Source organism: Acinetobacter sp. AS167 (assembly GCF_037152175.1).
In the GTDB taxonomy this organism is placed as follows: domain Bacteria; phylum Pseudomonadota; class Gammaproteobacteria; order Pseudomonadales; family Moraxellaceae; genus Acinetobacter.
The window spans coordinates 57,672-164,747 of sequence record NZ_JBBCMP010000009.1 but is presented as its reverse complement, the minus strand read 5'-3'; the positions used below and the strand labels follow the sequence as shown (position 1 = coordinate 164,747).

Sequence of the window (107,076 nt, the reverse complement as noted above, 5' to 3'; positions counted from 1 at the left end):
CCTCTTAGCGCTGATGGTAGTGTGGGGTTACCCATGTGAGAGTAAGTCATCGCCAGCTTTTAAATCTAAAACACCCCGGTCTCTAACGAGAACGGGGTGTTTTTTATGCGCGGTGCTTATTATCGGAATGAAAGAGATCTAGTCATATTAAGTAAATTGATGACTGAATTCGGTTAATAATGAATTGTTGACCTTTAAAATTTTTAGCTAAATAATAATTGAACAAAAATTTGGTATTTCTTATGAAACTTAACTCTTTCTCACCTATTGCTGATAATGAAGAAGAATTACATCTTCCTGAACTGGTCTATGCCGCATCTTTAGGAGAGTTTGAACAGGTCGAACAACTGTTATCACAAGGTATTGACGTTAATCAAACTGATGATGAAGGCTATAGTGCGCTACAAGCTGCGGCGGAGAATGATCACTTAGATATCGTTAAATTATTAATTTCTAAAGGTGCAGACAAAGACTATAAAAGCCAATTTACAGCATTAGAACTTGCGGAAATGGCTGAAAATAAACAGATTATTGTGTATTTAAATAGCTTGTAGATTCTCAAACAACTTGATGTAAATCAGATATTCTATAGATATAAAAAGAAAACCCCATCATCCTGATGGGGTTTTCTTTGTATTGGTGTGTTAGATCTGACTCCTGTCGAATCTCACGTTCCTGATGCTCAGACGCTTTATTGTTGTTTTATGTCTGGGAAACTTCCTGTTCCCTATAACTATAGAATATAAGAATGTGCTTTGATCGTATAGATGACAATCGCTGTGATTGATGTAAGCATTTTCTTACAAAGACAACATGGCAATTAATTTACATCGATATTATTTGCCATAAGTCCTTTGCCTTGTGCTTCTGCAATCAAGCGCTCAGCAGATTCACGGTTTTTACGCAGTCCAGGCATACGGAACTCAGTATGACCATAGTCGTGGATTCGTGTCCAACGTCCACCCCATGTTAAACCTACAGATTCAGCAACTACCCCATATAATTGGTAGCCTTTCCATGCCCAAGGATCTCGTTCAGAAATAACAACTTTACCATCTCGTTTAAAGGCAACATCGGCTGCTAAACCAAACTGATGATAACTTTGATAAGCTTTGGCTAAAGTCGTGGCTGTATTGCCAGATAAACGAGTTTGACGCTCTGGACTACGATAACCTTCTAAAAGCACCATTTCATAGCCATGACGTTCTTTCATGATTTTAAAGACCATCAGTAAACGTTGCTTATAACTTGGATGCATTTTATCCCATTTCCGGTCAACCATAGCTGTATCGAAGCTGCTACGTTGATCTCCAATCCCTTCATTATCAATAACCGATGGATTTACACTCGGGACTTGATGATTTGGAACAGGGTTTTCTCTTTCTAATATCTGTGCTTGAACAATCGCAGCATCAATTAAGCTTTCCTCCACTGCTGGAGGAGGGGTTAAAACCTCGCCATTTAATAGCGCATAAATTTGAGGGTCAGTTTTTCTTAAATATTCTGCTTCAACCTTAGTCGGATCAATTGGTCGTGTAAATGCAAAAACAAGAATACTGGAAAGCAAAAAGAAACCCGCAATCAAAATCCACCATTGCTGTAAATGCCAATGGGTTTGGGTTTGATTGGCTGAAGCCGCTTGGTTCATTTGTTCTGCAAAGTGCTTTGCAGAAGCTAGCTTTCTCTTACCTTGTGGTAAAAGTGCTTTAAGGTAGTCTAAAGTTTTATGTCTAATTTCATAAGACATGAGAAAAGTTAGACCAAGCACCAAAAAGATAAAACAAATGACAACAAACAAAATCATGGTTTGTTTTCTATGACTTTGCGGTCTATCGTCACTTTCACTGTACCTTCAGGGGAAGCCTCTTGCACTTCTTCTTTTTTAGGTACGGCTTCTTTTTCAGTGGGTTTAGCAGAAGCTTCTGCTTTAGCTTCTACTTTCGCTTTTGGTATTGGTTTTGCGGTTATTGCAGCTTGTGGTCTAGTTGCAGCTGACTGCGGCACTGGTTTAGCCTCAGGTTTTAGCATTTGTTCAAATGGGGAGGCATTCGGAATTGGATTTTTTTGAGCAGCAACCTTATTTTCATGTTTAAAAATCTGATTAAAATCTTTCTCATTGATATGCTGCTTATATGCACCGACATTTTCATCGTGATGATTGGTTGTTGTTTCTTCAGCATGCACATCGCGTAACTCAGGTTCTTGTGTTGCAACCGAATCTGTATTGGTACTGGTATTTTCTGTTGGTTTGATATTGATAAAAACAAAAAAGAAAATAGCAGAAATAACCATCCCAGCAATTAAACCAAGTAGAAAAACAGATGATTTCCCCAATGTTTTTTTAGCGGGTTTACTTTGTAATATTCGAATAGATGTTTGTTTTTCTTGTGTCATAATTCAACCTGTCAAGGCAATTGAATAGTGATATGTGCTTGTTCAGCAGGTGCAGAAATCACATTATTAAATTTCGCAATAGAAGCATCTTCTGTTTTATTCAACATAAATTTTAGGCCAGCGAAAGCTAGTACAGCAAATAACAACAGGAAAATTAAAATCCAAACAAAGGGTAATTCTTTATGAATAATATTTTTGATTTGATCTGGTAAAGCTGCAAAAGGAGAAAAAGCGGTCTTTTTGCCTTTTAAATAATCGATTTCATCACCGACCCGAGCCACAAGATGATTTAAACTTTCAATCGATTCAATACGATACTTACCTTGAAAGCCAAGTAATAAGCAATAATGATAGACTTCGAGTGAAGCCAATCGTTCTTTACCACGAGCACGGATCAGTTCGAGAAACTCAAAGAAACGATAACCTGCAAGTTGTGAACCAAATAAAGTTAATTGAAGTGGGCTGATTAACCAATGATTTTGTAGGTTAAAAAATGATGGATCTTGTTGGGTAACAATGGTTTCATCAATTAAGGCACAATATGCATATTTTGCATCATGAATATCTTCAGGAGAAAACTGCAGTTTTTTTGCTTGATGTTCAAATCGATTCAACAAGTCTAAAATTTTGTCTTTAAAGCCGTTTGCATTTTCTGGAACATACTGATTCTTCAATAAGAATACAATATAAAATCCGTCATGTAGAAGATCGACTAAATTGGTTGCTTGTGTGATTTTGGATTGTTGAGGTAAAGAACCTCCACCAATTTGTCCATCATCAAACAGTGAGGGGGCAATATTATTCTGGCTCATGACATACTCCTCGCTTAACCATTCATCACTGCAATTAATTCAATACTGATATCTTGGAAACCTGCAGGGACATAAATACAGATGGTTTCAGAATCAAGCATACGTTGATACATTTCATGATGTGGTTCAATTTCAAAATAATTCACACCAGAACGTACCGGAATAGCAGTTGGAATTTGGACTAAATGATGAATTGGGATTGCAGGAAGTGCCGCAACAACACGTTGTTCAACATCAACAGTATTCCCGACTTTGAAACGCAGCGGGACAATTTGAATCAGTTCATGGGTTTGCATCATGCTACTAGAAACAGCAATATAAAGCCTTGATTCTTTAGTAATTTTATCTGTTTCCAAACTTCCCACCCAATAAGATGGGCGAATTTCTTTCAGTGCAATACTGATATAACGGCTTGAAATAATTGTATCGAGCAATTCGCGTAAAATTTTATCAAGCTGGCTAAAGCTATCTTGCAAGTTATGATGTTGATATTGTGGCAAATGTTCAACTTCATATGCGGTAGAGAATGTCAGCAATGAACCCGTTAAACGCAGAAGTTCAAAAAATAGTTTTTCAGGGTGAATCTGCGGATTTTGTAACAGATGATTCAAGGTCGCATGAGCAGTATTTAGTGCATTGACCAACCAGAATGAAACAATATCACCCGATCTAAATTCAATGAGCTTTTGTTCATTTTCACGGTTATTGGTTTGAATCATTTTAATTTTGGCACGAACAACGTTCAATGTTCGCTTCAAATTTGCCAATAAGGTTTCATTTGACTGAATATGTAAAATTGGTGGAATATATTTTGAATCAATCTCAAAATTCCCTGAACTATGACGTCGAATTTTTCCGATAGCAAGATATAAAAAACCATCTAAATCTTGATTTGGATCTGCTTGAACATCAAAAAGTTTAAATTCAGTTCGGCGTCGAAGAAATGTAATTTCAGCAGGGGATGCATCAGTAAAAAGATCGTGAGTTTCATTCAAATATGAATGGTAGCGAGCAGGTTGTTTATCCTGTTCATCAGAGATGTTCTTCTTATTGGGTTGTAAAATAGGCAATGCTAAGTAGATTAACATTTCCCCACGCAAGTTCAGTTCATCCAATAAAATTGGTTGTGGTAACAGATCTTTGGCCGGCGCTTGGTAAATTTCACCATCCTGCCAAATCATGTCGATTTGCTCTAAAGCAAGCACATGTGTGCCCAGTTGTGTTTCGTCAAATCGAAGATTTTTAATTCCATAAGGATAAGGAATCGTTGAACGAATGGTGTGGTTAAGTCGTTGTTCTTGATACGTATCTTGTAATTGGAAGTGTTGTGGTCTTAAAAATAAACCTTCACCCCAAAGAACTTTTTCTGCTTTAAACATAGATGATTACCATTCAGAAGATTCATTATTTTGGTTTACGCCCAATAATTCTTGAATAGAATCAAGGGGATTATCATTTTTAATGACTTGAGTTAACCATTCATGTAAAGGCATTTGGCTCCATTTAATTGTTTTTTGCAGCATATAACTCACAGGACTATGCGGCTCATTGGTTTGAAAGTAATCGGCAATCTCTTGTAAAACCCGCATTGCCTGTTCACGGTTTTGTAAATGGCTTTGTGGTTGAGGTTGAAATGTTTGCGCTTGTGGAATTGGAGCTGAATGCGTTGTTTCTGTTACTGGCATTGTCATTTGAGCTGGGGTATCTTCAACTGCAGCTGTATTGGTGTTGTTTCCAAATGAGTCTGCTTTATAGATTTTTTTCAGGTTCATTTGAATATTTTCAAACTGTGAATCGATACTCGCAAAACTTGGTGCTTCCAGCTCCATCAGTGCATCTAATGTTTGTTTGATAATATTCCAATGCTGCAAAATTTCTTGAAATTGCTGATAATTTTGATACTGAAAAGTCCGTGAGGTGTTGAATAGCGCCTGATTGAATTGATCTAATTCTAAGGACGCTTCTACACTGTCAGAATCTTCGGCTTGCTTACGACGATTATTCTGTAAATGTAAGAATTTTTCGTATTGGGCAAGTGAATAAAACGGTTGAATGTTGATGAGCGGAACATTCTTTACCAAGCTCGGTAATTGGGTGGTAAAACCTTGCAGTAATCCTAGGCGTTGATCTAAGTCATCATCTTCAATTTCAGGATGAATCTTCAACCAGAACTGTTCTAAAACACGGTGACTCAGTTCTAGCCCTTTAATTAGCCCTTCGAAGCCATAGAGGTTTGTCCAAGCTTCTGTAAGCCATGTTAATAAACGAATATCTTTGGTTTTTTGCGTGAGTAATTGGATTGATTTTTCTGCAACAAATGACCAGTCGGCTTGCTTTGGTTCAGAAATCCAATCACCTTGGTCTAATAAAGGATCATCATGGGTACGTGCTTTTTTAATTTCGTGAAACTCATTGGAAAAAGACAAATCTTCTCCACACGGATGAGCATCAGAAATAGGCTCTAATAAGACGTCTAAATTTATATCCATTTTCTATACTCGTATATATTTAAGCTTCCACAACTTTTGACTTTTTGCTCGACTTTTTCTTTGCTGGCTTCGCTTGTGGATCTAACAGGTAAATGATTTCATCATCTTTCGTATCAATATGAATGACTTTTGGAATTTTTTGTTCAGCCAAAGCCACCAATATTTCAGTGGCTAAAGCAGGTAACACAGAGGCATTTAAAATATTATCAACATTACGTGCACCACTATCAACTTCAGTGCAACGACTTAGAATCAATTCGATTAAATCATCGCTATATGTCACTTTCGTTTCATACTGTTTTTCGAGTCGTGCTGTAATTTTTCCGAATTTATGCTCAATAATTCTGACTAAAAGATCATCATGTAGCGGGAAGTATGGGACAATTCGCATACGGCCTAAGAATGCCGGCTTAAATTGTTTGTATAAGCTTGGTTTGAGTTGTTCAGTCAGCTCTTCAGCACTTGGCCATTCTTCGACAGGTTGATTTAGGCATGCTTGCATGATGGCATTTGACCCTGTATTTGAAGTCAGTAATATCGTGGTGTTTTTAAAATCAATCACACGACCTTCACCATCTTCGAGTGTACCTTTATCAAAAACTTGATAGAACAGCTCTTGGACATCGCTGTGTGCTTTTTCAATCTCGTCTAATAACACAACGCTATACGGATTACGTCGAACGGCTTCAGTCAAAACACCGCCTTGACCATACCCGACATATCCTGGAGGCGCGCCTTTAAGCGAAGAAACCGTATGCGCCTCTTGGTATTCAGACATATTGATAGTGATTAAATGTGACTCACCACCATAAAGTTCATTGGCAAGTGCTAAGGCAGTTTCTGTTTTACCCACACCGCTTGGACCAACAAGCATGAAAACACCCTGTGGTTTATTTGGGTCTTCTAAACGTGCTTTTGAGGTTTTAATACCTTGAACCAACTGATGTAGGGCATAATCTTGTCCCATCACCCGTTTTTCAAGTTTTTCTTCCAGACTGAGAATTTGCTTAATTTCATCATTGACCATTTTGCCAACAGGAATACCAGTCCAGTCTGAAATAATTTCATTAATAATTTGGGCATTTACACGTTCAAAGACCAGTGGTTGCTGACCTTGTAACACAGATAACTGCGTACGTGTATTGAAGATCTCATCTTTGTTTGAATCGGCCTGTTCTGCGGTTTCTAATGCTTGGATTTTTTGAATCAGAGCCAATTCAGCTTGCCATTGTTGTTCTGTTTGCTGAATTTCTTGATCAAGTAATTCCAATGATGATGTTAACTGAGTTAAACGCTCTTCATGAATTGGCTGGTGACGGTGTTCACTTTCAATAATATTGAATTCAAGATTTAAATTATGTTGTTGTGCTTTGAGTTGATCGAGTTTGACTGGTTGAGCATTTTGGGTTAGCGCAACACGAGCTGCAGCGGTGTCAAGCACACTAATGGCTTTATCCGGGAGTTGGCGGCCACTAATATAACGATGTGAAGAATGAACAGCGGTGATAATCGCTTCATCATCAATACGTAAATTAAAGTGATTGGCCATCACTGGAATCATGGCACGTAGCATATCGATCGCGACTTCTTCAGTCGGTTCTTCTACTTTGACCACTTGGAAACGACGACTTAAAGCAGCATCTTTTTCAAAATACTGTTTATATTCGGCCCAAGTTGTAGCTGCAATGGTGCGTAATTCACCCCGCGCAAGTGCAGGTTTTAATAAGTTCGCTGCATCATTTTGCCCAGCCTGGCCGCCGGCGCCAATCATGGTATGGGCTTCATCAATAAACAGAATAATCGGATGTGAAGACTGTTGCACTTCTTGAATAACTTGTTTTAAGCGGTTTTCAAACTCACCTTTAACACTTGCGCCTGCTTGTAACAGCCCCATATCCAAAGAGTGTAATTGGACATTTTTTAATGCATCAGGCACTTGGTTCTGTGAGATCTTTAATGCCAGACCTTCCACAACTGCCGTTTTACCCACACCAGGTTCACCCGTTAAAATAGGATTGTTTTGACGACGGCGCATTAAGATATCAAGCATTAAACGGATTTCATATTCACGTCCAATGACCGGATCAATCCCACCTTTTTGTGCTTTTTCAGTTAAATTAATGGTGAATTGATCTAATGCAGGTGTCTTGTTGTTCGAAGCATGATTGTCTGTTAGGGTATTTTTAAGTTCTGCTTCTTGCTCTTGATCATTTGTTGGGATATTTTCGGTACTCTTTACACAAATTTCCAAGAATTTATGTTTCATCGTATCGATGGGAAACAGATCAAATAAGCTTGATGCTCGAATGGCAATTTGGTAAAGATCAGATGCTGTTAAAAGAGCAATCAATAAATGACTGCTTCGAATCACTGGATCTTGTTCAGCTGAAGCAAGTAACCATGCTTGCTCAAGGAGTCTAACAATTGATTTGGAAAAAATAGGTGTACGGGTATTGCCTTTAGGAAGTTGAGAAATACACTCTAATAAATCCGTTAAAAGTGCATCTTTTGAAATTTTGTATTTATTAAGTATAAGTTCAAGATCATTGGATTGTTGTTCTAATAATTTGACAAAAAAATGTTCGATTTCGATTTCAAAATTTTGATGGTTTACACATAAATTGGCGGATTGTTCTAAAGATGTACGTGAGGATGCTGATAACTTTTTAATCAAAACTTTTAGATCTGTCATTTTCTGTCTCTCTCAAAAAACTTTATTTCTAGGCAAATAAATTCTAAATTTTCTAGCCTATAAATTTGGCATTAAAATTAGTATATTGAAATCAAATATTTAATAATTTTTTAAAAATCACTGGAAATATTTTACATAAAAAAAAACTTTTGTGAAGATAGGATATTATGTATATTATACAACCAATTAAAAAAGTCATTTTTATCAAACGGTTAAAATATTGATACGAAATTTAACTTGACGAGAGCACGTTTTTTTAGTCTTATTTTTAAGTCTTTAACGAAATTGCTTAATTATACATATTTATAAAACATCAAAAGTAAATTTATTGAATAACTGAATCAAGTAAATATTGAGGTTGGATTTTGAAGAATTTTATTCCATATATTTTAGTTCTTGGCACATCATTGGCGACTACATTTGTCTACGCGGATGATGAAATCAAACTAAAAAGATCCTGTATAAAAGATTACCCAATGGTTGAGGGAGAAACTAATCCTGAGTTGTTGGCGGTCTATTCACAATTGTGTGATAAGAAAAATAAAGACAATAAAAACAAACTGTTGGTCTCAGCAGCAGAAAAGTTTCAGCAAATTGGGAAAAATGATAAAGCCATCCAAATTGTTAATTATTTAGAAGCGCAAAATATACAAAGCAATGAGTTAACGGATGTCAAATTCCTTGCAGGAATTGGCTTAGCTTCTGACGCATTGAATAAAATGCGTACGCGTGAAATGAGATATTTGACTGAGGATAAAACCTATCCTGTTGCAAAAAGTTTTACTGACGCAGTTAGACAAGCAATGCCAGCAGCAGTTTTGGTTGAAAAAAATCAGGAAAGTGCTCCAGTTGTAGAGCGTGCTCGTCCTCAGAAGGTAAGTCGCCCTCAGAAGAGTCGTACTACACCAACACGCTCAACGCCTGCTACAAAACCAGCTACAAAGCCTACTGCGACGCCAGCGAAACCGAAGTCTACGTCATCAGCACCAAGACCGAATTTCCCAACATAATTTATTGCCCAAATTAATGGATAACAAAAATGTCAAAACGTGAAAGTGTACAGAAGAAATTACAGCGAATCCGACCACCACGTGTTCAACTGACTTATGATGTTGAAGTCGGTGATGGTAAAGAAATTAAAGAACTACCGTTTGTTGTGGGTGTTTTAGGTGACTTTTCAGCTGCTTCTGAGTTAGAAAAAACCAAATTAAAAGATAAAAAATTTATCAATGTCGACTTAGAAAACATTGATGAAGTGATGGAATCATTGTCTCCACGAGCTGCATATCAAGTTGAAAATACGTTAACTGAAGAGGGTGGGCGTATGTCAGTCGATTTAACTTTTAAATCGATGGAAGATTTCAGACCAGAACAAGTAGTACAACAAGTAGAGCCATTGAGAAAATTAGTTGAAGCTCGTGAACGTTTAACAGATTTGAGAAACAAAATTTCAAATAGTGAGCGTTTGGAAGATTTACTGGATGAAGTCTTACAAAATACTGATCAGATTCGTAAATTAAGTGCTGAGGCGGGTCCTGAAAATGAGTAATTTACAAACCAATACTGCGCAAGATGCAGCCGTAGAAGAAGTAAGTTTACTTGATTCTATCGTGGAACGCAGCCGAATTGCACGCAATGACGAAGAGCATGACCGTGCTAAAAGCTTGATTGGTGAGTTGGCCAAAGAAGTAATGGCAGGAACAATCACTGTTTCAGAAAATATGTCTTTGTCGATTGATAAACGTATTGCTGAAATAGATGCATTGATTTCAAAACAGCTCAGTAAAATCATGCACAATGAACAGTTTCAAAAAATTGAATCAACTTGGCGTGGTTTGTATTACTTCTGTCAAGAGTCCCCATCAAATCCATTGATCAAAATTCGTATGTTAAATACAACGAAAAAAGAATTGGTCAAAGATTTTCAAGGTGCAACAGATTTCGATCAAAGCACCTTGTTTAAAAAAGTTTATGAAGAAGAATATGGATCATTCGGTGGTGCACCTTATGCGACATTGATCGGTGATTTTGAGTTTGACCGCACACCTTCAGATATGTATCTGTTAGAACAGATTTCACATGTTGCAGCAGCAGCACATGCTCCGTTTATTTCGGCAGCAAGCAGCAATATGTTAGGTCTTGAATCATTTACTGATATTGATCGTCCACGTGATGTTTCAAAAGTATTTGAAACAGCAGAATATGTACAGTGGCGTTCTTTCCGTGAAAGTGATGACGCTCGTTATGTTGCGTTGACAATGCCACGCGTTTTAGGCCGTTTGCCTTATGATCCAAAAGAAGGTTGGGCGACTGAAGGCTTTAACTTTGTAGAAGAAGTTTCAGGGCAAAACCATGATGAATATTTGTGGATGAATGCAGCTTATGCGTTTGGTACCCGTTTGACCAATGCATTTGATCTCCATGGTTGGTGTGCTGCGATTCGCGGTGTTGAAGGTGGTGGTATGGTCGAAGGCTTACCAGTACATACTTTTAAAACCAATGACGGTGAAGTTGTATTTAAGTGTCCAACAGAAATTGCGATCACTGACCGTCGTGAGAAAGAGCTGAGTGACTTAGGTTTTATTCCATTAGTTCATTGTAAAAATACAGATTACGCAGCATTTTTTGGTGCGCAGTCTACGCAAAAACCGAAGAAGTATGACAGTGATACAGCAAATGCGAATTCGTCCTTATCTAGCCAGATCCAATACATCATGGCTGTTTCTCGAATTGCACATTACTTAAAAGCAATGATGCGAGATAAAGTCGGAAGCTTTGCTTCAGCAGGTAATGTAGAAGCATTTTTAAATGAATGGCTATCACAATATGTATTGCTTGATGATGGTGCTTCACAAGAAGCAAAAGCGCAGTATCCATTGCGTGAAGCTTCTGTAAAAGTTGTAGAGAATCCTGCAGAGCCAGGGCACTACAAGTCTGTGGTCTTCTTAAGACCGCATTTCCAGCTAGATGAGTTGTCGGTTTCTTTGCGACTTGTCACTGAGTTACCTCAGTCCTCGAATTAAAATAGAGCGTGGCTAAATAATAACTTTAAAAAATAAGGGTAAATCCAATGAAAGATATATACGTTCAATTTCAAGGTAAGTACAAAGTTGATGGCGAGTCACGTGATTCTGAGCACAAAAATTGGCTAGAAGTTAATTCTTGGTCTCATAATATTCGTCAGCCAAAATCTGCGACTTCTTCAAGCGTTGGTGGTCATACTGCTGAACGTGTAGAACACTCAGATATGCTTTTTGTTAAAGATTTGGATGCAACTAGTCCAAAACTTTGGGAAGCATGTTCTGCGGGTTATACATTTGATGAAGTTCAAATTGACTTCTACCGCGCAAATGGTGACAAACGTATTAAGTACCTTCAAATCAAACTTAAGCATGTACTTGTTTCAAGTGTAACGCCTACGGTAAATGAAGAAGGTGTTCCAACTGAAGCATTTGGTCTAAAATATGCTGCGGTTGAGTGGACTTATAATCAACAAGATATTAACGGTTCTGCTAAAGGTGCCGTTACTAAGAAATGGTCTCTTTCTAACAATACTGCATCTTACGCTGCTTAATTGTTTGTTGAAACAGATAGGGACTTGGGTCCCTATCTGTTTCATATTATTAGAATATACATTATGAATTTAGATCAACTTTACCCCTATGGATTTCGATCTACACTATTTGATCGTTTAATTGTTGAAGATGATTATATAAAAGGGCTTTCTATTCATGAGTTAAGAGAGTCTGTTGCCCATGATTTAGAAGACTTATTAAATACACGAATTGCCAAACTGGATTTGGAAATCGATGATTTCCCTTTAGTCAAAAAGTCTATCATACAGTTTGGTATTATTGATTTTGTTGGACTTTCAACCGCAAATCCAACTGATCGGGATACTATCTGTCAATCTATAGAACAGTCGATTGCTGCTCATGAGCCACGCTTAAAACAAATTAAAGTAGAAATGCAGTTAGATGACCAAAATGTTGGCTCGTTATGTTTAAGCATTCAAGCTTATTTAAATATTCACCCACTTTATGAACCTGTAATTTTTGATGCCTTACTTAAGCCAACAACACAGCAATATGTGATTTCTGCCAGATCTTAAAATAAAGTAGGTATGTCGTGATAGAAGAACTTTTACCGTATTATGAAAAGCAATTACAAGAATTTGGACAGCAGTCTCGTGCTTTTGCAGATAAATACCCGAAAATTGCACAACGATTATCTTTAAATCAAGAACAAATTGATGATCCTCATATTGAACGCCTTATACAGGCATTTTCTTTAATTGCTGCACGTATCGATAAAAAGTTAGCTGATAGTTACGACATCTTTACCCGTTCTTTATTTGAGGTAATGTTTCCTCAATATTTACGTCATTTTCCAGCGTGTTCAGTGGTGAGTTTTGAAGACTTAAATAAGCAAAAACAATTGACGGATGTTCACATTATTCCCAAAGGAACCACTTTAAAGTCAAGAAGTTTCAAAGGTGTCCAATGTGAGTTTAATACCAGTGCTGAAGTTAAATTATTGCCTATTCAACTGGAAAGTCTGAGTTTTCAAACCAATCCCAGTGCACATATTCATTTAAACCAAAATGCGACATTAAATTTAAAATTTGAATTATTAAACCCTGCTAAAAATTGGTTAAAAAATGAAAAGCTGCCCATTTATCTGGATGCCATTTCAAACTTTCCTTTGCAAGTTTTAGATCATATTTTCCATAAAGAAACCAGTTTTAGTCTTCGCATCAATAACAAGGTTGTGCCGATAAAAAATCCGTTTGAAGTGATCGGTTTTGATGAAAATGAAAGTTTATTGCCCGTTGATCAACATACACATCATGCTTATCGATTATTAATCGAATATTTCTGTTTTCCTGAAAAGTTTAGTTATTTAAATTTGAATTTAGATTTTTTAAAATTATTAAAAGAAGAAAATTTGAGTTTTGAAATTCAAATCCATTTAAAACTGAATTTAAATGATCAAGCCATCATCCGCAACTATTCAGAATTGAATGTGGCAAATTTTAAGTTATTTACCAGCCCTGTCGTTAATTTATTTGAGAAACAAGCTGAGCCACAAAAAATCAATCATAAAAACTTAGAATATCCTTTAATGACAGATGCACATCATCCTGAATTCTATCAAGTGTATTCAATCGTTGAAATGAATTTAATCCGTGAAAAAAGTAATCAAGATCAAGTGGTTTACCCAATTCTACCTTTCTTTGCCATGAGTCATTATCATGGTGACGATATTCAGTTTTTTTATGCATTAAATCCAACGGTTTTACAAAATCAATATGTAGAAACGGGCTATTCGATTATTTCTAAACAATTAGAACCACACAGTATTAAGTCTGATTTTGTTAGTTGTAAGTTGTTATGTTCCAATCGTGAGTTACCGCACGAAGCTTTGGGTCAGTCAAACAACGTCTTGAACTTGAATGACAGTACCGTTGCTCGTCGTGCATTGGTGTTAAAGAGACCTACAGCACCCTTCCAATTTGAAAAAAATAAGAATGAACAATGGCGTATTATTTCGCACCTTTCATTAAATACTTTAGCCTTAATGAAAGGTGATGCTGTAAGTCATATTAAAGAATTGCTAGAGCTTTATAACTTACCTAAATCTAAAGAAAATCATTTAATTATTGATGCAATTAAAAAAATTGAATTTGAAATCACCAATAAACTCGTTGAAGCCAAACCCTTTCCAATGTTTGTACGCGGGGTTAAGGTTTTAATGGATGTCGATGTCCAAGTCTTTAGAGGGCATAGCTTATATATTTTCAGCGAATTGATCAGTCATATTTTTAACTTAAAAGTACAGATGAACAGCTTTGTTGACGTTTTTGTTCGAGATTTAAATACAAAACAGGAGTTATACCAATGCGTACAGAACGTTGGTGGCAAGAAGCTTCTGTAATTGATGAGCTTTTTAAAACCCCTACAGCTTTTGAATTTATACAAACCACACGATTATTTAGACATGCGCCCAATACCGCTTTTTTAAAGAATTGGTCTGACGATTTTCTTTTTGAAAGTTCATTAAACTTGAACTTTCCAAAACATGAAATTGAATTACTCGAACAACAAGACGAAAAAATTCATCTTACAAATTTGATTGTCGGTTTAACCGGTATGCAAGGTGCAATGCCGTATACCTATACTAATAAAGTGAAACAAACACCGCGTAAACAGCGTGTTGAAGTTCAAAAGTTTCTAGGTTTATTTAATCATAAGCTTACGGCTCAATTTGTTGAAGCAAGTTTAAGTTATAACTTGCCTGTACGTTATGAAGTTGAAAAAGAAAATAATTACTTAGAAATCTTGCATGCTTTAAATGGTTATATTAGGACACAACATCAACAGAGTGATCTAGATGACTATTTTGCTGAGTTTTCTGGGCTTATGCAGGGTCAAAATAATACAGCTCATGCATTAAAGACAATGTTGACCTGTGTATTCAATCAACAAGTTGAAGTCAAAGAATATATTACTGAAAAGTTTAAACTCGGGAATGAGCAGAAAACTACTTTGGGAGGGGACCGACCTTTCTTGTTAGGTGTAAATACATTCTGTGGAGAGACGATTCGACAAATAGATGGAAAAATCGAGATTCAAATTGGACCGTTGAGCCATGCACAGTATTTAGAATTTTTACCCAAGAAAAAATTAAGTAAGAAGTTAAAAAAAATTCTGCAAAGTTGGTGTAGTCCAACCTTATTTGTCGATTTACGTTTAGTCTTGGCAAAAGAGGAAGTCCAGCCTTTACAACTAAGCTCAACAACACAAATTGGTTTGGCACAAGGTGCTTTTGTGATGCCAAAAACTCAAAGTGACAATGATGAAACGTGTTATGCACTGATTGGAGTGTCATAAGTGATCAAAATAATTTTAGGAACTTTAATCAGTACCATATTACTAGTTTCGGTAATCGTGGTGTTTTATTGGCGTGATATTAAATATGACCCAAATGGGCAAGATTTTCTGATTTTCTTTGGCGTGATTCCAGCTGCGATTACTTTGTTAATCCTGAGCCCAATGTTGATCAAAAAGATTTATCAAAGCCACCAAGAGAAGAAAGAACAACAAAGAATTGAGGCAGAGCAACGTTCAGAACAACAAATCACTGAAGCTAAAGTTGAAGAAAAAATTGAATGGGTAGACTTGAAAGTTTATTCAGCCACAAGCTTAAGTGCCTTAGGCGAAAATGAAGCACAGCTTGATCAGCTTCAAGATGTGGCAAGTCCTGAACTTGATTCGCAATTGGTCAATGGTTATGGTTTACCGATTCTTTCATTCCGTGTTCAAGATATTGAAGAACCGTTAGAGGATGAGGCATCTAGTCTTTCTAGTCGTCAAAAGCGTATAAGTGCATTAATTCAGCAGCAATTAGAACAGAATACTGAAACTTTATATCAAATTGCAGAGCACCTAAAAAACTCCGCACTCTTTTATGATGCCAAACTTGCACATGAATATCGTATGCATCCTGCTTGGATTGACCCTCATCATGACTATGAAGATGAGCCGATTGAACAACAGGTCGCAGAAGCAGTACCTCGACTTAATTATTTGAATATTCAAATTATTTTGCCAGAAAATTTATTCCATAGCTGGGATGAAAGTTCAGCTTCAGAATTGGTTCACCATTATCTTACTGAACTGGGCATTCTCGATCAGCAATTTGGCACTGAATATCATTATTGGGGTGAAACAACTGCGTATAAAGACTGGATTAAGTTGCTAAAAAGAACCCAACTTTTGGATTCTGAGGTATCACTGTTTATTGCAGTAGATTCAGAAATTGATCAAGAAACCATAGATGATCGGACGTGGATGACTGAAAAATATATTCCATCTGAGTATATCAGTACTTGTTGTATGACAAATACCCAGGTCGAATTGCAAAATTTACAAGCAATAAAGTATATTCGAATTGCTTTAAATTCTGATCAGGCATCTAAAACATTAAAAGAGTTGAATTTAGACCAAGCAGAACAGTTTGATCAAGAACAGCCCTTTGTCTTGGTCTTAGACGACCCAGCAGAGATCAAGCTGTTAAAGAAACTTGAACAAAACTTTGCCGAAACAGCTATTGAAGCGCATCATTATCTTTACAGTAAAAATAGCCTAGGCCATACCCAACCCTTAGCCAAAGTTTTTGGTTTTATGTTGAGTTTGCACTTTAAAGATGAGTTGTACGGTTATGTTTATAGTGCTGAACATCAGCAAACCCAAGTGATTGTTGGGACTGAGTTTGCATAGAACTTACAGATAAATTTAGAAAGAAATAGAGAAAATGATACAAACAATTTTAAGCTATGCATGGCAGTACATCACAAATCCGAAACTGGTGATTGCGCTTTCGATTCTGGTTGCGATCGTTTCTTCATATAGTGTAGTACCGCGTCAGTACTTCTTTATGATGGTTGCAGCTTACATTCTTGGGTTGGTGATTTACGGCATCTACTGGTTGATCCAGCGTCGTAAACATGCAGAACAAGGTGAAGCATTGGCTGAAGCGATTCAACAAGACACCACTGCTGAATATGGAAAACAAAAAGATAAAGAAGAATTAAATCTGATCAATCAGCAGATGAAAGATTCGATCCAATTGATTCGTAAGTCTAAATTGGGTGATAAAAGTGGTAACGCAGCACTCTATGAGTTGCCTTGGTATATGGTGATTGGTAACCCTGCTGCGGGAAAAAGCTCGGCAATTTACCATTCTGGATTAAAATTTCCCTTTGAAGAGACCCATCAAAAAGTGGTGTCTTCAGGACTCAGTGGTACCCGAAACTGCGATTGGTTTTTCTCAACAGAAGGGGTATTGTTGGATACTGCTGGTCGATACTCTGTGTATTCAGAAGACCATTCAGAATGGTTAGGCTTTTTAAACATTCTGAAAAAGAACCGCTCTAAAGCGCCGATCAATGGCTTAATTGTGATTGTTAGTGTGGCTGAGTTGGTTAGTCAAAGCCCTGAGAAATCGATCAAATTAGCGAAAAGTTTAAGAGCGCGTATTCAAGACTTAACTGAACGTTTAGAAATTTTTGCACCTGTTTATTTGGTCTTTTCTAAAATGGATTTGATTGCAGGATTCACTGAATTTTTTGAATGTTATGAATCTGCTGAGTTTGATCAAGTTTGGGGCGCAACCTTACCTTATGACTCTGAATCATCACAGAATGCTGTGGAACATTTCGAGAAGCACTACAATATTTTATATGATGGACTAAAAGGGGTCAGTACCACCCATTTAAGTCGCCGTCATGCGCAAAATATTTCGCCAAGTGTGATGACTTTCCCACTTGAATTTAAGACTTTAAAACCTGTATTAAAAACGTTTATTGGTACTTTATTTGAAGAAAATCCGTATCAGTTTAAACCAGTCTTCCGTGGCTTTTACTTTACGAGTGCTTTACAAGAAGGCGTGATAGAAAGTCCGATGACGGAACAGATTGTTGATGATTTTCAGCTGACTAAAATCCCCAATAGTGAACATGGTATTCCACAAAATTCAATTTCTCAGAATCATGGCTATTTCTTAAAAGGGCTATTCTCAGAAGTCATTCTCAAAGATAAAAACCTAGTTAAACAACATATTAACCCGACCACAAAACGTAAACGTTATTTGGCGTTTATTGCATCATTATTAGGTGTTTCCATTATTTTGGGTCTATGGGTATGGTCTTATCGTAATAATCAACAATTGATTGCAGATGTTCAGGCCGATTTAAATAAAGTTGTGCAAATGGAGCAAACTTCAGGTCAAGAGCTTTCAACCCAAATCGATGCTTTACTGATTTTGCAACAACGCTTAGAGCAATTGGATGATTTTGATCAGCATCGTCCATTGAAATTTTCATTTGGTTTATATCAAGGCAATGACTTAAAAGAAAAATTAAAAGCTGAATATTTAAAAGGTGTGAAACAGATTGTTTTAGCACCAAGTCAGCAAAACATTGCGCAATATCTACAACGTGTAAAAGGCAATGAGCAGACGCTTAAACAAAATCATGTCAATGTTGAAATTAAGCAAGCGTCTTCGACACAAATTGCATCAGAACCTTCTGATACCAATCCGCAAGATGCTTACAATGCGTTAAAAGCCTATTTGATGATGAGCAATCCACAATATATGGATGCGAGTCATTTAAGTGACCAAGTCACTCGCTTCTGGCGTTCATGGCTAGATACCAATCGTGGGCAAATGCCACGTGGAGAAATGATTCAAAAAGCTGAAAAAATATTGAGCTATTCAATGACCTTAGCCAATGATAAAAAGTTTCCAGTGTTAGAGTCTGATGCGCAGTTGGTAGATCAAACTCGTCAAGTATTGCTTTCTGTTGTACGAGGGATGCCTGCCCGTGATCGCGTTTATAATGAAATTAAAATGCGTGCGGCGGTTCGATTCCCAGCTGTGACCGTGGCCCAAATTGTTGGTGAAACCAATCGGAATGTCATGCTGGGTGGTTATGCATTGCCTGGTATATTTACCCAAAAAGCATGGGATGAATATGTCGATAAAGCCATTGAAGAAGCTGCGAATAAACCCACGGATACCAAAGATTGGGTGTTGAATAGTACCCAGTCAGACGATTTAACTTTTAGTGGTAGCCCTGACCAAATTCGTAAACAGTTAACCCAGTTGTATAAACAAGAATATATTGCTGAATGGAAAAAGTTTATTAATGCCACTCACTATGCGAAAGGGCCTGATTTTGTTCAACAAGCTAAGGTCATGGATGTATTGGGTGAGCCACAAAACTCTCCAATCCGTACCTATATTGACCGTGTTGCAAAAGAAACCAGTTGGGATAATCCAATTGTTCAAGCTGAACTTGCTGCGCCACAAACCGGATTTGTTGCTTGGTTTAAGCGTAAAGTTTTAGGACAAGGTAAAACGGATGATATCCAACGTGCATCGAATCAAGCACAAGGGCAGATTTCTCAACAATTCCAAGTATTCTACCAATTGGTTCGTAAACGTGATGATTTACAGAACAAATCACTGCTAGATGATTATTTACAGAATATGGCACAAGTCAGAAGTAAATTGAATGATCTACGTAGTGCAGGTGACTTTGGTCCAAATGCTTTGGCCCTAGCAAAACTTACTATTAATGATCAAACTTCAGTTTTCAACACCACTCAAAAAGTTGTTGATGAAAAATTGACGGTAGGTTTAGGTGAGTTGGATCAGCAAATGGTTCAGAAATTGTTGGTGAGCCCGTTAACCCAATCTTTTGATAGTTTGTTGACTCCAGCACAGGATGAAATAAATAAACTCTGGACCTTGCAAGCTTTCCAACCGTTTAGCCAAACACTTTCACAAAAAGTGCCATTTAACTCATCTGGAACGATTCAAGCGACCAGTAGTGAAATTAGTCAAATTTTTGGTGATAACGGTAGCATTGCTAAATTTGTAAAAGAAACTCTTGATCCATTTGTTATTCGTCGTGGTTATACATTGTCATCGAAGACATGGAAAAACATGGGGATTGGCTTGAATCCTGAATTCGTTATGAATTTTGAGCAATATACTACGCCAATTAATGGTGCATCTGCTGGAGCAGCAGGGGGTGCGCCGGTTGCAACCAATCAGTCAAACTTCCAATTCTATCCGATCCCTAACAATAAATTATTGTCCTATACCATTGATATTGATGGACAGCGTTTGGTTTATGAAAATGGCATCCAACAATGGGTCAACTTCATGTGGCCAAATCCTGGTGCAATACCAGGAGCACGGATTACGGCAATCGATTTAGATGGACAAACCCATACTATATTTGATGAGCCGGGTGAATACGGAATCAATAAATTAATCGATAGTGCACAACGTAAGTCATTGAATGGAAGCTTTGAAATGACATGGGCAAGCAAACAAAACAGTGATTTGTTTGTGAAACTTCAATTCCGTTTAATTAGTGGTAATGCTTCAAATCCAATTGGTTCTAATCGTGGCTATGTTGGATTAAAACTGGTTGATCGAGTCACAAGTCCTAAAGCACCATTGGTTGTTGCAGCACAGGCAGCGCCTGTTACCGTAAGTGCAAACTCACCAGCGGCTTCACCATTTGGCGGTGCGACTGCACCGGTAGCAGCTGCACCTAAGCCTCAGACAACCGCACCAGCAAGCTCAACTGTAGCACCTGCTGGCAATGCGGCAAATGCTGCTGGAAAAGGAGTGGCTCAATGATTCAAGGAAACGATTTGACGCGAGGGATTAAAGTATGCAAACGATAAAGTCTACACCGTTGTATTATGGAAAATGTCCCGCACGTGGTGATTTTCTGAAAACAAAAGGGCAATATTCATTGATTCAAGTGATTGATCAATGGATTACGGAAGCTTTAGAGCTTGCAATGCGAGAAGAAAATTTTAATCAAGCTTATGAATCATTAGCGCCTTTAGACTTCTTTATCGCAAACCCTAAGGAAAGAATGTTTCTTGCGGCAAATATGGTGACCAGTGAAGACAGTTCTGGTCGTCAATTTCCAATGGTCTTAAGTCAGTTATTAGAAGTTGATCATCCTTTTCAAAACTTACTCTATGCGCCGTTTAAATATAAACCGGTATTGATTGATTTATTTCAAAAAAATCGAAGCATCCGAACCATTCGTGATCCTGAAGTATTGATCAATAAGCTGGGTGAAATTGATCATGAAATACAGGTCTTGCCTGAATTAAAAACGCAGGACTTTTTTGAAAATCATACCATGCATTCATTTGCACAAATGATGAAGATCACGCCTTATGAGTTGGCGCAAAGTATGCTGGGCTTGGGCTTGTTACTTCAGCCTGTGCTTAAACACGGTACCAGTAAGTTATCTAAGGTACTTATTTTACCAATTAATAATCATAATTATTGCTATGAAATTGCCGCGTTTTGGGTCAACTTAATCGGACGCTTTTTAGAAAAAAGTAATACAGAGATCTTGATTGGTATTCTTCACCAAGAGTCTCCAATTTTATTATTTGGATTCCAAGGGGCAGATATCACGGCTTTAAGTAATATTTTCACTCAAAATATGCAAAATGATCATTGGGTATCTTTGGTCAAACCACTATGGATTGATGCCTATTTGGAACAGAATGCAGGTCTAGCAGCGCTTGAACAGTCTTTATGCGAACGTCAATTGAGTCTGGTTCAAGGCATGAAACTTTTTAGACAAACATTTATAGATGAATAATGATATGAAAAATAAACAAGTCAAAATATTGAAAAAATTTGCGCTTATTTCTAGCTTATTTTGTTCATTCAATGTGTTTGCTGCACCGATTGTGGTGGAAGGTGCTGTGCCGAATGACATGACCAAACAAGCAATCTTGGCGAAATTAAAAGCGGTTTATGGTGATGATCAGGTTGTAGATAAAATCCAAATTCGAGCCGTATCCGCACCAAATGGCTGGAGTGATTCGGTTACACGTGTGATTACCCCAGATCTAAAGAAGATTAGCCAAGGTAAGCTCTCTGTACGAGGTACTCAAGTTGAATTGGTTGGAAAAATGGGTGTACAAACTGATATTCAGCCAACCACCAGTTTATTCCAATCCTTAGTTCAGCCACCTTATCGCTTTAATTCTCAAATTTCAGTGAATGCTGCTGAGCAATCTGTGATTGATAATGCACTAAAAAATCGAATTATTGAGTTTGAATCTGGCAAAGCCGTACTTACCCCAACAGGTACACAAATCTTAGACGAGATGGTGGTTGCATTAAATAAAGTGCAAGGTAAAAATGTTAAAATTGTGGGTCATACTGACAGCCAAGGTAATCCACAGAAGAATCAGGATTTGAGTTTGCAACGTGCTGAAGCGGTGAAGCAGTATTTAACTACGAAAGGCATTGCACCGACTCGTTTAAGCACAGCTGGTCTGGGTTCAACCAAACCTGTTGCTGATAATGCAACGGATGAGGGTCGTAGAAAGAACCGCCGTATTGAGTTCGATGTTTTATAAGTTTTATTCAATAACAAAACAATAAAAGGTAGGCACTATGGCACTTCCATATATCACGTTAGGATCACCCACGACAGGTGGGGGAAAAATTATTTCTGCTCAGTCTTCTTTTCTGATTGATGGTAAAGCGATTGCATGTGTAGGCGATAAGGCGACTTGTCCCAAACATAAGTGTGTCGCCAGCATTGTTGCAGGTGATAATCATATGTTGGTGATGGGAAAGCCCGCTGCGCAGCATAATTCACCTTTATCTTGCGGATGTAAATGTATTGGTGATCAGTCATTAACAGTTGGGCAAAATTAAATTGTTTAAAGTATAAAAAAAGCCCCATCATCCTGACGGGGCTTTTTCATATTGGTTCGCTAGGTAAACTCCTGTTCTACCTCACTTCCTGATGTACAGACCGATTATTATTGTTTTACGTCTGGGAAACTTCCTGTTCCCTATGTCAGTAGAATAGGGTATTTGCTTAAACTTACCTAGCCGTCAATGCATGCAAGTGATGTAAGCTAAAGCGTACAATGTGATTTTAGACATTGGCATATTGGATGAGTTTGTTTACCACAGACTTGACTGCTTTATTATCAAACTCATTTCCCTCAAAGGTCTCACTCTTACCACGTTGCCCAATATCTCGCAGTTCAATAACTGCATTGGAGTCAATCATACCAATAAAAGCGCAGACTTGTTTGATTTGATCAATTGAACGTGAACCGTTGGTACCACCATAGCTGACAAAAGCCGAAGGTTTGCGCTGCCATTCTTTATAAACGAAGTCGATGGCATTTTTCAGTACAGGACTATAGCCATGATTGTACTCTGGTGTAATGAAAATAAAGGCATCGCCAGAAGCAACTTTTTTTGCCCATTCTTGCTGTTTGGGCTGATCATAGATTCCTGAGGCGGGTGAGTTTTTCCCAGCAAAGAAAGGCAAATCCCATTCTTTTAAATCTACAATTTCAACATTGAGGGTACTAAAGTCGAGTTTTTGGATTTCTTTAAGTAACCATTCTGCGACTTTGATCGCAACACGGCCATCTCGAATACTGCCCACGATAATTTGGATATTCATTTATTTTCATCTCTATTTTTCTATTAAAACATTATGAGCAATCGAAGTTATAGGTACAGTAGTGATTTGTATATGATTTTAAAATTTTGAGTTAACAATAAGATTGATCAGGATTTGAATTTCAATTTTAATAAGAAAAATTTTTAATTCTGAATATATATGAAAGACGATATTGCATTGATTATGGCTTTACCCAATGAATCTAAAGGGTTGTTTGAGCAAGCAGGTATCACCGTCCACTATAGTGGGATTGGCAAGATCAACGCGGCCTATACTGCATTTGATGTCATTCAGAAAACTGGCTGTAAAACCATATTAAACTTAGGGAGTGCCGGTAGTTCTTTCTTTAATGCTCATGAGTTGATTGAAGTAAAAACTTTTGTGCAACGCGATATGGATGTTTCTCCACTCGGTTTTGATGTGGGGGTTACACCAATGGATGAGTATTTGCCAAGCGAAATTCATTTAGAATCGTATTTTCCACATTTAGCACAGGGTGTTTGTGGTACAGGTGATAGTTTTGAAACAGGAAAACCCAAAGTGACCTGTAATCTAGTCGATATGGAAGGCTACGCATTAGCTAAAGTCTGTAAAAAACTAGATGTGCGGTTGGTTTCGATTAAATATATTACTGACGGTGCAAATGACACAGCACATTTAGATTGGGAAGATAATTTATTATTGGGTGCACAAAAGTTGTTAAAACTATATCAGTCTATTTATTAAAGACTTAGTTTGTGTGAATAATAGAAAAAGTTTAAATTTGAGTCTTGGCGACCATAGAACTCTATGGCCGTTTGCCAAAATAACCAATATGTCTATTGGATGATTAATTGCGCGGTAACACACCATATAAAGTCATATGGATGGTATGTTCAATTGCGCGTTGACACATACTTTTATTACGCAAAGTTTTACCAGTAACCATTTCGATTTGAGTGCTAAAGTCTGCATAATTTTGGGTCAGGGCCCAAATATTAATAATCAACAATTCAGCATCGATTTGATCTGATATTTTACCTTGCGCCTGCCAGTTTAAAATAACTTTGGCTTTGCGTTTAAAGAGCTTTTTAAGCGGGCCTTTTAGGATCGGTAAAATATGTGGTGCACCTTGAATCACTTCTAACGCGAAAAGCTTTGAAGCTTTTGGCTGAGTTCTAGAAATTTCGATTTTGGTCATGATGTAATGCGACAATGCTTCTGTCGGTTCCAATTCTGACTCAAGCGATTGCAACGGTGCTAACCATTTCTGCATAACTGTCGTTAGCACTTCAACATATAAGGCTTCTTTATTTTCATAGTAGTAGAAAATATTGGATTTATGCATATCTGCTAACTGAGCGATTTCATCTAGACTTGCGCCATTGAAACCATAGACAGAAAATACATCAAGTGCAGCATTGAGCAGCTGCTGGCGTTTTTGAGCACTCTTTTTTTGTTCCATCGCATCTTTAATCGAAAAACTGATTATTAAATTGTACGGTAAAATGTTTGATTTGTGCACAGAAAGCAGCATTATTTTGGTATATTTCTGATAAATAATGATGAAGTTTTATTATTAAGTCGATCGTAGATCCCTATTATATAATTTTGCACTAAACTGGAGCAAATCTTATATTAAAATTATGTCAATTATGACTTAATATTTAAATTTTGTGACATTTTTTAGTATAAGGTTAATTTAAAAATTAAATAATTTTAAATAGCATTATTTAATTTTCATTTAAGAAAATGCGCTTGCTTTAAAATATTCAAATTATTTTTAATCAATAGAAACAGTTAAAAACTTTAACATGTTTATGACAGCGAACATTTTCTATGCGATCTAAACATCCCAATCTAAAAATTTAATTATTCAAGATCAGGAACATGTCGCGCAAGGTAAATCTGCAAGGGCAAAAATATTTTGATGCAATACCTTGCGTTGTTGTTCATGTTGCAAGCACAGCGCTGAGAACTTGTTGTTCGAGTTCTGCAAATGCCACCCCTTTTTGACGCGGACGAGGCAAATCGACTTGAAACTGTTGGGCAATATGACCTTTATCCAAAAGAATAATACGATCTGCGAGTTGAACAGCTTCACTGACATCATGAGTAACAAGAATGGTGGTAAAACCTTGTTCTAACCATAATTTTTCAATCAAACTCTGCATCTCTAGTCTTGTTAATGCATCTAAAGCACCTAAAGGTTCATCCAGTAATAAGACCCGCGGTGTATGTGACAAAGCACGAGCAAGCGCCGTTCGTTGACGTTGTCCACCAGAAAGCTGTGATGGCCAAAGTCCAGATTTCTCCTTTAATCCCACCTTTTCTAATAATTGCTCAGCCTTAGAAAATTGGTTTTTGGCTAGACCCAATTGCACATTTTTTAGAATACTTTTCCATGGCAATAAGCGTGGATCTTGGAACATCACCCGAATATCATCTGCAATGATCCCTTCACGGAAATTTAATAAAGATTTAAATTTGATTTCACCATAACTGGGTTGTTCTAAATCGGCAATTAAACGCAGTAGGGTACTTTTACCACAACCACTACGTCCCACAATTGCAACAAATTCACCAGCTTCAATGTTTAAATCTAAGTCCTCAAGAACTTTAACTTCACCATAATATTTATGCAGTTGTTCTATCGAAATTTCTGCACCAATTTTTGCTTGTTCTTCCTCAACAATCTCGGTTGTTGCCACCAAGTCATTGGCATATTGGCTAATGCTTAAATCGGTCATATCAGACTCCTATTTTTGATAACCTGCGTGCCAACGCAATAGGTATTTTTCTAGAAATTGTGCAAATACATCTGCAAGTTTGCCTAAAAGGGCATACAGCAAGATACCCACCAGCACGATATCTGTTTGTAAAAATTCACGCGCATTCATGGTCATATAACCAATTCCAGATTGTGCGGAAATTGTTTCTGCCACAATCAGTAGTACCCAAACCAACCCCAGTGAAAAGCGTAAACCCACTAAAATTGAAGGCATTGCGCCCGGTAAAATAATTTCTTTATAAAGTTGCCATCTGCTTAATCCATAGCTTTTTCCCATTTCAATCAATTGAGGATCAACTGAGCGAATTCCGTGATAGGTATTGATATAAATCGGGAAAAAGACACCGACAGCCACTAAAAATAGTTTTGCAGACTCATCAATTCCAAACCATAAAATAACCAATGGAATCAGGGCCAATGCTGGAATATTTCGGATCATTTGCAAGGTGGTATCCAGTAAATTGGATGCCACTTTTGATGAACCATTAAGTAGTCCTAAAAATAAGCCGAGCCCACCACCAACGAAGAGGCCAAGTAGCGCACGACCAGCACTAACTTTGACATGTTGCCAAAGCTCACCGCTGACTAAAAGTGTCCAAAATGCAGAGACTACCGCTGTCGGTGCAGGTAAAACACGGCTTTCAAGTAGCCCCGTTTTAGAGGCAATTTGCCATATGACTATCAGTAAAATCGGCACAAACCAAGGCAGTAAACGCTGCCCGATTTGTTTAGTTCCACGTGAAACTGCGTTGCTTTTGGTTGGAGCAGCATTTTTAATTATGGCATTCATGCAGGCTCCTGTAACGGTTTTTTATTTTCTTCAGGTGTGTAGTTGTTGGCTACGATTTCACCAAATGGTCCAGTCAAATTAGGTTGTGTGAGTTTCTTACGTGTTTCCAATGGCAGTAATGGGAATACCAGTTCAGCAAAGCGAATGGATTCTTCCAAATGTGGGTAGCCTGAGAAAATAAAGGTATTGATGCCTAAATCGGCATATTCTTGAATGCGATCTGCAATAGTCTGAGGATCACCGACTAAAGCAGTACCCGCACCACCACGAACTAGTCCGACCCCTGCCCAAAGATTTGGTGATACTTCAAGCTTACTACGATCACCATTATGTAGCTCAGCCATACGGCGTTGCCCGACAGAATCCATTTGTTTAAATTTTTTCTGTGCAGCTGCAATCGTCGCATCATCTACATATTGAATTAGTTCATTGGCAGCTTGCCATGCTTGCTCATTGGTCTCACGAACAATGACATGTAAACGAATACCATAATTAAGTTGACGACCTTTAGTCTCGGCTTTGGCTTTCACCACTGCAATTTTTTCTTTTACTGCAGCAGGTGGTTCGCCCCAAGTTAAATAGGTATCAACTTGCTCAGCAGCTAATTCAATCGCATCTTCAGAAGATCCACCAAACCAAAGTGGTGGGTAAGGCGCTTGAATGGGTGGATAAAGTAACTTAGCATCGTCTACACTTAAACGTTCGCCATGAAAGGTAAATGATTCACCCGTATGTGAGCGTTTTAAAATTTCACGCCAAATCGTGGTGTATTCAGCTGCTGTTTTATAACGTGAAGCATGGTCTTCGTATACGCCATCACCTTTCAATTCTTGCTCATCGCCGCCTGTAACGAGGTTGAGTAAAACCCGACCATTGGATAGTCGATCAAAAGTTGCAGCCATACGTGCTGCAAGCGCTGGTGTTGTTACGCCAGGACGTAACGCAACCAAGAATTTTAGATTTTTAGTCGCATCAATCAAGCTCGCAGCAGTAATCCATGGATCTTCACATGAACGTCCCGTGGGAATGAGTACACCTTCATAGCCCAGATTATCCACAGCTACAGCAATTTGTTTCATATAAGCATGGTCAACTTGGCGAGCACCTTTGCTTGTACCTAAATAACGACTGTCACCGTGAGTAGGAATAAACCAGAAGATTTTCATTTCATTCATCCTTAGAAAAATATTATTTCACTGTCCAAACCGCTTGTTTGATATCTATGCTGTTTGGAATAATTTTGAGTTCGCTAAAACGATTGGCCAGCTGTTGCTGATCTGCAATTACTTTTGCTGAAAGTGGTGCTGCACCAGAAGGTCTTGGGCGTCGCTCAATAAAAGTTTGACTAACTTTTGGTTTTAAACCGGTGCTTTGTCCGATGGCTTGCGCTGTTGCGACACGATTGGCTTGTACCCATTTATCAGCAGTATTAATTTGCTGGATAATGCCTTTAACTGCTTGAGGATATTTCTTTATAAAATCTGGTGATGCCAAATAGAAGGTATAATTCGGACTTAAACCCTGTCCTGAGGCGAGGATACGCGCCTGATCTTCTACTTGTGCAGATGCAAAGAATGGATCCCAAATTGCCCAAGCATCGACAGCACCTTTTTGAAATGCAGCACGGGCATCAGCAGGGGTTAACCAAATCGGTTGAATGTCTGACCATTGCAAACCAGCTTTACGTACAGCTTGTACCAGTAAATAATGCGCACTAGATCCTTTCTGCAACGCAATGCGTTTACCTTTCAATTCATTGAGTTTGGTAATTTTTGAATCTTTAGGCACTAAAATTGCCGAAGCCAATGGCTTGGCTGCTTCATAGGCAATGTAGTACAGCGGTTTATTCGCGGCTTGGGCATATACTGGTGGGGTATCACCAGTGACACCAATATCCAGAGAACCTACAGCAAGGGCTTCTAAAATTTGAGGACCTGCAGGGAATTCATTCCAAGTGATTTTGGCATTTGGGAATTCTTTCTCATACAATTTCTGTTGTTTGGCGATTGCAAAATTAATAGAACTTTTTTGAAAGCCGATACGTAATTCTTTTACCGTTGGATCGATTGCCCACACAGAGGCTGAACCCAGCATTGCGCTACAGATCAACATAGTGGTCATGGCATGAGTCGTTGCATTGAACCATGATGATGTGTTTTGTTGCGCGATTTGCTGGGTCATATTGATGTCCTCTTTAGCGGAGCTGTTGGCGAAATTAGTTTGCTAAAACAGCTGCTTGAATATTGATTTTATTGGGAATAAGTTTTTGTTGATAAAAAGCATCTGCGACATCTTGCTGCTTCTTGACCACATCGTTAGAAATTGGAGTGACACCAAAACCCATACGAGAAATTGAGGTATTCAAAATATCAAGCGGTAAGCCTGTCGGTTTTTCTAAGAGTTTTGCCGCATCAGTTTGATGTTGAGACACCCACTGCGTTGTTGTATTCAGTTCATTGACCACAATTTTTAAAACATCGGGATGTTGTTCAGCGAACTTACGATCAGCCAAATAGAATTGATGGTTATTCACCAAGTTTTGACCTGTCGCAAGGACTTTTGCATTGAGTTGCTTTTCTGCAGCAGCAAAGAACGGATCCCAAATCACCCAAGCATCTACTGCACCTTTTTCAAAAGCGGCACGGGCATCAGCTGGTGGTAGATAGACCACTTGAATATCATCAAGTTTTAAATGATTTGCTTCCAAAACTTTGAGTAAAAGATAATGTACATTTGAACCTTTATTCAAAACTACACGCTTACCTTTTAAATCTTGGACCGATCGAATGGCTGAATCTTTCGGCACAATTAAGGCTTCAGCCAAGGGCGCAGCAGGTTGATTAGCAACATAGACCAGATTTGAGTTTGCAGCTTGGGCGAAAATAGGCGGTGCTTCCCCAGATTCACCAAAGGCGACACTACCAACATTTAAACCTTCTAGAAGTTGTGGCCCAGCAGGGAATTCAACCCATTTAACGTTTACCCCTTTCTCTTTTAAGGCTTTATCTAAGTCACCACGTGCTTTGATGATGGGCAATACCCCATATTTTTGGAAACCGATATTTAAAGTTGTGGTTTCTTGTGGTTTTGAGCATCCACTAAGCATCATGATGGTGGCAAGGCTAACACTAACAAGGGTGATTTTTTTCCAGGAAGGTTGAAATAAGCTCGCCATGAGTCACGATGCTCCTATAAAGTCTAAAAAAGGCATGAGCATCAGCTTAAAAGGCTTTGTATTTTCAAAAAAATAAATTTTTAGTGATTACTAATGAAAAAAATAGATAAACAATAAATTGCTAAGGTTATCTGTAAATGAGAAATATAAAGCTGATATTCTATAAAAATATAATATTATAAGAATTTGAAAATTATGATGTTATTTGTGTTATTCAATCGCCATATATAGATTCCATCCTCAAGAATAAGAAAATACTCTGGTGGATGGAATCTATTGAGATAAGCTTAGAAGCAAATGTGATAATTTGTTTAAAATAATCATTTTGATCAATTTTAAGCAATTGATTTTTTAAAGACCATCGAATTACGTTGATAGTTATATAGCGCTTGGCGAGCCTCAGGTAAATCATCAACATTTGCCATTTCAAAACCATGCTCTAAGAACCAGTGTGCGGTTCGCGTGGTTAAAACAAACAGTTGCTGAATACCCATTTGACGTGCATTTTCTTCTAAAAAATGCAGAATTTGGCTACCACGATTAGATTTACGATAGCTTGGATGTACGGCTACACAGGCAATTTCAGCTGATTTGACTTCATTTTCTGTTGAAGGAATCGGGTAGAGTGCAGCACATGCGAGAATGGTTCCATCTCGCTCAATGACGGCAAATTTCTCGATTTCATTTTCTAAACGTTCGCGTGAACGATACACTAAAATTCCTTCATCTTCCAAAGGGCGTAATAAATTAATCAAGCCACCGACATCACCAATATTTGCCATACGAACTTCTTCATAATGTGCATCAGTGATCATAGTGCCATGCCCATCACGGGTGAAGAGCTCTTTGATCAAGGCACCATCATCGCTGTAGGAAAGTAGATGAACGCGATTTACACCTTTTAGCGATGCTTCTTTTGCATTGTGCAAATGTAAGGCGATTTCAAAATTTGAATCTTGATATTTTTCAATATGTTTATCGAGTTGAAGTGGAGTAATTTCACGTTTCAATTGCGCATACTCATCCATTAAGCCTTGTTGATTTCCTAAAAAAATCAATTTATCAGCTTTGATATGAATGGCTGTTTTTGTCGCCACCTCTTCTGCAAGCAAGTTAAATACTTCACCTGTAGTGGAATATCCTGTGGGTCCCAGTAATACAATATTTTGATTACCTAAATGGCGTTGAATGGCTTCAGTATCAATTGTGCGTACTTCGCCAGTGAGCTGGAAATCGACACCATCACGAATACCATATGGCTTTGCTGTGACAAAATTACCTGAGACCACATCAATGCGTGCGCCAAACATGGGTGAATTAGCAAGCCCCATAGATAGTAGTGCTTCGATTTGTAGACGAATAGAACCCACAGCGCTCATGACACAAGGCAATGATTCACGTGTAGTAACACGACGATTGATATGAATAGGACTTTGAATTTTATTGTGAAGCAAATTGGCAGTAATTTGCGGGCGTGCGCCGTGGACCAAAATCAGTCGTATGCCCAATGAATGGAGCAGGGCAATATCATGAATAATATGCTGAAAATTTTCGTGTTCAACAGCTTCACCACCAAACATCAATACAAAGGTTTTACCACGATGAGCATTGATATAGGGTGCAGAGTGACGAAACCAATGCACGTATTCTTGTGTTGTGCTTTGTATTGTTTCTAAACTGTCGGTTTGCATGCCTATCTCAGTATTGATGATTGCTATACCGCGATTCTAAACAAAAATAGCGTAAGAATAATAGAGTCTGCTAACAATTCGTCTATGTTTGCGACTATGCGACTTTTTAGGTGAAACAACGCACGAAATACGAAATATAGTTATTCTAAATGATGAGAAACATCTTTCGCAATGTAACGTCGTCACGGCAAAAAACGCTAGTCCCCATTGCTGTGCCTTGCGCGCTGCAAACAAAGCAATGCTTTGTTCTTGCTCAGGTTGTAGCTAAAATGATCTCAAGTTTCATGTTTTATGACGTTTATGTCTCATGCTCGATTATATTCGACTACACAAGCCATTTATGAAATGTCAACAGACGCTATTGAATAAAAAAAGCACTCGAACGTGGGAGGACGAGTGCGAAAGGGTATATTAATTTTACGATTCACTTTGGAATATTGAGTTAAAAGCCAGATATTTTAACGATTGCTGTTCATCGAAATTACACATTCTAATCTTTCATTTTGAACAATTTACTGATGATATTTGGCTTTTCTATTTCACTCAATAATTAATGCCTTCACATTAAATCTAATCGTAAAATATAGAGAAACTATGGAGATATAAATGAAAGTATGTGTTTTATTTATTTGTTGAATCAATTAGGTTTTAAGCGGATTCTCAAAATATGAAAAAACCCAAGCTAACTTGGGTTTGAAACTTAAAATATAGCCATTAATCAATCACGCGAATAATACGATTATTTCGCTCATTTACGAGCACATAGTCACCATTCACTTTGTACCATTGCTGATATCTTCCAGGTTTAGGTAACTGGCGGTAGTTTTTATAATTGACATGATAGCGCGAAGAATTGAATTGAGTCGGGAAGTACTGCCCTGAGCGCCAGCGTTGATTCGAATTTACGCGGTTGTCATAATGATTGTTTTTATTCCAACGATTGTCATATTTATGATCCCAATGGTTTTGTTGATAGCGCTGGTTATCATTTCGATGATAATCATGGGGTGCAGCGATCGCCGATGTTGCAATAAAAGCACTCATTGATAAAGCTAGTGTGGTTAAGATATTTTTCATTTGATACACCTGAATTGAACTTTTGTCCTTTGATGTAATCAAATTACTCAATCATTTGAGATAAACAGTGAGCATGGTTTAGGTGAATTGTGAAATGTATGAAGACTTGATGAAGAGACATATTGGCATTTTCTTTTCACAATTAAAAAAGCCCAAAAATGAATTTGGGCTGTAAATCTAGCAGTTTAGATATTATCGAATGACACGAATAATATGATGGTTGCGTTCATTGACCAGTACATAACGGCCATCTACTTTATACCAACGTTCAAATTTAGCAGGTTGATGCAGATTTTTGTATGTCCGATAATCATTCACGTAATATCGATTGTCCTGATAACGATCAGGTAAAATTACACCCTCTCGCCATTCAAATTTTTCATGTGATGTAGCAGGACGATGATCACGCCCATGATCCCAGTTGGCCATTACCGAAGTTGTAACTAAGGCACTGAGTGATAGTGTGATTGCGCTTATAACCTTTCTCATTTGATTCGACCTTTTAAGACGGATAGTTTATCCGATCATTCAAACTACAATTTAAGTTAAGATAAAAAATGGAGAAATATCATTCGATTGTCAATTTTATGGAGGTTTCTAGAGTTTTTTAAAAACAGAGTGTAAAAACTGAAATTTAGGCAAAAAAAAAGCTCAAACAAAAAAGGTGTTTGAGCCTATGAAAGCAAAATATTTAAAAAACTACATCCCTCGGATATTCACAATATTATTATTATCTGAATCGACCAAGATATAGTCATTGTTAATCTTATACCACTGTTGATTACGCGAAGGCTTTGGAAGGTTTTCGTCTTTATAATCAACTTTGTAACTATTACCACGATAATGCTGTGGCATTACATAACCCATTTGCCATTTGTGCTGTTGCAAACGTTTTACGCCACGTTCTTCACGTTCACGACGTTGTTCTTGAATGTTGTCATCATCATTACCACGATCACGATGATTGCGTCCACGATCTCCACGTTCGCTTTTGCCACGATCAAAACCATTGTCATCGTCAAAATGAGGACCTGCACTGCTGATCTGAGCCGTCAACAGTGTTGATAAAGAGATGGCGATGATCGCTAAAATCTTTTTCATAATCGTCCTCGCTTATTCAATATGTTTATTTTGACCTCACTAATGTACTGCTAAATTGCAGAGAAACTGTGAAGAAAGTTCAGTTTTTCATTTAAAATGACAGACATAATAAAAACATATTTATATAAAAGTGAAAAGGATTATTGCAAAGCTTTGGCCTGTAATGCATTGCAGCAAATTTTTTTAAGCGGAATAGGTAGCTAAAAAATGTAAATATTTATGAAAATATACTTAGAGAGATGACTCCGCTATAAATTCAGCATGAAAGATTAAGACCACTGCTGATTCATCTCCTTTAAGCAATTGATTGCTTTGATAATATCTTTTGCTTGATGCGCATCATCTAAGGCCTGAATAAAATGATTTGGGAGCTGTAATTGTTCGATAGAGCGAATCATCTCCACTTTATGTTTTAAATCTTTCATAAAAAACGCCTCAAATTGATCTGTTTAACTTGAGTAACACTATAGAAGAATTCTTGTTATTTAAGAAACTGAATAAAATTATAGTTTTTATTGGGTAAAACGATTTTAATGTAAGTCTTTATAATATTTTTAGTTTGACTCTATGATCAATAGTTTAAATGAGAGGATCTCTTATGATTTTCTCCACACTTCGAAAAGCGTGGAGAAAGAAAGATGGAGCTAATCCTGTGCGTCAATACTTTCACCATTCAACGCAAGGCTATCATCTCCCATGAGGTAGAGATAAGCAGGCATGATGGCTTCAGGTGATGGTAAAACCTTTGGGTCCTCATCAGGATAAGCTTTGGCACGCATAGCGGTACGGGTCCCACCTGGGTTGATACAGTTATAACGAATATTTGGATAAGTATTTTCTTTGGCAAATATTTTACTGACCGCTTCAATCGCAATCTTTGAAACCGAGTAAGCACCCCATTGCGCACGTGCTTCACGTCCTACACCAGAGCTAGCGAAAACGACTGATGCATTTTCAGATTTTTCCAGTAAAGGCAGTAATTCTTGGGTGAGCACAAAAGGTGCACGTAAATTCACCGCCATGACATCATCCCAGATCTCTTCTGGATAATGTGCCAACTCAACACGCTCTCCTAAGATTCCAGCATTATGCAAAATACCATCTAAGCGACCAAATTGTTGCTCTAGAGTATCAACAAGCAGTTCATAGTCACGTGAAGAGGCAGTAGAAAGCTGCAAAGGAAGAATAGCAGGTTGGGGGGCACCAAGTGATTCAATTTCATCATAAATGACTTCAAGTTTATTGAGCGTGCGACCATGTAACACGACTGTTGCGCCGTGTAAGGCATAGCTGAGCGCAGCAGCACGTCCAATACCGTCTCCCGCACCCGTAATGAGGATAATTTTATCCTTCAATAAATCTGGGCGAGGTTGATATTCTGAATACTTCATGGGAGACCTCCTATAATTGTTATGATGTAATTTAGGCTTTTGACGCAATGTCCTGACCATATAAAACAATGTTTCTCATCATTTAGAATGATTAAATTTTTTACGTCTTAGCTTACACTGTTGGAAATGCACTGCTCATTATAAATAAGTGAACTGCCAACCAGCCTATGTTCTATATAAAAACATTGAAACATCATATTCAAGATGTTTCAGTGTTACTTATCATGTTGTTAGGTAAATTGTATGATTTTTTGGGATTTAAATATCTACAAGTTTTCGAATAACTTGATGTAATTCATTAACATTCCCTACGATACAGTCGGCTTGCCAAGCATTTAAATCATCTTTGTACTGTAATGGTAAATAACCATAAGCTGCGAGAATTGTATACATTTGTGCATTACGTCCTGCATCAATATCTCGCGGATGATCACCCACATAGATACATTGTTCAGGTGCAATATCAATTTGCTTTGCTGCTAGATACATTGGCTCTGGATCTGGTTTGGTCTGAGTGACATCTTCAGGGCACACCAGAACAGCGCAACGTTGTGTGAGGTTCAATGCGTTCAATAATGATTCACTTAACCAACGTGGTTTATTGGTCACAATACCCCATGGGATTTGCTGGCTTTCTAACTCTGCCAGAAGAGGATACATACCAGCAAACAGATCTGTGTCTACAGCAATGTCATCACCATACAGATCTAAAAAGCGTTGACGATGTGCTAAAAAAATCGGATCATCCACTTCAAGCTCTGGATAAACCAGTTTTACCATTGCGCGTGCACCCTCAGAAACCTGAGTACGGATCAAATCTGCATCAACCACTGCACGTCCTTCTTCTCGACACATATTTTGAATAATACGGATAAAGTCTGCAGCCGTATCAATCAGTGTCCCATCTAAATCAAAAAGAACAGCTTGCATCAAACACCTTCATTCACAGTATAAACCATGTAATTCACATCAACATTGGGCGCAAGCCAGTAATGTTTTGTGAGTGGGTTGTAGTGTAAGCCGGTCATATCTTTAAGTTTTAAACCTGAGTTACGAATGTCATCAGCAAGTTCAGACGGTTTAATAAATTTATGATAATCGTGGGTGCCTTTTTTCAATAAACGTAATACATATTCCGCACCAATAATTGCGAATAAATAAGACTTTGGATTACGATTAATTGTTGAAAAAAACACATGACCATTTGGTTTAACTAGCTTTTGACAAGCTTGGATGATAGAAGCTGGGTCAGGAACGTGTTCCAACATTTCCATACATGTAACAATATCGTATTGCCCTGCTTGTTCTTCTGCGAGTTGCTCCACAGGGACTTGGCGATATTCAATATTTTGAACATTTTCCTGTTCAGCATGTAAGCGAGCGACATTCAATGGTGCTACACCCATGTCAATACCTAAAACATTGGCGCCACGACGTGCCATACTTTCAGCCAAAATCCCACCACCACATCCTACATCAAGAATCTTTTTACCTGTAAGACCGTTGGCATGTTCATCAATCCAGTTTAAACGCAGTGGATTGATTTGATGTAAAGGTCTGAACTCAGAGTGTTGATCCCACCATAAAGCAGCAAGCGCTTCAAATTTAGCAATTTCCTGTGGATCAACATTAAGTTGCGACATGCCGGGCACCTCTAAGTAAATTGTTTTAATCAAAAATTAAGTTCAGTTATGCTAGTGTTTGTTAACACTTCGTCTATTTATGAAATATCAACAGACCCTAGTGTAACCATAAATCCAAAAAAAGCGATGAATCGTGTAAAAAACTTCACAGAAGGAAAACGATTTTCCCATATTTGTTTTATAGTGAATGCATAAGCTATACGAGATGACGACGAGGACAATAAAGTCAATGAAAAAATTTATTTTAGGTGGCATGACTGCCATGGTAATGGCATTTTCTGCAAACGCCATGGCTGCTGATTTTGTTGCAGGTAAAGATTATACCGTGGTGCAAAATCCAGGAAAAGTTTCTGTTCCTGGTAAAATTGAAGTGCGTGAGTTTTTTTGGTATGGATGCCCTCACTGCTTTACATTAGAACCGCATATGCAAGCGTGGTTAAAGAAAATCCCTAAAGATGTCAACTTTATTCGTACCCCAGCAGCGATGAATCCATTATGGGAGCAAGGTGCTCGAGCATATTATGTGAGTGAGGCATTGGGTGTACGTAAGCGTACGCATTTACCTTTATTCCATACCAATCATGCAGGTAATCAGCAAGTTCTACAAAAAGATGCTTTTGCTAAATTCTTCACTCAGTACGGTGTGCCTGAGGCGAAATTTAACAGCATGTATAGCTCTTTTGCGATTACTGCAAAAATTGCTGAATCAAATCAATTGGCACAACAGTATCAGCTTTCAGGTGTTCCTGCTGTTGTGGTAAATGGTAAATATGTGGTTCAAGGTGAAGACGGTAAAGTGACGCAAGTCCTTGACTATCTCATCAATAAAGAACGTAAAGCCAAATAAGCTTTTATGTTTTTAAAACCCGCAATTGCGGGTTTTTTATTGCGGGTGATATAGAGGCGAGTTTGGGAGATAAATTAAGCTCTATCTTGGTCCCAATTTTCGATGCCTTTAAAAATTAAGCGGATTTGCGTCACCGATTGTTTTTTAAGGACCATTTTTTGCAACTCAAGTTCTATGCCAGAGTATTGTCGAGATAAGTTGATCCATGACATTGCCCAAGTAAAAGATAAATTAATCAAAATATTGGTGATCACTTTTAAATCATTTTCATCATGAAAATTTGCGATAACTTCAAACTTTTTTAACGCGTTGGCAAGATCATCATTCAGGAAGTCAATTTCACGGGAAATGGCTTTACGCACCACTTCCGAACCGCCCCAACGTTCCGCAATCATAAAAATCCATTGTTGCGAGCTGCTGTCTACCGCCTCAAAAAACAGCACCATGCTGGTTTTGGTTTTCGCTTCAGGATGTGCTAGGCCTTTTCCCAACTGGTGTAAGACATTCTTTAAATAAAGCGCAACTTGATCTACCAGTTCTTTCCCCAATTCATCCATATCTTGGAAATGGCGATAAAACGCTGTTGGGACCAAACCGACTTCACGGGCAACTTCTCGCAAACTGATACTCGAAAATGAACGACCTGAAGTGCTTAAGGTTAAAGCAGCATCAAGTAAAGCCTGACGGCTTTGCTGTTTTCGTTCATCGCGTATCGACATTCTGGTATCCAAAGATTTTTGTTGTGATGAGTCTATCAAAAATAAAAACAAATTAAACGACGAATGTCAGTGTACAGGTGTTGACTGAATTTAAAAAATGATTATAGTGTACATATGTTCACTAAAAGAACGTTTGTTCACTCAATAAATAGCAAGCACAAAGAGGAACGTCACATGAGTAGCTATATGCAGTATCAGCCAGAATGGGTTCGTGAGGATTTTGTCGATTTTATCGCTGAAAAAATCAATCCTGTTTGGGCTTGGAAAAAGGTAAAAGCCACGATTATTAAAACTCGTGCATTAAGCCCTGATTTTTATCAAATTCAATTACGTCCAAATCGTAATTTTAAGCATCAACAGTTTAAAGCGGGACAATCTGTTCTTGTAACTGTTGAAATTGCGGGTGTACGTCAACAACGTAGTTATTCTGTGGTTAAATTTTTGAATAATGGCGATATGATCATTGCTGTAAAACAACAGGGTAAAGTCTCCAATGCGCTGAGCCAAATGGCTTTTGGTAGCATTGTTGAACTGTCACAAGCTCAGGGTGATTTTGTTTTAGCTCCCGATGCATCGCCATTGTTATTGATTGCGTCAGGCAGTGGAATTACCGCAATCCATTCATTATTGCTTGAAGCACTCAAAGATTCAAATCGTCCAATTGATTTAATTTATTTTAGTCGTGATGAGGCTTTTCATGCAGATCTAGAACAGCTTTATCAGCAACATTCATTGTTGAATTATCACTATATTCATACCGCGCAACAAAAACAGCATTTAACTATCGAGTTATTGGAAAGTTTGGTTCCTGATTTCCAACAGCGTCAAAGCTATGCGTGTGGTGCTCGTGCAATGATGCAAAGCATCAATCAAATTTTTCAAGATTTGAATATTGCAGATCGTTTGAAACAAGAATTTTTCCAGATCGCTGTAGATGAAACTTTAGAAGAACAACCCGTGGTGTTTTTGCGTTCACAACAAGAATTTGCTGCGAAATCAAATCTTCTTGAAAGCGCTGAACAAGCGGGATTAAAGCCAACTCATGGTTGCCGTATGGGGATCTGCAATACTTGTACATGTACTAAAGTGAGTGGTTCGACCAAAAATATGCTGACAGGAGAAATTGACCATGCTTCAAATACACAGATCAAATTGTGTATCAGCCAAGCAATAAGTCCTGTGGTTATTAATCTGTAAATTAAAACAATCATTTAAATAAATTTAAACAACTTCTCGGTCTGTTGAACCTAGGCTTAGGAAGTTGTACCTAAATTCAGCTAAGGCTTCTAGAAATGAAGCGCTGAGGAGCAAGACGATGAATATGTCAGTTACTTTTCCAAACAGTAAATCGAAACATTTAAACCCAGAGCAAACCGCAGAGTTTGGTCGCCGTGTTGATGAAATCCGCCGTGAAATCATGGACAGTTTAGGTGAACAAGATGCCAAGTATATTTATAAAATCCGTAATTTTGTCCGTTATAGTGAAATTGCTTCACGTGGTATGTTGATGTTTGGCGGATGGATTCCACCTGTTTGGGTGGTGGGCACAGGATTGTTGGGCATTTCCAAAATCGTGGAAAATATGGAGTTGGGTCATAATGTTATGCATGGCCAATTCGATTGGTTAAATGACCCAAGTTTGAATGGTGCAAATTACGACTGGGATACCATGGCAACAGGTGATGATTGGAAATACACACATAATTATGTGCATCACACCTATACCAATATTGTGGGTAAAGACCATGATGTGGGTTATGGTTTACTCCGTGTTAGTGAATCACAGAAATGGGAACCGCGTTTTTTGTTTAATATTCCTTTAGCGATTCAATTGATGGTGTTTTTTGAATGGTATGTTGGCTTACAAAATTTACATTTGGAAGATGCGCTGATTTATAAAACAAAAACTTGGAAGCAGGTCTGGGCAGATGCTGCAAAATTTCGTAAAAAAGCCCGTCGTCAAATTCTAAAAGATTATGTATTTTTTCCTGTGATTGCAGGACCCAATGCTTTACCTGTTTTAGCTGGGAATGCCATTGCCAATGTGATCCGCAGTTTGTGGTCTTCAGCGGTGATCTTTAATGGTCATTTCACTGAAGATGCAGAGACTTTTGAAGCTGACAATGTGGAAAATGAAACCCGTGCTGAGTGGTATTTACGTCAGATTCGTGGTTCTAGTAATTTTACTGGAACAGACTGGTTGCATATTTTAAGTGGGAATTTAAGTCATCAGATTGAACATCATTTGTTCCCTGATATGCCTGCCAATCGTTATTCAGAAGCTGCTCCAAAAATTAGAGCTTTATGTGTGGAATATGGCATCAACTATAATGAAGCAGATTTCATGAAACAGTTTGGCAGTGTATGGGTTCGTTTAGCCAAATGCTCTTTGCCAAATAGTTTAACAACCACCATTACTCAGTCTTTACAGAAGTTAAAGGGTATTTTTGCTTAAGTCCTTTTTTATAAATCTTGATTGTGAAATTTTACCAATTCCAAAGCACCGTGTTGATGTCAACAAGGTGCTTTTAATTTATTTTTAACTGGCTTAATACAAAAAAACTTAAAAAGAACGAGAAAATTATAAATAAAATACTGAAAATAGAACAAATAAATTGATTTCTAAAAAAATTATTTAGATTACTTATGTAAGATTAAGTTCTTAAAATGGCATTAAAGTCAGAAAGAATTTTGTTAAAAAATTGTCAAAATAAACAAGTGATAAAAAAATAAATTAAAATATGCATTTGGGAGAGTGATTAAATTAGTTTTCTGTAAGATAATTGGCTAAATTGATAATGTAATTTTTATCCAAATTTTGGGTAGAAATAGCATATCTATACCCATTTTGAACAAACCTAAGACTATAGGTTTGTTCAAAATCGAAAGTTTCAAATGTTGCAGGTATTTCATTGGGTAAACGATAATTTAATGTCTCTTCTATAATTAATAACTTCATTCCATCTTTAGATAATTTCGTTTGGTTAATTTCAATTTTTTCCCCATTAGGTGCTTCATATAAGCGATATAAAGAATAAAATCCTTTGTTTTTAGTATATCCCCCAGAATAATAGGAACCTGTTAATTTTAAGGTGCTATTGCTTAATAGTAAATCTTTAGGTGAAAAACTAACTTTCTCTTTAATAGTGTTGTATCCATATTTTTTTTGAAAATTTCTATATTTTTCTATATTTGAAAATTCATGAGTTATTTTCCCTCCACTTAAGCTTCCATATTTATATAAGCTATTTATTTTATTTAATAAATCAATTTTCTTCTCTTGTGTTAGAGGTGCATTTTTTAAGCTTACTACTGTTAAAAAAGCTGATTCAGCAAACATATTTTTAATTTGGTTTGTTTCAGATATAATTATTTTACTAGCCTTTTTATTTTCCTCTTGGTCTGAAATAGCCTCAGGTAAAGCTAAATTATTTTTTTGCTTTTCCGGTTTATTTTGATTAACTTGTTCTTTTACTACGAAGAAAAAGGATCTTATTCCTATAAAAAGAGAGACCAAACCAATTAGTAACATACTAATGATTAGTTTTTTATTTTTCATTACCAAGGCCATCCCTGACTAAGATTACAGTCTGTTGCTAAAGTTTCTCGATATCCAATATCTCCACCAATAGCGAATTCATAAATATGTTTTCCTTTAACAGACCAATTTCTATTTGGCCGAAAAAAACTATCAATATACCCAGCGTAGGCTCTATAACCATACTCCATATCTGGATTTGGAAAATCTGTAACTGTTGAAGAAGCTTTTGATCTCATTGTTCCATTTGCAGTAGTTTGTTTCGTTTCTACAATCATGGCTTTGGGGAAGCTTAGAGTCCAACTAAATGATTCATTATGATATCCAACTCCTTCAGGAGAAATTGCTTTACAATTTGCCCTACTAGCCATAATTGGAATACCATCATCTGCATAAACGAAAGAGTTGATCCCTGAAAGTATTAGGCAATAACTTAGTATTTTAACGAATGACTTATTCATGTTTTTTTATTTTTCCTAAAATAATATTAAATAAAATATAAAGGATAATATTGTATTGTCTATTAAAAAAACATTATTTAAATTGTAAGTATTAATTATCTATATAAAAGTATTGAATAACAAATAGAACGATTAAGACAAGTATAATTATTAAAATATTTCTATATTTTTCACATATGTTTCCATACATAATGTGAGTTTTATTAAAGAGAAGTAATAATTCATAAAACCTTTACTCTGATTTAAAAGCTAAAATTATTCTTATATAAATAAAAAAATAGGAAAAATAAAATTATATTGATATTAATCTAGTAAATAGTATCTAAAAGTATTTTTAATAGATGAAATATTTATTAATTTGGATCATTAAATAATTTTATTCAATCATGGGGGCAATCGTATAGATATAAAAAATTATGAAATAAATTAATAGGAAAATTAGTCGTCATTTTATTAAATTCGAGTCAGCTTTACTTTTTGGCCAATTGTATAAAATATAGAGATGTAACTTATGTGGCTTTATACAAAAATGAATTTATTTAATTTAGAAGATATTACATAAAGATATTGTAAATGGATTTGCTGAACATATCTCATATTATTATGAGAATGTAGTCTATGAGGCTCTTGTCACTAATTATAGATGACTTGAATCTGAATATGATTCGCTACTTTACAGCGAACAATTTCAAAAACCACCCTCTTGTAACAAAACCATCTCTCTTAGATCTGTTATAATAAGTCGCAATATTTTTTGAATTCCATAAGGACAAGCTATGCGTATCGACCAACGTGCATTAGATCAATTACGTGAAGTTAAAATTACCCGTAACTACACCCGTTATGCGGAAGGTTCAGTATTGGTTGAATTTGGTCATACAAAAGTGCTGTGTACTGCAAGTATTGACAATTCAGTGCCACGTTTCTTAAAAGGTCAGGGCCAAGGCTGGGTGACTGCAGAATACGGTATGTTGCCACGTTCTACCCATACACGTAGCGACCGTGAAGCTGCTCGCGGTAAGCAATCTGGTCGTACTCAAGAAATTCAACGTTTGATTGGTCGTAGCTTACGTGCAATGGTGGATTTGAAAAAATTGGGTGAAAACACCATTACCATTGATTGCGATGTGATTCAGGCAGATGGTGGTACACGTACTGCTGCAATTACGGGTGCTGCGGTTGCATTAATTGATGCCATGAATGTACTTCTTGAGAAAAAGAAAATTAAGCACGATCCATTAAAAGGCCTCGTTGCTGCAATTTCTGTCGGCATGTATCAAGATGAAGTATTGCTTGATCTTTGTTATGAAGAAGATTCTAACTGCCAAACTGACTTGAATGTGGTGATGACTCAAGCAGGTGAATTTATTGAAATTCAAGGGACTGCAGAAGAAAAACCATTTACACGCGCTCAATCTAATGCAATGCTTGAAATGGCTGAAAAGGGTATTCAGGAATTGGTAAAAAAACAACAAGAAGCGCTTGGTTGGTAATTCTAAAATATTGATATATTTTTATAATCAAAACGCATCTTCGGATGCGTTTTTTATTCCGTAAACTTGTTTTAAACTAAGTCGCTTATTTATAAATTAAAACAAATATTTGATATTTATCATATTTTAAAAAATATTCATCAAACTGCCATAAAAACTTCACTCTAGCGTCATACCAGTTGTATTGACTATCCCTACCTTTATTTCATGGATAGGACAATGCGAAATTTTTTGCTGATTTTAGTGACCAGCCTGAGTGTCTTACTCAGTGCTTGTAATGATGATAATGAAAGCTCAACGACGAATCCACAGCCACCCGCTGCGTGTAAAGTACATTGCGCACCATAATAAAAAATAAGGAAATAGAGATGAACCGTCGTGATTTTTTAGTCAATTCAACAAAAACAATATTTGGTACAGCCGCTTTAGCCAGCTTTCCAGCCAGCATCCAAAAAGCCTTAGCCATTGACGCCAAAGTCGAAACAGGCACGATTAAAGATGTAAAACATGTCATCATTTTGACGCAAGAAAATCGCTCGTTTGATAATTATTTTGGAACATTAAAAGGTGTTCGTGGGTTTGGTGATCGTTTTACGATTCCGCTATCCGACAAGCGTAAGATTTGGGAACAATATGATAAAGATAAGAACAAAATTTTTCCCTATCATTTAGACAGCACTCGTGGCAATGCACAACGTGTTAGCGGTACGCCACACTCATGGACAGATGGGCAATTTGCTTGGAACCATGGCCGTATGGGCAATTGGGTACAATATAAGCAACCCCAATCTATGGGATATTACAAACAAAAAGAAGTTGAATTTCAGTTCTCACTTGCCAACGCCTTTACCCTGTGTGATGCATATCATTGTGCAATGCATACAGGAACCAATTCGAATCGTATGTTCTTATGGACAGGTTCAAACGGTCCTAAAGCTGCGGGTGTCGCCAGTGTCGTAAATGACTTGGACAGTATTGGTGCATCAAGCACAGGCTATGATTGGACAACCTATCCAGAGCGCCTACAACAAGCGGGTGTGACATGGAAAGTTTATCAAAACATGCCAGATAACTTTACTGACAATCCTTTAGCGGGCTTTAAACAGTATCGCCGTGCCAATGAGTTATCCGGTAAACCTGTAAACAATGACAGTACATGTCCTGCTTATGATCCAGCCATTGATGCAACACAACCATTGTATAAAGGGATTGCCAATACGATGCCTGATGGTGGATTCCTTGCTTCATTTAAAGATGATATTGCCAAAGGTCAATTACCTCAAGTCAGCTGGATGGTTGCACCTGCGGCCTATAGTGAGCATCCCGGACCATCAAGCCCTGTACAAGGTGCTTGGTACATTCAGGAAGTTTTAAATGCTTTAACGGAAAACCCAGCGATTTGGAGTCAAACGGTTTTATTGGTCAACTTTGATGAAAATGATGGCTTTTTTGATCACGTTCCGTCACCAAGTGCACCGTCAAAAGATGCTTCAGGTGTGATGCAAGGTAAAACCACCTTAAGTGATGAACAAATCTCATATGAATACGCTACACATCCCAAAGCTTCAGCAGGGCAACCTAATTTTACTGATCCTAAAGTCAGCAATGGTGTGGGTGTCTATGGTCCAGGAATACGCGTACCCATGTATGTGATTTCTCCGTGGAGCCGTGGAGGTTGGGTAAATTCACAGGTTTTTGATCATTCGTCTGTTATTCGTTTCTTAGAGCAACGTTTTGGCGTGCAAGAACCGAATATTAGTCCATATCGCCGTGCTGTATGTGGTGATTTAACCACAGCTTTTGACTTTAAAAATCCAAATACTACGGCTATTTCGGACTTGATGGGTAAAAAAACCAAAAATGATGCAGATACGATTCGTAATGCGCAAGCGCTATTGCCGCCGGTCTCTCGTCCTTTAAGTCAGGTCTATCCTGTTCAAGAATTAGGAACACGATTGTCTCGGGCATTACCTTATATTTTACATAGTAGTGCGAAAGTTGATGTGGCAACAAAAACGGTGAAGTTAATGTTCTCCAATACAGGAACACATGCCGCAGTTTTCCATGTTTACGACAAATTGAATTTAGACGCAATTCCTCGTCGTTATATGGTTGAAGCAGGCAAACAATTGGACGATGTATGGAACACTTCAAATGGACTATACGATTTATGGGTGTTGGGTCCAAATGGCTTCCATCGTGGCTTTGCAGGAGATTTAGTCAAGTCTGCACAAATAGATGCATTGCCAGAAGTGCGTGTATGTGTTGAAGAGTGTGATCCTAAACTCTATTTAAAAGTTCGTAATGACGCTGCGAAAACAGCAAAATTGACGGTGAAAGCCAATGCTTATCTACCCAATAAGACATGGAATATTGAAACTGCTTCTACAGAAAAGGAGTTGAATTGGAATATGTCTGATTTCGGTGGTTGGTATGATTTTACTGTGACAATAGACGGTGATAGCACCTTTAAACGCCGTTTTGCTGGGCGTATTGAAACGGGTAAAGACTCATTTTCTGACCCTTATATGGGATTCATAGAATCTTAATTTTAAATAGCTAAATTTTTATGATTTAAATAAGGTGCGCTTTGCACCTTATTTTTGAGTTGATAAATGCTCACATAATTTGCGCAAACTTACATGATTAAGATTCCAATCATCTATTTATCTCAATAGATACATAAATCAGCTGAAATCCCTTGTTTCGTATACAGACTCTACAAATCTTTTCATCAGCCGATATTTAGAATATTTAAAATTTTAGCAAATGGCAGGTTTATGAAAATACTCATTGTTCTATTCGCGGTGATTACCTTTGTATTGATGGCTGGAGATCCACGCCGTGAAGATTTCGAAAGCAAAGAATTTGACGCAAAAAATAATGAACCGCAACAACAGGCTGAACGACAGCATGATCAAGAAGACTCTGGAGAACCTTCTTAATCATTTGGACAGGACTAGCTTTCAGCTTTTGATTTTAACATCTGATAAGTGAAATTCTTACCATTTAACACATCCATATTCATGTCTTTATACTGTTGTAGAATCTCAGCTTGGTTAAATTCACAAGATTTTTGTGTTTGCGTACCTGTCTGATGAACGGTTGTATAACAAGCGCTCACCTTATTTACAAAAGCATAGTAAGGTGAAAGAGGAATATGTGCAGCTTCTAATACTTTGGGTGCTAAGAAATGTGCTGCCACAAAAGGCCCTTTAAATTGCTTTTGATCAATCGGGAAATTTGCCCAAACTGCAAGTGGTGTTTCAAAGAAGCGCACATCTTTTTTCTCAGCTTTTTCTTGCTCTGATTTAAAGAAGCCATACTCATCGTAAACGCTTTGTAAGTTGGGTAAATGGTCACCAAAGAAAATCACAATTGTTGGGCGATCAAGCTGTTTGACATACTCAATCAGGGTTTTAAATTTATCATCAGCACGTTGCATACCCGTTAAATAAGTGTTCAGTGCACGTTTACTGTTTTCACTCACACCATCTTTAGTGATTTTAAAATGGTCTTTACCAAAGCGATCATCACTATACATTGGATGATTTTCAACACTGATGGCATAGATAAATTGAGGTTTGTCGGTATTATTAAGCTGATTTTCAATGCTGTTATAAATCAAATCATCAGTAGCCCAACCCGCAGCATTGATATATTTGGCGCGATCAGCCATGTTGATCATATTTTCAATTGAAGTAAAACGGTTAAAACCTAGATTTTGATAAACTGCGCTACGGTTATAAAAATATTTGCCGTTGTTATGCATTGCAGTTGTTTCATAACCCAATGTATTTAAGTACATTGGTAATGAATAGGTTGGGCGTTTTAATTTTGATACATAAGCCAATTCATTATGATTTAAATAGGTATTTAGGCTGGTTAAAACTTCAAACTCAACGTTAGCAGTTCCTCCTCCAAAGCTTGGAGACAATAAGCTAGAAACCTGATTTTTAGTAATTGTTGGGGTGATGTTACGTGGAATGCTTCTATCTAATTTTGTGGCATCCCAATGCGACTCGCTCATCACAAAAACGATATTTGGCAATAACTTTTGTTGTGACTGATCATCTGATGCTAGATTCGCTATAGGTTCTTCATCATGCTCAACCGTCACTGGTTGATAAAAAGCAGCAACTTTTTCTTCAGGAACAACTTGTGTTTGGAAAATTTTATTGTTTAAGCCATCTACGGTTTTGGAAAAAAAGAAGGTCGAAAAACCTAAGTATTTAATGGTTAAATGATCACCGATCCAGTCACCACGGGTATTGGGTAAATATTTTGCATATTGGCAAATTGAATTTTTTGCTGCATTGGCACACGCTTCACTAAAATTATTTTTAAAGTTCGCAGTGATAAAGAAGCCAAGGATAGCAAAAGATAAAATGCTATTTGTCAGGAGGAGCGGCTTTGTCCCTAATTTCTCTTTTTTATAGAGAAATACAAATAGTCCAATAAACACAGCAATTGCTGCAAAGACTGCAATTTTGAGCATGATTGGAGAGGCGATAAAGGTTTCTTTAAATAATAAAAAATCACTAGGAACCAAACTCGCAGAAAGATATTGCTCTTTCTTGATATTGATAAAGCTCAGCAAAAAAATAATAAATTGACTGAGTAAAATGGTCGCAAAGGTTTTTCTTAAAATTAAATAAAATAAACTAATAAAGGCGTAGTTTAAGAGAATTGAAAAGCCATATTTATACAGACGTGGTTTTAGATAGATGTCACGTAATTGAAAGAAACGCGTGATATCTTCTTGGTATAAGAAAAAAGCAAATACAGATAAAAAAGCGACAAGTAAAAACAAAACTTGTTGTTTCAAAGTCTTCATTGGCCTAATTACAGGAATGTATTGGAAGCCAAAGATTATAGGCTTATTCAGACGGCTTTTCTATGTAAAAACTGGTTGTTTTGTAAGCAAAATTAAAACTAATCAATAAAAAATAGCAAACTAAAGCATCAAAGTTGCCCAAAGAATGTAGATATCCTTTGGGCAATTTTTTTACTGGCTTACACGTTGTATCGCTTCATCATAAGTCGCGCTTGGTTTGTATTGATTTGCCAATTGGTAATGTTGCTTAGCTTGGGCATAATCTTGATTATTTTCATAGATTTTACCCATATTATAGTGAGAATAAGCTTTGGTATTGTTATTGGTTGCCAAAGCAATGGCTTTTTGATTTGCCCATAAAGCTTCTGAGGAACGATTGAGCTTTTGATAAGCAACGGCAAGATTACTATAGGTCTGGCCAACATTTGGATTGTAGTCGATAGACTGTTGATAGAGCATGGCAGCTTGTTCAATCTGGTTATTTTGATAGGCTTTATCTGCACTTAAATTAAGTGTCTTGGCTCTTTTTTGCGCATCGGCTGAGACAGGAACAATATTTACCCGAGTGGTTTGATTTTGATAATTTGATACTGTTGAACCCACTTGGCTTGCGTTAACCGTAGTTCCTGAAATACGATTGATGTCTTGAATTTCACCTTCAGGGCTAATGCGGAATACAGTCCATAAATTCCCGGTTTGACCAGTTGGAATATAATAAGAACGAATCAGTGATTCACCCGCATACACCATGACTTTGGCTTGGCTATTGGATAAATTGGTCGTAGTTGGTTGAGTGCGATCAGAAAAGTCATGTACTGAATACACATAATATTGACCTTCTAAACGTTTATCGATAGTGACGGTTTCAGGACCATAAGAGTCGGTGTCATCCACATCCAGATTTGCAGCCAAACCTTGTTTACTGTCCCAATATACATGCTGATTTTTATAACTTAAGTGTGAATCGAGATCTAAAGGGTTTTGCCCCCAATTCAGTACAATTCGCATACTGTTGAGATCTTTGAGTACCGGACTTAAGGCGTAGGTCATGCCATCACATGGGCATTTTGCAACCAGTGTTGAATAACCTGATTTTTTGATAATCAGTAAATCATCTGAATTGTTTGTAGTATTACTATTGACTGAAGCTCGGCCACTTGTATTGGTAGAGCTTGATGCAGAGCGTTCACCATTTTTTTGCAAAATTACTTCAGCATTAGCAATATTTTGATCTTTGACTGTTGCACTTAACACATGCACATTGACTGTGTCTGCATGGCTCAGGATCGGAATAGATAATGTGAATAGTGATGAATATAAAATATGTTTTTTCATTGTTTATCTCTTTTGTTGGTACACGTAATTTGATTGTTATTTAGAAGGTCTTTTGCATAAAATTAGCTGATTATTTATTGACTCATCGTTATATTTTGTAATAAAAAAAGCAGTATATTGATACTGCTTTATGACCGAATATGATTGAGTGATTAGCCATTAAAACGCATAGATAAATCAATCGCTTTAACATCTTTAGTCAATACACCCATCGAAATATAGTCAACACCTGTTTGTGCAACTTCACTTAAATTCTCAAGAGTTATATTTCCAGAAGCTTCTAATTTACAGCGCCCTGCAACATGTTTAACCGCATCAATCATTTGTTGTTGGCTAAAATTATCTAGCATGACGATATCGGCTTTGGCTTCAAGTGCTTGATTCAGTTCATCCCATGTTTCAACTTCGACTTCAACAGGCTTACCTGGTGCGATTTGATGCGCTTTGGCAATTGCTTGAGCAATACCACCGGCAGCCATGATGTGATTCTCTTTAATTAAGAACGCATCAAATAAACCAAGGCGGTGGTTTTGACCGCCACCTACAGCAACTGCATACTTTTGTGCAATCCGTAAACCCGGCAAAGTTTTGCGTGTATCTAATAATTTGGTTGCTGTACCTTCTAGATATTTTACATATTCAGCCGTTTTGGTTGCGACTGCAGACAGGGTTTGCACAAAGTTTAATGCAGGACGCTCAACAGTCAGCAAACTACGCGCAGAACCTGCCAATTTATAAATGGTTTCATTGGCTTTGACCCAGTCACCATCATTTTTAAGCCAAGTAATCTGTACGCTTGGATCATACGCTTTGATCAGCGCATCGACCCAAGGTTGTCCCGCCAAGACCATATCTTCACGCGAAATGATCGTGGCAGTCGCTTGCTCATCTTCTGGTGTGAGTAGGGCAGTAATATCAGCATCGCCAATATCTTCTTGGAGTGCTTGTTGAATATTAATTTGAATAGATTGTTCAAGCAAAGATTCAGGTATGCTCATGGATATCCCTATTTTAGTCACCCTTAAAAACTGAGCGATATATTAGCACTGTCGTTGCAAGTTTGAAGAAGTTTTTATTTTATACAGATAAGAGTACACTAAAATATTGAAAATCAGCTTTATTGAAAATAGAAAAATTCTGTAGGAATAAGATATGCAATCTGCACCACAGTTTCAGGTCGTGAATGGTCAATTGATTGGCGCAAGACAAGTCCCATCTCCTAACTATAATCAACGCCCTGAAAATACAGAGATTCAGCTGATTGTGATTCACAATATTAGTTTGCCCCCTTCACAGTTCGGTGGAGGTTATATTGAACAGTTTTTTCAAAATCAACTGGATTGGTCAGTCCATCCTTATTTCCAAACCATCGAGGGTATGCAGGTTTCCGCACATTTATTGATTCTACGAACTGGTGAAATTATCCAGTTTGTTAATTTTAATGATCGGGCTTGGCATGCAGGACGTTCAGCTTATCTGGGTAAAGTTGAGTGTAATGACTATTCAATTGGCATTGAACTTGAAGGAAGTGATGATCGCGATTTTGAAGCTATCCAATATCAACAACTGGTTGATGTGGTTGCCACTTTGCAACATGCTTATCCGAAAACTGATCATCATTTAACAGGGCACTCTGATATTGCTTCAGGACGAAAAACTGATCCTGGACCACATTTTCAATGGCAGCTTTTTAGAGAAAGTTTGAATCAGAAAAAATTAAGATAGAACAAGTGAAGTAAATAAGCGTCTGGTTATGATTTAACAACGCAATTTTAAGAATATTTAATTACAATAGCGACTTTATTTTAACTAGGTGAATACGATGGCGCTGTGGCGATCCACCTTTATTGTCAGTGCAATGACCATGTTGTCACGAGTCTTGGGCTTAGTCAGAGATATGGTTTTGCTCAATGTGTTTGGGGCAGGTAAGGATTTTGACACCTTTGTGGTTGCTTTTCGTATTCCCAATTTTTTCAGGCGTTTATTTGCAGAAGGGGCTTTTTCACAAGCCTTTATTCCTGTACTCACCGAATATAAAACCACAAAACTGCATGCAGAAGTACAGATTCTCATTAGTCGTGTGTTTGGCTGCCTGTTAATGGTGATGTCGCTGTTAACTTTGATCAGTATGATTATTGCGCCTGTGATCTTGTATGTCTATGCACCGGGTTTTCATAATGATCCGGCAAAATTTGATCTGGCTGTAGATATGTTTCGTTTAACGATTCCCTATCTGATGTTTATGTCATTGACTGCATTTGCCAGCAGTATTTTAAATAGTTATGGGTCTTTTGCTTCTCCAGCGTTTTCGCCTGTATTACTCAACGTGGCAATGATTGCTGGTGCTTGGTGGTTAGCCCCGCATATGGCTCAACCGATCATGGCTTTAGGCTGGGCTGTGGTTGCAGCAGGGGTTTTACAACTTGCCATTCAAATCCCTGAATTATGGAATAAAAAATTACTGATTCCACCTAAAGTTGATTTTAAACATGAAGGTGTAGATCGGATTCTAAAACTGATGTTGCCCGCTTTGTTTGGTGTATCAGTCACTCAGATTAACTTATTGTTAAATACAATCTGGGCATCATTCATGCAAGATGGTTCGGTGTCATGGTTATATAGTGCTGAACGCATGACCGAGTTGCCACTTGGATTGATTGGTGTTGCTATTGGTACCGTGATTCTTCCGTCTCTTTCTGTGAGTAAAGCAGAACAAGATCAGGCCAAGTTCCGTAGAATGTTAGACTGGGCAGCTCGTGTGATTGTCTTGGTGGGTGTGCCAGCCAGTATTGCTTTGTTCATGTTATCTACGCCAATTATTCAAGCACTTTTCCAGCATGGTGCTTTTGATGCACGTGATACGCAAATGACCGCTATGGCACTGCAATGTATGAGTGGTGGTGTACTGGCATTTATGTTGATTAAAGTTTTTGCACCAGGCTTTTATGCCATTCAGGACACCAAAACCCCTGTACGTGTCGGCTTAATGGCTGTTGCAGCCAATGCGATTTTAAATATTATCTTTATTGGTATTTTTAAATTGATTGATTGGCAAGCCGAGCATATGGCCTTAGCGATTGCTTCTTCAGGTTCAGCTTTGGTCAATGCTGGGATGTTATATTTTTATTTACATAAGAAAAATATTTTCCGTTTTGGCGCGCACTGGAAAAAATTATTCCTTCAATTTGCCATAGCTAATATCGTGATGATTGGTGCGCTATGGTTTGCTTTAAATTGGTATGATGGTACAGCGTCGCAATGGCTTCGAATTCTTGAAGTTGTCGGGTTATGTGTGGTGGGTATTGTAGCTTATGGTATTGCTCTGCTCGCAGCAGGTTTTAGACCAAGACATTTAAAACACTAAATTAAGACTAAACAACAGAATATAAATGAGATAGCTTTTACTTTGAGCATCATTCAAACATAAGTGATGTATCTAGTGCATGGTGACAAGGATGTCACCATCGTGTGTGGGATAGAATTTAAATTCTATAGTTAACCTGTCAAAAAACTCAGACACAAGAACATAATTTCTTTTAATTAATATTTTTAATTAAATCAACTAAATGGAAAAATAAATTATTTAATTATAAAAAATCTTGCAATGCCACACCTTACATTGAAAGTTTAAATAGCTTTGTGTAGGCAATGCCTCACTTTTCGTAGAGGATGCCAAACCTTGCGCTGCAAACAAAGCAGTGCTTTGTTTTTGCTCATGTTAGGCGAGGGGTACTTCCTGTACCCCCGCCCAACGGCGACATCCATGTCGCCCCACGGTGGGATAATCATCTATGATTCAAAAGTAAAAAAATGAATTGATAACCAACAGTTTCTAAAAGTTTATATAAAAACATAAGCTTAGTTTATAATCAGTAATTTGATAGAAATCACTTGTGTGAATAATTAGGTGGTTTGACTATGAATATAAGATACAGTACTGTAAGTTTGACCAAGGGATGAATTTACGTCTATGAAATGCAATAAGATTTTTTATTAGAGCATAAAAAACATCGCAATTGAGCGATGTTTTTTATTTTTAAAACTATTTAGCATTGAAACTAAGGTAAAACTTTTAATAGTTCTACATCAAAAATTAATGTGCTGTTTGGGCCAATCGCATCACCCGCACCAATCTCGCCGTAGGCAAGTTTTGCTGGAATAAAGAAACGATATTTCGAGCCTTCTTTCATTAGTTGCAAACCTTCAGTCCATCCTTGAATTACTTGGCTAACTTGAAACTCAACAGCTTCATTCCGTGCAAAAGAACTGTCAAATACAGTGCCATCAAGTAAACGACCTTCATAGTTTACAGAGACTTTAGATTTTGCCGATGGTGATTTTCCAGTGCCTTGTTGTAAAACACTATACTGCAAACCACTTGGTCGAGTAATCACACCAGCTTTCTTTGCATTTTCTACAAGAAAAGCTTCACCTTGTTTGGCATTTACATCTGCAGCTTGCTTAAACTCTAGCATTTGTTTTGCTTCATTTTGCTGTTTATATTGTGCAAGTGCTTTTGCCATTTCTTCATCAGTTAAACTTGCTTTCTGACCCGTAGAACCCTCTTTAATCCCTTGGATAAAGGCATTTAAATTAATTTGTTTTAAGGTGTCAGCATTGGTACGGCCCATGACATAACCATAGCTATAACCCAGTTGATCTTGTTGGGAGCTTTTATTGTTAATCGGTGCTGAGAAAGCTGCTGTACTCAGCATGCTAAGACTAAGCACAAAAAGTGTTTTTTTCATAATTTAAATCCAAAAAAGGAGAGTAAATCTCTCCTTTTCTTAAATGTTATTTCACTTTAACAAGTTCAACATCAAAAATTAAAGTGCTGTTTGGAGGAATTGTGCCCGGAACACCTTGTTCACCATAAGCCAGTTTTGCAGGGATATATAAGGTTGCTTTTCCACCTTCTTTCATCAGTTGTAAACCTTCAGTCCAACCTGGAATCACTTGATTTAAAGGGAACTCAACGGGTTGACCACGATCATACGAACTGTCAAATACTTTGCCGTCTAACAACTGACCTTTGTAATGTACTGTGACTTGTGAAGTAGCAGCAGGCTGTTTACCTGTACCTTCTTTGGTGATTTTATATTGCAATCCTGAGGCTGTTGTTTTAACACCTTCTTTTTTCGCATTTTCAGCTAAGAATGAGTCATTTGATGAAGCTGTTTGTTTGCTTTGTTGTAATTGCTTTTGTTGCATTTCTTTTTGGAAGTCAACATACGCAGCTTGTAATTCTTCATCTGTATAGGCACGTTGTTTTTTAGCATGACCATCACGAATACCACTGATAAATGTATTCACATCGACTTCCGGTGGGGTTTGGCTCGCAACTTCATAACCAAGTGCATAACTAATTTTTTCTACAGGTTTAGCATTTTTTGACATTGAATGACTGTTTACATCAGCAGGATGTTGAGATGCATAATAAACAGGTACAAGTGCAGCACCACCTAAGATTACAGCAATTGCGATGGGTAAGGCTTTACTCATAAAAATTTCCAAATTTTAATCTTTTAAGAGGCTAATTTGATCATTAGCATAATCTGCTCAAGCATATAACTTCTTCATCGTAAACGATATAGTTATCTGATGATGACAACTAAAAATATACAGTTATATTGTTTAAAAACTCGGCACAAAAAAGCCAGATTCAATCTGGCTTTTTGTTACTTATTAGATATCAATCATCTTTAGAGGCGGTGTAGGCATAAGCATAATTATAGCCATAATTACCTCCAGCGGTTGCTCGAACATCATTGAGAATAATACCATTCACTTTGCTTCCTGCTTGTTCAAAGCGATTGATGGTTAATTCAAGTTCTTTCATCTGAGTTTTTGCATAACGTGCAACAACAAGGTTTACACCAGCAAATTGAGAAATAATGATGCCATCCGTTACTGCCAAGATAGGCGGTGTATCGATAATAATATGATCATATTGCTGAGAAAGCTGTTCCAATAATTCGCTAAGACGATTGGAACCTAGCATTTCAGCAGCATGACTATGATTTTTACCACGTGGCAGAAAATCTAAATTGTTTACAGTGTTTGAATGAACAATACATTGTTCAATAGTATTTTGCCCTGCTAAGTACTCAGTCAAACCTGGTGAAGTGTCATGACTGAAATATTTATGTAAATAGCCTCTGCGTATATCGGCATCAATCAATAAGACTTTCTTATTGCCCTGTGCAAAAATCGCAGCGAGGTTAGTCGAAATAAATGATTTACCAATTTCTGGAGCGGGTCCTGAAATGGCAATAATATTATTTTTTGCTTTATTTAACGCAAAGTGAATCGTAGTTCGAATGCTACGCAAGCTTTCAATGGCAATGTCTTCACTATTTTTAGCCGCAAGAATAGGAATCGACTTTTTCTTTTTCAGCAATTGTACTCGGCTTTCTTGAATCGGAGAGCGGGGTACAGTGGCATACACAGGGAGATCAAGTTCATTTTCAATACGACTTGAATCTTTAATACCCGATGAAAGCATATTACGTAGTAATGCAATCATTACTCCGATAAAGCCACCAACAAAAATGGAAAGAATTAACACAATCAATTTTCTTGGTTTAATTGGTTTAACAGGTTCTACTGCAGTATCAATGATACGAACATTACCGATTTCACCCGCTTTCACAATTTTTAATTGTTGGTAGCTGTTTAATAGTGATGTATAGAGCTCTGTATTGACTTTAACATCACGATAGAGTTGTAAATATAAACGTTGCGTTTCAGGTAAACGTTTAATGGCTTGATTAAGCTCAGTCGATTTCTTATCAATTGCTGCGAGTTGTGCATTGATCTCCGTCATGAGCGGATGGTCAGGAGTATATTTAGCAGAATATTCAGCTTGTTTTTGTTTTAACTCAATCCGCATTTTTTCCAATTCAACATTTTGCTTTAACATCAACTCTGATTCTTGAGTGACATCAACGGTATTGTATTGTTCGCGGAATTTATTAAATTTAATCTCGGATTCTTCAAGTTGCTGTTTCAACTCTGGCAGTTGCTGATCCAGAAAGCTTAAGGTTTGCTTAGACTCTAAGCTTTTACGTTCAATATTCTGTTCATGATAAACGCTCAGAATATTGTTGAGAACCTGAGTAATATGCTGTTGATCATTTCCATTATAACTGAGGCCAATGACTCCTGTCATTTTTCCTTTTTCAGCCACCGAATAACTTGTTTGAATTAATTTGACAGCTGAAGGGAGAGAAAGTTTAGTGATGGTAAAGTCTTGTTGAAATGGATTGAGGCTATTAATTTGAACCGACCATAATCCCTTATTGTCTTGAGATTGGTTAAGCTGATTGAGTGTGCCTTGAAATACAACTTGGTCTTTATAAGCTAAACTAAATTGCTTCTTATCTATAAATTTTAAAGTGAGCTTTTTATCATAATAATATTCTGGAATATCTAGCTTTAAAATAGAAAAATTAGACTGATTCTTTTGAAAATCAACTGCTTTGGCACTATAGCTAATTTTAGATTTTTCTTTGGACACTAATTTATGAAAGAAAGTATCTACATTATCTTGAATTTGAATACTTAAATTCAAATTCTTTATCACTTTTCCAAGTACAAGCCGCGAATTTAAGATTTCTATTTCAGCATCAGCAGGAGACTTTTGCCCCAAGCCACCAGCAACATCTTTGAGTTCCCCCATAAGAGCAGCAGAGGCAGCACTTTTTCCATCTTCAACTTGAACCAGTGCATCTGTAGAATAGACAGGTGATGTTACACGTAAATAAAGTAGTGCGCAGATTAAGGATAAAATGACACAAAGCGCAATCACTTTCCATTGAGCGATTAAAGAGAAGAATAACTCTTTTAAGTCAATCGTATCATCATTAGTTTTTGAATTTTGGTTCATAGGTAAACAACTAATTAAAATTTATAGATGTGATTGCCAGTCATTGGCATAAGCTTGGATATTTTTACATGTTTCATCAAAAAAAGCTTGATCATGTTGATATGGATCTGGCACATTTTGAGCTTGCCAATGCCCTAAACGAAATACTTTTCCTTTAGCAAAAGGCCACTTTTGTTCAATATGTTGTAATTGGTTTTTACTCATCACTAGGATGAGATCAGCTTTCTTGATCAATTCTGCATTGATTTGTCGTGCAACATGGGAACGCATATCAATATTTAAACCATCCATACAAGCAATGGCTTTATTGTCTGCGGAATGGCCGACCATCGCAGAAAGTCCCGCAGAAGATATATGTAAATCAGGATGGCTTTGTTTTAAAAAAAACTCGGCCATTGGACTACGACAAATATTGCCAACACAAACCACCAAGATGTTTTGAATCTGCATTCTATTTACCCAATTGATCAAAGCTGTATAGAGCGCTTGAGAATGGAATCACTTGATTCATAATACGTTGCCAACGGGTTAAACCTGTAGCATCAATATAAACAATATCATTTTTTTGCATGGCAAATTGATTGGCTAGGGCCAAATTACCTAAACTGCTTAAATTCAGATGATAGATTGTTGACTGCTTAGTGCTAAGGTCTGTTCGCATTACATAAATACGTGCAGCACTGGCTGAATAAGGACTAATACCTTCACTCTCACCAAGCACATCGCTTAGGGTCATACCTTGATCTCGCAAGGTAACTGCTTGACTTTTATTCGACTCACCCATGACATAGAGCTTTTGATCTTGTTTGGTATTCACAAAAATCGTGTCATTCGGTTGGATTAATAACTGATGCAGAGATAATCCTTGCTTTTCTAGCTGAATGGTATTGAGATTATAAGTCTGTCCATTTCTGATCAGCTGGATATTGGTGGTATCACCAGTTTTAGTGTCTACGCCACCCGCTTGACCCAGTGCAGTATAAATACTGATCGGTTGGTCGTTTAAGGTATATTGCCCACTGCGCATGACTTGACCATTGACAAAATAACGACGTCCTTCATAAGAAAGCACGCGAACCACAACATCTGGATGTTTAAGGTATTTTGCAAATTGCTGATGTAAAAAGCGATTAGTTTCAGCTAAAGTTTTACCTGCAATACGTACTGACCCTACTAAAGGTAATTGGACATTGCCATTTGGATCAATGGGGTAACCCACAGCTTTAATGTTGGTTGCATCTTGGATTGGTGGGGTAATTTCAGGATATGCCCAAAGCTGAATAGAAAGTACATCTCCAGCACTTAAACGATAAATATTTTGTGAGCTATTGAATAACGATACAAGATTATTTGAACTTAATTGGCTGGTTGTATTTAGATTTGGAATATTATTTTGATTCAGTTGTACAACTGAAAGTTCCGCACCCTGATCAGTTTTAAATTGACCTTGCTCAGGCAGATCATAGGTTTGAAGTCCTGAAGTGATCGCACAACCAGAAAACGAAATCGAAATCGCTAAAATTGTAAACAGTGATGTGTACGGATACTTCACATTCAAAACCCTTATTTTATATTACGTTGTTGCTTAGAATCTCATCTTGAAAGTGAATTGTAAGCTAAAAAAGGGAGGTTGGGTATCTTATTGTTGGAGGGTAATTGTATTAAAACCGAAAAAGAAGTGTGTTGACTTGTATCTACACAATGATTTTTTAATATATAAAGATTAAAGTGTGTTCAATAAATTGGCGATGTTAGATATAGCAACTAAATCGGCTAGGTTAGAAGCATTTAATATATGAATTTAGGTTGAGTTTAGATATAATATTTCAATATTTAAAGTGAATAAAAGCATTTTTTGCAACCATAATTTAGATGCTTTAGTAAACTTATATTGGAATATTTAAACTACATTGATTAAAAATGATTTGCAGGGTATGAAATGAGAATTTTGGTGACTGGTGGTGCAGGATTTATTGGATCAGCAGTGGTACGATATATTATAAAAAATACAAAAGACGAAGTATTAAATATTGATAAGCTGACTTATGCTGGTAATCTAGAATCTTTAAAAGAAGTGGATTCAGAGTCGCGTTATCAATTTAGGCAAATTGATATTTGTGATGCAGAAAAACTAACTCAAGCTTTTGCAGAATTTAAACCTGATGTTGTAATGCATTTAGCTGCAGAATCACATGTGGATCGCTCAATCGATGGACCTGCAGAGTTTATTACTACTAATATTGTGGGCACTTATAACCTCTTGGAAGTTACTCGAAAATATTGGTTAGGTCTCAGTGAGCAGCAACAACAACAATTTAGATTCCATCATATTTCGACTGATGAAGTGTACGGTGATTTAGAAGGTACTACAGATCTTTTTACTGAAACCACAGCTTATGCGCCAAGTTCCCCTTATTCGGCTAGTAAAGCAAGTTCAGATCATTTAGTTCGTGCATGGCAAAGAACCTATGGTTTACCGACTATTGTGACCAATTGTTCAAATAATTATGGTCCTTATCATTTTCCTGAAAAACTAATTCCTTTAGTGATTCTAAATGCTTTAGATGGTAAACCTTTACCAATTTATGGCAAAGGTAATCAAATTCGTGATTGGTTGTTTGTTGAAGATCATGCGCGTGCGCTCTATAAAGTTGTTACAGAAGGCGCAATTGGTGAGACTTATAATATTGGTGGACATAACGAAAAACAAAATATTGAAGTGGTAAAAACCATCTGTAAAATTTTGGATGAATTAAAACCCCAGATAAATAATAAATCATATGAAACATTGATTACTTTTGTAAAAGATCGTCCAGGACATGATTTACGTTATGCAATTGATGCAAGTAAAATCGCTCACGATTTAGTGTGGAAGCCTCAAGAAACATTTGATACAGGTATTCGTAAAACTGTGGAATGGTATTTAAATAATTTAGAATGGTGTCGTCGAGTACAAGATGGCAGCTATCAACGTGAAAGATTAGGTGTAAGTGCATAATGACAACAACAAAAGGTATTGTTTTAGCAGGTGGTTCAGGAACACGTCTTTATCCAATTACTAAAGGCGTATCAAAACAACTCCTTCCAATTTATGATAAGCCGATGGTTTATTATCCTTTATCCGTGCTTATGCTTGCTGGAATCCAAGAGGTTTTAATCATTAGCACGCCTGAAGATATTGATGGTTTTAAGCGTCTATTGGGTGATGGTTCACAGTTTGGTGTAGAGCTTAGTTATGCAGTTCAACCAAGCCCAGATGGGTTGGCGCAGGCTTTTATTCTAGGTGAAGATTTTATTGGTGATAGTAATGTTTGTTTAGTACTTGGTGATAATATTTTTTATGGTCAAGGTTTTACTCCAATGTTACGTCAGGCTGTAGCGCGCCAAAAGGGTGCGACTGTTTTTGGTTATCAAGTTAAAGATCCAGAGCGTTTTGGTGTGGTTGAGTTTGATGATCAGAAACGGGCTATATCACTTGAAGAAAAGCCTAAACACCCTAAATCAAATTTTGCAGTCACTGGCTTGTACTTTTACGATAACGATGTTATTCAAATTGCTAAAAACGTGAAGCCTTCTGATCGTGGTGAGTTGGAAATAACCACGGTTAATCAAATGTATCTGGAGCGTGGCGATTTAAGCGTGGAGTTGTTAGGTCGTGGTTTTGCATGGTTAGATACAGGAACACATGCAAGTTTACTTGAAGCAGCTCAGTTTGTAGAAACGATAGAAAAACGCCAAGGTTATAAAGTTGCTTGTTTGGAAGAAATTGCGCTACATAATGGTTGGCTAACTAAAGAGCAAGTTTTAGAAGTTGGTCAAAGCATGAGTAAAAATGATTATGGTCAGTATTTGATTTCTTTGGTGGTTGAATAATGAATAGCCCCATTTATGTAACACAACCTGTACTACCTGAGTTAGATGAATTTATTCCTTACCTAGAACAGATTTGGAAAAATAAGGTTTTGACCAATTGTGGCCCTTTACATCAACAACTTGAAAAAGAGTTATGTGATTATTTGGAAGTCCCATATATTTCTTTATTTAATAATGGGACAATTGCGTTAGTTACAGCTTTACAAGCCCTTAATTTATCAGAGGGTGAGGTGATTACAACGCCATATACCTTTGTGGCAACTGCACATTCGATTGTTTGGAATAACTTGACCCCAGTATTTGTAGACATTGACCCAAAGACCTCAAATATAGATCCTGAAAAAGTAGAACTAGCAATAACTGAGAAAACTGTTGCAATACTTCCTGTCCATTGTTATGGAATTGCATGTGATGTTGAAAGATTGGAAAATATAGCGGCCGAGAATAATTTAAAACTTATCTATGATGCTGCACATGCCTTTGGAGTAAAGTATAAAGGGCAAAGCCTGTTAAATTATGGTGATGTTAGTGTGATTAGTTTTCATGCGACAAAAGTATTTAATACTTTTGAAGGGGGGGCAATTGTTTGCCACAGTGCAGAAATGAAGCAGCGAATTGATCGTTTGAAAAATTTTGGCATCGTGAATGAAACCACAATTGATGATATTTCTTTAAATGGGAAATTAAGTGAAGTTCATGCGGCTTTAGGATTACTTCAGTTAAAAACGATAGATCAGACGTTGCTTGCTCGTAAACAAATAGATATTAATTATCGTGAGTTATTGAGTGGCATTGATGGAATCTTATGTATTGAGCGACCTTTAACTGAAACAGATAGTTATTCATATTTTCCTATCATCATTTCTCAACCATATCCATTAACTCGTGATCAGTTATTTGAGAAATTGAAAGAAGATAATATATTTGCACGCAAATATTTTTATCCTTTGATGACAGAATTAAATGTGTATAAAAAGTTCGATTCAGATACACCAAATGCAAAAAAATTATCTGAACAAGTACTTTGTTTACCTATGTACCCAACTTTAACGGCTGAGCAGATTCAATCGATCGTGAATGTGATTAAAAGTGTAGTGAGATAGGTATACATAATGAAATTAGCAATTATGCAACCGTATTTTATGCCGTATATTGGGTATTTTCAGTTAATTAATACAGTTGATAAATTTATTTTTTATGATGATGTTACATTTATTAAGCAAGGTTGGATTAACAGAAATCAAATATTGATTAATAACCAAGCGAGTCTATTTAGTGTGCCTTTGTCGAATGCAAGTTCACATGTGCTGATTAAAGATGTTTTAATTAATGAGAAATCTTATGAAAAGTGGAAAAAATCTTTTCTTAATTCAATATTTTTTAGTTATAAAAAAGCCAAAAATTATGAAGTTATTTCTACTTTGCTTCATAGTGTCTTAGACCAGAAACCTAAAACAATTTCAGAGTTGGCGATTAGAAGTATCATTGAGGTTTCACGGTATTTGGGAATCAAAACAGAGTTTGAAGTCAGTAGTGAAACATATCAAAATACTCATTTGTCGGGTCAGAATCGTGTGCTTGATATGTGTGAAAGTGAAAATGCAATAACATATATTAACCCAATAGGTGGTGTTGAATTATATTCAAAAAATGTTTTTTTACAGCAAGGTATTGATTTATTTTTTATTCAATCTAATAAATCAATATATAAACAATTTTCTGGTGAGTTTGTTCCATTTTTATCAATAATTGATGTAATGATGTTTAATGATGTTGAAGAAATTCAAGAACAATTAAAAAATTTTGATCTTGTTTAATGATGCATCTGAAGTTTTAGAGGGAAGGTCTGTGGATTTAATGCATGAGGAAATAGGTGGTTTTTTTGAATTTGGTTTATCTGGACTAAATCAGTTTCCATATCCAAATGCAACTCAGTACAACTCGGCCCGTTCAGCATTTTACGATCTATTGAAAAATACATTCATAGAAAAATTATGGATGCCTAGATTTATTTGCGACTCAATGATTGATCCATTAATTCTTTTAGGTGTTGAAATTTGTTTTTATGATTTGAATCCTAATTTTTCTCCAATACTTCCTGAAATATTAATACCAAACGAATATTTGCTATATGTAAATTATTTTGGGCTATGTACATCAATACAGAGAGAAATATTAAAACAATATCCTGCGAAACAAATTATTTTTGATCATTCTCAGGCTTTTTTTGTTCAATCATTTGATTGTTATGCCACAATTTATTCACCAAGAAAGTATTTACCAGTCGCTGAAGGTGGATTGCTAGTTACAAGTCGAAGTATTGTTCCGAAGTATTACGAAAGAACTGCTGAAGAAATGGTCAAACAATATCAGCATGGATTGTTACGAACTGTCTCAACAGCAGCCCATGCTTTTAATGTTTTTCAAGATAATGAAAATGCATTTGAAGATTGTTTGCCAAAGAAAATTTCAAAAATTACTCAGCAAATGCTTGAAAGTTTTGATTATGCGAATTTTAAAGAAAAAAGGTTAAAAAATTTCAAATTTTTGCACTCTCATCTAGGTAAGTATAATCAGTTAAAAGTAAATATTGAAGATATTGAGTCACCGTTAACATATCCTCTATTATTAGATAAAAAAATTTCAAACATACTTATTCAGTCTAAAATTTATACGCCTACATACTGGTTAGACAGTTTAAAAAGAGTAACAGAGGATAGTTTTGAAAATAACTTTATCTCTAATGTTACTCATTTGATTTGTGATCAAAGGTACGGAGAGAAAGAAATGCAATTTCAAATAGATAAAGTACAGGATTATTTAAAATGAACATAAACGGTAAAGTTGTTACTTTAAGAGCTCTGGAAATGGATGATTTAGAGCTTTTAACAAAATGGTCAAACTCACCTGAAATTTGGTATAACTTGGGAGGATGGCATTTTCCATATTCAAGTCTAAGTACTGAAGAATATCTTAAAAATATTAATAATAATAATATGAAATTTCAAAACTTTGCAATTGAGACTGAGGAGATGGGCTTCATTGGGACGACAAATTTAGTCGATATAGACTGGAAAAATCGAACTGCATTTAATGGAATTATGTTGGGTGACAAAGATAGCCGAGGGAAAGGTTATGCATTAGATGCTGTTATGACGGTAATGAGATATGCCTTCAAAGAGTTAGGATTAAATCGTTTAGATGGTGAAATGATCTCTTATAATGAGCGCTCAATTGACTTTTATACGAGGAAATGCGGTTGGGTTGTAGAAGGTAAAAAGGCTGATTGGTTCTATCGAAATGGGCAGTTCCACGATAAGGTTATGTGTGGTATAACACATGCTCAATATGACGAGCACATAGCAAAAAATAATTACTGGAATAATTGAGTGCCGACGCCATCATTAAAAATAAATATTTTGGCTAGCTACGCTAGCCAAATTTATTTGGTAATTATTAGTATTGCAATATTGCCTATTTATATGAAGTATATGGGGGCTGAAGCTTATGGTCTTGTAGGCTTTTTTGCGATGTTACAGGGGCTATTTAGTCTACTTGACTTTGGTTTAACACCAACAATTAGTCGTCAGACCGCTCAATATAGTGCTGGTGTGGACACTGCTTTAGGTTTTCGGCAACTTTTTAGGTCACTTAGTGTTATCTTTACGGGAATAGCGTGTGTAGGTGGTGGATTACTTTTTTATGTTAATCATTATATTGCAGAACATTGGTTAAAATTAGAAAATTTAGTCCTGTCACATGTATTGTTCTGTTTGCAGATCATGGCAATCTGTGTGGCACTTAGATGGATGGCAGGATTATACAGAGGTGTAATATCTGGATTTGAGCAAATTGTCTGGTTGAGTGTAGTGAATATTATTATTGCTACTCTAAGGTTTCCAGGTGTTTTGTTGTATATGTATTATTTTGGTTTTACTGTTACAATTTTTTTTATATTTCAGCTTATTGTTGCTATCATTGAATTTGTTATTTTAGCTTTTAAGGCTTATTTGTTATTACCAAAAATAGATGAGAATGAAAATATTGGTTGGTCTTTCAAGCCTGTTAAACCTATTTTAAGCTTTGCTTTAACCATTGCATTTACTTCTTCTGTTTGGGTATTGCTGACTCAACTTGATAAGTTTGTTTTATCAGGAATATTGCCATTATCAGAATATGGATATTTTACATTAGCTGTCTTAGTCGCTGGTGGAATTTTACAAATTGGGGCACCAATAAGCTCAGCAATTATGCCAAGAATGGCACGTTTGCATGGTGAACAAAAGCAAGAAGAACTGAAACAAGTTTATTTGGGTGCAACACAGTTTGTTACTAGTATTGTTGTAACTGCAGGTATTGTCCTAGCAATTTTATCAAAACAAGTATTATATGTTTGGACTGGTGATATCCTACTTGCTGAAAAAGCTGCACCAATTCTACAGTTGTATGCACTAGGTAATTCAATTTTAACATTAGGAGCTTTCCCATATTATTTACAATATGCTAAAGGAAATTTAAAGCTACATTTTATTGGTAACTTAGTCACAGCAATGGTGCTTATACCTGTTATTATATGGGCTGCAAAAAATTATGGGGCAATTGGTGCAGGGTGGGCTTGGGCACTAATTCAATCAATTTATCTTGTTTTTTGGGTCAGTTATGTACATAAAGTGATTGAGCCAAATATAAATATAATATGGTTCAAAGCTTTTTTACCAAGTATAGGTAGTGTTACCGTAGTTGCATTTCTATTATATTATTTTATTGGGTTTTCTGAACAGCGTGATATTGCCTTCTTACAAATTTGCGTGATAAGTGTGATAAGCTTAATTGTCGCAATATTAAGCTCTGAGCAAGTTAGAAATATAGTTAAATCTAAAGTATTAAAGAGATATCGGTAAATTATGAAGAGTCAGGATATTCAAGTATCAGTTTGTGTTGTAACATATAATCAAGAAAAATATATCGCTGACTGTCTTGATAGTTTATTAAGTCAAAAAACTAATTTTAAGTTTGAAATTATAGTTGGAGAAGATTATTCTAAGGATGGTACAAGAGCAATAGTTCAAAAATATGCGGAACAATATCCAGATATAATTGTGCCTTTGTTGTATGAGAAAAATGTTGGACCAGTTGAAAATTTAAAGCGTGTATATCAAAAAGCCAAAGGGAAGTATATTGCGCACATGGATGGTGATGATTTGGCGCTACCAAATAAATTACAAAAACAGTTTGATATTTTAGAGATGAATCCTGATTGCTCTATTTGTGTTCATAATATGAATGCAATAGATGGAAACTCTCAAAAAATGAATAGAGCTTTTTCATTATTTGATGAGAAAAAATATAGTTTATTGGATATGTATTTAATTAATCCTTTTTTTATTCATTCGTCTAAAATGTTTGTAAATAAAATTGATGAATATATTGGTAAGTTAAATGAAAATGCCCTAGACATAGAGGTGCATATTGAGCAAGCAAAACAGGGTGATATTTATTTTATAGGTGAATGCCTAGGGGTATATCGACAGTTTGTAGGTGTTACTTATGAAGGAAAGTTGATAAATCCGATAATTCCTGTACGCATCCAAGATGTTTATCATAAGTTCCCCAGCCAAAAATTTTCTGTGGATGAAATCAATAAAGTTAAGAAAAAGTATGCATATATTTTGTTGCAATATGCAAATCATTATACTTTAAGGGGTGATTTTATAATTGCAAAAAAATTCGTTAAACAATCATTAGTTGCTAGTAAGAGTATATATTCACTTTTATTTATTTTAATTTTTATAAATCCTTATTTTCTGAAAGTTATTTTAAAATTATATGAAAATCAGGATGGTCGGTGATTTATGAAAGAAATTAAAATAAGTCCATTTTATTGTCTTGCAATATTTTACTTGGTGGTTAACTTTGTTTACGCGATGGTTGGATATAAAACTGGCGTAATGGAAATAGAATTCCAAAGAAAGGTAATAGATAGTATATCATTTATCTATGCTTTTGCTTTTCAATTTTTATCTATGTCTTTAATTATTTTGGTATATTTACTGAATTCCAAAAAGTTAAAAAGCTATGATGATTTTGTATTATCAAATAAAGTAGGATGGTTCCTTTTTTTTGGACAGCTGTTTTATTTTTTATTAAATATGTATTTTGGTGCTAATATTGCTGGTGATACTTCATCATATAAAGGAAATGCTTTTATTAACATTTTTTTTATTTTACTACCTTTTGATATTTTATTTTTTATATTAGGCATTTGTTTAAAGTCATCTCGACTTTTTTTTCTTAATTCAGTACTTTATTTAATTTCAAATTTAGTGAGAGGCTGGATGGGCGTGCCTTTATTACTTTTATTTGCAATTCTTTGTAGGCAAGAATATATTAAATTAAAAGTAAAAAATATTATTATTATGTTTTTTGGTTTGTTGTCGATATTGTTGTCTTCTCCTTATTTAATGGAATTAAAATGGTTGGTTAGAGGGAAGTTGGAGGATGTAAGTATAATTGATAATGTAAGTAGTTATGGATACTTAAATTATTTATCAGAGTCAATTGATTATATATTTAATAGATTTCAGCATGTTGGTCATGTTGCATTAATATTGGATAATAGGGAATACCTTAACTTAAAATATAGTAACGATTTTTTTGTTAATTTTTGGGCAGAGGGGCTTCCACAAACTATTTTTATGAATTTTTTTAGTATAGATTCATTTACAACCTTTTCAAGGTTTGTCACTGTACATTTATTTAATGTTTCTCCTTCTCAAAGTTGGACTGTTAATGTTGGAATGGCTGGCTGGTTTCTTATATTAGACTATAACGTATTTTTTTATTTATTATATTTGTTTTTGATTTTATTTTTCCCATTTTATTTTGTTGCTAAGTATGCCAATAGAAAATTATTTTTGGTACTTTCTATTTTTTCTATATTTTATTTGTTTCATGGTTGGTTCTACGCTTATTTCACACTTGTAATGTATATGATTATAATTATATTCTTAAGTAAGGTTAAATTATGAAAATACTTTATATAATCACAGGATTAGGCGGGGGGGGGGCTGAAAAAGTTGTAGCAGGACTAGCCGATGAAATGTCAAAACTAGGGCATATTGTCAAAATAGCCTACTTGAGAGGACAAGTTGTAGTGTGTCCTGAAAATAGTCAAATAGAATTAATCTATCTTGGTTTAGAAAATTTTAAAGACTTTAAATTTGCTTGTAAAAACTATAAAAAGCTTTTAAATGAATTTAAACCAGATGTAGTACATTCTCATATGGTTCATGCCAATATTTTTACACGTATTTTAAGAATATTTTATCCTATTCCAAAGCTTATTTGTACTGCTCATAGTAATAATGAAGGTGGAAAAGGACGCATGTTCGCTTATAGGTTGACTCATCATTTGTCTGATCTAACGACTAATGTAAGTCAATCTGCTTCAAAAAGTTTTGAAGATCTCGGTGCAGTTCCTAAGTATGGAATACAAACAATTTATAATGGTATAAATATCGATAAATTTAAAAAAGATGATAAATCTAAAGTAAATATTCGGTCATCTTTTAACATTGGTACTAATGAATTAATGCTGTTAGCGGTAGGGCGTTTACATGAAGCTAAAGATTATCCAAATTTATTGCAAGCAGTCCATTTAATTATAAAAAGAAATCTAATTTCAACAAAAGTAAATCTGATTATTGCTGGAGAAGGTGGATTAAGAAGTCATTTGGAAACAATGATAGCGAAATTAGAACTTGGAAATAATGTTCAATTAATTGGTAGAAGAAATGATATTCCTCAATTGATGTCTGCTGCAGATATATTTGTACTTTCATCATCTTTCGAAGGTTTTGGCTTAGTAGTAGCCGAGGCGATGGCGTGTGAGACTTATGTTGTTGCAACAAACTGTGGTGGTGTTGAAGAGGTTATGGGAGGGTTTGGAATTTTAGTACCTAGTAGTGACTTTGAAGAACTTGCCTATGGTATAGAACAGGCTTTATTAAAAGATAAAGAAGAGATTAGCCAGAATAATATGAATGCTTTGAGATATGTTAAAAACTCATTAGCTTTAAGTGAAGTTGTGGATCAATGGATTAAATTGTATGAACAATAAAAAGAAAATTGCATTAATTGGAACGACAGGTTCAAGTTTTTATGGTTTTCGTTCAGATCTGATTCTTCAGTTGGTTCAACAAGGACATATCGTTTATGCTTTAACTTCAGAATCTACAGAAGAATGCCTAGAAAAAATTAAAGCACTAGGTGCTATACCTTTAAGATATCAACTGAGTAGAGGTGGTTTAAATCCTTTTGCTGATATTCAGTCTTTCTTACAACTTAAAAAAATACTAAGAGATATTCAACCAGATGTTGTCTTATCTTATTTTGCAAAACCAGTTATTTATGGAAGCATGGCTGCAAGAGCAGCCAAAGTTCCGATAAAGATAGGAATGCTCGAAGGTTTAGGTTATACCTTTACAGAGCAACCAGAAGGGCAGACAATAAAAACGAAATTGATTCGTAATATTCAAGTATTACTCTATAAAATGGCGTTTCCGTGTTTAGATAAAATGATTTTTTTAAATCCAGATGATCAACATGATTTAATGAAAAAGTACGATATAAATGTACCTGAAGTTCATATTTTAGGTGGAATTGGTTTGAATTTGATGGATTATCCATATAAAAAAGCAGAAATCTCTCCTGTTAAGTTTTTGTTTATTGGACGATTACTAAAAGAGAAGGGTGTCTTTGAACTTATTCAAGCAATACGCATTGTAAAATCGAAATATCCTAATGCTTGCTTTACGATTCTCGGAGCCATTGATCATCAAAATATGGGCGCATTAAAGCAGGAACAACTTAATCAATTGATTGAAGAAAAACTGTTTGAGTATCCAGGCTATGTTACAAATATAAAAGATTGGATAACAGATACAAGTGTCTTTGTTCTGCCATCATATAGAGAAGGTGTACCCCGGAGTACACAAGAAGCAATGGCAATAGGGCGTCCTGTGATTACAACGGATGTTCCTGGTTGCCGTGAAACTGTTGTGGATGGTATAAATGGTTTCCTTGTTCCTAAGTGGAATCCAGAAGCTTTAGCAGAAAAAATGTGTTACTTTATAGAGAACCCCGAGCAAGTGAGTATAATGGGGTTGAAAAGCTATCAGATAGCTCAAGAAAAATTTGATGCTAAAAAAGTAAATTCCAAACTTATAGAGATCATGGGTTTAAAAGATCTAAATGAAAAGACTTGTTGATATCATTATTGCGTCAATAGCACTTTTATTACTGTCGCCTATTTTTCTATTAGTCGCTTATAAGGTACGTAAAAATTTAGGCTCTCCTATTTTTTTCTATCAAGAGCGCCCTGGAAAAGATTGTAAACAGTTTAAAATGATTAAATTCCGTTCTATGAAAAATGCTTTTGATAAGGATGGTCAACCCTTACCTGATGATCAGCGTATCACACCTTTTGGAAAAAAGCTGCGTTCAACAAGTTTAGATGAAATGCCACAGTTAATTAATGTTCTTAAAGGTGATATGAGTATCGTTGGGCCACGCCCGCAGCTTTCTGAATTTGTGGAACATTATACTTCCCATCAATTGCGTCGTCATAATGTTAAACCAGGTATGACAGGTTTGGCTCAAGTGAGTGGACGTAATAATTTATCTTGGGAAGAAAAGTTTGATTTAGATGTGCAGTATGTTGAAAAACAATCAACTCTTCTTGATTTTAAAATCATGTTTAAAACAGTTGAGGTTATGTTTAAAAAAGAAGGCATAGATTCACCAGACCAAGCAGTTGGGGCAAGTCGTTTTTCAGGTTCGGAAACGACTGATACCAAACCTACTAATCGTTAATAATGTTGTTAAAGTAAATCATGATCAAAAAAGCCATTTTCCCCGTTGCTGGTTTAGGAACACGTTTCTTACCTGCGAGTAAATCTATTCCTAAAGAAATGGTGACGGTTGTAGATCGACCTGCAATTGAGTATGTTGTTAAAGAAGCGGTAGCTGCTGGAATTGAACAAATTATTTTAGTGACACACTCTTCAAAAGCATCCATAGAAAATTATTTTGATCGTAATTTTGAGCTTGAAACCATATTAGAAAATAAGAAAAAAATTGATCTACTCAAAGAAATTACAGAAATTTTACCTCAACATATCAGTGTGGTCAGTGTACGCCAAGCTCAACCATTGGGTTTAGGACATGCTGTTTTATGTGCGAAATCAGTGATTGGAAATGATGACTTTGCTGTGTTATTGCCAGATGTTTTGGTGAAAGAAAATAGTACAGAAAACGACTTAGCGAGAATGATTCATCGTTTTAATACATCTAAAGCATCGCAGATTATGGTAGAGGCTGTCTCTGATCATCTAGTGGATCAATACGGTATTGTGGATGTTGCATCTTCACCTGTTGAGGGTGAAAGTATCGTGATGAAAGGGATTATCGAAAAGCCTGTTGTTGGTACAGCACCTTCAAATTTATCTGTGGTGGGACGTTATGTGCTTCCTGCTAAAATTATGCAATTATTAGAACAGACACCTAAAGGTGCAGGCAATGAAATTCAATTGACGGATGCCATTGCTGCATTACAAAAATTAGAAAATGTCGAAGCGTATCGTATGAAAGGTCAAACTTTCGATTGTGGTAGTAAAATTGGTTATTTAAAAGCAGTATTACACTATGGTATTGAACATCCTAAGTTGGGTGAAGAATTTAAACTGCTTATCAAAGAATTGAATTTATAATATTTGGATATAATATGAATATTTGTGTATTTGGCACAACACTTCAAGCTGGCGTACTCGCTGGCTTGTTTGCTGAATATGGGCACCACGTGTATTGGTGCCCTCAAGTAGGCGCTGATCATCAATACTCAGTACATTATCAAGATCAAGATTTAAATCAACTTATTCAAAAACAGATTAAAAACAATGCAATTCAATTGGTTGGGTTAAAACAGCTTAAATTGCAAAGTGAAGTTTTTTTATTTAGTTTTAATCCTTCTGAGTTTGATCAAGCTAAGCGCTTGGCTGAAGAATTAAAACGACTTCCTATTATTCATCCAAGACTGATGATCAATGGTTCTACGTTCGGTTTACAGGGCACTGAAGAACTTAAACAAATTTTAGTGACTGACCATTGGGCTTATTTGCCTGACACGATTCAAGAAGGCAATGCGATTCAAAGTTTTATTGACTTAAAGCAAGTAATTGTGGGTGTAGATCAATCTGAAACACAGCAGATTATCAAAGAATTGTTAAGACCTTTTTTTCAGTTAAAACATCAATATTTGTTTATGCCATTTTTAGATGCTGAATTTACCAAATTGAGTATTTCAGGCATGTTGGCAACACGCATCAGTTATATGAATGATATGGCGCAAGTCGCTGAAAAATTAAATATTGATATTCATAATGTTAAGCAAGGATTAGCATCTGATAGTCGAATTGGCGCATCATATTTATCTGCAGGTGTTGGTTTTGGTGGAGAAAATTTCTCCCATGATATTTTAACCTTAACAGGTACAGTGGCAGGTTCAGGGATCAAAAGCCAATTGCTGGATCAGGTTTGGAATATCAATGAACAACAAAAAGAAATTTTATTTAGAAAACTGTGGAATTACTATCAAGGGCAGTTAACAGGTAAAGTTGTGGCGATTTGGGGTGCTTCTTTTAAAGAAAATACCTCCAGTATTGAGAACTCGCCAATTCATGCCATGCTTGCAGCGCTTTGGGCACAAGGAGCAATTGTCCAGTTGCATGACCCACAAGCCTTGGAGCGGGTAGCAAATTTCTATGGCGAACGCACTGATTTGATTTTATGTCATGATCAATACCAAGCCGTAGAAAATGCACATGCATTGTGTTTATTGACGGCTTGGAAGCAATATTGGAGTCCAGATTATTCGCAACTTTTACAGAAAATGGCCCATCCTTTGATCCTTGATGGTCGTAATATGTTAGATCCAGATTTCGTCAAAGCACAAGGTTTTGCTTATCAGGGTGTAGGGCGAGTATGACAAATTCTATATTAAATATTGATCAAAGAAATCAGCATTTAGTAGGATTGCAAAATCTTGCTACAGAACAACAGCAATTGCGCTTAACCGATTTATTTGAACAAGATCCACAGCGTTTTGACAAGTTCTCAGTACATTTTAATCAACTGAGTTTTGACTATAGTAAACATCGTATTGACCAAAATGCATGCGATGCCTTGTTTAAATTTGCAGATTCAAAACAATTAACGCAATGGATCAAACGTTTATTTACAGAAGAATCGATCAATTATACGGAAGACCGAGCAGCAATGCATTGGGCATTGCGCTTACCGAAACATGATCAAGATTACCCTGAGCTGGCTGAGTTGGTGCATCAACAATTAGATCGTATGTACCAGCTTGTTGATAAAGTCCACGCGGGACAATGTCGTGGTTCGACAGGTGAAGTGATTCAGGACGTGGTCAATATTGGTGTGGGTGGTTCTGACTTGGGACCATTGATGGTGAGTCATGCCTTATCAGATTATAAAGTCAGTACCGCTAAACCATTAAAAGTACATTTTGTTTCAACTATGGATGGTAGTCAGCTTTCTGATTTATTACATCAATTACGCCCAGAAACCACCTTATTTATTATTTCATCCAAGTCTTTTGGTACCATTGATACTTTATCCAATGCTCAAACAGTTCGTCAGTGGTTAGAAAAAGATTTGGGTACACAAAACAGTGTGATCCGACATCATTTTATTGGGGTTTCAACCAAGCCTGAGAAAATGACAGAATGGGGAATCGCAGCAGAAAACCAGTTCTTACTTTGGGATTGGGTCGGTGGTCGTTACTCGCTGTGGTCATGTATTGGTTTACCAATTGCGTTGCAGATCGGTGTTGATGGGTTTAAGCAATTGCTCGCAGGCGCTTATGCGATTGATCAACATTTCCAAAAAGCGTCATTTGAACAAAATATTCCAGTCTTGATGGGTTTGCTTGGGGTCTGGAATAATAATTTTTTAAATATTCAGACCCATGCAGTATTGCCTTATGATGGCCGTCTAAAATATTTTGCTTCTTATTTACAGCAACTTGAGATGGAATCGAATGGTAAGTCGATTCAAAGAAATAATGAAAAAGTTGATTTAAAAACTTGTCCAATCGTTTGGGGGGAAGTGGGACCAAATGCGCAACATGCTTTTTATCAGCTTTTGCATCAAGGAACCCATGCAGTGAGTTGTGATTTCATTGCGCCGGTACAGCGTTATAACTCGAATCAATTCACTTATGCAGAAAGTGCGGAATCCTTAATTGAGCAACATCATTTGGCTTTATCCAATTGCTTGGCGCAATCACGATTATTGGCTTTTGGTAACACAGCATTAAATGCCAATGAATTATCAGATCTACCTGTATATAAACAATATGAAGGTAACCAACCAAGTTCGACTTTGTTGTTACAAGAACTGAGCCCTTATAGTTTAGGGATGCTGATTGCACTCTATGAACATAAAGTGTTTGTGCAAGCGGTCATTTGGAATATTAATCCATTTGATCAATGGGGCGTTGAAAAAGGCAAAGAAATTGCCAATCAATTACTCCCTATTCTCAATGGTAAAGAAAAAGACGTGTCTCAACTGGATGCTTCAACACAAGGTTTAATTAAGATCTTGCTGGGTAAAGAGTAGATATACTGGAAAAAATTTATGGCAAATATTTTAGTAACAGGTGGTGCAGGTTATATTGGATCGCATACTTGTGTGGAGTTACTTGAGGCTGGGCATGAGGTTGTTGTTCTAGATAATCTATCAAATAGCTCGGAAGAATCATTAAAACGTGTCCAACAATTGACTGGAAAAACACTGAAATTTGTTCAAGGCGACATTCGTTATCAACATGATTTAGATCAAGTTTTTTCAAACAATAAAATTGATGCTGTGATTCATTTTGCCGGTTTAAAAGCAGTAGGTGAAAGCCAGCAAATTCCACTGACTTACTTTGATCATAATATTGCAGGATCAGTTCAGCTGGCACAAGCAATGCAAAGAGCGGGTGTTTTTAATTTAGTTTTTAGCTCGTCTGCAACTGTATATGATGAAGCGAATATTTCTCCCTTAGATGAAAATATGCCGACAGGCATGCCTTCAAATAACTATGGTTATACCAAGTTAATTGTTGAGCAATTGTTGGAAAAGCTATCCATTGCGGATGAGCGCTGGTCAATTGCACTCTTGCGTTATTTTAATCCAGTTGGGGCACATAAGAGTGGCCGTATTGGTGAAGATCCACAAGGTATTCCAAATAATTTAATGCCTTATGTCACTCAGGTTGCCGTTGGGCGTCGTGAAAAACTTTCGATTTATGGTAATGATTACGACACTGTCGATGGTACAGGTGTGCGTGACTATATTCATGTGGTTGACTTAGCCAATGCGCATTTATGTGCTTTAAACAACCGTTTAGCGGCTCAAGGCTGCCGTGCTTGGAACATTGGTACAGGGAATGGTTCATCTGTACTTGAAGTGAAGAACACTTTCGAACAGGTGAATGGGGTTTCTGTTGCATATGAAATTGCACCGCGTCGTTCGGGGGATGTCGCAACTTCATTTGCAAATAATGCACGCGCAATTAAAGAATTAGGTTGGACGCCAAAGTATACTTTGGAAGATATGCTGGCAGACAGTTGGAATTGGCAAAAACAAAATCCAACAGGCTATCAAGCATAAATTTAACTGTAAAAAAATAGACGCATTAAGCGCCTATTTTTTTATCGCCATTTAGAACTTACCCTGAATCAACTGAGTTAACTCATCTACATAGTCTTGCATTGGTTTAGGATTTTTATCTGCACGGCTTTCAATATTTAAGCGTAATAATGGCTCGGTATTGGATGCACGGACATTTAAACGCCATTCACCAAAATCAAGGCTAACGCCATCTGTTTGATCAATTGCAGGGTTTAGATCGGCAAAATGATCGAAGATTTTTTGAATAGTTTTTTGAGTATCTTCGACTTTAAAGTTGATTTCACCACTACACGGAAAACGTTCAATCATCCCTTCAACAAGGCTTGATAATGATTGTTGGGTTTCTGATACCACCAAAATCGCCAATAACCAAGGGATCATCCCGCTGTCACAGTAAGCAAAATCGCGAAAATAGTGATGTGCACTCATTTCTCCACCATAAGCCGCATTGTGTTCACGCATCACATCTTTAATAAAGGCATGTCCAGATTTAGATTGAACAGCAATACCATTATATTGTTCAATGATATCCAGTGTATTCCAAACTAAGCGAGGATCATGTACGATTTTTTCACCGGCTTGTTTTAACAAGAAAGCTTGGGCTAATAATCCAACAATATAATAGCCTTCAATAAATTGACCTTTTTCGTCGAATAAGAAACAACGGTCAAAGTCGCCATCCCACGCAATTCCCATATCCGCATGATGTATTAAAACCGCATTTCGAGTGCTATCTCGATTTTCCACCAAGATTGGATTGGGAATACCATTTGGGAAAGTACCATCTGGATGATTATGGATTTTAATAAACTCTACTGGGATATTGAGCGCTTTGAACTTTTCTTCGATTGCATCAACGACATGACCCGCCGCACCATTGCCTGCATTCATCACTAGTTTAAGTGGGCGAATTTTGCTCGGATCAATATAAGTAAGTAAGTGTTCAATAAATTCAGGCAGGATATTATATTTTTTGACTGAGCCTTTTTTCTCGACTTCAATGAATTGTTCAGATTCAGCCAATGATTGGATATCTTTTAGTCCCGTATCTGCACTGATTGGTCGGGCATTTTCACGAACCAATTTCATGCCATTATAATCCATCGGGTTATGGCTTGCTGTGATTTCAATACCACCTTGAACATCGAGATGAAAAGCAGCAAAGTAAACTTCTTCTGTCCCCGTCATCCCAAGATCAAGAACATCTACCCCAGCATCATTTAAGCCCCGAATCGTTGCTTGTTTTAATGCTTCACTGGTTAAACGGATATCACAACCGATAACAATAGTTTTCGGTTGATAGATTTGACCATAAGCACGTCCTACTTTATAAGCGATTTCTTCATTTAGCTCTGTGCCCAGTTTGCCTCGAATGTCATAGGCTTTGAAACAAGTCAGTTTATTCATGTTCATCTTTATATTGTTTAAGGTTGGCTGGTAGTGAAACATCATTTTAACCTTAAAGTGTATAAGAAATTATATTGGAAGATGTAAATTTAGTTGAAGTGTGAAATTAAATAAGTGTCTACTTCATCAAGCCGAACTCTTAATATCATGTTTGATCATCCGTGATGATTTGCACATTGCCAATTTATAGCTTTTGAGATGATTTATGTGGAATCTTATAATTCATGTGATAAGAGTCACGTTTTATAATCATTACTCTTTGAATTTAAAATATTTTATTAAAGAAAATTAACTTTAAAAAGTAAAAAATAAGCATTTGATTAGATTTTATAATGTGTAGAATAGAAATGAGGTAGGGAAATAATTCAAAATAATTCAATACCGATAATTAAAAGCTTTTCTAGGTGCCATTCGCGAATGTTAATAGCAAAAAAGCCCACTATATTGTTAAAAAGTTTGAGTGCTGTCAGTTTATTGGTTCTATTGCAGAACAATGGTTATACACAAGAAACAAGCTACTTAAAAAATATCAAAGAAGGTGTGACAGGTTTTATAAAACCTAAAGATGATCAGTCATTTAGAACCGTACAGCTCAAGGATTTGACCGATTTTAAATATCAACCCGATACACATATAGGCAATCAGAATCAACTGCCTATAGTAAAGCCATATACTGGACAAAAGGCATCACTCAATAATTTATATTTAGAACAAGCGCAAACAAGCAAGGCGTATTCAAGCCAAGCAAAAATCTTAAGTCTTGAAGATGCGATTCAGATTGCAGTAAAAAGAAACCCCAATATCGCTCAAACGATTTCAACATTGGCAGGACAAAATGCCAATATTGATGTGGCAAAAGCACAATATTACCCACAGTTAAAAGCGGGTATGAATACGGGTGATTTTACATCCAATGACAAAGGTCGCCAATTGTATTCAGTTGAAGCCAACCAATTGCTTTATGACTTTGGCAAAGTAAAATCCAGTGTCACCACGCAACAAAATAAATTGGCAGTTGAGCAAGCCAATGTATTAATCAGTATTGATGATATATCGACACAAACAGCGCGAGATATTTTATCCTTACTGCGCTATCGCAATATTATCAAAATAGCGCAAGATCAATTAAATGGGGTCAGTCGTTTACATGAGATTGCCCGTTTAAGAGCAGACGCAGGAATCAGCAGTAATGCCGATCCTGTACAAGCACAAAGCTATGTTGAGTACGCTCGTTCTTACTTAATTACTCAGCAAAATTTTTTAAAACAACAAGAACAAAAATTACGCACATTATTGGGTTTTGATGTGAGTCAAATGGATTTTAATATTCCTGATGAATTTGTAAAACAATCAGGTCTTTATGACGACCCTGAAATGAATACCATTCCTACGATGATTGCAGCAAAAGCAGAGATTGATGTTGCGCAGAGCCAAAAGAAACAAACCCAATTGAGTGCTTATCCCACAATTTCATTAGTAGGATCAGTCAGCAAAGCACTGAATGGTCAAAATCCAAATACTGGTTTAGAAAATGATACTGATGGTTCTGTCGGCGTGCAGATGTCCAGTAATTTTTATCAAGGTGGTGCACTGGGATCTCAAGTTAAGGCTGCAAATTTTGCTGAACAAGCGGCACGTGCAAAGTTGAATGCAACTTACCTAGATATTATGGATCAAACACAAATTGCGCGAGAAAGCATTGAAAACACAGATAAGCAGATCTGGGTTTTATTGGATCGGGAACGTTCAACAGCAAAAACTCGTGAGCTGTATGAAGAACAATATAAATTAGGTAAGCGTTCAATCTTAGATTTATTAAGTTCAGAGCAATCTTATCAAAGTTCAAGAATAGAAAGGGAAGCGGCACGCTTTGATATCTATGACACGATCGCTTTGTATATCAAGGTAACCGGTAAAAGTAGAAATGCTTATCATTTAAATAACATTCAAATTCAGGGGTTTGAAGTTCAACCATGAATACAAAAACATTAAATTATCAACCCTGGTTACAAGCGATCATTACGGTTGCTCAGCATTATCGGATGCAACCTGCTGAAGAACAAATTCGTCTGCAACTGGATTGGAATAAATACACAAATATTGATGACATGTTGTCCATTATTACCCGTCAAGTGGGTTTGAATGTTCGCAAAGCAGACTTCACCACGGATGTACTAAATCCATGGAGGTTGCCGGTTGTTGTAGAGTTTAACAATGGTCAAGTTGCGGTTATCGAGAAAGTCGACAATGAGGGTAATGCAAGCTTACAGTTAAGTGGTGATCAAGGCCTTTCACAAACTTTTAACTTGCATGAACTTCAAGCCAATGCCAGTCGTGTTTATATTTTTCGACCAGAAACATCGATTCCCGATGCACGTGTTGATGAATATATCAAACCTTATGAAAAAAGCTGGTTCTGGGACATCGTTTTAAAAGATTGGAAACGTTATACAGACATCATGGTTGCTTCGATGATTGCCAATATTTTGGCATTGGCAACCATTATTTTCTCTATGCAAGTCTATGACCGAGTTGTGCCATCTCAATCTATCCCAACCTTGTGGGTGCTTGCAGGTGGGGTGTTGATTGCAGCCGTTTTTGAGTTTGTGTTACGCATTGCACGGGTTTATTTGTCAGACATTATTGGTAAACGCGCAGATCTCAAGATTTCAGACCGCGTCTTTGGTCATGCACTACGTATTCGAAATAAAGATCGTGCCCGCTCAACGGGTTCGTTCATATCACAGATTCGTGAACTCGAAGGTGTTCGTGAGTTGGTGACCTCAACAACAATCAGTGCAATTGCAGATTTACCATTTTTCTTCCTATTTTTAGCGATTTTCTGGATTATTGGCGGCAACATCTTTTGGGTGATGTTACTGGTTGTACCACTGATGATTATTCCTGGGTTCTTGGTGCAGAAAAAGTTAGCTCATTTAGCCACTGAAGGGATGCGTGAATCTGCAATTCGCAACGCAATTTTGGTCGAGGCGGTTCAAGGTATTGAGGACATCAAGTTATTACGTGCTGAAGCCAGATTTCAAAATCAATGGAATCACATGAATGAAGTGTCTGCAGATGTCAGTATGCGTCAACGTAAAATCGTGGGTTGGTTAAATGCTTGGACACAAAAAATTCAAGGACTGACCTATGCGATTGTGGTTTTAGTGGGGTGTTTTGCGGTGATGAAAGGGGATATGACCACTGGGGCATTGGTGGCGTGTTCGATTTTATCTTCACGTATGCTTGCGCCAATTTCACAAATCACAGGTGTATTAGGTCGTTGGCAACAAGCCAAAGTGGCTAAAAATGGTTTAGATGAGCTGATGCAAAAGCCAGTAGACCGTCCTGATCGAGCACAATTGATTCAGCGTAAAGTCCTCTCAGGTGATTATGATTTTAAAGGTGTGATATTTAAATATACTGAAGATGATCCACGCCCAACTTTAGTCATTCCACAGTTAAAAATTCAGGCAGGTGAAAAAGTTGCAATTCTTGGACGTAATGGGGCAGGGAAATCTAGCTTATTACAGTTACTTTCAGGAATGCAATTGCCAGTACAGGGCAAGATCAGTTTGGATGGTGTCGATCAATCTTTACTTGATCCCGATGATATTCGCCGTGATATGGCATTACTAAATCAAAACGCGCATTTGTTCTTTGGCACCATTCGTGAAAATTTAACTCTGGGTGCACCATTAGCAAGCAATGATGAAATTATCCAAGCCTTAAAAATCACCAATGCTTTAGAAATCGTGGAACAAAAAAAGGAAGGCCTAGATCATCTTATTCTTGAGGGTGGTGTGGGGTTCTCTGGAGGACAGAAACAAGCACTGTTACTCACACGATTATTGCTCCGAAATCCAAATATTGTGTTATTGGATGAACCGACTGCTTCGATTGATGATGTTTCTGAAAAAGTGTTGATCCAGCATTTAAAAGAATGGTTAGGTCATCGGACTTTAGTGGTTGCGACGCATCGTCCTGCGGTTTTGCAACTTGTTGATCGTATTATCGTTGTACATGAAGGTAAGATTATCAAAGATGGGCCACGTGATGCCATTTTGAATCCTGCCCAGCAGGCAAATGCAGGAGGGACTTCAACATGAGCCAAGAAAAAAATGACCAAAATATCACAGCTCAAGATGCTGAACCTGCTCAAGTTGATCATGTCTCCAATGTGTTACAACGGCCAACTAATCCCTCTGCATTAAAGTTTTCAGAACCGCCTTTACCGAAATCCACATTTATTATTTGGATCGTTGCAATTGGCTTGTTGGCTTTCTTAATTTGGGCTTGTGCATTTAAATTGGAAGAAGTTTCTACAGGAACGGGTAAGGTTGTTCCGTCATCAAAAGAACAGACGATTCAATCTTTAGATGGTGGTGTGTTGACCAGCTTAGATGTCAAAGAGGGAGACATTATTCAAAAGGGGCAGACGCTTGCGCAAATTGATCCTACTCGATTTGAGTCACAAGTGGGTGAAAGCCAAATGAAATTACTTGCCACACTGGCCACTGCATCACGTTTAGAAGCTGAAGTAAATGGGACAGCGATCAAGTTTCCAAAACAGGTTTTGGCCGTTCCTGCGTTAGTGAGAGAAGAAAGTGCACTGTATAGTTCGCGTCGTGCAAATTTAGACGAATCAATTACTGGTTTAAAACATGCATTATCTTTGGTTCAAAATGAATTGCAAATGACACAACCTTTGGTGGCAAAAGGCGCTGCTTCTGAAGTTGAAGTGCTACGCTTAAAACGAGATATCAATAATTTTGAAAATCAAATCAATGATAAGCGTAATGACTACTATGTAAAGTCACGTGAAGAATTGGCAAAAGCCAACGCTGATATTCAGTCATTACAGCAAGTTGTTGCTGGTCGTAATGATTCAGTGACACGCTCTACTTTTAAAGCACCAGTACGTGGTGTGGTTAAAGAAATTGCGGTGACAACCATTGGTGGGGTTATTCCACAAAATGGCAAATTGATGACTATTGTACCGATTGATGAGCAGTTATTAATTGAAGCTCGGATTTCGCCACGAGATATTGCGTTTATTCACCCTGGTCAACCTGCATTGGTAAAAATCACAGCATATGATTATTCAATTTATGGTGGCTTGGAAGGGAAAGTGACAGTGATTTCTCCTGATACCATCCGTGATGAAGTTAAACAAGATCAGTTTTACTATCGAGTCTATATTCGTACAGATAAAGATAAGTTGACCAATAAAGCGGGTAAATCCTTTTCAATAACACCAGGTATGGTGGCAACGGTAGATATTCGTACTGGTCAAAAAACAATTATTGAATATTTATTGAAACCATTTAATAAAGCCAAAGAGGCTTTAAGAGAAAGATAATTGCATCATGTGGTGATTATTTTAAAAAACCAATCTTCGGATTGGTTTTTTTGTGCTTTTACCGTTTTGTGATCAACACACTGATTGAATGAATCAGCATAAAGTGTGTAAGTGTATTTTGATGATTTATAAATTAATAATGCAAAAAAAGCCCCAATCTTTCGATCAGGGCTTTTTAAATTTGGAGCGGGAAAGGAGACTCGAACTCCCGACCCCAACCTTGGCAAGGTTATGCTCTACCAACTGAGCTATTCCCGCGGAGTCTGTCCAATTTTTTAAATAAAAAACTGAATAAAAAAATTTGAGCGGGAAAGGAGACTCGAACTCCCGACCCCAACCTTGGCAAGGTTATGCTCTACCAACTGAGCTATTCCCGCATGCGGTGTATAATACATCAACAGATGGTAGGGTCAAGATTTTTCTGCAAAGGAAAACACTAATTGCATAAAATAAAGACATTTTTATGAAAAAAAATCAAAATTTAATTTAAAAAAATCAAATCGAACAGCAAAAGCTTTGTTGAACACTCAGCGATGCTCAAAGAATCCGCTATACTATGTCATTCATCCATTGATCGATCTCTAAGGAATCAGCATGAGTTTAGAACAACAATTGATTGAAAGTTTAAATCAACTTGAGCCATCACATTTAGAAGTGATCAATGAGTCTGCTGGTCATGGTGGGTATTTTCCTGGAAAAGAGTCGCATTTTAAGGTGATCATTGTCAGTGAACAATTTGCAGGGTTACGTTTGGTACAACGCCACCAAAAAGTGTACGCAGAAGCCAAAGACTTACTCAGTCCTGGAAAAATTCATGCCTTAGCGATCCATGCTTATCTTCCAAGTGAGTGGCAAGGTCAAGCACCAGCAAGCCCAGAATGCGCTCACGCACCTAAAGTATAAAGTGCAGAGTAATTTAAAATGGATATACATTTGCTGATCAAAATCATTCACATGACCAGTGTTGCATTATTGATACTGGTTTTTGTTTTACGCGCTTCAACATTATTTATTAGAACACACAACCAGCAGCCGAATCCTAAAGGGCGGGTGGCTTTTGTTGCCTTGCAACATCTTTCCCTCACGGTGGTTATATTTACAGGGCTAACTTTATTGATCATGAATGAGTTTAAAGTGCAGCCTTGGTTCTATGCGAAAATTATTTTGTTTATGGTTTTCCTTTCCTCACAAATAAAAGCCTATAAAAAGGATGATACCGTTCTTTTAACACAACGCAGAGCGGGTTTAGTGATTGGCGGAATTGCTTTGTTTGCAACTTTAGTTTTGGTGGTGCTTAAACCAGTTTTTAGTTGATTGTTAGACATGAATTTCACACTTGTATAGCGTCTAGGTTAAACTAGATACAAGTTTAAAAATAATGATAGCTTAGGGAACTTGTATGCTAACTCGTGTGGTATTTAACCAAAAAGGCGGTGTGGGAAAATCAAGTATTACAGTGAATCTTGCTGCGATTAGTGCATATCAGGGTTTTAAAACTCTGGTAATTGATTTAGATCCTCAAGCAAATTCAAGCCAATATCTTTTGGGTGATGACGCCACCTATTCGGCTGAAAAAACCGCATTAGAACCCAATATTGAAAATTTTTTTAATGATGTGCTGGGGAATCATCAACAAAAAGGATTGATTGGTAATGCCATTGGTAGTCTTTTAAAAACAAAAAATAAAGGTTTCGAGCAATATATTCATCGTTCACCGTTTAAAGATTTGGATGTATTACCCGCTAGTCCCACTTTAGGTGAGTTAGAGCATGCTTTAGAATCAAAGCATAAAATTTATAAGTTACGTGATGCGATTCAGACTTTAACCAGCCAATATGATCGTATTTATATTGATACACCGCCAGCATTTAACTTTTTTACCTTATCAGCACTGATCTCAGCGGAACGTGTCCTGATTCCGTTTGATTGTGATGTATTTTCAAAACGTGCATTACAGACCCTCATTGAAAATGTTATCGAAACTCAAGATGACCATAATGATCGACTTGAAATTGAAGGGATTGTGGTCAATCAATATCAAGCTCAGGCTAAATTGCCACGTGAAGTGGTACAACAGCTTAAAGATGAAGGTTTACCTGTTTTAGAAAATATGTTGCCACCTTCAGTATTAATGAAAGAATCGCATCATAAAAATCTACCATTAATTCATTTGGCTACAGATCATAAATTGACTCAAGCCTATCAATCATTGTTCAATGAGATTGATAAAAAATAATTTCGAGATCGTGATGAAATCATTGAAAATGACTTCTGTTAAATTATCAGTCGTTGCTTTAACGACAATGGTCGTATCTGCTTGTACGACGACGGTTAAACCTACATATGTATCTCCTACGCAATATCAGGCAATGAACTGTATGCAATTGAATACAGAATTTAACCGTATCCAACAATACATTAATAATGGTGTACAACCTGCGAAACGTACAGGCGTGGGTGTTGGATTAGGCGTCGGTGGTGGTTGGGGCAGCGGTGGCTGGGGTTGGGGCATTGGTCCAAGTATTTCTGTAAATTTAGGGCAATCTTCAAATACCAAAAATACTGAGCTTTCCCGATTGTATGGTGAACAAGATGCCCTTTCACAGGCAGCTCAATTTAAAAATTGTCCTTATGTCCCTAAGCGTCAGGATGTCAAAAAATAACTGTTTTGATGTTATATAAAAAGCCGATTTTAGAAATCGGCTTTTTATCACTTTTAACATAGTGTTTATTAATTGTTGGGCATTTTATTTTTATTAAAAAATTTATGACGTATATAGCCAATAATACCAGGCAAGACACTCAAAATAATGATACCGAAAACCAAATGGGTAAAATTATCTTTCACAATCGGCATATTACCGAATAAATAACCCAAAGTAATAAACGAGCCAACCCAGCAAATTGCACCGACTGCATTATAAGTTAGGAAATACTTATAATTCATGCTTCCTGCACCCGCGACAAAGGGTGCAAAAGTACGGGCAAAAGGGATAAAGCGGGCAAAAATAATGGTTTTTCCACCATGTTTTTCAAAAAATTGTGATGTTTTCAACAAGTGTTGTTTGTTGATAAATTTAGAATCAATTTCAAAAACACGAGGTCCAACATATTTCCCAATATGATAATTGAGGGTATCACCAAGAACTGCCGCAATAAATAGCAGAAGAATTAAAACCATAGGATCCATTGCACCCGTCGAAGCAGCTAAAGCGCCGGCAGCAAAAAGTAAGCTATCCCCAGGCAGGAATGGCATTACCACGAGACCTGTTTCAACAAAAATAATCAGGAATAAAATTCCATACACCCAGATACCATAATTTCTAATAAATTCAAACAGGTGTTCGTCTACGTGCAAAATAAAGTCAATCAGATCCATAAGGCAGAAACTATGCGAATTGGTGCACAAATCCTAGCAGTGTGAGTTATGAAAGTCAGTATTAAAAAGTAATTTTTTAAAACTTATTATTGTTCTTAATTTGCAACGATGAGTTTAGTTTTTAAGTATTTAACTTGAAATTTTTAGTGATTAATATGTATACATCTTCAGAACGAAATACAAATTAGGTCACACCATGTTTAATCCAAATGTTGTTGTTAAAAATATTGTGAATCAACCCACCGCCAATGCAAGCATTGCATTGATTGCACGTATTCTTATGGCATATATCTTTCTTGTTGCAGGTTGGGGCAAAATCACGGCTTACAGTGCAACTGTCGGTTATATGGAATCAATGGGTGTACCAGGTGCCATGTTACCTTTAACCATTCTGGTTGAGTTCGGTGGTGGTCTGGCATTGCTATTTGGTTTTCAGGCACGCTTTGCAGCATTTGGTTTGGGCGTATTTAGTTTGATTACTGCATTCTTATTTCATGGTGGTGAAGCAGATGCAATTAACTTTATGAAAAACTTTGCAATGGCAGGCGGTTTGTTTTTCTTGATGTTGCATGGTGCAGGGAAATTGAGTGTCGATCATGTAATAGAAAAATAATTTAAACATAAATACAGTTTTGAAAAGTCAGATCTCTATCTGGCTTTTGTGTGTGTTTATTTAGCGCCATTCAAATGGTTCACTTGGTGTATGCTATTTAAAAATATTCAATTCATTTTTAACAATGACTCCCAGTGAACTGATTGGCATCATTAAAGCCAAAATGAATCTATAAGCTGATTATTTAAAATGATTTTTTAGAAAGCAAAGTAACTTGATTGAATGGAGTGCGTACGGCTTATAAAAATGATAGAATATGGCGCTTATATTCGTTTGCCTGCATAGTTGTTGACTCATGACTACCAATACTCAAATTACTGAAGATCGTATCCTTATCTTGGATTTCGGTTCTCAATATAGCCAGCTTATTGCACGCCGTGTACGTGAAGCTGGTGTATATTCTGAAATGTATGCTTTTGATATGTCTGAAGAAGACATTCGCGCGTTTAATCCGAACGGTATCATCTTGTCTGGTGGTCCTGAAAGTGTGCATGAGCAAGGTAGTCCACGTGCGCCAGAAGTTGTGTTCAACTTGGGTGTACCTGTATTGGGGATCTGCTATGGTCTGCAAACCATGTCAGAACAACTTGGCGGTAAAGTAGAGCCAGGTACAGTACATGAATTTGGTTATGCCGCGGTTGACGTTTTAGTACGTGATCAATTGCTTGGTGATTTAAATGATGGTGATGACAAACTCAATGTTTGGATGAGCCACGGTGACAAAGTTTCTGCGATTCCAGCAGGCTTTAAAGTGACTGCAAGCACACCAAGCTGCCCATTTGCTGCAGTGAGTGATGAAACGCGCCGTTTCTACGGGGTGCAATTCCACCCAGAAGTGACACATACTGCCAAAGGCGCAGAATTACTGTCTAACTTCGTTCACAGCATTTGTGGTTGCCGTAATCTTTGGAATTCTGAAAACATTATTGATTTACGTGTTGAACAATTACGTGAACAAATTGGTGATCAAAAAGTTCTTTTAGGTCTTTCAGGTGGTGTTGACTCATCTGTGGTTGCAGCATTGTTGCATAAAGCAATCGGTGATCAACTGACCTGTGTATTCGTAGACAATGGCTTACTTCGTTTAAATGAAGGCGAGCAAGTGATGGACATGTTTGCGAAAAACATGGGGATCCGTGTGATTCGTGCGGATGCAGAAGAGCGTTTCTTATCTGCACTTGCTGGTGAAGTTGATCCTGAGAAAAAACGTAAAATTATTGGTCGTGAATTCATCGAAGTTTTTGCTGAAGAAGCGCGTAAGCTTGATGGCGTAAACTTCCTTGCGCAAGGTACGATTTACCCTGACGTGATTGAATCTGCGGCAACTAAAAATGGTAAAGCGCATGTGATTAAGTCACATCATAATGTGGGTGGTTTACCTGAAGATTTAGCTTTTGAATTGGTTGAGCCAATTCGTGATCTATTTAAAGATGAAGTACGTCGTTTAGGTACAACTTTAGGTTTACCACATGAAATGCTTTATCGTCATCCATTCCCTGGTCCAGGTTTGGGTGTGCGTATCTTGGGTGAAGTGAAAAAAGAATATGCTGATATTCTTCGACTTGCTGATGACATCTTTATGCAAGAGCTTCGTGCAAGTGGTTGGTATGACAAAACTGCTCAAGCATTTGCAGTATTCCAACCTGTGAAATCGGTAGGTGTTGTAGGTGATGGCCGTCGTTATGCATGGGTCATTGCACTTCGTGCCGTGGAAACTGTTGACTTTATGACGGCTCGCTTTGCGCATCTTCCATATGAGTTGGTAGATAAAATTTCAACACGTATCATGAACGAAATTAAAGATGTTTCTCGTGTGGTGTATGACGTTTCTTCTAAACCACCAGCAACAATTGAATGGGAGTAATTCAGGGATTTCAAGAAGCGAAGCTTCTTGCCTGAATTACGCTAAGGGCCTTATTCTTGGTAGAATTTGATAAATTACTTTTAAAAAGAGCACTTAGGTGCTCTTTTTTTTATATAATTGAAAAATGAAAGACCTATTAGAGTAATTATGTATACCCACTATGATTTGATGTTGCCACTACTTAAAATTATGCAGTCAAATGATGTGACTTATAGTTTAAAAGAGGCGTATGAAGCCCTGATTCTTGAATTAAATTGTTCTGACGAAGAAATAAATGAAACGATGGAAGATGGTCGAAATGTTATTTTTTATCGGTTACAGTGGGCGAAAACCTATTTAAAAAAAGCTGAGTTTATTGAATATCCTCAAAAAGCACATTTTAAGTTATCTGATCTTGGTAGAAATATAAATCTCAAAAATCTCAAAAAGCTGGATCGAAAGTATCTCTCTCAATTTGATTCATTTAATGAGTTTAGAAAAATAAATCCCAAAGTTGAAAAAGAGCAAAAGAAAGAGGATATTCTGGAAATAAATTTAAGCTCAGATGAGCTGACTCCGCCAGAAATAATCACTCAACAATCTAATTTATTAAAAAATGATTTAAAGATAGATCTACTTAATTTAATTAAAAGTAACTCACCTCAATTTTTTGAAATATTAGTTGTCGATTTATTGGTTGCTATGGGCTATGGCGGCTCGCATCAAGATGCGGCCCAAGCTATTGGTAAAACAAGTGATGGTGGGATTGATGGAATTATTAGTGAAGACCGTTTAGGTCTAGATAAAATTTATATTCAAGCCAAGCGTTGGGAAAATACTGTTGGAAGACCGGATATTCAACAATTTAAAGGCGCTTTAGCAGATCAAGTTGCTAAAAAAGGGGTATTCATTACAACCTCAAATTTTAGTAAAGAGGCTGTTGAATCTGCAAAAAAATCGGGAATTGTTTTAATTGATGGAGATAAATTGACTTCTTTAATGATTGAATTTGGTTTAGGAGTTCAGGTTGAAAGAAGCTTTAATATTTATAAGATAGATCAAGATCGGTTTGATGAAGACAATTTTTAGAAGTGTTTAAAAGAATTTTAATATTCTGACATTTACTACAAATTTACTAAAACGTATTGAATTAATGATTTATACACCTATAAAAAAGCCAGTCAATTGACTGGCTTTTGTTGCTCCAAAAGAGCGATTGCTAAATAGATTTAAACTTAGAAACGGTATCCAGCACGAACGCCGTAAGTGTTGTAGTCATCACCAAAACCTACACGACCTTCTAAGCTAACATTTTGATTAAAGAATTTCTTCGCAGAAATACCCCATTCATCACGATCAGTTAAATCATTGTTGTAGTAGTCAGCACCTACACTTAAGGTCTTATCTAAATACAAGTCACCACGTACTTTGTACTCATCCAAGTCACCGAATGCACCAAAAGCTTCAAAGTTAGCGTCATATTGACCTACTTTAGTTACATATTTAGCACGTACAGTTGGGTCTGCGCCGTCATCACCATCTTTAACATCATAACCTGTCACACCAAGTGCAAGTAATAAACCAGGAGCTGGTAAATAACCCACTTCAGCGCCATAAGTTGTTACTTTATTGTCGATGTTGGTGTTATCAACTTCAAGTTCATCACGACCTACACGACCACTTACATAGAAGTCTGAGTTAGGTACGTAGTATTCAAGACCTGCACCGTATTGGCTGTCTTTTACACCATCATTTTTAGCATAATTTACATTGGCTTTTACATTACTTGCGCGATCTAAGAATGCAGCCTCATTAAGCGGTGAATTACGAGTTTGTACTGGTTTAAAATAATAAGTACCATCTACACCAAAGCTATGAGTTGCATCAAAATTATCTGGATCATTATATGTATATGAACCACCAACTTCGGCTTGGTAAGCATGTGCAGTGCCAGTTAAAGCGGCTACGGAAAAGATTGCAGATGCGATTGCTAATTTTTTCATGGAATTCGCCCCTATGAAGAATTGATTGATTTATACATGTTTGGTTACAATTTCGAGTCTAGGGCAAATATTAAAATCGTCAACCACGCTATAGTAACTGAAATGTAATATTGGTGAGTTTGTGTAACAAAATTTATTTAACTTATTGAAAATAAATGTATAAAACTTATGTTTTGTTTTATTAAAATTGTGTAGATAGTGTGGATATTGGTACGCTTTGAGTAAGGCTTGGACATAATTAGTAATAAAAAAGTATTCGGAAATTAAAATACTTTTAAGTAAATGATCAATTGTAGAGTTTATCAACACAAGCTTTGACTACGATATGACGATTTTTCTGATTGCAAAAAAATCAATGCATTTCACTTCTCTTGTTATAGCGTTATTGAGCTATAGATGGATCTATAAAATCCCATATCTCAACTTTTTCCACTCTGTGGTAGAATGCCTGCGAATTAAAAGACGTCAAATGTGAGATTAAAACTCGTGGAAATTAATCCTTATCTAGTTCAGCTAAAAGACTTAAATGACCGTGGTCTAACACTACGGGGGTATCTTTGACTACGATCTAAAGAAAGAGCGTTTAGAAGAGGTTCTCCGCGAGTTAGAAGATCCAGCGATCTGGAATGATCAAAGCCGTGCACAGGCGATGGCAAAAGAAAAAGGCGAGCTTGAAAACGTGATCAACGTTTTAGAAGGCTTGGCGACACAGCTTGATGATGCACAAGCGATGCTTGATCTTGCTGTTGAAGCAGATGATGAAAGCTTATTGGCAGATGTTCAGTCGGAATTGACTGCAGCGGAAGAAGAGTTAGCAAAACTTGAATTCCGTCGTATGTTTAGTAATCCAATGGACCCAAATCCATGTTATGTGGAAATTCAAGCGGGTTCCGGCGGTACAGAAGCACAAGATTGGGCTTCAATGCTGTTACGTATGTATATGCGTTGGATCGAACGTCATGGCTTTAAAGCAGAATTAATGGAAGAATCAGATGGTGATGTTGCAGGGATTAAATCTGCAACAATCCGTGTTGAAGGCGAGTATGCTTATGGTTGGTTACGTACCGAATCTGGCGTACATCGTTTAGTACGTAAGTCACCATTTGACTCAGGTAATCGCCGTCATACTTCATTCTCGGCAGTATTTGTATCGCCTGAAGTGGACGATAATATTGAGATTGATATTAATCCTGCTGACGTACGTACAGATACATATCGTGCATCTGGTGCAGGCGGTCAGCATATTAACAAAACTGACTCAGCAGTACGTTTGACTCACGCACCAACTGGGATTGTGGTGGCATGCCAGAATCAGCGTTCACAACATGCAAACCGTGATCATGCTTGGAAACAGTTACGTGCAAAATTGTACGAACTGGAAATGAGCAAACGTAATGAAGCTGCTCAAGCACTTGAAGATTCAAAGTCGGATATCGGCTGGGGCAGTCAGATTCGTTCATATGTACTGGATGACTCTCGTATTAAAGATTTGCGTACTGGTGTTGAGAACTCGAACACGGGTGCAGTATTGGATGGCGATCTAGATAAATTTATTGAAGCCAGCTTAAAACAAGGTCTTTAATTTAAATTTTTAACAAAAGCAAAGCCTTATTCGTTTTTTGCAATATATCTAAAAAAATCGATATTAAAATCGAAAAAATACGATATATTAGATGCAAAGATGCTGAATGGAGCTTTGCTCTGAATTGAATGTGTCTAAGATGGATATTGATTTAATTTCTAAAGCATTAGCGAATCCGACTCGCCGACAGATATTGGAATGGCTCAAGAAGCCACAACAATATTTGTCGGAAGAGCAGTGCGGTGGCTTTGGTCGTGGTGTCTGTGCAGGGAATATCGAGAAGCTCGGTAATGTCTCTCAATCTACGATGTCAAATCATTTGTCTGTTTTGCAACAGTCAGGATTAATTCAGGCCGAAAAGTATGGGCAATGGTCATATTTCTCGCGTAATGAAGCTCTCATTCAGCAATATATTGATTATCTACAAAACTCGCTTTAACGCCTGATCTCAATCAGAAAGCGAGTGATGAGGCAAATATGGCTGAACTTAACTCTCCCCTTGTACTTGGCGATTTACATTTAAAAAATCGTGTCGTGATGGCGCCTTTAACCCGTAGCCGTGCTACCGCTGATCGGGTACCCACAGCAATCATGGCTGAACACTATGCACAGCGTGCCAGTGCGGGTTTAATCATTTCTGAAGCAACAGTGATTTCTGAACAAGCCAATGGCTATTTAAATACACCAGGGCTATTTACCGATGCACAGGTTGAAGGTTGGAAGTCTGTAACCCAAGCAGTTCATGATCAAGGTGGCTTGATTGTGGCGCAGTTATGGCATGTGGGACGTGTCTCACATCCAGATCTACTCGATGGTGAAACGCCTGTATCTGCAAGTGCAATACAACAAGCAGGACAAGTCAGCTTACTACGTCCAAAACGTGAATATGTCGTGCCACGCCCTTTGGAAATCTCCGAAATTCAAACCATCACTGAACAGTTTAAACAGGCTGCAATTAAAGCCAAAGCGGCTGGTTTTGATGGCGTTGAATTACATGCAGCCAATGGCTACCTGATTGATCAATTCTTACAAAGCTCAACCAATCATCGTGAAGATGAATATGGTGGTCCTATTGAAAACCGTGCACGTCTTTTACTTGAAGTGATGGATGCTTTAATTGAAGTATGGGGCGCAGGCCGTGTGGGCATACATTTAGCGCCTCGTGGTGATGAGCATGATATGGGTGATGCTGATCCACGTGAAACCTTTGGTTATGTCTTGGAACAATTGGGTAAGCGTAAAATTGCGTTCTTCTTTACACGTGAATATTTAGCTGATGACAGTATCAGTGAATATATGAAACAACGTTCAAATGGTGTGCCATATATTGCCAATATGCGTTTAAGCCGTGAGGATGCCATCAAACTCTTGGCATCAGGTCAAGCAGATGCTGTGTCTTTCGGCAAGGCTTATATTGCCAATCCTGATTTGTATGAACGTTTGATTCAAAATGCACCTTTAAATGAATTGGTGTTCGAAAATATGATTGGTTCACAAACTGCAGAAGGCTATATTGATTATCCTGCTTTAGTATAATATTGAGACTATATGCTCTGTTAGTATGCATGGAATACATTCCACATCGTATATTCAAAGGCTTAGTCTTTGAATATTTGACCACTACAGCGCTGATCCAGTGGATGGCGATATGGATATCGCCATTGGTTAAGGCGTACAACATAGTTCTTAACCAAAAACCGTTTTTCATCCCTGCAAAGCCAAGTTTTGCCAGCGTTATTGCTGGTTGATAGATCAGATTTGCTCTAGCATAAGGTCTAGTACCATGCTGACAACAAATCGTTAAATATTATTCATTAACAACTGAATATGGCTCTGTTATATTTGCCGATTCATCTATATTGAGACATTCTGCTTGGCTACTCCTTTTTGGTATAACACAGCACTTAAAATCGTTAAGCCTTTATATCAATGGCGTATCAAAAAGCGTGCGAAAGATAGCACAGAATACCAACAAGAATGTGTTGAGAGATTTGGCCCCTTTCAAGATGTAAAGAATCAGCATGCCATTTGGTTTCATTGTGTTTCAGTCGGAGAAACCAATGCTGCTCAGCCTTTAATAGAACATTATTTAAAAGCAGGTCATAGTGTTTTAGTCACCAATACGACAAAAACAGGTCAAGCACGTGCCAAATCGTTATTCTTAAAAGCACCTTATCAAGCATTATTTCAAGCGGTATATTTGCCTGCCGATCAGCGCTATTTAGTTGCTGATTTTTATCAGAAATACCAACCCAAATTGCTGATTTTGGTTGAAACTGAACTATGGCCAAATCTTATTGACCAAGCTCAACAGTTTAAAGTGCCTTGTATTTTAGTGAATGCACGGCTTTCAGAAAAATCTGCCAAAGGCTATGCCAAAGTTCCAAGCCTAACCCGTCCAATGCTACAGAAATTAGATCAGTTATTGGCGCAAGATACTGCTACGCAACAACGATTTATAGATTTAGGTATGCCACAGGATAAAACACAAGTACTTGGAAGTATTAAATTTGATATTTCTGCACCTGAACAATTTATTCATAAAGCACAACAATTGCAGCAGGACTGGAATTTAGCGAATCGAAAAATCATCACCATCGCCAGTACACATGCACCTGAAGAAGAAAAATTATTTCTCACATTTAAAACCTATTTAGAACAATATCCAGATTGGTTGTTGATTGTTGTTCCTCGCCATCCTGAACGTTTTGATGAGGTATTTGCTGCTGCACAAAGTTTAAATTTAACCACACAGCGTCGTAGCTTAGAGCAAGCGATCGAGTCGAATACCCAAGTTTATTTGGCAGACAGTATGGGCGAAATGTGGCTGTGGTATGCATTGAGCCAAGCTTGTTTTGTTGGTGGATCGTTAAATGAACCTGGTGGTGGGCATAATATTTTAGAAGCTATGGTTTTAGATGTACCCACCGTAATTGGACCACATTATTTTAATTTTCAAGCGATTGTGGATGAGTTCTTACAGGCAGATGCCTTAAAAGTAGGGAAAACAGTCGATGAGGTGGTTCAGTTATTGGTGCGTTGTTTGGAAGATCAAGCTTTTGCCCAGCAGTTAAGCCAACATGCGATTGATGTTTTAAAGCGTAATCAGGGTTCTTTATACAAACATATTGCAGTGATTGATCAATATTTATAATTTATACATTGCTGATGAATAAACACCATTAGCTAAAAGTAAAACGAACCAGAATTTTATGAATATCGTCCTTCTTGATCCTCATCAAACACAAGCTGAAACTTGGACAATCAGTTCAAAAAGGCAAGTTGAACATTTGCACACACATCTTGCTGCGAAAGTCGGAGATATGCTTAAAGTTGGCGTTCGAGGTGCCAGTCGTTATTTAACTGAAATTGTTGATACCTCGGAACATAGGATTTTAATTCGACCAATTCAAGAACAGCCTATTCCTGCAAAATTACCAGTGACTTTAATAGTGGCATTACCACGGCCCAAAGTTTTACGCCGTTTAATCATGGATGCGGTGACACTGGGGGTAGAAAAATTAATTTTAATTCATAGTTATCGGGTTGACAAAAGTTATTGGCAAAGTCCTTTTTTACAGCAAATTGATCATTACATCATCTTGGGATTAGAACAGGCAGGAGACACAATTGCTCCCGAAATTGAACTATATAAACGCTTTAAACCCTTTGTTGAAGATGTCTTACCTAGCTTCATTACGCCACAGAATCCTGCTTATATTGCGCATCCGTATACCGAACAAAAAATGCCATTTGCTATCGATCATTCATGTACTGTGATCATTGGGCCTGAAGGTGGTTTTATACCTTACGAGGTAGATTTACTGATAAAAAACGGCTGCCAAGCAGTGAACTTAGGCAACCGTATTTTGCGTACTGAAACCGCGATCCCTTATGTATTGGGGCGTTTATTTAGCACGAGCTGATTCAATGTCATCCGCTGATGGATCACCGCGGTAAACTTTGACTTCCTGAACAGGATAGGGAATCGAAATATTATTATCCGCAAAGGCTTCAAGTACCCGTTCTTGAATTTCACTGATTGATGCTGCAGTAACCACTTGGGTGGTATCTACCCACCAACGAACGGTTAAATTGACAGAGAAATCCGCCAAAGCAGAAACATTCACAGTAAAGCCCGGCTGGCTTAAAATACGTTGGTCTTTATCAAGCAATTTAAGAATAATATCTTTGGCTTTCTGTACATCATCTTCATAACCAATCCCAACCACAAACTCACAACGACGGCGTTGGTAAGCGGTATTTACCGTCACGGCACTGGTATACACAGTTGCGTTTGGAATCACGATACGTCGTCCATCAGGGGAACGTAAAAAAGTTGCACGAATTTGAATATCTTCAACAGTACCTTCCATATTGTTGACAATGATGTCATCACCAATCTTGAACGGTTCGCCCAAAAGAATCAAAATTCCAGAAAGTAGATTTTGGAAAATATCTTTAAATGCAAAACCAATCGCGACCGAACCAATCCCCAAAGCACTCATCAGTTGAGCAGGAGTAAAGCCTGGAATTGCAATGACCATGGCAATTAAGAAACCAAAAAAGATAATTGCGGTACTGCCGACACGATTCAGTACCAGAACTAAATTTTGGCGAGTATAAGTACGGTTTTCGAGTGTTCTACGGACAAAGAATTTAAAAAGCTTAGACAACAACCAGAAAATAGTGATGACGATCAGCGCAATACATAAATATGGCATACGTTCCCAAAAACCATCGACAAACTTGTCGATGGTTGAGTATGCATCTTTATATTTTTCAGTATGTTGAATCACTGTTTGTGCAGTTTTTTCGCCTGCAGAATGGATCAATTGAGTCGTGTCTTGCGCAACGGTACTCAATGCATTTGCTTCTTCAGCCACAATCATGTCCAATAAAATAATTGGCATATTTTGCCTGAAATTTCAAAGAAGTTAAGCTTTGATTACAGTTTTTCTTATGACGGACTAATAAAAATAATATTTGTGAATCAATATTCAACCCATGTTAGTGGATCATCAAGGAATGGGGTCTGTAGGCATTTCATAAATGGCTTGCGTTGTAGGTTGAAATTGAGCAGGCAAGGCATGAAACGAAGAGAATAGCGAGACTATTTTCGAGTTTCATAACGTAGGCTGAGATAATTTTAGCCACAACCCTGAGCAAGAACAAAGCACTGCTTTGTTTGCAGCGCAAGGCGCAGCGGGGGACTAGCGTGTTTTTTGCCGCTACGTCGTTACCTTGCGAAACGACGTTTCTCATCATTTAGAATGACTAAATTTCGTATTTCGCGCCTAGTATCGCCTAAAAAACACACGTAGTCGCAAACATAGACGAATTGTCAACAGACCCCAATTATCCTTAAAAATATTTAGTTCCTTTTTCAATGATTGTTGTTGGATTTTCAATTTCTCCAGTCCCCATCATAAATGACACTACGCTTAGAGAGGTCAATAAGCTGATGATAAAGCCTATTATCATGAGCCAAGCCATTAATTTTTCAATAAAAGTCGATGGGCGTGGGTGGCCAAAACGGTTGGCACGATTACAACCACGCGCAAAGAGTAAATACAGTAGAGTCAAGAATTGCACAATTGGAATCAGCAATAACAGAATAAACCAACCAGATTTATTACGATCATGCAGCCTGCGAATAATTACAACTATCATTGCATAAAAATAAAGACAGCTGAGTAAGAGGTAAGTGAACTGTCCTAATCCTGAAATCGAATTTATTGCATGTTGACTGAATTGCAGTGAATTTAAATTCACAATGCCAAAGACTAGACCGAGGGCAAGCAATGCAACAGTAAAAATGAGATGCAAGAATCCAAACCAAGCAATATAACTTAAGCGGTTAAAACGACCTTGAGTTGAAAGAGGATAATCTACCGGTGATACTTGATGCTTTGAAAAAAATGTCGACGATTCTTGTATTTGCATGACGATCGTGTCCAGTTGAATGAGTTCGGTAAGGAAATGTTTTTTTCTGAAAAAAACCATATGCACTTCTGAATACAAATTATAAGATCAAAAAAACTCCATAGATATTGAAAATTCGAATATTTTGGCAAATGACTTAAGATTTTCCGATGGTTAAAGTGACCCCCGTGTCTACGACCAAAGCACAATTGTTAACCGAAATGCGCTATCGTAATACTGAAGACATGCAGCAAATAAAATCAAGAAAGTAGGCATACATCTCGTGATGAGGTGATACATCAAGGAAGCAGAATATGAATGAAATCTATCCAGTTCCAGAACAATTTGTAAAAACAGCAAGGACCAATGAACAAGAATACTTTGATCGTTATCAACAGTCAGTAGACCATCCAGATGAGTTTTGGGCAGAAGCTGCAAAGAAGTTAGACTGGATTAAGCCTTTCACCCAAGTAAAAAATACCAGCTACGACAAAGATAATTTTAAAATTGAATGGTTTGCAGATGGGCAACTGAATGTCAGTGCCAACTGTTTAGATCGTCATTTAAAAGAACACCCACTGAAACCAGCAATTATTTGGGAGGGGGATCATCCATCTCGCCATAAAATCATTTCTTTTGAAGAGCTACATGATGAAGTGTGTCGTTTTGCCAATGTCTTAAAGAAAAATGGAATCGGGAAAGGTGATCGAGTCATTTTGTATATGCCGATGATCCCTGAAGCGGCGATTGCCATGTTGGCCTGTACTCGAATAGGGGCAGTGCATTGTGTGGTATTTGGTGGGTTCTCTCCAGACTCATTGGCAAGTCGAATAGATGACAGTCAAGCTAAATTGGTGATTACAGCCGACCAAGGTATGCGTGGTGGTAAAACGATTCCTTTAAAAGAGAATGTAGATGCAGCATTGGCGTTGGATGGAACCACTTCCGTTGAAAAAATGATTGTGGTGCATCGAACAGGTCATCCAATAACAATGCAGGAGGGGCGTGACCTGTGGTATCACATGGAAATTATGACGGTCACAGATATCTGTCCGCCAGAACCGATGGATGCCGAAGATCCTTTATTTATTTTATATACGTCTGGATCAACAGGAAAGCCTAAAGGGGTGTTACATACTACGGGTGGTTATTTAACTTATGTAAATTCAACTTTTCGTGAAGTTTTTGATATTAAACAAGATGATGTGTTCTGGTGTACCGCAGATGTGGGTTGGATTACGGGGCATTCTTATGTGCTTTATGGACCATTATCCAATGGTACAACCACCGTCATGTCCGAAGGTATCCCACAATATCCAACATGGGCACGTACAGGTCATATTGTAGATAAGCATAACATTACCATTCTCTATACTGCACCAACAGCGATCCGCGCCATGATGCGTGAGGGTGATGCTTTTGTGCGTGAAAGTGACCGTAGCAGTTTGCGTCTATTGGGTACCGTGGGTGAGCCGATTAATCCAGAAGCATGGAATTGGTACTATACTGTTGTGGGTGAAAGCCGTTGTCCAATTGTGGATACATGGTGGCAAACTGAAACAGGTGGTATTTTAATTTCCCCACTACCTGGTGCAACTCCACTTAAACCAGGTTCGGCAACTCGTCCGTTATTTGGTGTACAACCTGCATTGGTTGACGCTGAGGGTCAAGAACTCGAAGGTGAAGCAGAAGGCAATTTGATTATTAAGAATTCTTGGCCGGGGCAAATGCGGACCATTTGGGGTGATCCTGAGCGATTTATTGAAGCGTATTTCTCAACTTATCCGGGAAGTTATTTTACTGGTGACGGTGCGCGTCGTGATAAAGATGGTTATTACTGGATTACGGGTCGTGTAGATGATGTTCTGAATGTTTCAGGTCACCGGTTGGGCACTGCTGAAATTGAAAGTGCATTGGTTGCGCATGCAAAAGTTGCTGAATCAGCAGTTGTTGGTATGCCACATGAGATTAAAGGGCAAGGGATAGCGGCCTATGTGACCTTGCAGGCGGGTGAAGCTGAAACTGAAGAATTACGTAAAGAATTGGTCAGTTGGGTACGTAAAGTGCTGGGACCTGTGGCAACACCTGATGCAATTTATTGGGCACCTGCTTTGCCAAAAACCCGTTCTGGAAAAATCATGCGACGCATTTTAAGAAAAATTGCTGCCAATGAGCTAGATAGTTTAGGCGATACTTCTACTTTGGCTGATCCAGGTGTGGTAGATCAGTTAATTACGGAGGTTAAGGCCAATTCTTAATGTTTGAAGTCTCTTGATTTTGCTAGCCAAAAGTTGAATACCGTTAGAGAAATTCTAGCGGTATTTTTTGTTATTGATTTTCAAACCACAGAATAAGTAATGCAGGCATTGAGATAAGGAAATCTTACTTGATTTGATAAGCTCAAGGCACTGGGAATAAGAGTAAATATGATGAATGCACCTCAACAGGCGTTAAACCTTTCTGCTTTAACAACGGCAAAGCAATTGGCAGAACAATTTGCGCAGACTGCTGCTGAGCGTGATAAAGCAGGTGGTAATCCGAAGCTGGAACGGGATTTGATTCGTCAAAGTGGTTTATTGGGGCTGTCTATTCCACAACAATATGGCGGGCAAGGAGCAAACTGGAAAACAATTTTCCAGACCATTCAAAGTATTGCACAAGTCGATAGTTCCTTAGCACATGTATATGGCTTTCATCATTTACTAATCGCCACTGTGCAGTTATTTGCTCAGCCTGAACAATATTCGTCATGGTTTGAACACACCGCCCGCAATAACTTGTTTTGGGGTAATACTTTAAACCCTTTAGATCAGCGCACGAAGGTACAACAACTCACTGAGAACGACTTTATTTTTCATGGTGATAAAAGCTTTTGCTCAGGATCAATAGATTCAGACATACTGCTTTGTTCGGGCTTTAATGATGCTGGAAAATTACTGATAGCTGTGATCCCAACATGTCGAGAAGGGGTAAGTTTTTTAGGTGATTGGAATAATATGGGGCAGCGTCAAACAGATAGCGGTACCAGTCATTTTGAACAGGTCAAAATTCACAAAGATGAGTTACTGTTAAATCCAGGACCATTAAGTACACCTTACTCCAGTTTACGACCTTTGATTGCACAATTGATTTTTGTGCATCTGTTTTTAGGCGTTGCTGAAGGTGCCTTTGACCTTGCGCGACAAACAATAAAAAGTCAGAAAGCATGGTCAACGTCTTTGGCTGAAAATGCGGTGAATGATCCGTTTAACCAGAAGCATTTTGCTGAGTTTTATGTACAGCTTGAAAGTGTACGTTTACTTGCCGATAAAGCCATTGCAGCATTGCAAACGGCTTGGAATATTGGTGAGCAATTAACAGCAGAACAACGTGGTGAAGTCTCAATTGCCATTGCGACTGCAAAAATTGCTGCAACCAATAGCTCACTGTTTATAACGCAGAATATTTTTCAAGTGATGGGTGCCAGAGCGACAACAGCCAAATTGAATTTAGATCGTTTTTGGCGAAATGTCCGTACTCAGACTTTGCATGATCCGATTGATTATAAGTATCAGGAAGTAGGGGAATGGGTATTGACTGGAAAAGTGCCCGATCCAAGTTTTTACGCTTGAACCTAAGCCGACCGATGACATTTTATAGAAGTTCATTCTTAGCGCTTTAGCGTTGGTATTGCCTTATCTTAGATTGAAAAATCTGTGTTGGATAAGGGGTAGGTTATACCCCTACCAACAGCGACAATTATGTTGCCATGCAATAGATACAGTATGAATGATTTAACAATGTACAAAGCAAAAGCCTAGCCAGATCTGACATGTTTCAGCATCAAGGATTGGATTTTTGCTTTAAGCTATTGAGCACTTCATACGCTGCCTTAATTCGCTCAGCATTGGGGATTTTTTTGTTCATCAACATCACCAAGCCAAAGTTCTCTTGTGGAATATAAATCACATATGTCCCAAAACCATTGGTGGAGCCAGTTTTATGAAAGACTCTTGAACCAGTCTTCACGAGGGTTTTTTCAACAGGGTTGGATTGCATCACAACCCGATCAGAGTTGCTTTCTAATAGTGTGTTTAATGTTGCTGGGTAGCTGAACGATTCCCAGCCAAGGGCTTGGGTCATACCACCCATTTTAAAGTAACCAGTATGTGTCGCTAGAATTGCGGGTTTAATCGCTGCTTTGGCTTGATCTGGATTTAAGTTTAAATTTAAAAAATGTAGCATGTCCGGTAGGCTAGATTTTACACCATAGGCCTGCGCATCAAAAGCGCCAGCAGTGACCCGAAGCGGGTGATTATTTTGATCATAACCAAAGGCATAGTTGCCTTGTTGTGCTTTAGGAACTTGGACATAAGTATGTTGGAGTTCTAGTTTGGGGAAGATCACTTGTTCTAATAAAGCGCTAAAAGGCATGTTCATGGCTTTAGCGGTCGCTTCACCGAATAAGCCTATGCTTGGATTAGAATATTGTCGAAATTGACCAATCGGGTTTTTGACTTTCCAATCTTGAAAATATTTAAGTGTTTGCGCATCTGTTTTTATTTGATCAGGAAATTGCAATGGAAGATTACCACTGGTATAGGTGGCCAATTCTAAGAGTGTGACTTGATTAATGTCTGAGTTTTTTAATGTGGGTATATATTTACCGGGATGGTCTTGAAGAGAAATTTTGCCTAAATTTTGTGCATAAGTACCTGCTGTTACAGTAAAAATCTTACTGACTGAACCTAGTTCAAAAAGAGTATTTTTATTTACGGCTTTTGCATTCGCAAGTGATTGTACGCCGTAGTATTTTTCATAACTTTTTCCGTTATACAAAATACCTATTGCCATACCGGGCACTGCATAAGTTTTCATTAATGGCTGAAATGCAGTATTCATCGCAGTTTCAACCTTTATAGACGTTGCAGGTATCTCGTTGGCGTTTACATAGGTCGTCAAGCTCATGCTGCCGATGAGGACGCAAAATATCGTTTTTGTTTTATTTAAAACTACCATACCCACTTTTTCCATCTATGCTACAAAAAGGGCGTATTTTAAGGTTGAAAGAAATTTTTTCCAAGATTGCGGTTGTTGAGTATATGTATAGAACAAATACACTCGATGATTCAATAAAACAAAAAGCAAAAGTTTGCTAATTTATATAAGGATAATTGTACTGATTTATACGATTCTATTTTTTATAAATACTTTTTATTTATTCTAAAAAAAATCCCTCAAGCCGAGTCAAGAGGGAAAGCTGCAAAGCTGTTTTAGTTATTTATTGTTGTTTTCACAGCACCATCGATGAAGAGATAAACCTTAAGCTGATTTTGCAGTAATTTGATCTTTTTGTGCTTCTTCAATTTGACGAACCAAAGGCAAGACCTTTTCACCGAAATATTCAACTTCCTCAATGAAATGTAAAAAGCCAGATAACACTAAATCTACACCTACATTTTTGAGTGCAACAATACGTTCTGCAATCTGTTGCGGTGTGCCAATCAGATTAGTTTTAAAGCCATCGTTATATTGCACCAAGTCTTCAAATGTTGATTTTGCCCAGTTACCTTCACCTTCTTTAGATGCCGCGCCCGCTTCACGGGTTGCATCGCCAAAGGCATTGACCGCTTCAACATTGGCTTGGTCAATAATCTCTTGTAGCACTGCTTTAGCTTCTTCTTCAGTGTCACGAGCAATGATAAACGCATTGACCCCAATTTTGACTGAGTGATTATTTAGCTTGGCTTTTTCACGAATATCATCGATTTGTTTTTTGAGTTCCTCAGGTGTATTGCCATTGGTAAAGTACCAATCCGAAACACGCGAAGCCATGTCACGTGCAGCACGTGAACTTCCACCTTGGAATACTTCAATATGGGGTTTCTGCAAAGGTTTTGGTTTTAAAGTGTAGTCTTTAAACTGATAATATTTACCATCAAAACTATAGTTATCTGTTGTCCAAATACCTTTTAACGTACGAATAAATTCTTCTGAACGAACATAGCGTTCATCATGTTCAGGCCATGGCTCACCAATGGCATCAAACTCGCCACGGAACCAGCCACTTACTACATTAATCGCAATACGTCCATTGGTCAGATAATCAATGGTCGCCAACTGTTTTGCGGCTAAAACCGGTTTCCAAGGTCCTGGAAGAATTGCTGCAATTACTTTTAATTTTTCAGTTTTGGCTAAAAGTGCATGACTAAAACTCACAGATTCATGTTGATTTTCAGCGCCATACCCTGCGGTAAAACGAATTTGGGTGAGGGCATATTCAAAACCACTTTTTTCGGCAGCTTGTGCCAAACGTACATTGTAGTCATAGCTCCAGTCTGTACGTTGTTCAATATTACTGACCACTAAGCCGCCACTGACATTGGGAACCCAATAGGCAAATCGAATTGCTTGACCATTATTCGATGAAAACTGTGACATATCATAACCCTCAATTTTTTATGATTTATTCATAACAAGGTTACGTTTAAGCAACCTGTGATTGTGGTGTTTTGGATTTTGCATGTAGACGAGACTCTGCAGCATCCAAGTCTGGTATCGCCGCGGAAGGAAGCACATCATCTTGCTCAATCTGTTTGTTGATGCCTAAATTTTGATTGGCTTGTTCTGTTTTGGCTTTCACCACTTCTGCTCGCTGACCTTTTGCAGGCGCCCATTCTAAAATTGGCAATGCACGTGCGACAGCTAAAGTAATACGGTCTTGGATGTGTTCACTTTTAATGGTGTACTCAGGCGTAAAGTCACGATCTGTTGCATAGACACCAATAGGCAGAGTTTGCGCTTGAAAGAAGCTAAATAATGGACGTAACTGATGCTCTAGAACTAAAGCATGACGGTCACTACCACCCGATGCAGCAAGCAATACAGGAACATCGACTAACGCTGTTTGTTCAACAAAATCAAAGAAATGTTTAAATAAACCAGTAAATGATGCACGATAAACAGGAGTTCCCACGATGAGCGCATCTGCTGCTTCTACGGCAGCTAAGTCATCTTGAACACGTTGTGGCAGTTGGTTGCGATAAATTGCGCCCCCTAATAAATGGCCTATTTCACTGAATTTAATAAAATGAACATGAATCGGTGTTGCCTGACCAAGCTCATCTAAAATCGCTTGCACTAAACTTTCGGTTTTTGAAGGGTTATTTAATCCCCCTGAAACAGCAACAATATTTAATGGTTTTTGTTGAGTATAAATAGACATGTTGGCAACCTAATAAATTGAATCTCGGAATGCCATTCATTAATCTATATTTGACGAAGCGCTGTAAAATAATGAAAAACAGATTGGTTATCTGTTTTTAAGATAAACCAGAAAGCCTTTGAGTAATGCACGATTTCCTCTTTTAAGTATTTGAAGTTAAATAATATTCTTAAAATGAATAAGTAATTCATTTTTAACTGTTTATTTTATATTTAAAAGTGATATTCAAATCTTAATTTCGATAAATGACTTAAAGATTTTAGGGAATTTTAATTAAAGCCGACAAATTATTCAAAAATTCGTTAATATTTACGTATCCTAAATAGCAATAGTGCGGTTAGAATGAAATAACTGCGCTAGAGATCTCTCGCTTCGCTTATGAATATTTTAATCGTTGATGATCATCCACTGTTTCGCCATGCGTTAATTCAGGCGGTTCGTTATAGTTTGCCACAGGCTCAAATTAGTGAAACTGCGGCTGTTAATGAATTTTATGAGCGTTTGGAAAATGGTCCAGAACCAGATCTCGTCTTGTTGGATTTAAATCTGCCAGGCGCATCGGGTTTCTCTGCATTGGTACATGTTCGTGCACAGTATCCTGCACTTCCTATTATTGTGGTTTCTGCTCACGAAGATGCATCCATTATTCAACGTGCAATTGCACATGGCGCAATGGGCTATATTCCTAAATCTGCACATCCAAGCCATATTGGGGAAGCAATTCGCCAAGTGCTGGATGGTGATATTTGGTTACCGCCAAACTTACCCGCAGCGAATATGAATTTTGACCCACGTGCCGCAGATGAAACAGCTTTAGCTGAACGTATTCAATCGTTAACACCACAACAGTTCCGTGTATTGATGATGGTTGCAGAAGGTTTATTGAATAAGCAAATTGCTTATGAACTTGATGTTTCGGAAGCG

At 37.2% G+C, this 107,076-nt stretch carries 97 protein-coding genes, 2 tRNA genes and 2 pseudogenes (1 of these 101 cut by a window edge); 59 read left to right on the top strand and 42 right to left on the bottom strand.

Annotation, left to right across the window (positions count from 1 at the left end; genetic code table 11):
* Positions 1 to 242: 242 nt before the first annotated feature.
* Positions 243 to 554, top strand: coding sequence for an ankyrin repeat domain-containing protein (locus WFN33_RS15205; RefSeq protein WP_336953856.1), 312 nt, complete (start codon positions 243 to 245; stop codon positions 552 to 554).
* Positions 555 to 820: 266 nt separating this feature from the next.
* On the opposite strand, the gene WFN33_RS15200 is transcribed toward WFN33_RS15205, so the two are convergent.
* The 6 genes from WFN33_RS15200 to tssH are packed head-to-tail and all read right to left on the bottom strand — an operon-like array spanning position 821 to position 8,387.
* Positions 821 to 1,804 (bottom strand): M15 family metallopeptidase, encoded by a 984-nt coding sequence (locus tag WFN33_RS15200; protein ID WP_336953855.1) that lies wholly within the window; start codon positions 1,802 to 1,804, stop codon positions 821 to 823.
* The gene (locus WFN33_RS15195) at positions 1,801 to 2,394 is read right to left on the bottom strand and encodes a hypothetical protein (protein ID WP_336953854.1); all 594 of its coding nucleotides are present in this window, start codon (positions 2,392 to 2,394) and stop codon (positions 1,801 to 1,803) included. Before WFN33_RS15195 ends, WFN33_RS15200 begins: the two co-directional genes overlap by 4 nt.
* 11 nt (positions 2,395 to 2,405) lie before the next feature.
* Positions 2,406 to 3,206 (bottom strand): type IVB secretion system protein IcmH/DotU, encoded by an 801-nt coding sequence (gene icmH / locus WFN33_RS15190; protein ID WP_336953853.1) that lies wholly within the window; start codon positions 3,204 to 3,206, stop codon positions 2,406 to 2,408.
* 14 nt (positions 3,207 to 3,220) lie between these two features.
* Complete coding sequence (gene tssK, locus WFN33_RS15185; RefSeq protein WP_004823587.1) at positions 3,221 to 4,585, bottom strand: type VI secretion system baseplate subunit TssK; 1,365 nt, start codon at positions 4,583 to 4,585, stop codon at positions 3,221 to 3,223.
* Positions 4,586 to 4,591: 6 nt separating this feature from the next.
* Positions 4,592 to 5,695, bottom strand: coding sequence for a type VI secretion system protein TssA (gene tssA, locus WFN33_RS15180; protein ID WP_004723563.1), 1,104 nt, complete (start codon positions 5,693 to 5,695; stop codon positions 4,592 to 4,594).
* Between the two features lie 19 nt (positions 5,696 to 5,714).
* The gene (gene tssH / locus WFN33_RS15175; protein WP_336953852.1) at positions 5,715 to 8,387 is read right to left on the bottom strand and encodes a type VI secretion system ATPase TssH; all 2,673 of its coding nucleotides are present in this window, start codon (positions 8,385 to 8,387) and stop codon (positions 5,715 to 5,717) included.
* Between the two features lie 365 nt (positions 8,388 to 8,752).
* Between tssH and WFN33_RS15170 the strand changes: the two genes are divergently transcribed.
* The 13 genes and pseudogenes from WFN33_RS15170 (at position 8,753) to WFN33_RS15115 (ending at position 22,676) form a co-directional block, all read left to right on the top strand.
* Positions 8,753 to 9,397 carry a hypothetical protein gene (locus WFN33_RS15170; protein WP_336953851.1) on the top strand — a complete coding sequence of 215 codons (645 nt, stop codon included), beginning with the start codon at positions 8,753 to 8,755 and terminating at the stop codon, positions 9,395 to 9,397.
* 29 nt (positions 9,398 to 9,426) lie between these two features.
* Positions 9,427 to 9,936, top strand: coding sequence for a type VI secretion system contractile sheath small subunit (gene tssB / locus WFN33_RS15165; RefSeq protein ID WP_004723560.1), 510 nt, complete (start codon positions 9,427 to 9,429; stop codon positions 9,934 to 9,936).
* Entirely contained in the window at positions 9,929 to 11,410 is a 1,482-nt protein-coding gene (gene tssC / locus WFN33_RS15160) for a type VI secretion system contractile sheath large subunit (protein WP_336953850.1), read from the top strand. Before tssB ends, tssC begins: the two co-directional genes overlap by 8 nt.
* Positions 11,411 to 11,457: 47 nt before the next feature.
* On the top strand, positions 11,458 to 11,961 hold the full coding sequence (locus WFN33_RS15155) for an Hcp family type VI secretion system effector (protein WP_004723558.1): 504 nt from the start codon (positions 11,458 to 11,460) through the stop codon (positions 11,959 to 11,961).
* 63 nt (positions 11,962 to 12,024) lie between these two features.
* The gene (tssE, locus tag WFN33_RS15150; RefSeq protein WP_034617192.1) at positions 12,025 to 12,498 is read left to right on the top strand and encodes a type VI secretion system baseplate subunit TssE; all 474 of its coding nucleotides are present in this window, start codon (positions 12,025 to 12,027) and stop codon (positions 12,496 to 12,498) included.
* Between the two features lie 17 nt (positions 12,499 to 12,515).
* A complete protein-coding gene (gene tssF, locus WFN33_RS15145; RefSeq protein ID WP_336953849.1) occupies positions 12,516 to 14,324 on the top strand; it encodes a type VI secretion system baseplate subunit TssF in 1,809 nt (602 codons plus the stop codon).
* Positions 14,288 to 15,280: a type VI secretion system baseplate subunit TssG gene (gene tssG / locus WFN33_RS15140; RefSeq protein WP_336953848.1), complete on the top strand. Its 993-nt coding sequence runs from the start codon at positions 14,288 to 14,290 to the stop codon at positions 15,278 to 15,280. The genes tssF and tssG overlap by 37 nt, the downstream gene beginning before the upstream one ends.
* Positions 15,281 to 16,669 carry a hypothetical protein gene (locus tag WFN33_RS15135; protein ID WP_336953847.1) on the top strand — a complete coding sequence of 463 codons (1,389 nt, stop codon included), beginning with the start codon at positions 15,281 to 15,283 and terminating at the stop codon, positions 16,667 to 16,669.
* 34 nt (positions 16,670 to 16,703) lie between these two features.
* Positions 16,704 to 20,609, top strand: coding sequence for a type VI secretion system membrane subunit TssM (gene tssM, locus WFN33_RS15130; RefSeq protein ID WP_336953846.1), 3,906 nt, complete (start codon positions 16,704 to 16,706; stop codon positions 20,607 to 20,609).
* Positions 20,610 to 20,643: 34 nt separating this feature from the next.
* Positions 20,644 to 21,040: pseudogene (gene tagF, locus WFN33_RS20450) on the top strand (type VI secretion system-associated protein TagF); the annotation flags it as partial.
* Between the two features lie 71 nt (positions 21,041 to 21,111).
* Positions 21,112 to 21,603, top strand: a pseudogene (locus tag WFN33_RS20445) (type VI secretion system-associated protein TagF); the annotation flags it as partial.
* Positions 21,604 to 21,607: 4 nt separating this feature from the next.
* Positions 21,608 to 22,372, top strand: coding sequence for an OmpA family protein (locus tag WFN33_RS15120; protein WP_419328489.1), 765 nt, complete (start codon positions 21,608 to 21,610; stop codon positions 22,370 to 22,372).
* A 37-nt stretch (positions 22,373 to 22,409) separates the two neighbouring features.
* Positions 22,410 to 22,676: a PAAR domain-containing protein gene (locus tag WFN33_RS15115; RefSeq protein ID WP_004723549.1), complete on the top strand. Its 267-nt coding sequence runs from the start codon at positions 22,410 to 22,412 to the stop codon at positions 22,674 to 22,676.
* Positions 22,677 to 22,902: 226 nt separating this feature from the next.
* On the opposite strand, the gene WFN33_RS15110 is transcribed toward WFN33_RS15115, so the two are convergent.
* Entirely contained in the window at positions 22,903 to 23,445 is a 543-nt protein-coding gene (locus WFN33_RS15110) for an NADPH-dependent FMN reductase (RefSeq protein ID WP_336953843.1), read from the bottom strand.
* Between the two features lie 159 nt (positions 23,446 to 23,604).
* On the opposite strand from WFN33_RS15110, the gene WFN33_RS15105 reads away from it, so the two are divergent.
* Positions 23,605 to 24,171 carry a 5'-methylthioadenosine/S-adenosylhomocysteine nucleosidase family protein gene (locus tag WFN33_RS15105; RefSeq protein WP_336953842.1) on the top strand — a complete coding sequence of 189 codons (567 nt, stop codon included), beginning with the start codon at positions 23,605 to 23,607 and terminating at the stop codon, positions 24,169 to 24,171.
* Positions 24,172 to 24,274: 103 nt separating this feature from the next.
* Here WFN33_RS15105 and WFN33_RS15100 read toward each other — a convergent pair whose 3' ends face one another.
* From WFN33_RS15100 to ubiG, 14 genes are all read right to left on the bottom strand, one after another.
* Positions 24,275 to 24,889 (bottom strand): TetR/AcrR family transcriptional regulator, encoded by a 615-nt coding sequence (locus tag WFN33_RS15100; RefSeq protein WP_016539535.1) that lies wholly within the window; start codon positions 24,887 to 24,889, stop codon positions 24,275 to 24,277.
* A gap of 487 nt (positions 24,890 to 25,376) precedes the next feature.
* Positions 25,377 to 26,174 carry an ATP-binding cassette domain-containing protein gene (locus WFN33_RS15095; protein ID WP_336953841.1) on the bottom strand — a complete coding sequence of 266 codons (798 nt, stop codon included), beginning with the start codon at positions 26,172 to 26,174 and terminating at the stop codon, positions 25,377 to 25,379.
* A 9-nt stretch (positions 26,175 to 26,183) separates the two neighbouring features.
* Complete coding sequence (gene ssuC / locus WFN33_RS15090) at positions 26,184 to 27,005, bottom strand: aliphatic sulfonate ABC transporter permease SsuC (protein ID WP_336953840.1); 822 nt, start codon at positions 27,003 to 27,005, stop codon at positions 26,184 to 26,186.
* On the bottom strand, positions 27,002 to 28,171 hold the full coding sequence (gene ssuD / locus WFN33_RS15085; protein ID WP_336953839.1) for an FMNH2-dependent alkanesulfonate monooxygenase: 1,170 nt from the start codon (positions 28,169 to 28,171) through the stop codon (positions 27,002 to 27,004). The genes ssuC and ssuD overlap by 4 nt, the downstream gene beginning before the upstream one ends.
* 22 nt (positions 28,172 to 28,193) lie before the next feature.
* Positions 28,194 to 29,126, bottom strand: a complete 933-nt coding sequence (locus WFN33_RS15080) for a sulfonate ABC transporter substrate-binding protein (RefSeq protein ID WP_336953860.1) — start codon at positions 29,124 to 29,126, stop codon at positions 28,194 to 28,196.
* Between the two features lie 94 nt (positions 29,127 to 29,220).
* On the bottom strand, positions 29,221 to 30,180 hold the full coding sequence (locus WFN33_RS15075; RefSeq protein WP_336953838.1) for a sulfonate ABC transporter substrate-binding protein: 960 nt from the start codon (positions 30,178 to 30,180) through the stop codon (positions 29,221 to 29,223).
* A gap of 335 nt (positions 30,181 to 30,515) precedes the next feature.
* Complete coding sequence (gene argA, locus WFN33_RS15070; protein WP_336953837.1) at positions 30,516 to 31,871, bottom strand: amino-acid N-acetyltransferase; 1,356 nt, start codon at positions 31,869 to 31,871, stop codon at positions 30,516 to 30,518.
* Positions 31,872 to 32,585: 714 nt separating this feature from the next.
* Complete coding sequence (locus WFN33_RS15065) at positions 32,586 to 32,948, bottom strand: RcnB family protein (protein WP_336953836.1); 363 nt, start codon at positions 32,946 to 32,948, stop codon at positions 32,586 to 32,588.
* A gap of 192 nt (positions 32,949 to 33,140) precedes the next feature.
* Positions 33,141 to 33,437: an RcnB family protein gene (locus WFN33_RS15060; protein ID WP_336953835.1), complete on the bottom strand. Its 297-nt coding sequence runs from the start codon at positions 33,435 to 33,437 to the stop codon at positions 33,141 to 33,143.
* 210 nt (positions 33,438 to 33,647) lie between these two features.
* Positions 33,648 to 34,049 carry an RcnB family protein gene (locus WFN33_RS15055; RefSeq protein WP_336953834.1) on the bottom strand — a complete coding sequence of 134 codons (402 nt, stop codon included), beginning with the start codon at positions 34,047 to 34,049 and terminating at the stop codon, positions 33,648 to 33,650.
* Positions 34,050 to 34,318: 269 nt separating this feature from the next.
* The gene (locus WFN33_RS15050) at positions 34,319 to 34,474 is read right to left on the bottom strand and encodes a hypothetical protein (protein ID WP_336953833.1); all 156 of its coding nucleotides are present in this window, start codon (positions 34,472 to 34,474) and stop codon (positions 34,319 to 34,321) included.
* Between the two features lie 219 nt (positions 34,475 to 34,693).
* A complete protein-coding gene (locus tag WFN33_RS15045) occupies positions 34,694 to 35,440 on the bottom strand; it encodes a YciK family oxidoreductase (protein WP_336953832.1) in 747 nt (248 codons plus the stop codon).
* 258 nt (positions 35,441 to 35,698) lie between these two features.
* A complete protein-coding gene (locus WFN33_RS15040; protein WP_336953831.1) occupies positions 35,699 to 36,373 on the bottom strand; it encodes an HAD family hydrolase in 675 nt (224 codons plus the stop codon).
* Positions 36,370 to 37,083, bottom strand: coding sequence for a bifunctional 2-polyprenyl-6-hydroxyphenol methylase/3-demethylubiquinol 3-O-methyltransferase UbiG (gene ubiG, locus WFN33_RS15035; protein WP_336953830.1), 714 nt, complete (start codon positions 37,081 to 37,083; stop codon positions 36,370 to 36,372). The genes WFN33_RS15040 and ubiG overlap by 4 nt, the downstream gene beginning before the upstream one ends.
* A gap of 229 nt (positions 37,084 to 37,312) precedes the next feature.
* Here ubiG and WFN33_RS15030 point away from each other — a divergent pair, with 229 nt between their 5' ends.
* Entirely contained in the window at positions 37,313 to 37,930 is a 618-nt protein-coding gene (locus WFN33_RS15030; protein WP_336953829.1) for a thiol:disulfide interchange protein DsbA/DsbL, read from the top strand.
* A 74-nt stretch (positions 37,931 to 38,004) separates the two neighbouring features.
* On the opposite strand, the gene WFN33_RS15025 is transcribed toward WFN33_RS15030, so the two are convergent.
* A complete protein-coding gene (locus WFN33_RS15025) occupies positions 38,005 to 38,649 on the bottom strand; it encodes a TetR family transcriptional regulator (protein ID WP_336953828.1) in 645 nt (214 codons plus the stop codon).
* Positions 38,650 to 38,823: 174 nt separating this feature from the next.
* On the opposite strand from WFN33_RS15025, the gene WFN33_RS15020 reads away from it, so the two are divergent.
* Both WFN33_RS15020 and WFN33_RS15015 read left to right on the top strand, forming a co-directional pair.
* Positions 38,824 to 39,846: a ferredoxin reductase gene (locus WFN33_RS15020; RefSeq protein ID WP_336953827.1), complete on the top strand. Its 1,023-nt coding sequence runs from the start codon at positions 38,824 to 38,826 to the stop codon at positions 39,844 to 39,846.
* 118 nt (positions 39,847 to 39,964) lie between these two features.
* Positions 39,965 to 41,104 carry a fatty acid desaturase family protein gene (locus WFN33_RS15015; RefSeq protein ID WP_442892805.1) on the top strand — a complete coding sequence of 380 codons (1,140 nt, stop codon included), beginning with the start codon at positions 39,965 to 39,967 and terminating at the stop codon, positions 41,102 to 41,104.
* A gap of 309 nt (positions 41,105 to 41,413) precedes the next feature.
* On the opposite strand, the gene WFN33_RS15010 is transcribed toward WFN33_RS15015, so the two are convergent.
* Entirely contained in the window at positions 41,414 to 42,208 is a 795-nt protein-coding gene (locus tag WFN33_RS15010; RefSeq protein ID WP_336953826.1) for a hypothetical protein, read from the bottom strand.
* Positions 42,208 to 42,648 carry a hypothetical protein gene (locus tag WFN33_RS15005; protein ID WP_336953825.1) on the bottom strand — a complete coding sequence of 147 codons (441 nt, stop codon included), beginning with the start codon at positions 42,646 to 42,648 and terminating at the stop codon, positions 42,208 to 42,210. Before WFN33_RS15005 ends, WFN33_RS15010 begins: the two co-directional genes overlap by 1 nt.
* 776 nt (positions 42,649 to 43,424) lie before the next feature.
* On the opposite strand from WFN33_RS15005, the gene rph reads away from it, so the two are divergent.
* From rph to WFN33_RS14985, 4 genes are all read left to right on the top strand, one after another.
* Positions 43,425 to 44,141: a ribonuclease PH gene (gene rph / locus WFN33_RS15000; protein WP_004723527.1), complete on the top strand. Its 717-nt coding sequence runs from the start codon at positions 43,425 to 43,427 to the stop codon at positions 44,139 to 44,141.
* 219 nt (positions 44,142 to 44,360) lie between these two features.
* Positions 44,361 to 44,489, top strand: coding sequence for a hypothetical protein (locus WFN33_RS14995; RefSeq protein ID WP_262087376.1), 129 nt, complete (start codon positions 44,361 to 44,363; stop codon positions 44,487 to 44,489).
* A 20-nt stretch (positions 44,490 to 44,509) separates the two neighbouring features.
* Positions 44,510 to 46,690, top strand: a complete 2,181-nt coding sequence (locus WFN33_RS14990) for a phosphocholine-specific phospholipase C (protein ID WP_336953824.1) — start codon at positions 44,510 to 44,512, stop codon at positions 46,688 to 46,690.
* A gap of 231 nt (positions 46,691 to 46,921) precedes the next feature.
* A complete protein-coding gene (locus WFN33_RS14985) occupies positions 46,922 to 47,086 on the top strand; it encodes an ABZJ_00068 family colistin stress protein (RefSeq protein ID WP_336953823.1) in 165 nt (54 codons plus the stop codon).
* 14 nt (positions 47,087 to 47,100) lie between these two features.
* Here WFN33_RS14985 and WFN33_RS14980 read toward each other — a convergent pair whose 3' ends face one another.
* The 3 genes from WFN33_RS14980 to nadC form a co-directional block, all read right to left on the bottom strand.
* Positions 47,101 to 48,978 (bottom strand): LTA synthase family protein, encoded by a 1,878-nt coding sequence (locus WFN33_RS14980; RefSeq protein ID WP_336953822.1) that lies wholly within the window; start codon positions 48,976 to 48,978, stop codon positions 47,101 to 47,103.
* A 171-nt stretch (positions 48,979 to 49,149) separates the two neighbouring features.
* A complete protein-coding gene (locus WFN33_RS14975; RefSeq protein ID WP_336953821.1) occupies positions 49,150 to 50,313 on the bottom strand; it encodes a tetratricopeptide repeat protein in 1,164 nt (387 codons plus the stop codon).
* A 152-nt stretch (positions 50,314 to 50,465) separates the two neighbouring features.
* A complete protein-coding gene (gene nadC / locus WFN33_RS14970) occupies positions 50,466 to 51,311 on the bottom strand; it encodes a carboxylating nicotinate-nucleotide diphosphorylase (RefSeq protein ID WP_336953820.1) in 846 nt (281 codons plus the stop codon).
* Between the two features lie 154 nt (positions 51,312 to 51,465).
* Here nadC and ampD point away from each other — a divergent pair, with 154 nt between their 5' ends.
* Together ampD and murJ are read left to right on the top strand one after the other, a co-directional pair.
* Positions 51,466 to 52,038, top strand: a complete 573-nt coding sequence (ampD, locus tag WFN33_RS14965; protein WP_333664534.1) for a 1,6-anhydro-N-acetylmuramyl-L-alanine amidase AmpD — start codon at positions 51,466 to 51,468, stop codon at positions 52,036 to 52,038.
* Positions 52,039 to 52,126: 88 nt separating this feature from the next.
* A complete protein-coding gene (murJ, locus tag WFN33_RS14960) occupies positions 52,127 to 53,677 on the top strand; it encodes a murein biosynthesis integral membrane protein MurJ (protein ID WP_336953819.1) in 1,551 nt (516 codons plus the stop codon).
* A 694-nt stretch (positions 53,678 to 54,371) separates the two neighbouring features.
* Here the strand turns inward: murJ and WFN33_RS14955 are convergent.
* The 5 genes from WFN33_RS14955 to WFN33_RS14935 form a co-directional block, all read right to left on the bottom strand.
* Entirely contained in the window at positions 54,372 to 55,061 is a 690-nt protein-coding gene (locus WFN33_RS14955) for an FKBP-type peptidyl-prolyl cis-trans isomerase (protein WP_336953818.1), read from the bottom strand.
* 46 nt (positions 55,062 to 55,107) lie between these two features.
* Positions 55,108 to 55,815 carry an FKBP-type peptidyl-prolyl cis-trans isomerase gene (locus WFN33_RS14950; protein ID WP_333664539.1) on the bottom strand — a complete coding sequence of 236 codons (708 nt, stop codon included), beginning with the start codon at positions 55,813 to 55,815 and terminating at the stop codon, positions 55,108 to 55,110.
* A gap of 190 nt (positions 55,816 to 56,005) precedes the next feature.
* Positions 56,006 to 58,201 (bottom strand): polysaccharide biosynthesis tyrosine autokinase, encoded by a 2,196-nt coding sequence (locus WFN33_RS14945; RefSeq protein ID WP_336953817.1) that lies wholly within the window; start codon positions 58,199 to 58,201, stop codon positions 56,006 to 56,008.
* Between the two features lie 21 nt (positions 58,202 to 58,222).
* Complete coding sequence (locus tag WFN33_RS14940) at positions 58,223 to 58,651, bottom strand: low molecular weight protein-tyrosine-phosphatase (RefSeq protein ID WP_336953816.1); 429 nt, start codon at positions 58,649 to 58,651, stop codon at positions 58,223 to 58,225.
* A 1-nt stretch (position 58,652) separates the two neighbouring features.
* Positions 58,653 to 59,753, bottom strand: coding sequence for a polysaccharide biosynthesis/export family protein (locus tag WFN33_RS14935; RefSeq protein ID WP_336953815.1), 1,101 nt, complete (start codon positions 59,751 to 59,753; stop codon positions 58,653 to 58,655).
* Positions 59,754 to 60,140: 387 nt separating this feature from the next.
* On the opposite strand from WFN33_RS14935, the gene rfbB reads away from it, so the two are divergent.
* The 16 genes from rfbB to galE are packed head-to-tail and all read left to right on the top strand — an operon-like array spanning position 60,141 to position 76,813.
* Positions 60,141 to 61,199, top strand: a complete 1,059-nt coding sequence (gene rfbB, locus WFN33_RS14930) for a dTDP-glucose 4,6-dehydratase (protein ID WP_336953814.1) — start codon at positions 60,141 to 60,143, stop codon at positions 61,197 to 61,199.
* Positions 61,199 to 62,074 carry a glucose-1-phosphate thymidylyltransferase RfbA gene (gene rfbA, locus WFN33_RS14925; RefSeq protein ID WP_336953813.1) on the top strand — a complete coding sequence of 292 codons (876 nt, stop codon included), beginning with the start codon at positions 61,199 to 61,201 and terminating at the stop codon, positions 62,072 to 62,074. The genes rfbB and rfbA overlap by 1 nt, the downstream gene beginning before the upstream one ends.
* The gene (locus WFN33_RS14920) at positions 62,074 to 63,177 is read left to right on the top strand and encodes a DegT/DnrJ/EryC1/StrS family aminotransferase (RefSeq protein ID WP_336953812.1); all 1,104 of its coding nucleotides are present in this window, start codon (positions 62,074 to 62,076) and stop codon (positions 63,175 to 63,177) included. Before rfbA ends, WFN33_RS14920 begins: the two co-directional genes overlap by 1 nt.
* Before the next feature lie 9 nt (positions 63,178 to 63,186).
* The gene (locus tag WFN33_RS14915; protein WP_336953811.1) at positions 63,187 to 63,891 is read left to right on the top strand and encodes a WbqC family protein; all 705 of its coding nucleotides are present in this window, start codon (positions 63,187 to 63,189) and stop codon (positions 63,889 to 63,891) included.
* 31 nt (positions 63,892 to 63,922) lie between these two features.
* Positions 63,923 to 64,903, top strand: a complete 981-nt coding sequence (locus WFN33_RS14910; protein WP_336953810.1) for a hypothetical protein — start codon at positions 63,923 to 63,925, stop codon at positions 64,901 to 64,903.
* Positions 64,900 to 65,463, top strand: coding sequence for a GNAT family N-acetyltransferase (locus WFN33_RS14905; RefSeq protein WP_336953809.1), 564 nt, complete (start codon positions 64,900 to 64,902; stop codon positions 65,461 to 65,463). The genes WFN33_RS14910 and WFN33_RS14905 overlap by 4 nt, the downstream gene beginning before the upstream one ends.
* On the top strand, positions 65,464 to 66,975 hold the full coding sequence (locus WFN33_RS14900) for an oligosaccharide flippase family protein (RefSeq protein WP_336953808.1): 1,512 nt from the start codon (positions 65,464 to 65,466) through the stop codon (positions 66,973 to 66,975). It begins immediately after the preceding gene.
* 3 nt (positions 66,976 to 66,978) lie between these two features.
* Positions 66,979 to 67,923, top strand: coding sequence for a glycosyltransferase family 2 protein (locus WFN33_RS14895; protein ID WP_336953807.1), 945 nt, complete (start codon positions 66,979 to 66,981; stop codon positions 67,921 to 67,923).
* 3 nt (positions 67,924 to 67,926) lie between these two features.
* The gene (wzy, locus tag WFN33_RS14890; RefSeq protein WP_336953806.1) at positions 67,927 to 69,102 is read left to right on the top strand and encodes an oligosaccharide repeat unit polymerase; all 1,176 of its coding nucleotides are present in this window, start codon (positions 67,927 to 67,929) and stop codon (positions 69,100 to 69,102) included.
* Positions 69,099 to 70,193, top strand: a complete 1,095-nt coding sequence (locus tag WFN33_RS14885) for a glycosyltransferase (protein ID WP_336953805.1) — start codon at positions 69,099 to 69,101, stop codon at positions 70,191 to 70,193. Before wzy ends, WFN33_RS14885 begins: the two co-directional genes overlap by 4 nt.
* Positions 70,183 to 71,343, top strand: coding sequence for a glycosyltransferase family 4 protein (locus tag WFN33_RS14880; protein ID WP_336953804.1), 1,161 nt, complete (start codon positions 70,183 to 70,185; stop codon positions 71,341 to 71,343). The genes WFN33_RS14885 and WFN33_RS14880 overlap by 11 nt, the downstream gene beginning before the upstream one ends.
* Entirely contained in the window at positions 71,327 to 71,947 is a 621-nt protein-coding gene (locus WFN33_RS14875; protein WP_336953803.1) for a sugar transferase, read from the top strand. Before WFN33_RS14880 ends, WFN33_RS14875 begins: the two co-directional genes overlap by 17 nt.
* Before the next feature lie 20 nt (positions 71,948 to 71,967).
* Entirely contained in the window at positions 71,968 to 72,843 is an 876-nt protein-coding gene (gene galU, locus WFN33_RS14870; protein WP_336953802.1) for a UTP--glucose-1-phosphate uridylyltransferase GalU, read from the top strand.
* 14 nt (positions 72,844 to 72,857) lie between these two features.
* Positions 72,858 to 74,117, top strand: a complete 1,260-nt coding sequence (locus WFN33_RS14865) for a nucleotide sugar dehydrogenase (RefSeq protein ID WP_336953801.1) — start codon at positions 72,858 to 72,860, stop codon at positions 74,115 to 74,117.
* Positions 74,114 to 75,775, top strand: a complete 1,662-nt coding sequence (gene pgi / locus WFN33_RS14860; RefSeq protein ID WP_336953800.1) for a glucose-6-phosphate isomerase — start codon at positions 74,114 to 74,116, stop codon at positions 75,773 to 75,775. The genes WFN33_RS14865 and pgi overlap by 4 nt, the downstream gene beginning before the upstream one ends.
* An 18-nt stretch (positions 75,776 to 75,793) precedes the next feature.
* Positions 75,794 to 76,813 (top strand): UDP-glucose 4-epimerase GalE, encoded by a 1,020-nt coding sequence (gene galE / locus WFN33_RS14855; RefSeq protein WP_336953799.1) that lies wholly within the window; start codon positions 75,794 to 75,796, stop codon positions 76,811 to 76,813.
* Between the two features lie 51 nt (positions 76,814 to 76,864).
* On the opposite strand, the gene WFN33_RS14850 is transcribed toward galE, so the two are convergent.
* Complete coding sequence (locus WFN33_RS14850) at positions 76,865 to 78,241, bottom strand: phosphomannomutase CpsG (protein WP_336953798.1); 1,377 nt, start codon at positions 78,239 to 78,241, stop codon at positions 76,865 to 76,867.
* A gap of 417 nt (positions 78,242 to 78,658) precedes the next feature.
* On the opposite strand from WFN33_RS14850, the gene WFN33_RS14845 reads away from it, so the two are divergent.
* The 3 genes from WFN33_RS14845 to WFN33_RS14835 are packed head-to-tail and all read left to right on the top strand — an operon-like array spanning position 78,659 to position 83,603.
* A complete protein-coding gene (locus WFN33_RS14845; RefSeq protein WP_333667306.1) occupies positions 78,659 to 80,218 on the top strand; it encodes a TolC family protein in 1,560 nt (519 codons plus the stop codon).
* Positions 80,215 to 82,350: a type I secretion system permease/ATPase gene (locus tag WFN33_RS14840; RefSeq protein WP_336953797.1), complete on the top strand. Its 2,136-nt coding sequence runs from the start codon at positions 80,215 to 80,217 to the stop codon at positions 82,348 to 82,350. The genes WFN33_RS14845 and WFN33_RS14840 overlap by 4 nt, the downstream gene beginning before the upstream one ends.
* On the top strand, positions 82,347 to 83,603 hold the full coding sequence (locus WFN33_RS14835) for an HlyD family type I secretion periplasmic adaptor subunit (protein WP_333669461.1): 1,257 nt from the start codon (positions 82,347 to 82,349) through the stop codon (positions 83,601 to 83,603). Before WFN33_RS14840 ends, WFN33_RS14835 begins: the two co-directional genes overlap by 4 nt.
* A gap of 182 nt (positions 83,604 to 83,785) precedes the next feature.
* Here WFN33_RS14835 and WFN33_RS14830 read toward each other — a convergent pair.
* Positions 83,786 to 83,861 (bottom strand) — tRNA-Gly (locus WFN33_RS14830).
* A 46-nt stretch (positions 83,862 to 83,907) separates the two neighbouring features.
* Positions 83,908 to 83,980, bottom strand: a tRNA-Gly gene (locus WFN33_RS14825).
* A gap of 217 nt (positions 83,981 to 84,197) precedes the next feature.
* On the opposite strand from WFN33_RS14825, the gene WFN33_RS14820 reads away from it, so the two are divergent.
* From WFN33_RS14820 to WFN33_RS14805, 4 genes are all read left to right on the top strand, one after another.
* Entirely contained in the window at positions 84,198 to 84,506 is a 309-nt protein-coding gene (locus tag WFN33_RS14820) for a BolA family protein (RefSeq protein ID WP_336953796.1), read from the top strand.
* An 18-nt stretch (positions 84,507 to 84,524) separates the two neighbouring features.
* Complete coding sequence (locus WFN33_RS14815; RefSeq protein WP_336953795.1) at positions 84,525 to 84,917, top strand: SirB2 family protein; 393 nt, start codon at positions 84,525 to 84,527, stop codon at positions 84,915 to 84,917.
* A gap of 85 nt (positions 84,918 to 85,002) precedes the next feature.
* The gene (locus WFN33_RS14810; RefSeq protein WP_336953794.1) at positions 85,003 to 85,839 is read left to right on the top strand and encodes a ParA family protein; all 837 of its coding nucleotides are present in this window, start codon (positions 85,003 to 85,005) and stop codon (positions 85,837 to 85,839) included.
* A 13-nt stretch (positions 85,840 to 85,852) separates the two neighbouring features.
* A complete protein-coding gene (locus WFN33_RS14805; RefSeq protein WP_336953793.1) occupies positions 85,853 to 86,266 on the top strand; it encodes a hypothetical protein in 414 nt (137 codons plus the stop codon).
* 68 nt (positions 86,267 to 86,334) lie between these two features.
* Here WFN33_RS14805 and WFN33_RS14800 read toward each other — a convergent pair whose 3' ends face one another.
* A complete protein-coding gene (locus tag WFN33_RS14800) occupies positions 86,335 to 86,982 on the bottom strand; it encodes a DedA family protein (protein ID WP_333670074.1) in 648 nt (215 codons plus the stop codon).
* A gap of 196 nt (positions 86,983 to 87,178) precedes the next feature.
* Between WFN33_RS14800 and WFN33_RS14795 the strand changes: the two genes are divergently transcribed.
* The 3 genes from WFN33_RS14795 (at position 87,179) to WFN33_RS14785 (ending at position 90,527) form a co-directional block, all read left to right on the top strand.
* A complete protein-coding gene (locus WFN33_RS14795; RefSeq protein ID WP_336953792.1) occupies positions 87,179 to 87,595 on the top strand; it encodes a DoxX family protein in 417 nt (138 codons plus the stop codon).
* A 295-nt stretch (positions 87,596 to 87,890) separates the two neighbouring features.
* A complete protein-coding gene (gene guaA / locus WFN33_RS14790) occupies positions 87,891 to 89,459 on the top strand; it encodes a glutamine-hydrolyzing GMP synthase (protein WP_336953791.1) in 1,569 nt (522 codons plus the stop codon).
* Positions 89,460 to 89,606: 147 nt separating this feature from the next.
* Positions 89,607 to 90,527 (top strand): restriction endonuclease, encoded by a 921-nt coding sequence (locus WFN33_RS14785; protein WP_336953790.1) that lies wholly within the window; start codon positions 89,607 to 89,609, stop codon positions 90,525 to 90,527.
* A gap of 146 nt (positions 90,528 to 90,673) precedes the next feature.
* Here WFN33_RS14785 and WFN33_RS14780 read toward each other — a convergent pair whose 3' ends face one another.
* Positions 90,674 to 91,441 (bottom strand): putative porin, encoded by a 768-nt coding sequence (locus WFN33_RS14780; RefSeq protein ID WP_336953789.1) that lies wholly within the window; start codon positions 91,439 to 91,441, stop codon positions 90,674 to 90,676.
* Between the two features lie 486 nt (positions 91,442 to 91,927).
* Here WFN33_RS14780 and prfB point away from each other — a divergent pair.
* From prfB to WFN33_RS14750, 6 genes are all read left to right on the top strand, one after another.
* Positions 91,928 to 93,023, top strand: a protein-coding gene (prfB, locus tag WFN33_RS14775) for a peptide chain release factor 2 (RefSeq protein ID WP_096735380.1) whose coding sequence is annotated in 2 segments (ribosomal slippage) — positions 91,928 to 91,999 and positions 92,001 to 93,023 — 1,095 coding nt in all. Because the reading frame shifts where the segments join, the coding sequence is not laid out codon by codon here.
* Between the two features lie 139 nt (positions 93,024 to 93,162).
* Positions 93,163 to 93,462: an ArsR/SmtB family transcription factor gene (locus WFN33_RS14770; protein WP_034614967.1), complete on the top strand. Its 300-nt coding sequence runs from the start codon at positions 93,163 to 93,165 to the stop codon at positions 93,460 to 93,462.
* 38 nt (positions 93,463 to 93,500) lie between these two features.
* Entirely contained in the window at positions 93,501 to 94,559 is a 1,059-nt protein-coding gene (locus tag WFN33_RS14765) for an alkene reductase (RefSeq protein ID WP_336953788.1), read from the top strand.
* A 29-nt stretch (positions 94,560 to 94,588) separates the two neighbouring features.
* A complete protein-coding gene (locus WFN33_RS14760; RefSeq protein WP_336953787.1) occupies positions 94,589 to 94,771 on the top strand; it encodes a hypothetical protein in 183 nt (60 codons plus the stop codon).
* Positions 94,772 to 94,896: 125 nt separating this feature from the next.
* Entirely contained in the window at positions 94,897 to 96,177 is a 1,281-nt protein-coding gene (locus tag WFN33_RS14755) for a 3-deoxy-D-manno-octulosonic acid transferase (RefSeq protein WP_336953786.1), read from the top strand.
* A gap of 58 nt (positions 96,178 to 96,235) precedes the next feature.
* A complete protein-coding gene (locus WFN33_RS14750) occupies positions 96,236 to 96,949 on the top strand; it encodes a 16S rRNA (uracil(1498)-N(3))-methyltransferase (protein ID WP_336953785.1) in 714 nt (237 codons plus the stop codon).
* On the opposite strand, the gene WFN33_RS14745 is transcribed toward WFN33_RS14750, so the two are convergent.
* Positions 96,932 to 97,915 carry a mechanosensitive ion channel family protein gene (locus tag WFN33_RS14745; RefSeq protein ID WP_373868811.1) on the bottom strand — a complete coding sequence of 328 codons (984 nt, stop codon included), beginning with the start codon at positions 97,913 to 97,915 and terminating at the stop codon, positions 96,932 to 96,934. The genes WFN33_RS14750 and WFN33_RS14745 overlap by 18 nt on opposite strands.
* 472 nt (positions 97,916 to 98,387) lie before the next feature.
* Positions 98,388 to 98,969: a DUF805 domain-containing protein gene (locus tag WFN33_RS14740; RefSeq protein WP_336953784.1), complete on the bottom strand. Its 582-nt coding sequence runs from the start codon at positions 98,967 to 98,969 to the stop codon at positions 98,388 to 98,390.
* 293 nt (positions 98,970 to 99,262) lie between these two features.
* On the opposite strand from WFN33_RS14740, the gene acs reads away from it, so the two are divergent.
* Together acs and WFN33_RS14730 are read left to right on the top strand one after the other, a co-directional pair.
* A complete protein-coding gene (gene acs, locus WFN33_RS14735) occupies positions 99,263 to 101,206 on the top strand; it encodes an acetate--CoA ligase (RefSeq protein ID WP_336953783.1) in 1,944 nt (647 codons plus the stop codon).
* Between the two features lie 168 nt (positions 101,207 to 101,374).
* Complete coding sequence (locus WFN33_RS14730; protein ID WP_336953782.1) at positions 101,375 to 102,559, top strand: acyl-CoA dehydrogenase family protein; 1,185 nt, start codon at positions 101,375 to 101,377, stop codon at positions 102,557 to 102,559.
* Between the two features lie 211 nt (positions 102,560 to 102,770).
* Here WFN33_RS14730 and ampC read toward each other — a convergent pair whose 3' ends face one another.
* The 3 genes from ampC to msuE all read right to left on the bottom strand — a co-directional run bounded on the left by ampC (position 102,771) and on the right by msuE (position 106,152).
* Entirely contained in the window at positions 102,771 to 103,895 is a 1,125-nt protein-coding gene (gene ampC, locus WFN33_RS14725) for a class C beta-lactamase (protein ID WP_419328338.1), read from the bottom strand.
* Between the two features lie 354 nt (positions 103,896 to 104,249).
* The gene (gene sfnG / locus WFN33_RS14720; protein ID WP_004723462.1) at positions 104,250 to 105,368 is read right to left on the bottom strand and encodes a dimethylsulfone monooxygenase SfnG; all 1,119 of its coding nucleotides are present in this window, start codon (positions 105,366 to 105,368) and stop codon (positions 104,250 to 104,252) included.
* 46 nt (positions 105,369 to 105,414) lie between these two features.
* Complete coding sequence (gene msuE / locus WFN33_RS14715) at positions 105,415 to 106,152, bottom strand: FMN reductase (protein ID WP_004723461.1); 738 nt, start codon at positions 106,150 to 106,152, stop codon at positions 105,415 to 105,417.
* A gap of 378 nt (positions 106,153 to 106,530) precedes the next feature.
* On the opposite strand from msuE, the gene WFN33_RS14710 reads away from it, so the two are divergent.
* Positions 106,531 to 107,076, top strand: partial view of a response regulator gene (locus WFN33_RS14710; protein ID WP_004823671.1) — the 5' portion only. The gene runs 108 nt beyond the window's last position; 546 of the gene's 654 nt are visible here — the first part of the coding sequence; it begins with the start codon at positions 106,531 to 106,533; its stop codon lies off the right edge, out of view.

Bases quoted from the DNA above. Each gene is read 5' to 3' on its own strand.
- tssA (WP_004723563.1), bottom strand. From the start codon at position 5,695: ATGGATATAAATTTAGACGTCTTATTAGAGCCTATTTCTGATGCTCAT.
- WFN33_RS14770 (WP_034614967.1), top strand. From the start codon at position 93,163: ATGGATATTGATTTAATTTCTAAAGCATTAGCGAATCCGACTCGCCGA.
- galU (WP_336953802.1), top strand. From the start codon at position 71,968: ATGATCAAAAAAGCCATTTTCCCCGTTGCTGGTTTAGGAACACGTTTC.
- WFN33_RS15060 (WP_336953835.1), bottom strand. From the start codon at position 33,437: ATGAGAAAGGTTATAAGCGCAATCACACTATCACTCAGTGCCTTAGTT.
- WFN33_RS14865 (WP_336953801.1), top strand. From the start codon at position 72,858: ATGAATATTTGTGTATTTGGCACAACACTTCAAGCTGGCGTACTCGCT.
- WFN33_RS15075 (WP_336953838.1), bottom strand. From the start codon at position 30,180: ATGGCGAGCTTATTTCAACCTTCCTGGAAAAAAATCACCCTTGTTAGT.
- WFN33_RS15115 (WP_004723549.1), top strand. From the start codon at position 22,410: ATGGCACTTCCATATATCACGTTAGGATCACCCACGACAGGTGGGGGA.
- WFN33_RS14750 (WP_336953785.1), top strand. From the start codon at position 96,236: ATGAATATCGTCCTTCTTGATCCTCATCAAACACAAGCTGAAACTTGG.
- sfnG (WP_004723462.1), bottom strand. From the start codon at position 105,368: ATGTCACAGTTTTCATCGAATAATGGTCAAGCAATTCGATTTGCCTAT.
- tssK (WP_004823587.1), bottom strand. From the start codon at position 4,585: ATGTTTAAAGCAGAAAAAGTTCTTTGGGGTGAAGGTTTATTTTTAAGA.
- WFN33_RS15095 (WP_336953841.1), bottom strand. From the start codon at position 26,174: ATGACCGATTTAAGCATTAGCCAATATGCCAATGACTTGGTGGCAACA.
- WFN33_RS14995 (WP_262087376.1), top strand. From the start codon at position 44,361: ATGCGAAATTTTTTGCTGATTTTAGTGACCAGCCTGAGTGTCTTACTC.
- WFN33_RS15195 (WP_336953854.1), bottom strand. From the start codon at position 2,394: ATGACACAAGAAAAACAAACATCTATTCGAATATTACAAAGTAAACCC.
- WFN33_RS14950 (WP_333664539.1), bottom strand. From the start codon at position 55,815: ATGAGTAAAGCCTTACCCATCGCAATTGCTGTAATCTTAGGTGGTGCT.
- WFN33_RS14940 (WP_336953816.1), bottom strand. From the start codon at position 58,651: ATGCAGATTCAAAACATCTTGGTGGTTTGTGTTGGCAATATTTGTCGT.
- tssG (WP_336953848.1), top strand. From the start codon at position 14,288: ATGCGTACAGAACGTTGGTGGCAAGAAGCTTCTGTAATTGATGAGCTT.
- WFN33_RS15080 (WP_336953860.1), bottom strand. From the start codon at position 29,126: ATGACCACTATGTTGATCTGTAGCGCAATGCTGGGTTCAGCCTCTGTG.
- WFN33_RS14990 (WP_336953824.1), top strand. From the start codon at position 44,510: ATGAACCGTCGTGATTTTTTAGTCAATTCAACAAAAACAATATTTGGT.
- WFN33_RS14800 (WP_333670074.1), bottom strand. From the start codon at position 86,982: ATGGATCTGATTGACTTTATTTTGCACGTAGACGAACACCTGTTTGAA.
- WFN33_RS15020 (WP_336953827.1), top strand. From the start codon at position 38,824: ATGAGTAGCTATATGCAGTATCAGCCAGAATGGGTTCGTGAGGATTTT.
- ampC (WP_419328338.1), bottom strand. From the start codon at position 103,895: ATGAGCTTGACGACCTATGTAAACGCCAACGAGATACCTGCAACGTCT.
- WFN33_RS15110 (WP_336953843.1), bottom strand. From the start codon at position 23,445: ATGAATATCCAAATTATCGTGGGCAGTATTCGAGATGGCCGTGTTGCG.
- WFN33_RS14955 (WP_336953818.1), bottom strand. From the start codon at position 55,061: ATGAAAAAAACACTTTTTGTGCTTAGTCTTAGCATGCTGAGTACAGCA.
- WFN33_RS14760 (WP_336953787.1), top strand. From the start codon at position 94,589: ATGGAATACATTCCACATCGTATATTCAAAGGCTTAGTCTTTGAATAT.
- WFN33_RS14875 (WP_336953803.1), top strand. From the start codon at position 71,327: ATGAAAAGACTTGTTGATATCATTATTGCGTCAATAGCACTTTTATTA.
- WFN33_RS14795 (WP_336953792.1), top strand. From the start codon at position 87,179: ATGTTTAATCCAAATGTTGTTGTTAAAAATATTGTGAATCAACCCACC.
- WFN33_RS15050 (WP_336953833.1), bottom strand. From the start codon at position 34,474: ATGAAAGATTTAAAACATAAAGTGGAGATGATTCGCTCTATCGAACAA.
- rfbA (WP_336953813.1), top strand. From the start codon at position 61,199: ATGACAACAACAAAAGGTATTGTTTTAGCAGGTGGTTCAGGAACACGT.
- WFN33_RS15030 (WP_336953829.1), top strand. From the start codon at position 37,313: ATGAAAAAATTTATTTTAGGTGGCATGACTGCCATGGTAATGGCATTT.
- rfbB (WP_336953814.1), top strand. From the start codon at position 60,141: ATGAGAATTTTGGTGACTGGTGGTGCAGGATTTATTGGATCAGCAGTG.
- WFN33_RS15055 (WP_336953834.1), bottom strand. From the start codon at position 34,049: ATGAAAAAGATTTTAGCGATCATCGCCATCTCTTTATCAACACTGTTG.
- tssM (WP_336953846.1), top strand. From the start codon at position 16,704: ATGATACAAACAATTTTAAGCTATGCATGGCAGTACATCACAAATCCG.
- WFN33_RS14945 (WP_336953817.1), bottom strand. From the start codon at position 58,201: ATGAACCAAAATTCAAAAACTAATGATGATACGATTGACTTAAAAGAG.
- WFN33_RS14915 (WP_336953811.1), top strand. From the start codon at position 63,187: ATGAAATTAGCAATTATGCAACCGTATTTTATGCCGTATATTGGGTAT.
- WFN33_RS14765 (WP_336953788.1), top strand. From the start codon at position 93,501: ATGGCTGAACTTAACTCTCCCCTTGTACTTGGCGATTTACATTTAAAA.
- tssH (WP_336953852.1), bottom strand. From the start codon at position 8,387: ATGACAGATCTAAAAGTTTTGATTAAAAAGTTATCAGCATCCTCACGT.
- WFN33_RS14975 (WP_336953821.1), bottom strand. From the start codon at position 50,313: ATGAAAAAACATATTTTATATTCATCACTATTCACATTATCTATTCCG.
- WFN33_RS15005 (WP_336953825.1), bottom strand. From the start codon at position 42,648: ATGAATAAGTCATTCGTTAAAATACTAAGTTATTGCCTAATACTTTCA.
- WFN33_RS14920 (WP_336953812.1), top strand. From the start codon at position 62,074: ATGAATAGCCCCATTTATGTAACACAACCTGTACTACCTGAGTTAGAT.
- ampD (WP_333664534.1), top strand. From the start codon at position 51,466: ATGCAATCTGCACCACAGTTTCAGGTCGTGAATGGTCAATTGATTGGC.
- WFN33_RS14895 (WP_336953807.1), top strand. From the start codon at position 66,979: ATGAAGAGTCAGGATATTCAAGTATCAGTTTGTGTTGTAACATATAAT.
- WFN33_RS14780 (WP_336953789.1), bottom strand. From the start codon at position 91,441: ATGAAAAAATTAGCAATCGCATCTGCAATCTTTTCCGTAGCCGCTTTA.
- WFN33_RS15010 (WP_336953826.1), bottom strand. From the start codon at position 42,208: ATGAAAAATAAAAAACTAATCATTAGTATGTTACTAATTGGTTTGGTC.
- WFN33_RS14835 (WP_333669461.1), top strand. From the start codon at position 82,347: ATGAGCCAAGAAAAAAATGACCAAAATATCACAGCTCAAGATGCTGAA.
- ssuC (WP_336953840.1), bottom strand. From the start codon at position 27,005: ATGAATGCCATAATTAAAAATGCTGCTCCAACCAAAAGCAACGCAGTT.
- WFN33_RS15045 (WP_336953832.1), bottom strand. From the start codon at position 35,440: ATGAAGTATTCAGAATATCAACCTCGCCCAGATTTATTGAAGGATAAA.
- tssE (WP_034617192.1), top strand. From the start codon at position 12,025: ATGAATTTAGATCAACTTTACCCCTATGGATTTCGATCTACACTATTT.
- WFN33_RS15155 (WP_004723558.1), top strand. From the start codon at position 11,458: ATGAAAGATATATACGTTCAATTTCAAGGTAAGTACAAAGTTGATGGC.
- WFN33_RS15105 (WP_336953842.1), top strand. From the start codon at position 23,605: ATGAAAGACGATATTGCATTGATTATGGCTTTACCCAATGAATCTAAA.
- WFN33_RS15065 (WP_336953836.1), bottom strand. From the start codon at position 32,948: ATGAAAAATATCTTAACCACACTAGCTTTATCAATGAGTGCTTTTATT.
- pgi (WP_336953800.1), top strand. From the start codon at position 74,114: ATGACAAATTCTATATTAAATATTGATCAAAGAAATCAGCATTTAGTA.
- WFN33_RS14740 (WP_336953784.1), bottom strand. From the start codon at position 98,969: ATGCAAATACAAGAATCGTCGACATTTTTTTCAAAGCATCAAGTATCA.
- ubiG (WP_336953830.1), bottom strand. From the start codon at position 37,083: ATGTCGCAACTTAATGTTGATCCACAGGAAATTGCTAAATTTGAAGCG.
- tssB (WP_004723560.1), top strand. From the start codon at position 9,427: ATGTCAAAACGTGAAAGTGTACAGAAGAAATTACAGCGAATCCGACCA.
- WFN33_RS14785 (WP_336953790.1), top strand. From the start codon at position 89,607: ATGTATACCCACTATGATTTGATGTTGCCACTACTTAAAATTATGCAG.
- icmH (WP_336953853.1), bottom strand. From the start codon at position 3,206: ATGAGCCAGAATAATATTGCCCCCTCACTGTTTGATGATGGACAAATT.
- acs (WP_336953783.1), top strand. From the start codon at position 99,263: ATGAATGAAATCTATCCAGTTCCAGAACAATTTGTAAAAACAGCAAGG.
- WFN33_RS14985 (WP_336953823.1), top strand. From the start codon at position 46,922: ATGAAAATACTCATTGTTCTATTCGCGGTGATTACCTTTGTATTGATG.
- WFN33_RS15205 (WP_336953856.1), top strand. From the start codon at position 243: ATGAAACTTAACTCTTTCTCACCTATTGCTGATAATGAAGAAGAATTA.
- WFN33_RS14730 (WP_336953782.1), top strand. From the start codon at position 101,375: ATGATGAATGCACCTCAACAGGCGTTAAACCTTTCTGCTTTAACAACG.
- WFN33_RS15015 (WP_442892805.1), top strand. From the start codon at position 39,965: ATGAATATGTCAGTTACTTTTCCAAACAGTAAATCGAAACATTTAAAC.
- WFN33_RS14805 (WP_336953793.1), top strand. From the start codon at position 85,853: ATGAAATCATTGAAAATGACTTCTGTTAAATTATCAGTCGTTGCTTTA.
- WFN33_RS14905 (WP_336953809.1), top strand. From the start codon at position 64,900: ATGAACATAAACGGTAAAGTTGTTACTTTAAGAGCTCTGGAAATGGAT.
- rph (WP_004723527.1), top strand. From the start codon at position 43,425: ATGCGTATCGACCAACGTGCATTAGATCAATTACGTGAAGTTAAAATT.
- ssuD (WP_336953839.1), bottom strand. From the start codon at position 28,171: ATGAAAATCTTCTGGTTTATTCCTACTCACGGTGACAGTCGTTATTTA.
- nadC (WP_336953820.1), bottom strand. From the start codon at position 51,311: ATGAGCATACCTGAATCTTTGCTTGAACAATCTATTCAAATTAATATT.
- WFN33_RS14840 (WP_336953797.1), top strand. From the start codon at position 80,215: ATGAATACAAAAACATTAAATTATCAACCCTGGTTACAAGCGATCATT.
- WFN33_RS15025 (WP_336953828.1), bottom strand. From the start codon at position 38,649: ATGTCGATACGCGATGAACGAAAACAGCAAAGCCGTCAGGCTTTACTT.
- guaA (WP_336953791.1), top strand. From the start codon at position 87,891: ATGACTACCAATACTCAAATTACTGAAGATCGTATCCTTATCTTGGAT.
- WFN33_RS15120 (WP_419328489.1), top strand. From the start codon at position 21,608: ATGAAAAATAAACAAGTCAAAATATTGAAAAAATTTGCGCTTATTTCT.
- WFN33_RS14880 (WP_336953804.1), top strand. From the start codon at position 70,183: ATGAACAATAAAAAGAAAATTGCATTAATTGGAACGACAGGTTCAAGT.
- WFN33_RS14815 (WP_336953795.1), top strand. From the start codon at position 84,525: ATGGATATACATTTGCTGATCAAAATCATTCACATGACCAGTGTTGCA.
- WFN33_RS14845 (WP_333667306.1), top strand. From the start codon at position 78,659: ATGTTAATAGCAAAAAAGCCCACTATATTGTTAAAAAGTTTGAGTGCT.
- wzy (WP_336953806.1), top strand. From the start codon at position 67,927: ATGAAAGAAATTAAAATAAGTCCATTTTATTGTCTTGCAATATTTTAC.
- WFN33_RS14885 (WP_336953805.1), top strand. From the start codon at position 69,099: ATGAAAATACTTTATATAATCACAGGATTAGGCGGGGGGGGGGCTGAA.
- WFN33_RS14820 (WP_336953796.1), top strand. From the start codon at position 84,198: ATGAGTTTAGAACAACAATTGATTGAAAGTTTAAATCAACTTGAGCCA.
- WFN33_RS14850 (WP_336953798.1), bottom strand. From the start codon at position 78,241: ATGAATAAACTGACTTGTTTCAAAGCCTATGACATTCGAGGCAAACTG.
- tssC (WP_336953850.1), top strand. From the start codon at position 9,929: ATGAGTAATTTACAAACCAATACTGCGCAAGATGCAGCCGTAGAAGAA.
- msuE (WP_004723461.1), bottom strand. From the start codon at position 106,152: ATGTCTATTTATACTCAACAAAAACCATTAAATATTGTTGCTGTTTCA.
- WFN33_RS15100 (WP_016539535.1), bottom strand. From the start codon at position 24,889: ATGGAACAAAAAAAGAGTGCTCAAAAACGCCAGCAGCTGCTCAATGCT.
- galE (WP_336953799.1), top strand. From the start codon at position 75,794: ATGGCAAATATTTTAGTAACAGGTGGTGCAGGTTATATTGGATCGCAT.
- argA (WP_336953837.1), bottom strand. From the start codon at position 31,871: ATGCAAACCGACAGTTTAGAAACAATACAAAGCACAACACAAGAATAC.
- WFN33_RS15200 (WP_336953855.1), bottom strand. From the start codon at position 1,804: ATGATTTTGTTTGTTGTCATTTGTTTTATCTTTTTGGTGCTTGGTCTA.
- WFN33_RS14810 (WP_336953794.1), top strand. From the start codon at position 85,003: ATGCTAACTCGTGTGGTATTTAACCAAAAAGGCGGTGTGGGAAAATCA.
- WFN33_RS14745 (WP_373868811.1), bottom strand. From the start codon at position 97,915: ATGATTGTGGCTGAAGAAGCAAATGCATTGAGTACCGTTGCGCAAGAC.
- WFN33_RS14980 (WP_336953822.1), bottom strand. From the start codon at position 48,978: ATGAAGACTTTGAAACAACAAGTTTTGTTTTTACTTGTCGCTTTTTTA.